Origin of the sequence: Novosphingobium sp. HII-3 (assembly GCF_002916655.1) — a bacterium.
GTDB lineage: Bacteria > Pseudomonadota > Alphaproteobacteria > Sphingomonadales > Sphingomonadaceae > Novosphingobium > Novosphingobium panipatense.
In genome coordinates, this window is sequence record NZ_PPSM01000047.1 from 56,585 (window position 1) to 167,337 (window position 110,753).

Consider the following 110,753-nt stretch of genomic DNA (forward strand, 5'->3'; position numbering starts at 1 on the left):
GCACCCGTGATAACGACGGTTCCGGTGCTCATGCTCTCTCCTCTGGCTGGCGGCACGCCTACGCAGAAGCATGCAGCAGGCGGGGAGCTAGAGGCGCGGGCTCCGGCGGATCAAGCCCATGAGCCACGGCATCGCCAAGGCGTTTCATGCTGATAAGAGCCACTGGTTCTCATATTCTCTTGCATCGGCCGCGATCCGGGCGTTCAATCGCGGCCATAAAGACTGTGGGGAGATGCGCGAATGCAGATGACGGGCGAGCAGAGGATCGCCGCGCCTAGGCACAGGGTGTGGGAGGCGCTGAACGATCCGGAGGTGCTGGCCCGATGCATCCCCGGCTGCCAGTCGCTCGACAGGAACGGCGAAGACGGGTTCGCCGCCATTGCCGAGGTGAAGATCGGCCCCATCGGCGCACGCTTCAAGGGCAACGTCGCTCTTTCGGAAATCGATGCGCCCAATGGCTACACGATCACGGGCTCAGGCAACGGGGGGATCGCCGGGTCCGCGAAAGGCGGGGCAAAGGTGCGCCTGTCCGATCTCGACGGCGGCGCCACGCTGGTCGCCTACGATGTCGATGCGGAAGTGGGCGGCCGCATGGCGCAGCTGGGCGGCCCGATCATCGATGCGACCGCCAGAAATCTTGCGGTGAAGTTCTTCAGCCGGTTCGGCGAAGTCGTCGGCGGCGAGGGTGTTGCACAGAACGTCACGCCGGAACCCGCCCCGGCAGCGGGGGCATCTCCGCTCACCTTCAACGCGCCTCCGGGCGTGGCGCAGGGTGTCCATCCTGCGGCCCCGGCGCCTCTGGTTTTGTGGGGCTGGGTGGCCGCGGTCGTTCTGGCGCTCGTCGCGGGGTACATGCTGGCGCTCGTCGGAACGACGGCGACGCTGGTGGTGTTGGTGCTGCTGGTGGTGACGGCGGCTGCGGCTTACGAAGCCGGGCGGCGGGGATGCGGCACATGAAGCCCGCCCCCTTCGACTACGTGCGTCCCTCGAGCGTAGCCGAAGCCTGCCGCATCCTTGACGAGGCGGGCGGCGGAGCCACGGTAATCGCGGGCGGGCAGACTCTGATGCCGCTGCTGAACCTGCGCATGAGCCAGCCCTTCATCCTTGTCGACATCAACGGGATCGCCGCACTGAAGGGCGTGGCGCGGGTCGAGGGCGGCATCCGCGTCGGCCCGGCGACCCGCCAGGCCGACGCTCTGCGTGACGAGACCCTGGCACGGCACCTGCCCGCCTTCACGAGGGCGCTGGGCCATGTCGGCCATCACCAGACGCGCAACAGGGGAACGATCGGAGGATCGATCGCCCTGGGCGAACCAGCGGCCGAAATGCCCGCAACGGCGGTGGCGTTGGGCGCCTCGATCGAGATCGCCTCGGTGCGGGGCACCCGGCAGGTGCCGGCCGATGCCTTCTACGTCGGCCCGTACATGACCGTGCTCGAGCCGGACGAACTTGTGACCGGCATTGTCTATCCCGATTGGCCGCAAGGGCATCTCGTGCTGTTCCGCGAAGTGGCGCAGCGCCCCGGGGATTTCGCGCTGGTGGGTTTGGTGGGCGCTCTTGCGCTCGAGGGTGGAGCCATTTCCCGCGCCGGTATCGCCTGGTTCGGCATGGGACCGACCCCGGTCCGGGCGCGCCAGGCGGAAGCGGCCCTGCTCGGCGCAGAACGCGCGCGGATCGATCCGCACGCGATCGCGCGGGCCGCCGTCGCTGACACCGCGCCGTTCGACGATCACCACGCCAGTGCCGAGTACCGCCGCACGGTCGGGCAGCGGGTGTTCGCACGCGCCCTTTCAGAGACGCTGGACCTCAGGAGCGCCGCATGAGCGAGCACCGCATCGAACTGACCGTCAACGGCAACCGCCACATCGCGCGCGTGGAGGCGCGAACGAGCCTCGGCGAGTTCCTGCGCGACACCCTGGGGTACACCGGAACGCACCTTGCCTGCGAGCATGGCGTCTGCGGGGCCTGCACCGTCATGGTGGACGGCGATGCCATGCGTTCCTGCCTCACGCTGGCGGTGCAGGCTGACGGCGCGGCGGTCACTACGGTCGAAGGGCTGGCGCAGGCGGACGGCACGCTGCATCCGGTGCAGCAGGCGCTTAGGGACAACTTCGGGCTGCAGTGCGGTTTCTGCACGCCGGGCGTCGCCATCACGATGGCCGCCGTCACCCGCGACAACGAGGGGGCCGACAGCGGCGCGATGGAGGAGGGTCTGACGCAGGCGATGTCCGGTCACATCTGCCGCTGCACCGGCTATCAGGGGATCCGCCGTGCCATCCGCCAGTTGGCCGGGGTCTCGGCATGAACGTCCACATGAAGAGCGTGGGCGCGGCCCGCTACGTGGGGGAGCGCACTCCGCGCAAGGAGTATGGCCGTCTCCTGACGGGGCGGGGTCAGTTCACCGACGACGTGCGGGTGCCGGGTATGCTCCACGTCGCCTTTGTGCGTTCCGCCGTCGCGCGCGGCCGGATCCTCGGCATCGACACGGCGGCGGCGCGTGACATGCCCGGCGTCCAGGCGGTCTACACGCAGGCCGATCTCGCTGCCGTGCCGGTGACGTTCCAGACCTTCTTCTTCACGCCCGCCGAAGCGCCTGTGACGCTTCTTGCCGACGGCCGGGTCGCCTGCGTGGGGGATCCCGTCGCGATGGTCATCGCCGAAAGCCGGGCTCAGGCCGAGGACGCGGCCGCGCTCGTCGAAGTGGCGATCGAGGAGGAAACGCCGGTCGTCACCATTGCCGACGCCAGGACCGGGCCGCTGGTTCACCCCGACCGCGACGACAACATCGCGGCCGAAATGGGTGACGAGGATTCGCGCGAGGCGGTGCAGCCGCTGCTGGACGGCGCAGCCCATGTGGTGACGATGCGCGTGCGCCACCAGCGTATCGCACAGTCGCCGATGGAAACGCGCGCCTGTCTTGCCTCACCCGAGGGCGAGAACGAGATGACCGTCTGGCTCGGCTGCCAGAGCCCGCACCTTGCCGCCCGCTATATCGCGCAGGTCATGGGCCTGCCGCAGGAGGCGATCCGCGTCATCGCGAAGGACGTGGGCGGCGGCTTCGGTCTCAAGAACATTCCCTGGAAGGAGGAGATGGCGGTGATCGCCGCCGCCAAGCTCCTGCGCCGCCCCGTCAAGTGGATCGAGGACCGGTTCGAGGCCCTGACCGCCTCGTCCCACGCGCGGGAGCAGGACGTGACGCTGACCGTGGGCTTCGATGGCGATGCGCGGCTGCAGGCGGCGTGGTGCGACTATGCCTGCAACAATGGCGCCTGGCCCATGGGCGAGGACGCGAACGTGGCCGTGCACATGTTCATGTGGCCCTGCTACAAGATGCCCGCCTACGGGTTCGTCACGCGCGGCTGGTACACCAACACCATGGGGCTGGGCGCCTATCGCGGGCCGTGGGCGATGGAATCGCTGGTGCGTGAAACGCTCCTGGACAAGGCGGCGCGGCGCATCGGGATCGATCCCGTGGAGCTTCGCCGCCGCAATCTCCTTTACCTGACGGACCAGCCGCATACCTCCACGCTGGGTGTGCCGGTTGAGGATATCACCCCGGGCGAGTGTCTGGAGAAGCTGGTCGCCAACGTCGATTTCGCCGCCTTTCGGCGCGAACAGGCCGAGGCGCGCAAGGCGGGGCGCTATCTCGGCATCGGCGTCGCCACGTATGTCGAGCCCACCGGCGCGGCCGGCTCCATGGCGCCGATGACAGGAGAGACGGTTCACCTGCGGGTCGAGCCGACCGGAAAGGTCGTGGCAATGCTGTCCACGCACTCACAGGGGCACGGCACGGCGACGACGATGGCGCAGGTCATCGCCGAGCAGTTGGGAGTCGCGTACGAGGATGTGGCCGTTTACGAGGGCGATAGCGCGATCGGCGCTTTCGGCCCGGGCGCCGCCGGCAGCCGGCAGGGGGTTATCGCCGGCGGCGCCACCTGGCGTGCAGCGCAGTTGCTGTCGGAGAAGGTGAAGCAGGTTGCGGCGCACCTTACCAACGCAAGCGTGGAGGCGATCACCATCGAGGGCGGGATCGTTCACGTTGCCGGGGCGCCGGAAATGTCCCGCTCCCTGCGTGAAATTGCGGAGATCGCTTATGGCGAGCCCGGCCGCCTTCCCGAAGGCGCGCCAACCGGGCTTGAGGCGCAGTACCGCTACCAGCCGCCGCCGATGACCATGACGAGCGCGGCGCACTGCTGCATCGTCGAGGTCGACGCGGAAACCGGCTTCGTGAAGATCCTGCGCTGGATCAGCGCGGAGGACTGCGGCACCGTCATCAATCCCGGCGTCGTGGAGGGACAGATCGCCGGCGGACTGGCGCAGGCGATCGGGCAGGTGCTGCTGGAGGACATGCCCTACGACGCGCGCGGCAACCCGCTGGCGGCGACGTTCAAGGACTACCTCATGCCGACGATCTCGGACGTGCCGGATTTCGAATACCTGCACGCCAGCACGCCATCCCAGACCATCGGCGGCATGCGTGGAGTGGGGGAGGGCGGCTGCATCATTGGCCCGCCGACGCTGGTGAACGCCATTGCCGATGCCCTCAGCCCGTTCGGCGAGATCGAGGAACTGGTCCTGCCGCTGACGCCTGCACGCATCCTCGACGTGATCGAGCAGCGCGACGTTTCTGGCACCCGTGCTCCGGCCGCAGAGGCAAAGTCCGCTGCGCCGATCGTGGAGGAGGCACCGCTTGTCGAGGCGGCGCCGGTGGCGTCTTCATCCATCGACGGTGACTGGGCCATGGTGCTCAAGACGCCGATGGGACCGCAGGAGATGGTCGGCCACTTCGACACGGTCGGTGCCACCGTCTCGGGTTACCTCGAAGCGCCGGAAGGCCGTCAGGAATTCTCAGGGGGCACCCTTGCGGGCAGCCAGCTCAGGTTCGAGATGAAGGTCGAGAAGCCGATGAAGATCACGCTGAAGTACGACCTTCTGTTCGAGGGCGACGCGGTTTCCGGCAAGTGCAAGATGGGGATGTTCGGCTCGGCCAAGGTGACCGGCACGCGCGCGTGACCCTTCGTCGGCGTCTCTGCCCCGGGGGCATGCTTCATCGCCCGCTGGCGAGTGCGGGGTAACGCCGGAAGGAGGACCGCGCAGGACCGGATAACATCGGGTCGGCGTCGGGGCGTCCCTGCTGGAACGCGAGGAGGGAGACCTTCGCGTGCGAACGACCGGGGAGAGTCAGCACAGCCCGGTTCGGCCCTGGAACGGAGCGGTCCGGACCGGCGGCGCGGGCTCGCAGGACGCGAGTGCCGGTCCTCCCCGTGGGAAGCCGCCGCCTCGCAGGCGACGCGCCGATTGCACGGGGCTTGGTGGGAGAAGACGGCAAGGCGCCTTTCCTGTGAACCGCTCCGGGAGGACGCTGTGGGCGTGGACCACGGCTTGTACGCTCGCGTGCTGCCCACGACGCCGACCCGAAACACCGTCTCACCTGCGGCCGCAGGATCCACGGATAGTGTGCAACTAACCTAAATGGTTACAGTTGTCAATGAAGCCGCGTGGGAACGAGCCGCTTCAACTGCTCGCGTCCTTAACGGTCTCCATCGCCACAAAGGTCGACGTGCTGGAGACATGGGGGAGGCTGGAGATCTTTTCGCCCAGCACTTCGCGATAGCGCCGGATATCGGCGGTGCGGACCTTGAGCAGGTAGTCGAAGCTACTGGCGATCATGTGGCATTCCTCCACCTCGGGAATGCGGCGCACCGCCCGGTTGAACTCGGTCAGCGCCACCTCGCGGGTGTCGGACAGCTTCACCTCGGCGAAGGCGACATGATCGAGGCCGAGGCTGGCGGGATCCACCACCGCGCGAAAGCCGCGGATCACCCCGGCTTCCGTCAGCCGTCGCAACCGCACCTGGCACGGAGTCTTGGACATCCCGACGGCTTTGGCGAGATCCGTCACGGTGATGCGGCCGTCGGTGCGCAGAATTGCAATGATCTTACGGTCCAGGTCATCCATTTCGACCGTCTGAGGGCGTTTCGCCATTCAATTTGCCTGATGCATCATGGAAAATAAGTCTAAGCCCATCGCTACATGCGATTGAAAAGTCGGATCGCCAAGCGTGAATCGGTTACGGCTCGAAACATGACCGCTCCTTTTTCCCAGTTCGCCCCCGCCCTCCGTGCAATGACCCCGCTGCGCCTTGCCATCGCCGATGCGCGCCGCCGGGATGAAGCCGAGTGCCTTGCACCGCTGCTGGACAGGGCCACGCTTGACGAGCCGACCCGCGCGGCGGTGCGCCGGACTGCCACCGCGCTCGTCACGACGCTGCGCGCCAATCACAAGGGAACCGGCGTCGAAGGACTGGTGCAGGAATACGCGCTGTCCAGCCAGGAGGGCGTCGCCCTCATGTGCCTTGCCGAAGCGCTTCTGCGCATCCCCGACGACGCCACCCGTGACGCGTTGATCCGTGACAAGATCGCGGACGGGGACTGGAGCGGGCATCTGGGCGGCGGCAAGTCCCTGTTCGTCAACGCCGCGACCTGGGGCCTCGTGGTTACCGGCAAACTGGTCGGTTCGGTGGACGACAAGGGCTTGGGCGCGGCGCTCACGCGGCTGATCGCGCGCGCCGGTGAGCCCGTCATCCGGCGCGGCGTCGATCTGGCCATGCGCATGATGGGTGAACAGTTCGTCACCGGCGAAACCATCGACGAAGCCGTGAAGCGCGCCCGCGAGCTGGAGGGCAAGGGCTTCCGCTACAGCTACGACATGCTGGGTGAAGCGGCGACGACGGCGGCGGACGCCCGGCGTTACTACGCGGATTACGAAAACGCCATCCACGCCATCGGCAAGGCTTCGGGCGGCAAGGGCATCTACGAGGGCCCGGGGATTTCCATCAAGCTGTCCGCGCTGCACCCCCGCTACGCCCGCGCTCAGGCCGATCGCGTCATGGGCGAACTGCTCCCCGCCGTGAAGGCGCTGGCGCTGATGGCCAAGGGCTACGACATCGGCTTCAACATCGATGCCGAGGAGGCGGACCGCCTCGAACTTTCGCTCGACCTGCTGGAGAACCTCGCGCTCGATCCGGAACTGGCAGGCTGGGATGGCCTCGGGTTCGTGATCCAGGCCTATGGGAAGCGCTGCCCCTTCGTGATCGACTGGATCGTCGATCTCGCGCGCCGGGCGGGCCGCCGGATCATGGTTCGCCTCGTCAAGGGCGCTTACTGGGACGCCGAGATCAAGCGGGCGCAGGTGGACGGGCTGGCCGACTTCCCGGTCTACACCCGCAAGGTCCACACCGATGTTTCCTACGTAGCCTGCGCCCGCCAGTTGCTGGCCGCGCCGGACGCGGTGTTCCCCCAGTTCGCGACGCACAATGCGCAGACCCTCGCCACGATCTACCACCTTGCCGGTCCCAACTTCGCCGTGGGCAAGTACGAGTTCCAGTGCCTGCATGGCATGGGCGAGGCGCTCTATTCGCAGGTCGTGGGCAAGGACAAGCTGGACCGCCCCTGCCGCATCTACGCGCCGGTCGGCACGCACGAGACGCTGCTGGCGTACCTGGTGCGCCGCCTGCTGGAAAACGGCGCCAACTCGTCGTTCGTGAACCGCATCGCCGATCCGGCGGTGCCGGTGGAATCCATGGTGGCCGACCCGGTCGAGGTGGTGCGCGCGATGCCTCAGCCCGGCGCCCGGCATGACCTCATCGCCCGGCCTGCCGACCTGTACCCCGATCGCCGCAATTCGGACGGCATCGACCTGACGGACGAGATCGCCCTCGCCGGGCTGGCCGACGCGCTCGTCGCGTCCGCCGGTACGGAGTGGCGCGCGGCCCCGGAAAGCGGCGAAGGCCAGCCGCGTCCTGTTCGCAACCCCGCCGATCATGCGGATATCGTCGGCACCGTCATCGAGGCTGCGCCCGAAGCGGCCGCCGCGGCCGTTGCTCGCGCCGCCGTCTCGGACTGGAGCGGGGTGCCGGTGGCGGACCGCGCCGCGTTCCTGGACCGGGCGGCCGATCTCATGCAGGACCGCATGGGGGTGCTGATGGGGCTGGCGATCCGCGAAGCCGGAAAGTCCGCGGCCAACGCCGTTGCCGAAGTGCGCGAGGCGATCGACTTCCTGCGCTACTACGCGCAGCAGGCGCGCGCGACGGTCGGACCTGAGCAGGCGGCGCTGGGGCCGGTGGTCTGCATCAGTCCGTGGAACTTCCCGCTGGCGATCTTCACCGGGCAGGTGGCGGCCGCGCTGGTCGCGGGCAATCCGGTGCTGGCGAAGCCTGCCGAGGAAACCCCGCTGATCGCAGCCGAGGCCGTGCGTATCCTCCACGCAGCCGGCGTGCCCGCCGATGCGCTGCAGTTCATGCCGGGACCCGGCGAGCTTGGCGCTGCGCTCGTCGCCGCGCCGGAGACAGCGGCGGTGATGTTCACCGGCTCCACCGAAGTCGCCCGCCTTATCCAGCGCCAGCTGGCGGCCCGCACGTCGGCGGATGGGCGCCCGATCCCGCTGATCGCCGAGACGGGCGGCCAGAACGCCATGATCGTGGACAGTTCCGCGCTGGCGGAGCAGGTGGTGGCGGACGTCATCGGATCCGCCTTCGACAGCGCGGGCCAGCGCTGCTCGGCTCTGCGCGTGCTGTGCCTGCAGGAGGACGTGGCGGATCGCACGCTTACCATGCTGCGCGGCGCTCTGGCCGAATTGCGCGTGGGCAAGCCCGACCGTCTCAGAGTCGATATCGGTCCCGTCATCACCCAGGAAGCTCGCGACGGCATCATGCGCCACATCGATGCGATGCGCGCGAAGGGTTGCCGCGTCGAGCAGACCGCGCTTGGAACCGAGACGCAGCACGGCACCTTCGTGGCACCCACGATCATCGAGATCGACGCCATCGACCAGCTGGAGCGTGAGGTCTTCGGGCCCGTGCTTCACGTCGTGCGGTTCCGCCGCAAGGACCTGGACGCGCTGATCGACAGCATCAACGCCACGGGATACGGCCTGACCTTCGGCCTGCACACCCGCCTCGACGAGACGGTCGCGCGCGTGACGGCGGCGGTCAGGGCGGGCAACCTCTACGTCAACCGCAACACCATCGGCGCCATCGTCGGGGTGCAGCCGTTCGGAGGGCGTGGCCTTTCCGGCACCGGGCCCAAGGCGGGCGGCCCGCTCTACCTCGGCCGGCTGATGAAGCAGGCGCCGGTGGTGCTTGCGCCTGCGGAGCATGCGCCTGCGGAATTGACTGCCTACGCGGCGTGGCTTGACGCGCAGGGCGAAACCTCGGCCGCCACCTTCGCGCGCCGATTGGGCCAGGACACCGCGCTGGGCCGCGAAGTGCTGCTGCCGGGGCCGGTGGGTGAGCGCAACGTCTACGCGCTTCATCCCCGTGGGCGCGTTCTGCTCCGCCCCGCTACGCGCGAGGGTCTTCTGGGCCAGATCGCGGCGGTGCTGGCGACAGGCAACACCGCGACCGTCGAGACGGCGGACCTTCCGGCCGGATTGCCACAAGCGGTGGAGGCCCGCCTCCGCCACGCGGACGATGCGCCTTATGCCGCCTGCGTGGTCGAAGGCGACGCACAGGCCGTGCGCCAGGCCTGCGAGGCGGTGGCGCGGCTGCCGGGACCGATCGTGCCGGTTCACCTGTGGGACCGGAATGGTATCGGCCCCAATTGCGCATCCCTGCTCGAAGAGGTTTCCGTCTCCGTCAACACCACGGCGGCGGGTGGTAACGCGAGCCTCATGATGATCGGCTGACGCCGGCTTCCCCCTGCGGTAAGAGTGCCCGCACGCCCCCGCGTCTGCAAAGGGCGCGGAGGGCGGCTGTCGCGCTGCGGCAACTGTTTGCCGGAGTTGGGAAACCGCTCCGCAATTCAGGTGTTGGGTCCACTGCAGCCAGATCGAACGCGATTCCAACGGTCGTCGGAGCGAAATCTATGGGCAGACTCATCGTCGACGCAGCATCGAGCCTGGATGGCTTTTGGGCCGATGCGGGTGGCCGGAATGTGCTCTCCACCGCAGACCTCGACGGCAGCGGCCTATCCGGTCGGCTCGAGATGGCCTGCGGGGCGATCGTGATGAGCCGCCGCTCCTACGAACTTCCGGGCGACGTCGGGTGGATGGCCGAGGCCTATCCGCCCGGGACACCGGTCTTCGTCGTGAGCGAGACGGCCCCTGCTGCCCCGTCCGGAGACAATTTCCGCTTCATGCCGGACTATGCCGCTGCCTTCGCCGCCGCGCAGGACGCGGCGGGCGACAGGCCGGTGCTGGTCGTTGGTGAGGCCGGAGCCATGGGTGCGGCGCTGGGCTGTGGTCAGGCCGATGCCATCTGGCTGCGTGTGCTGTCCCGCACGCTGGGGCGGGGCGCCCCCCTTTTCGAGGAAGGCGCACCCGTTCAGAACTACTTCGTCGCCGAACTCGAGACGACGCCCGAAGCCGTTCACATGCTGCTGGAACGGCGGCTGCAGGCCTGAACGGTCAGGCCGCGCAGGCGTGCAGCGTCTCGCGCCTGTGAAGCGATAGAGTCACCAGGAAGATCGCCAACCCGCCGAGCGCCAGGCCCGAGCCGATCCAGCCGGTCGAGGTGAGGCCAAACCCCGCCGAGATCGCCATGCCGCCGAGCCAGGGCCCGAGGGCATTGGCAAAGTTGAAGGCGCTGTGGTGGGCAGCGGCGGCAAGCGCCTGCGCATCACCGGCCACGTCCATCAGCCGGGTCTGCAGGATCGTGCCGAGGCCGCCGCCGAAGCCAATCAGCAGAACAACGAGAGAGAGCGTCCACACGTTGCCCGCCATCACGGAGAAGAGGGCAAGGGAGACGGCGCTGAACAGCAGAGCGCTGATGGCGGCGCGGCTTTGCGCGCGGTCGGCCATCCAGGCCCAGAACAGGTTGCCTGCGGTCATGCCGACGCCGAAGACGGCGAGCACGGCGGGGACAAACTTTTCCGATACGTGCGTGACTTCGATCATGGTCGAGGCGACGTATGTATAGACGCAGAACAGGCCGCCGAAGCCGATGGCGCCGGTGAGCAGCGTGAGCAGCACCTGCGGACGGCGCAGCGCGCCCAGTTCGCGCAGCGGGCTGGCGTCGGCGTCGGCCGGCTGGTGCGGGGCGAAGAGGGCGACCAGCGCCATCGTGAGGATGGCAAGGCCGGAGACGACGGCGAAACCACTCCGCCAGCCGAGCGCCTGTCCCAGCCAATTGGCGGCGGGAACGCCGATGATGGTCGCCACCGTCAGGCCCGACATGACCATCGCCACCGACTGCGTGCGCTTGTTGCCGGGCACCAGGGAGGCGGCGACCAGCGCGGCGATGCCGAAGTAGGCCCCGTGCGGCAGCCCGCTGATGAAGCGGCACAGCAGCAGCAGCGGATAGCTTGATGCCAGGGCCGAGATGCCGTTGCCCACCGCGAACACCGCCATCAGTCCGATGAGCAGCAGGCGCCGCTCCAGCTTGGCGGCAAGGACCGCGATCACCGGCGCGCCGACCACGACGCCAAGAGCATAGGCGCTGATCGCATGGCCGGCCTCGGGCTCGGTCAGGCCGAGATCACGCGCGAAGAAGGGGACAAGGCTCATCGCCGCGAACTCTGTCGTGCCGATGGCGAAGGCGCCCATCGCGAGCGCAAGGATGACGAGCGCGGGATGCGTCGTGCGGGTGGGGGAGGATTGATTCATGTTGCGGTGCAAAATAGAAACGTTTCGTGACACGCACTACCCGGGCAGCGATGCGTTTCCTGCAACGCCACTGTGAGGAATGTGCACGGATGCGGATCGCGCGCGCCTGCTGGGCCGTCAGAAAACCGGATCGAAGTCCGGCGGCAACTCGCTTGCGGGACCATTGTCCTTGCCGGGAACGTGAATGCCGCACTCCGTCTTGTCCCAGCCCTTCCAGCGGCCGGACCGGGGATCCTCGCCAGGCGCGACCTTGCTGGTGCAGGGCATGCAGCCGATCGAGGGATAACCTTCCGCCACGAGTGGGTGCGGCGGCAGGTCGTGCTCGGCGATGTAGGCAGCCAGACGCTCGGCCGACCAGTCGATCAGCGGGTTGATCTTGAGCCGTCCCTGCGCGTCGGCCGTGTCAATCTCGAAGCGGGGCAGGCTGGATCGGGTCGCCGCCTGGAACGCCTTGCGGCCGGTGAACGAGGCGTCATAGCCCGCCAGCGCCGTGGCGAGCGGCTTGACCTTGCGGATCTCGCAGCAGCCGTCCGGGTCCCAGGACCAGCGCAGGCCGTTTTCGTCCTTCTTCGTGATCTCAGTCGCGTCCGGCGTGAGGTTCACGAGGTTCGTGAGGCCGAGGCGCTCCACCAGCCGGTCGCGGTAGGCGAGTGTTTCCGGGAAGTGCTTCCCGGTATCGAGGAACAGCACCGGCACGCCCTTGTCGACCCGGCTGAGCAGGTGGAGCAGGACGGCGCTTTCCGCACCGAAGCTGGACACGATCGCCACATCCCCCGCCATGCGTTCCTTAAGCAGCGTCTCGAGCATCTCGCTCGTGTCGGTGCCGCGGAAGAGGCGGTTGAGACGCACCGCGTCGGCCTCGGTGAAACGAGGGGACGTGTCGATGCGCTGGATCACCCGAGCAGGGGTGCGGGCTTCATTGTCAGCTTCGGTACGGAACATGGGGCAGGTTCCTTCGCTCCGGGCTCAGGCGGCTGGGTGCCGCTTCGCCCAGATGGCTTGGCGACCGTCTATCGCGGTGGCCTGGTAGACATTTTCCCAGCGCTCGAACGCGGCCTTGGCGTCGGCCTCGTTGAGCGCCTTTTCAGGCGCGAAGGCGTCAAAGCCGCAGCGCTGGAGATGGCGGAGCATGTCGATCACGACATCGCCCACGGCACGCAGTTCGCCGGTGTAGCCGGCTTCGCGCAGGATGCGCGCGGAGGAGTAGCCGCGTCCGTCCGTCCAGGAAGGGAAGTTCACTTCCACCAGCGCCAGGCGATCGAGGTAAGGCAGCAGCTCGCGCGCGTCGTCGCCCGGTTCGATGCGGACGGCCGTGGCGTTCGACTGTTCGCCGATCGAATCCACCGTCACGGCCGGATCGTTCACGGCGTCGTCGCTGCGGAAACGGAACTGGACGTCAACCATAGATGGCCTCCTTGAACGGCTCCATGCCGATGCGGCGATAGGTGTCGAGGAAACGCTCCTCGCCCTGCTTGTTGGCGAGGTAGACCTGCGTGGCCTTTTCGATGGCATCGACGACGCCGTCTTCGGTGAAGCCGGGGCCGATGATCCGGGCGAGGGAGGTATCCGCACCTTCGCTGCCGCCGAAGAGAAGCTGGTAGTTTTCCAGACCCTTCTTGTCGACGCCGAGGATGCCGATGTGGCCGGCGTGATGGTGACCGCAGGCGTTGATGCAGCCCGAGATCTTGAGCTTCAGCTCGCCGATTTCCGCCTGCTTCCGCGCCGAGCCGAAGCGTTCGGAGATCTTCTGGGCGACAGGGATCGAGCGGGCATTGGCGAGGCTGCAGTAATCGAGGCCGGGGCAGGCGATGATGTCGCCCACGGTGTCGAGGTTCGCCGTGCCGAGACCCGCCTCGTCCAGCGCCTTCCAGACGGTGTAGAGATCGGACTTCCTGACGTGCGGGAACACGATGTTCTGCGCATGGGTGACGCGCAGTTCGTCGAACGAGTGATCCTTTGCCAGCTTGGCCATCAGGCGGATCTGGTCGGCCGTCGCGTCGCCGGGGATGCCGCCCACGGGCTTCAGCGACACCGTGGCGATGATGTAGCCCGGCTGCTTGTGCGGCGTGGTGTTGCGTTCCACCCAGAGGCGGAAGTCCGGATCGGTGAGGTCCAGCTCGTCCGAAGCGGCGGCGTCGAACGCGGGGTCGACAAAGTGCGCCTTGATCCGCTCCAGCTCGGCGAGCGGGGGCTCGATCGGCTGGGTGAGCAGGTGCGCGAACTCTTCCTCGACCTGGCGCACATACTCGTCGCGGCCCAGTTCGTGGACAAGGATCTTGATGCGCGCCTTGTACTTGTTGTCGCGGCGGCCGTAGCGGTTGTAGACGCGCAGGCACGCCTCGGCATAAGTGATCAGCTGATGGATCGGCACGAATTCGCGGATCAGCGGCGCGATCATTGGGGTGCGGCCCATGCCGCCGCCGGCGTAGAACTGGGCGCCGATCTCTCCGGCGTCATTCTTCACCATCTTGATGCCGATGTCGTGCAGGCGCATCGCGGCGCGGTCCGTTTCGGACGCGATGACGGCGATCTTGAACTTGCGCGGCAGCACCAGGAATTCCGGGTGGAAGCTCGACCACTGGCGCAGCAGTTCCGCGTAAGGGCGCGGGTCCAGTATCTCGTCCTCGGCGGCACCGGCGAACTGGTCCGAGCTGATGTTGCGGATGCAGTTGCCGCTCGTCTGGATGGCGTGCATCTCCACCGTCGCCAGTTCGGCGAGGATGTCGGGCGTGTCTTCCAGCTTGATCCAGTTGTACTGGATGTTCTGGCGCGTGGTGAAGTGGCCGTAGCCGCGGTCGTACTTGTCCGCGATGTCGCCCAGCAGCGTCATCTGCGTGGAATTGAGGGTGCCGTAGGGCACCGCCACGCGCAGCATGTAGGCGTGCAGCTGGAGGTAGAGGCCATTCTGCAGGCGCAGCGGCTTGAACTGGTCCTCGGTCAGGTCGCCGGCGATGCGGCGGCGGACCTGGTCGCGAAATTCCGCGACGCGGGTGTCGACCATCTGCTGGTCGTATTCGTCGTACTTGTACATCAGATTACCCAGTTCACGGCTTCGGGGTCGGAGGGCTTGAGCGTCAGGTCAGGACGCACGGTCGGGCCGAGAGCGCGGATGCGCTCCTTGATGTGCGATGGCCGCACGCCCTCGTCGGTCTTCACGCCATCGACCACGTAAGCGGCGAAGACGTTCTGCGCGCCTTCTTCGCGCGCGATGATGGCGGCGCCATGCTCGCCGACATCGGTGGAATCATTCACGTTGAGCGACCAGCCCACGCCGGTCCACCAGATGACCGCGCCGGTCTTCAGGTCGTTGCCCGTCAGGATCTTCACTGTACTGCCTCCCGCGCCAGGGCGCGTATGGTGTTGTCCGCTGCAGCGGCGACGGAGCCGATAACGATAAGCGCGGGGCTTTGCACTCTTTCGCTCTCCACAAGGTGAGCAAGCCCGGCGAGCGGCGCGCGCAGCACGCGCATGTCGGCGCGGGTGGCGTTCTCGATCACGGCGACTGCGGCATCGGGGGCAAGGCCATCCGCGATCAGCTTTTCGGAGATCTGCGCCGCCGTTGCCACGCCCATGAAGATCACCAGCGTTCGGCCGGGACCGGCCAGTCCCGACCAGTCCTGGTCCGACAGGCCCTTGCACTGGCCTGCCACGAAGCTGACGATGGACGCATGCTCACGGTGAGTCAGCGGAATCTGCGCGGATGCCGAGGCACCGAGCGCGGACGAGATGCCCGGCACGACCTCCACCGCGATGCCCGCTTCCTTGCAGGCCTGCGCCTCTTCGCCGCCGCGGCCGAAGATGAAGGGGTCACCGCCCTTGAGCCGGACCACGTCATGCCCCGCCAGCGCTTCGCGGACGAGCAGGGCGTTGATGTCCTCCTGCCTCATCGTGTGCCGCGAACGGCTCTTGGCGACGGAGACGAGGCGTGCCGTGGGCCGCGCCATGGCAAGGATGGACGGATCGACGAGGCCGTCATGCACGATCAGCGCCGCATTCATGATGATGCGGGCGGCGCGCAGGGTCAGAAGATCGGGGTCGCCAGGGCCGGCACCCACGAGATGGACCTTGCCCTTACGGGCGGTGTCTGCGCGATTCTGTGTCATGGTCTGCCGCAGATGGGCCTGACCATGCGGCGATGCCAGCCATATTGGCTTTGCGGGGGCTAAGGGCAGCTTTAACCCGCAGGACCGTCAAGAAAATGGCGGAAAGCTATACTCCCTTCGAGGGAGAGGGAGGGGATCACTAACTAAATCTTAACCCAACTCGTGGACTTTTGCCGGGCAACGGGAGGCCACAGAATGCCGATAGCGGCACACTTCGAGACGATGGAAGCAGCAGGAAAGCCGCGTGCGGAACGCCGCAGGTTGCTGTTGGAGACGAAGGGCGCGCTGGAGAACGGCGAGGCGGTGCAGGTCATCCTTCATAACTTCTCCGAAACCGGCGTGCTGCTGGAAAGCAAGGTTTCGCTTGAGATCGGGGAAGCGCTCGAGCTGGATCTTCCCGAAGCCCCGCAGACCCGTGCCCGCGTTATCTGGGCGAGCGGCGCGCTTTATGGCTGTGCCTTCGAAGGCCGCATCCCCAGTGCGACGCTGCGCGCCGCGCAGTTGCGCAGCGCCGTCCAGACCGAGCTTGGCCTTGGCGCTGCCCCCACGCCTGCGGGCCCCAGCGCGATCGGCGGAGAGAGCCTCGGCGAGCGGCTTCATCGCCTGCGCAAGCTGCGCGGCCTCACCCAGGGCGAACTGGCCGCGCGGCTCGGCGTCAGCAAGCCGACCGTCTGGGCGTGGGAGCAGGGACGCGCCCGGCCGATCGAGGACCGTCTCGACGCGATCGCGGAAGCTCTCGGCGTGGAGGCGGCGGACCTGCGCTCCAGTCGTGCGGTGCCCGGACTTACGGACCTCATCACCCGTTGCCGCGAACAGATCGCCGCCGCTGTGGAGACGACGCCGGACAAAGTCCGTATCATGATCGAGCTCTGAAGTTCGTTGCGCTCGAACGGCAGCAATCCAGAAATCAATCCCTCCGGTCAAAGTTCTATCATTATGAACTTGCGGTAACGGTTGGTAAAAAATGGACAATTTTACGACTAAGTAAAGTTCGTTAGCTAACGCACTTGGTCTTCAGTCCGATTTCATCCTATTCATGGTTAAGATTGTTAACTTTGTCTGGGAAGTGCTTTACTGCTGGCGCCGAGAGCAGAATCGATTGGAGGGAGGCCGTTGTGGCCGATCGGTATGATCGAAGAACCGAGGCGCGGCCGGCATGGGCATGAACTTCACATTCCAGGAAAGCTCCGTACTTTATGGGATGCTGGCCGAGAGTTCGACAGACATCATCTTCAAGACCGATCCGGACGGCGCGATCGTTCATGCGAGCCCCGGCATGGAGCGCCTCGGCCACAAAGCGAGTGACGCTGCGGGCGGAGAAGGCCTTGCGCCGCAGCGCCTGCTCCTCGACCTCGTGGCGCCCGAGGCGCGGCAGCAGGTCGCCAAGGCACACGCCCGCGCCCTCGCCGGTGACGATGTGGACTGGTTCGAATTCCCCGCTCTTGCAGAGGACAGCCGCAAACGCTGGTTCGAATTGCGCCTGCGCGCCCTGCTGCGGGCGGACGGAGCGCCCTATGGGGTGTTGGGGGTCATGCGTAGCGTGGATGAACTGCGCTCCCTGAGCGAACGCCTGTTCACCGCGACGTACACCGATGCACTCACCGGCCTGACGAACCGCGCGGCCTTCGTCTCGATGCTCAGGCACATGCTTGACGCGGGCATGGACGGCTGCCTGGCGCTGTTCAGTATCGATTTCTTCCGTACGATCAACATGCAGTACGGGCAGAGTGCGGGCGATGAGGTCCTCACCGTCTTCGGGGATCTCCTGCGCGAACTGCTGCGCACCGATGATCTCATTTCGCGCATTGGCTCCGAACGATTTGCCGTGATCCTACCGCGCGTGACACCCGTTGAGGCGGAGGGCATCTGCCGCCGCGTGGTGACGACGCTGGCGGACCTCAAGCAGACCGTGGGCGAGGGCACCTTCGCGGTGACGGCCAGCGCCAGCGTGGCGCGAATCGCCACCAGCCTCGATTCGACGATGGGCCGGGCCGAAATGGCGCTGTTCGTCGCGCGCGCCAAAGGGCGCAACCGGCTTGAGATGGAGAAGCCGGTCCGGCTTGCCGCCGGCTGACGGCCGAGGCATCGGCAGCGGCCGGGTGCGCTAGAAGCGAATGCCGGTTTCCTTGACTTTCACGGCCTGCCGCTCTACTTGGCGCCTTTTCCGATCCCACAGATTCTAATCCGGGAGTGCCCATGGCGCGCGTTACTGTCGAAGATTGCGTCGACAAGATCCCCAACCGCTTCGACCTCGTCCTCCTCGCGGCGCAGCGCGCACGTGAGATTTCGGGCGGCGCGGAACTGACCGTCGATCGCGACCGTGACAAGAACCCGGTCGTCGCCCTGCGCGAAATCGCGGAACAGACCGTCGTTCCCGCGAACCTCAAGGAAACGCTCGTCACGTCGATGCAGCGCGTCCTGCCGGACGACGACGACGAGATGGACGAGATCGGTTCGCTCAGCCAGTCGGCCGAAGCGCTGCGCATTACTGCTTCCGCTCCGACCCGCAACACCTCGCTGGGTGGCGACTACGACGGTTGATGCCGGGCGCCGGTCCGCCGGCGCTTCGTTTCTCGTGATAACGGATGGGGGCTGTCCTTTGGGATGAGCCCCTTTTCTGCGTCCCGGCACCGTAGCGGTTCAGCCTTCCGACGGGGCCGGTGACGACACGATGCCTTTCCATTGCGCCAGCAACAATGTCGCCCTAGTTTCACGCCCCATTCAAGGGGGACGAAATGAGTGGGATCGGCGAGGGTGTAGCGGATCTGGGGCAGGGGGTGCTGACCGCTTCCGCGCTGGAGAAGGAGCAGAGGCTCGTGCAGGACGGGCACACGCACGAAAGTGCTTGCCTGAATTGCGGCACTGCCCTCGTCGGTACGCATTGCCATGCCTGCGGGCAGGCCGCGCATGTCCATCGCACACTGGGCGCGTTCTTCCACGACCTGCTGCACGGCGTCTTTCATTTCGAAGGCAAGATCTGGCGGACTCTTCCGCTTCTTGCCTGGAAGCCCGGCGAACTGACGCGCCAGTACGTCGAGGGGCGGCGTGCGAGCTTCGTGTCGCCGATCGCGCTCTTCCTGTTCAGCGTCTTTCTCATGTTCGCCGTCTTCCACAGCACGCAGGGTGGTGAGAGGCCGGCTGATGTGCGCAGTGACGACCGGGCGCTTTCCCGGCAGGTCGATGAGCTGGAAGGGGAACTTGCGCGGCTACAGGACCGCCGCAAGCTGGCCGCGAGCAAGGGCCAGACGACGCAGGAGCTGGATGAGGAGATAGGGGAGCACCGCGATGCGCTTGCGGCGATCCGCGCAGCGCAGGGCGAGAACGTCGACGTTCAGATCAACGGTACGCGGTTCCCCCGACTGACGAAGGCGGTTCAGAAATTCCGCGCCAACCCCGATCTCGCGATCTACAAGATCCAGACTTATGCCTACAAGTACAGCTGGGCGCTGATACCGATCTCCGTCCCTTTCCTCTGGCTGCTGTTTCCTTTCAGCGGCCGCTTCCACTTGTACGATCACACAGTCTTCGTAACTTATTCGCTTTGCTTCATGACGATGATCGTCATCCTTGCGATGATCCTTGGTGCGGTGGGAGCAGGGAGCGTGGCGCCGTTGTTGTTCTTCGTGCCTCCCGTCCATATGTATCGTCAGTTGCGGGGCGCTTACGCGTTGAGCCGCAGGGGCGCAGTCTGGCGCACGTTCCTCTTGATCGGCTTTGCCGCAACTGCGCTGGCCTTGTTCTTCGTCCTCATCATGGCCCAGACCAGCTTCTGAGGTGGGGTGCCCGCTCCGCGGCGGGCGGTGCTCTCGAGCAGGCATGCAAAAGGGGCGTCAGACTTGCGTCCAACGCCCCCTCCTGCATTCTCCCAGGGGAGAACTCTAAGGGTGTGGCTTCAGGCGCCCTGAGGTGCGGCGCCGCCGGAGAGGCGCTTTCCGGCTTTGGGAATAGCCGAGCCGGATAGCGGACGGGGCGTCGCCGAACCGCGCGGCTCAGACGGACGGTCGATGCGGCCGCTTTCGAGCAGCTGCTTGATCTCGTCGCCCGAAAGCGTCTCGTATTCCAGCATGGCCTGAGCCAGGGTGTGCAGGGCTTCGTTCTGGTCCTGCAGGATCTGCGTGGCGCGGGCATGCGCATTGTCCACCAGCAGGCGGATTTCGCTGTCGATCAGGCGGTTGGTCTCGTCCGACGCCATCGTGCGCTGGGTGCCGCCCATCCCGAGATACCCTTCCTGGGTGTCCTCGTACTGCAGCGGGCCGAGCTTGTCGGACATGCCCCACTTGGTGACCATCGAACGGGCCAGGCTGGTGGCGTACTGGATGTCCGAGGATGCGCCGCTGGACACCTTGTCGTAGCCGAAGATGATCTCTTCCGCCACGCGGCCGCCCATCGCGACCGAGAGGTTCGCAAGCATCTTGTCGCGGTGGTACGAATAGCTGTCACGCTCCGGCAGGCGCATGACCATGCCCAGCGCGCGGCCGCGCGGGATGATGGTGGCCTTGTGGATCGGGTCCGAAGCCGATTCGTTCAGCGAGACGATCGCGTGACCGGCCTCGTGGTAGGCGGTCATCTTCTTCTCATCCTCGGTCATGACCATGGAGCGGCGTTCCGCGCCCATCATGACCTTGTCCTTGGCGTCCTCGAATTCCTGCATGGCGACAAGGCGCTTGTTGCGCCGTGCGGCAAGCAGGGCCGCCTCGTTCACAAGGTTGGCAAGGTCCGCGCCCGAGAAGCCCGGGGTGCCGCGTGCGATGACACGCGGGTTCACGTCAGGCGCCAGCGGCACCTTCTTCATGTGGACAGCAAGGATCTTTTCGCGGCCCTCGATGTCGGGCACGGGGACCACGACTTGACGGTCGAAGCGGCCGGGGCGCAGCAATGCGGGGTCGAGCACGTCGGGACGGTTCGTCGCCGCAATGATGATGATGCCTTCGTTCGCCTCGAAGCCGTCCATCTCCACCAGAAGCTGGTTCAGCGTCTGCTCGCGTTCATCGTTCGAATTGCCAAGACCGTGGCCGCGATGACGACCCACAGCGTCGATTTCGTCGATGAAAACGATGCATGGCGCGTTCTTCTTGGCCTGCTCGAACATGTCGCGCACGCGGCTGGCGCCGACGCCGACAAACATTTCGACGAAGTCGGAACCCGAGATCGTGAAGAACGGCACGCCCGCCTCACCCGCGATCGCGCGGGCGAGCAGCGTCTTGCCGGTGCCCGGCGAACCGACCAGCAGCGCACCCTTGGGAATCTGGCCGCCCAGCTTGGAGAAGCGGCTGGGATCGCGCAGGAACTCGACGATTTCCTCCAGCTCTTCACGCGCCTCGTCGATGCCGGCGACGTCATCGAATGTGACGCGGCCGGAACGCTCGGTCAGCATCTTGGCTTTAGACTTGCCGAAGCCCATCGCGCCCGAGCCGCCGCCCTTCTGGACCTGGCGCAGCGCGAAGAAGGCGATGCCGACGATCAGCAGGAACGGCAGGGTCTGCGCCAGAATGTAAAGCAGCAGGCTGCCCTGTTCGGCCTCCTTGCCGGAATACTTGACGTCGTTGCGCTGGAGCAGGTCGGTCAGCGTGGTGTCGCCGGGAACGGGCACGGTGCTGAAGCTCTCGCCGTTCTTGAGCTTGCCGTCGATCCGGTCTTCGGAAATCTCGACGGCGGCAACGCTGCCTTCGGCGACCTTGCTGCGGAAGTCGGAATAGGGAATCGCCGGGCCGGTCGTGGCGCGCGATCCGAACATCGACACCACGATCAGGAGCGCGAAGAAGATTCCGCCCCATACGAGCAGGCTCTTTACCCAGGGATTGCCGTTGGGCTGGTCGTCGTTCATTGTGCGGGAAACCGTCCTTTCGCACCCCAATGTAGGCGCATGGAGGGGAATCTCAAGCTGGCGTGACCATCACGGACGATCCTTTTACCGCGTGACGGTGGGTCGCCGTTGCAAGCGGTTGATTGATTGGCTCAACTGCGCACGAGCTGGTAGTCTCCCGCCCTATCGATCTGGGCTTTCCATCCGGGGTAGACGACGATGGTGGTGAACGTTTCCTCGATGATGGCCGGGCCCGTCACCTCCATCCCCGGAGCAAGGTCGCGGCCGATATGGACCGGCACCTGACCGAATCCCCTCCCGAGGTTGGCGCGCCGTTCCTTGGCCGGAACAGGCGCAACGCCGCTCGACACGAAGCCGCCGGATGCCTTGGGTGAGGGGGTGACCACATGGGCGGCGAGGCGGACCCCGGAAATTTCCGGCACCTCGTGTTCGCGCACATGGGCATACTCCGCCATGTGGCGCGCGTTGAACAACGCCACCGCGCGCTCGGCGAAATCCTTCTGGATGAACGACAAATCGCCGAGCGGCGCGTCCGCGGCGAAATCGAACGAAAGCGAGAAGTTCTGCCCCGGGTAGCGCATGTTGAGCTGGTAGTTCGCCCGCACGTCCCCCGGCACGAAGCCGGCACCCTCGAAATACCGGCGGGCCCGGTCCGACAGTTCCGTCCAAAGCGTTCTGATGCGTTCCACGTCGAGGGCGCCCGCCGAGGCGATGTACGATCGCTCCTCATCGATGGTGGGATTGGCGACGAGAGTGCCGAGGGCCGAGAACGTGGGCGAGGCTCGGGGCACCAGAACCCGGGTAATGCCGAGGTCTTCCGCCTGTATGGCGGCGAAGGCGGGGCCGTTGCCGCCATAGGCCAGCATTACCAGGTTCCTGGGATCGATTCCCTTGCCCGCCGTTGTGCGCCGCACGCCCTGGCTCATGTTGGCGTTCACCACGCGCCAGCAGTCGAAGGCGGCCTGCTCCGGGTCGCCGTGGCCCATCTCCTCGGCGATGGCCTGGAAGGCTTCCGCCACGCCATCGCGGGAGAGGGTGAAACTTCCGCCTGCAAAACCTTCATCCGTCGAGAGAAGACCCAGCATGACGAGGGCATCGGTCACGGTCGGCTCGGTCCCGCCGCGACCGTAGCAGATGGGTCCGGGATCCGACCCTGCCGAACGCGGCCCGACTTGCAAGGCGCCGCGATGGACGTGGCAGATCGAGCCGCCGCCCGCACCCAGCGTCTCCACCTTTACCATCGGAACACCGACCATATAGCGGTGATGCATGTTCCAGCCCGCTTCCGCTGGCGCCTGCCCGTCTATCACCAGCGACATGTCGTAGCTGGTCCCGCCCATATCGACGCAGAGCAGGTCCGGACACCCCTTGGCTGTGCCGCAATGGGCCGAGCCGACAACGCCGCCAGCCGGCCCTGAGGCGAGAACCCGTACCGGTGCGCCGTCGATGTATGCCTTGGTCATCACGCCACCTGACGCCTGCATGACCATGAGCTGCCGTTCGTACCCACCTTCGACGAGGCGCTGCACCAGCTTCTCGAGATAGCCGGTGACGCGCGGCCCTACATAGGCGTTGACCACCGTGGTCGAAGTGCGGTCGTATTCCGGGGCGCGGGGCAGCACTTCATGGCTGGCGCAGACGTAGGCGTTCTGGATTTCCTGCTGCACGATCTCGCGCGCGCGGCGTTCGTGCGATGGGTTCACGAAGGAGAACAGGAAGCTGATCGCCACCGCCTCGACGTTCTGCAGACGCAGCTTGCGGCAGGCTTCGCGCAGGGCGTCCTCGTCGAGAGACTTGTGAACGGTGCCGTCATGCAGGACGCGCTCAGGCACGGTGAGGCGGCGGCGGCGCGGCGTGATCGGCCTGGGCGGTTCAAGGCGAACGTCCCAGATGTCCTCCTTGAACCCGCGCCGGTACTCGATCTCGTCGCGGAAGCCTTCGGTCGTGACAAGGCCGGTGACCGCTCCGTTCATCTCGATCAGGGTGTTGTCGGCCACCGTCGTCCCATGGACGATCGCCTCGCAGCGCGAGAGGAATTCCTGCAGGGAAAGGCCTTCCTTGGCGGCGAGGGCGCCAAGCCCCTGCATCACGCCCAGCGAGCGATCCTCGGGGGTGGAGAGATTCTTGTGAAGGATGACCTCGTCATCTTTCAGGAGCGCGAAGTCGGTGAAGGTGCCGCCGATGTCGATGCCGACGCGATAATTCATGTCCCGCCTTTTCTCCCGCGGCGGCTGGCGCGCGCGGGCTCCCCCTGTGGCCCCGCTTTTCGCGAGCAACCGTCCTGTTCCAATGCCTTATTCGGCGGCTTCCAGAGTTGCGCTCATCCGCGCCCGCAGCGCCTGGGTCGCCGCGTGGTCCACCTCCAGCGAATAGTCTTGGAGGCTGCCCGTGAGCACGACCCCGTACTTCTCGCGAGCGGCGGTGAGGCTGACGTACTCGTCGAGCACGTCCTCCTTCACCGCTTCGGGATCGCGTTGCAGGGGCGGTCCGAAGCCCGCGCCACCGCCGTGCTGGTAGGCGATCACCGCACCCTCCGGCAGCAGATCCTGCGCGGTGTGCGCAATCTGTCGCTCGTTGGGTGAACCCACTTCGAAGCGGTTGCTGTAGGGAATGGCGTTATCCCCGCCGCACATGCCGCTGAGGGGGTGATCCGCCGAAACCATCCAGGCCATCGCCGAAGTGGGCTTCAGTACCTGCTTCACGTTGAGCGATCCCGGCGCGCCGCGCCACTGCCCCGCGCCGCCGCCGTCCGTCGTCATCTCACGGCTGATGTTGAGGATGGGGAAGCGGCTTTCCGCGTCCTCGGCTTCGGACAGGATCAGGCTGCCGAGCGCGTTGGGGCACGAACCCCACCCGTCGAGGCCCTGGACGGCGGAAACGTCCATCGACCGGCAATCGACACCCTGATCCATCCACATCATGCCGTTGTCGTCGAAGCCCACGACCATGTTGGGCATACCGATCTTGTAGAGCTGCGGCTGCGCGCGTTCCGGCGCGACGTTGGAGAGCGCGATGCAGACCGCTTCCGTGATCTCGCAGGCCGGATGGAACGAGCCGAGGGCGGCGGGCTTGTTCGGCGGGGGCTGGGCGATGCAGCCCTCCGGCACGACAATGTCGACCGCGTTGAAGTAGCCCTCGTTCTTGACGATCGTCGGGTCCATGGCGGCCACCACCTGACACATGACATAGCTGCGTGTGTTGGCGAAGGTGTTCCAGACGCCCACCAGTTCCGGCCGGTCGTCCGTGCCGGTGAGGTCCACCGTCAACTGATCCCCGGCGATGGTGCAGGTGACGTGGACCTTGATATCCTTGGTCCCGGCCGTGTCATGGTCGATGAAGACCGTGGCCGCGTGCGTGCCGTCCGGCCAGCGTGCTACTTCCTCGCGCACGCGCCGCTCGGTGTGTTCGATGGACTGGTTGATGGCCGCCTTGATCACGTCCGCGCCCCACCCGGCGATGAGGGTCTCCAGCATCCGGACCGCGTGCTGCACACCGCCGATCATTGCCGCGATGTCGCCCGCGAACGTGGCGAAGCGATTGTTGCGCACCACCGTATCGAACACGTCCCGCCGCAGTTCGCCCCGGTGGACCAGCTTCAGGCAGGGGTAGATCACGCCTTCGGTGAACACGTCTGTCGCGTCGAGCGAGAAGCCGCCGGGATCCTTGCCGCCGGTATCGCCCTGATGCGCCTGCAGAGTCTGCCTGCAGAGTCTGGATGCAGATGAGTTCGCCCTTGTCGTCGTAGACCGGGCCATAGACGCAGTAGTCCGGAAGGTGGCCGCCGCCATGGTCCGGGTCGTTGGCCAGGAAGACGTCGCCCGGGCCCCAATCGTACCGCTCCTGATTCATCAAGCCCCAGCGCGTCTCCATCTGGTTGACGAAGGTGAGGTGCGGCGTGCCCACTGCGCCCATCGCGAGCCGGCCGTGGGCATCGACGATGGCGGCGTTGCGCTCGTTCGACTGGTTGATGATGGGCGAGGAGGCCGCGCGTCCAAGGTACGTGGCGCTCTCGAAGCAGACCGTCTCGAATGCGCCGCGGATGATGTCGGCCGTGACGGGATCGACCGTCGCGGACGTCGGGAGGGGATCGCGGCGAGCGGCCAGCCTGCGGTTCAATTCGTAGGACATGCGTGCATTTCCTCTTCCCGGCAAAGCATCGGGCAGAGGTCCGGGATAGGACCGGGCGCCGCCGCGTTCTCGACAGACGGCGCCGAGGGCCGTGCAAATCGCGAAACCGCGCGTTAAGCGCGCAAGGAAGCGCCCGCGTGCCTGCGCCAAGGGAGTACACTGCCGCAATGAAGATTCGAAGCCGGATCCATCCCCTATACGCCGAGATGGGCACGACCGTGTTTGAGCGGATGTCCGCGCTGGCACGGGAGCTCGGGGCCGTGAACCTCGGGCAGGGATTTCCGGACGGCCCTGCGCCGCCTCCTCTGCTGAAGGCGGCGCAGGATGCGCTTGTGGAACGCTCCAACCAATACCCGCCCAGCGGCGGGTTGCCGGAACTGCGCGCTGCCATCGCCGACTTCTACACGGCGCAGCAGGGGCTCGACCTTGACCCGGCCGACGTGGTGGTGACATCCGGTGCGACGGAGGCGCTGGCGTGCGCGATCTTCGGCCTCGTCCAGCCGGGAGACGAGGTGATCCTCTTCCAGCCGGCCTACGACGCTTACGCCCCGCTGGTGCGGCGTGCCGGGGGAACCCCTGTCTCCGTGCCGCTGAAGCCTCCCGCGTTCCAATACGAAGCCACTGCGATCGAGGCGGCGGTGACACCCCGGACGCGGCTTCTGGTGCTGAACGATCCGCTCAATCCCTCCGGAACCGTGGCGAGTGCCGAGGAGCTGGGGACCATCGCGCGGATCTGCATGGCCCACGATCTCGTGGCGATCTGCGACGAGGTCTGGGAGCAGGTGCGCTTCGACGGCCAGCGGCACCGCTCGCTCATGGACATGCAGGGCATGGCCGAGCGCTGCGTGAAGATCGGCTCCGCAGGCAAGATCTTCGGCCTCACCGGCTGGAAGATCGGCTGGATCGTGGCCCGGGGGGACCTCGCCGTGGCGCTTGGCCGGGTTCACCAGTTCCTGACTTTCACGACGCCGGTGCCGCTGCAATGGGCCGTGGCCGCCGGGCTGGGCATGACCGACGTGCTGGACGAACTCCACGCCGCGTGGGCGGCCTCGCGACAGCGGCTAGGGAAGGGGCTGGAGGGCGCAGGGTTTGCCGTTCTCCCGAATGCGGCCACCTGGTTCCTGTGCATCGATCTCGCTGCATCCGGCATCGAGCTGGATGACCGGACCTTCAGCGAACGGGCGGTGCGCGAAGGAGGCGTGGCGACCGTGCCCGTCAGCGCCCTCTTCGAAGGCGAAGGGGCGCCGACTCACCTCGTGCGGGTCTGCTTCACCAAGCCCGATGCCGTCGTGGACGAGGCGGTCGCGCGACTGGCGAACTGGCGGACGAGCCTGTGACATGAGCGGTCTTGCATGGAGAGCGATGGAGCCTGCCGACATTCCCGGCGTGGTGGCAACGGCGGCGGCCTGCTTCCCGGATCACTTCGAGGCGCAGGGCTGCTTCGAGGAACGGCTGGCGCTGTTCCCGCAAGGCTGCTTCGTGCTCGCCTCGGGCGAGGAGGTACGCGGATATCTCATCGTCTATCCCTGGCCTGATGGCGCCGTGCCGCCGCTCAATTCCGCCCTGGGCGGGCTGCCCGACCAGCGCGAGGCGTTTTATCTCCACGATCTCGCACTGCAGGATACCCTGCGCGGCAAGGGGCACACCCGGCCCGTCGTGGAGCAGGCAGCCGCGATGCTGCGGGCGATGGGTGGGCGCAGCCTTGCTCTCGTCTCGGTTAACGACTCGGTGCCGTTCTGGCGCGCGATGGGCTTTGAGCCGGTCGTCCCCGATGCCAGCCTCACGGCGAAGCTGGCAAGCTACGGGGAGGATGCCCGGTATATGGTGCGTGCGCTTTAGGAAGCCAGCTCGCCGCCGGCCACGCCGCCCGATCAGTCGCTTTCGAATGCGGCCCGCATGTCATCGGGCGCAAGGTCCGAGAACTTGGTGATGCGCGCTTCGAAGCGCAGGCGCACCTTGCCGGTGGCACCGTGACGCTGCTTGGCGATGATGAGTTCGGAAAGGCCGGTGACCTCCTCCATCCGCGCGCGCCAGGTTTCCCACTTGTCCTTGACGTCCGGACCGTCGGTGTCGCTCGGGAACTTCGGCTCCGTCGCTTTGACGTAGTAATCCTCGCGGAAAACGAACCAGACCATGTCGGCGTCCTGCTCGATCGAGCCCGATTCGCGAAGGTCGGAGAGCATCGGCCGCTTGTCGTCGCGCTGTTCCACCGCACGGGAAAGCTGGGACAGCGCGATTACCGGAACGTGCAGTTCCTTTGCCAGCGTCTTCAGGCCGCGCGAGATCTCCGAGATTTCGTTGACGCGGTTGTCGGTGGCACGGCCCGAACCCGTCAGCAGTTGCAAGTAGTCGATGATGACCAGGCCGATGTTGTGGCGGCGCTTGAGCCGGCGTGCGCGGGTGCGCAGCGCCGCGATGGTCAGGCCCGGCGTGTCGTCGATATAGAGCGGCAGTTCGGCAAGACGCTGGCTCGCGAAGGATAGGGACTGGAAGTCCTCGCGGCTGATCTTGCCCATACGCAGCGCTTCCGAACTGATGTTCGACTGCTCGGCAAGGATACGGGTGGCCAGCTGGTCGGCGCTCATTTCGAGGCTGAAGAAGGCGACGGGCGCGCCCACCGATTTTTCCGGCGGAATGCCGTCGCGCACGGTGTCGTCGACATAGCGCTGGGCGGTGTTGAAGGCGATGTTGGTGACGAGCGAGGTCTTGCCCATGCCGGGGCGACCGGCAAGGATGATGAGATCGGAATCGTGGAGGCCGCCGATCTTCTGGTTCACCGAGGTCAGGCCTGTGGTCTTGCCGGAGATGTGGCCGCCCGAATTGAACGCCTTCTCGATAGCCTGGATGGCAGTGCGCGTGGCGGCGCCGAAGCTCTGTGCCTCGTTCTGCGTCGCGGCGCCTTCGGCCACCTTGTAGAGCGCCGCCTCGGCCTGCTCGATCTGCTGCAGCGGTTCCACCGACTCCGAGGTGTCCATGGCGCTTTCAACGAGGTTGCGGCCGACCGAGATCAGTTCGCGCAGGAGAGCGAGATCGTAGATCTGCTCGGCCAGTTCACGCGGGGCAAGCAGGCCCTGTCCGTCCGCCGTGAGGCGGGCGAGATAGGAGACGCCGCCCAGCGCCTTGAGCGATTCGTCCGCCTCGAAATAGGGGCGCAGCGTAACCGGCGTCACCACCGCCTTGCGGTCCAGCAGCTGCAGGATGCGCTCATAGACGCGGGCGTGGACGGGTTCGAAGAAGTGCTGTGGGGTCAGCGGGGTCTGCAGTTCCTCGATCACGCGGTTGTCGATCAGGACGGCGCCCAGGAACGCCGCCTCGGCTTCGACGTTGGCGGGCAGGGCGCGGACTTCCGCGGTTTCGGGGCGGGCGAGGAGAGCAGACTGTGCCATAAGCGCGGGACAATGCTCCGGGCTCGCGCGCGGAGCAAGCGGTGCCAGGGGCGATATTATTCCACAGCTTGTGGATGCCGCCCGCGCTGCCGGGTTTGGCGTCGTCGTCAGCCACTTGCCCAGCCATGCCGCTACCGCGTAAAGGCCGAGCGACCATGTCCGACCCGCGCCTCTCCCATATCGAGCTCGACGACGCGACCATCCTGTGGCGCAACGCCGACATCGAACAGGAGCGTCGCATTGCCGTCTTCGACCTCATAGAAGACAACGTCTTCAAACCTTTGCGCTCGTTCAACGGCGGGCACAAGGGGCCGTACCGGCTGCGGCTGTCGGTGCGCGACGGGCGGCTTTCGCTGGAAATCGCATCCGAGGAGGGTGCTCCGCTGGAGACACTGGTGCTCGGCCTGGGCCGCTTTCGCAGGCCGATCCGGGAATATTTCGCAATCTGCGAGAGTTACTATCAGGCGATTCGCAAGGCGACCGCCCAGGAGATCGAAACCATCGACATGGCCCGTCGCGCGATTCACAACGAAGCGTCCGAACTGCTGATCGAGCGCCTCAAGGGCAAGGTCGAGACGGACCATGCCACGGCGCGCCGCCTGTTCACGCTTATCTGCGTCCTGCACATCCGCGGCTGACGAACCGATGGCGCGCAAGGGAAAAGCCGCGAGCGGCGGCGGTCGAATGATGTGGCGCGTGCTCGGGGCGGCGCTGCTTCTCGCCATCGTGGCGGGGGCCTGGGGCTGGTGGCACTTGCGGCACTGGACGCCGGAACGCGCCATCTATCCGCTTCAGGGCGTGGAGATCGGCGCTGTGGACGGCGACGTGAGCTGGCCCGCGCTGAAAGCGATCGGGGCGGACTTCGCTTACATCGACGCCAGCGCGAGCGCCTTTGCGCGCGATCCCGGCTTCGTGCGGAACTTCGAGGCGGCAAAGGCAGCCGGGATGCAGGTGGGTGCCTTGCACCGGTACGACCCCTGCCAGCCCGCCGGGACTCAGGCTGCCAACTTCGTCACCACGGTCCCACGCGATGCCAGGTTGCTCCCTCCCGCCGTCGAACTGGATATGCTGGCGGATGCCTGCCCGGTAAAGGTGTCGGAAGCGCGGGTAGAGAGCGAGTTGATGACTTTCCTCAACCAGGTCGAGACGCATACCGGCAAGCCCGTCATCCTCAAGGTGACGCCGGCGTTCCAATCGCGCTATTCCATCGCTCACAAGCTCGATCGCAATCTGTGGCTGGTTCAGGACCGTCTCGAACCCGGCTACGCCGGGCGGCCCTGGACAATGTGGACGGCCAACCACGCGCTCGCCAACGAGGTTGCGCAAGGGGGGCTGCGCTGGGTAGTCGTGCTGCCATGACTGACACCCGGGACACCCTCATCGCCGCCGCCCGCAACGCCGCGGCTTCCGCTTACGCGCCCTATTCCAACTTCCACGTGGGCGCGGCGCTGCTGCTCGCCGATGGGACCATCGTGACCGGCGCCAACGTCGAGAACGCGAGCTATGGCCTTTCGCTCTGCGCCGAGACTGTTGCCGTTGCATCGATCCTTGCGAAGGGCGATCGCCCGGCGCTTGAGGCGGTGGCGGTGACCGGCGGGGCTCCCGGCGCGCCGGGCGAGGGGGCGCAGGTGACGCCCTGCGGCCGCTGCCGCCAGGTGCTGAACGAGATCGCGCAGCTTGGCGGAACGGACCCGGTGATCTGGTGCGATGGAGGCGGCGTCGTGCTCGAGACGCGCCTTTCGGATCTTCTTCCCCATGCCTTCGGACCGGCGAACCTCACCTGAGCGGCCGGCGCCTGCCGGGAACGAAACGTCGCGGGGTGAATTGTCTATCTCAGAGGTTGAGATATAGCTCGCCTCGTCCCGGTGCAGATCACGTGCCGGCAAACGATGGACGGAGATTGCCATGGCTACCCTTCGCGCTTCCCGCGACGACACGACGCCGCTGATCCTGCTCGTACCTGGAACTCCGCTGTCGTCAGGGCACTGGATGAACCGCTGGGCACAGCTGAGCGAGCATTGCCAGCTGGTGGAGCTCGGCCTCTGGGATGAGCCGCATCGCAACACATGGGTGAACAAGCTCAATCTCGCGATCCACCGCGCGGGTCGACCCGTGGTCGTTGTGACGGACGACATTGCGGCTCTCGCTCTCGCCTGGTGGGTCGAGTACGAAGAGCAGGCGGACGACGGCACGGTGCTGGGCGCGCTGATCGTCGATGCTCCCAACGTGGATCTGCCCGGCGCCGATCCGCGCCTCGCCGCCTTCGGTGCCTGCCCACGTCAGCCGCTGCCGTTCACCTCGTTTCTTGTTGGCGATCTCGACGGCGGAGCGCAGCGCTCCATGCTGCGGCTAGCCCGCGACTGGGCGCCTGCCCCATCGCGGATGAGCCGCGCGGCGAATGGTCGGAGGGCTGGATCCTGCTGCAGTCCATCGTGGGTGCGTCGCACGGCGAACTCGCGGAGCCGCAGTGGGCGCACCGCCCGTCGAACGACGATCATCGTCGCCGCGCCGCCTTCTGACCCTGAATCCAAACGAGGGCCGGCAGATCCGCCGGCCCTCGTCCCAGTGTTTTGTCGAAGACCGGCTCAGGCCGTCTCGCGTTCGATCAGCCATTCGAGCAGGGCGCCCATGCAATCGCGGCCCAGCTGCGCGGACCGTTCCGGGCTCCAGCCCTGGCGCGGGTCGGCGGCCTCGAGGTGGTCCTTGAAGGGCATCTCCAGCGTCATCGTTACCGCGCCGAAGCGCTCGGCCAGCTGGTTCGTCGACATGGTCAGATTGCCCGTGCCGGGCCGGGTGAGCGGATAGCCGAGCTTCGTCTGAAAATCCGGCGTGCGCCGCTCAAGCAGCGCGGCGTAGCGGGCATAACCGGCCTGCTGCGTGTCCTTGAGCGAGGGGATGCCCTCGAACCCCGCAAGGAACACGGCGGGAATGGCTTCGTCGCCGTGAACGTCCATGGCGAAATCCACGCCGGTCTGGTCCATGGCGTCGCGGAGCGCCAGCACCTCGGGCGACCTTTCGGCCGAAGGCTCGGCCCACTCGCGGTTGAGGTTCACGCCTGCGGCGTTGGTGCGCAGGTGCCCCCGGCGGGAGCCGTCCGGATTGGCGTTCGGCACGACGTGGAAGCGGCAGCGCTTGCGCAGTTCGCGCCCGATCGAACTGGCGGGGTCGGCCAGAAGCTCCAGAGCGCCTTCCATCCACCATTCGGCCATGGTTTCGCCCGGGTGCTGGCGTCCATAGAGCCATACCTGCGTGGAACCGGTGCCCATCTCAAGGCAGTCGATCGGCTGGCCATCAAGGGTCACGCCGAGGGCGCGGTGCGTGACGCCTTCGGCGAGTGCGACGTTCGCCACCAGATCGTGATGCCGCTCCATCGAATAGGGGGCGAAATAGGCGAACCACGCCAGATCGCCTTCCGGCCTGTAGCGGATGGTGAGAGTGCCAGCGTCCGTCTTTTCCTCGAAGCTGCTGGCGGCGCGGGACCAGAACTCCCGGTCTTCCGAAACGACGGCGTCGTAACCTGGCCAGCCCATCGGATAGGCCGAGGCGGCGAGACCGCTGATACGCAGCGTCAGTTCGCGCCCAGCCGCGCCCGACACGCGGAAGTGGAACCACTGGAAGAAGTCGGACTGATAATCCCTGCGGATGGTGAGATGGGCCTCGGCACCATCGACGGAAACGACTTCGATGTTGCCGGAATCGAAGGCGGCGCTGATCTGTATGTCGGTCATTTCACCTGAATAGTTTCGCCCGACTGCCCCGGGAACCCCTTGAACAACGCTTCGGCAACTTTCGCCGCGCCAAGCGGCGCCTGCGCGAGCGGCGAATCGCTCCTCACCACGAACGCGGCGCGCCCTTCCCACAAGGCTGTCGCGGTGGATGCTGCGTTGCGATCCCGGATGGAGACGAAAACGCGCGTTTCGACCTGCTCCTTGGGGGCGCCGGAAAGATCGAAACCGATGCCCAGCCCTACGCCCGATCCGTACCCGCCGGTGGCGCCGCCGACGCCCACCGACACAGGACCGCGCGACCGCTGCGGCTGATACCGGTTGCGTTCGAGCGTCAGCAGGGCGACCTGACCGGTCGCGGCTTGCCCCGGAAGCGGTTCCGTATAGCCCACCCGTGTCAGCTCCTGCGCCACGGCGCTGGCATAGGTGCGAAATTCAAGGCCGTCAGCTTGCCCCGGCGCGGGCTCTACCCGGATGGTGCCCCGGCCGAGGCGGGTCGTGTCAGGCGCATGGAACCGCGTGACTTCCACCGGGCCCACGGGTGCAACGCACGCCGACAGAGCAAGCGCGGCGAAGGAGGGTGCCAGCGCGGCAAGCCGCTTCAGGGGGAAAGGGACGGGAAGGGTGCGCTGGCTCATCTATCCTCTCCAAGCATGACAGTTCCCCGTCGGTGCATCCGCTCAATGCCATAAACAAGCCAGGACCGGGCACGGTTTCGCCCGCCCGGCAAAAAGGGCCTGCGGTTTCGCCTCAGCTGGCACGGCCCTTGCCCGAGGGGGCGAGGACATCCGCCTTGGGGAACTCGTTGAAAAGGGCGTTGGCCAGCTTGGTGGCGATCATGCCGTCGGGCCATTTGCCGTCACCTTCGCGCGTGGCGATCGTCGCGTAAGCCTCCCACAGGACCTTGCCGGTCTCACGGTCGATGATCTGCGTATCGAGGCGGGTGGCGACGAGGGCGGAGCGCGGCTTGGACAGATCGACGTTTATTCCGAGGCCGTAGGACTGGCCATGAGTGCCCACTTCCATGGCGGCCACGCCGCTGACGGGGCGATGTTCTTCCTCAGCGGGGGTCAGGACCTGCCGGGATATGCGCAGCTTGGCGATCTGCGGCTGGGCAACGTCCGGGTGAAGCGTGTCGTAGCCCGCGCCGACAAGCGCGTCGATGACGGCGGCTTCGTATGTCCGGCGCAGACTCGCCTCGACAAGGCCGCCGTCACCCGATTCGGATTGGACTGACACAGGCCCCTTGCCGAGGCCGGCGGCTGCCGGATCCGGACTGACGAAGCGGGTGACCTCGACCTTGCCTTCGCGGCTGTCCGCGTTGCGGCTGGCCGCGGGCCTGGACATGCGCTGCGAATCGCGCAGCGGGTCGTTCCAGCCGGACCGTCCCCAGGTGCCGCCGCGCGTGGAGCCCCAGCCGGGACCCCACTGCGCCTGAGCCGGGATGGCGGTAAGCATGGCGGCGAGGCCGGCGGCGATTGCTGCGCCTTTAAGCGTTTTCATGAAGATAAAGGTCCGAATTCCGGTGGCGTGGCGCGACCAAGCCGCTTTATGTAGGCGTCAGCTTGCCCGGAGATGAATGAGAGATAAGGCAGCGGGGCGGACCCTGCAACGCCGGCTGCCGCTTGACTTTATCCGGCGCTCCCACTAACGGCCCGACTTCGAATTTCCGGCGGTCGGTAACCGCCAAGACGACACGGACGAGATAGACCATGAAGATTCGCAACAGCCTGAAGTCGCTCAAGGACCGTCACCGGGACAACCGCGTGATCCGTCGTCGCGGCCGTACCTACGTCATCAACAAGACCAATCGCCGGTTCAAGGCCCGCCAGGGCTGATCCTGAAGCCTGCCTTCCAGGGCGGGCGACTACAGGGCGGACGGTTTCGTCACGTGCATGAGGCCCCCGCCATCCGCGGGGGCCTTGTCATGTCTGCGATCAACCCAGTTCATCCGCCCGTCGAGGCTGTCGTCTTCGATGTCGGCAAGGTCCTGATCGAGTGGGACATGCGCCTGCTCTTCGCAAAGCTCATCGACGATGAGGAGCGGCTCGACTGGTTCCTGGCAAACGTGGTGACCCAGGACTGGCATTTCGAGCATGACGCCGGGCGCGAGCTTGCGGAGATGGTGGCCGCCCGCAAGGCCGAGTTCCCCGGCCACGACGCCTTGCTCGACGCTTACGCAACGCGCTTTGCAGAGACGATTCCCGGCAACATCCCGGGCAGCCACGAAATCGTGCGCGAGCTGGCCGGCAACGGCGTGCCGCTTTTCGCCATCACCAACTTCGCAAGCCCGTTCTGGCATGGCTATCGTGCCGGGGAATCGCTGTTCGACCTTTTCCGGGACATCGTCGTCTCGGGCGACGAGAAGATCGCCAAGCCGGACCCTCGCATTTTCGATCTTGCGTGCCGCCGCTTCGGCCATGCGCCCGCAGCCATGCTCTTCATCGATGACAACGCGGCCAACATCGCGAGTGCCCGCGCTCTTGGGTGGCAGGTGCACCACTTCCACGACGCCGAGGCGTTGCGTGCCGATCTTGCTGCGCGGGGCCTGCTCCGTTCGGAAACGGCGGACCATGCCGCTGCCGCTGTCGCGGAATAATCTTCGCGGGTGCAGCAGAAGTTCTTGGCAAGCTGTCATCACTGTTGCACAACCCGTGCAACAGCGGAGACACGATGGCGGCCGAAAGCGGAACGAAGTTCGATGAGATGCTTGCTGCGGACGGCTCTGTTCGGCCGGCTTACGCGAACTTTCGCCAGTGGTTCGACGGGCAGGATACGGAGTGGCTGCGTCGCCAGGACGCCGAGGCCGAACGCTTCTTCCGCCGCATCGGCATCACCTTCAACGTCTATGGCGAGGATGCGGGTGAAGAACGGCTGATCCCGTTCGACATGATTCCCCGCATCATCACCGCTCCGGAATGGCGCAAGCTGACAAGGGGGATCGAGCAGCGCGTGAGTGCGCTCAATGCGTTTCTCCATGATCTATACCATCGGCAGGAGATCATTCGGTCGGGCCGCCTGCCAGTGGAAGCGCTGCGCAACAACGAAGCGTTCCTGTCGCAGATGATCGGCTTTACCCCGCCCGGCGGTGTTTACACGCACATCGTGGGTATTGACCTTGTCCGCACCGGGGCGGACGACTTCATGGTGCTGGAAGACAACGCCCGCACGCCGTCCGGCGTCTCGTACATGCTCGAGAACCGGGAGACGATGATGGCGATGTTCCCGGAACTGTTCACGCGCATCCCGGTGCGGCCGGTGTCCGACTACCCCCGCCGGCTGGTGCGGTCGTTGCGGGCCTGCGCACCGCCCGGGTGGAAGGGGGACAAAGGGCCCGTCGTTGCGGTTCTGACGCCTGGCATCTACAACTCCGCCTATTTCGAGCACGCGTTTCTGGCCGACCAGATGGGCGCGGAGCTGGTGGAAGGCAGCGATCTGCGGGTCATGGATGGCCGTGTCTGCATGCGCACGACCACCGGATACAAGGCGATCGACGTCCTGTATCGCAGGGTGGACGACGATTACCTCGACCCCCTGACGTTCAATCCGAATTCGGTGCTGGGCGTGGCCGGCATCTTCGATGTGTACCGCGCCGGCGGGGTGACCATCGCCAATGCGCCCGGGACCGGCATCGCCGACGACAAGGCGATCTACAGTTACATGCCGGAGATCGTGGAGTTCTACACCGGCGAAAAGCCGATCCTCCAGAACGTGCCGACGTGGCGGTGTTCGGAAGCGGATTCGTTGGGCTACGTGCTCGACAATCTCTCCGATCTCGTCGTCAAGGAGGTGCACGGCTCGGGCGGCTACGGGATGCTCATCGGGCCCACGTCCTCAAAGAAGGAACTTTCCGACTTCGAGGCGAAGCTGCGCACCAAGCCCGGGAACTATATCGCCCAGCCAACGCTCTCCCTCTCCACGGTGCCGATCTTCGCCCGGGAAGGGCTGGCGCCACGACACGTCGATCTTCGCCCCTTCGTCCTCGTCTCTCCCGAGGGTGTCGATATCACGCCCGGCGGGCTTACCCGTGTCGCGCTCAAGAAAGGATCGCTGGTGGTCAATTCGTCGCAGGGAGGCGGGACGAAGGACACCTGGGTGCTGGACGAGTGACCGGAGGCGATTTCTGATGCTGGGGCGTGCCGCGAACGGCGTTTACTGGATGAGCCGCTACCTGGAGCGGGCGGAGAATACCGCGCGTCTGATCGACGTGGGCTTTCACCTCGCCCTCACACGTGGAAGCCGGCAGTCGCAGGACGAGGAGTGGAAGTCGGTTCTCATCACCACCGGCCAGCTCGAGAGCTATTGCGCCCTTCACAACACCTTCACCGGCCCGCAGGTCTTCAATTTCCTGCTGCGGGAAAAGAGCAATCCGGCGTCCGTCCTGTCGATGGTGGAGAATGCCCGCACCAACGCGCGCCTCGTCCGCACCAGCCTGACCAACGCCGTGTGGGAAACCACGAACGAGGGCTGGATGTGCTTGCGCGACCTGCTTTCGCGTCCGGTGCGTGAAACCAGCCTGGGTGAAGTCCTGATGCAGATCCGCCGCACCGGAACGCTGGTGCGCGGCGCGCTTGAGGGAACGATGCTGCGCAACGAGGTCTTCAACTTCTCGCGCATTGGTACCTTCATAGAGCGTGCAGACAGCACCGCGCGCATTCTTGACGTGAAGTACTACGTGCTGCTGCCGTCCGCAGCCTGGGTGGGGTCAAGCCTCGACAATGTGCAGTGGGACACGCTGCTGCGCTCGGTCGCGGGCAATCGCGCCTACTCCTGGCTGAACGCGGGCGCCATGGACCCGCGCGGCATCGCCCGGTTCCTGATCCTGGACGAGCAGTTCCCGCGCAGCCTGGTGTTCTGCTATGAAAAGATTGGCAGCAACATGGCCGGGCTGGCCAAGGAATACGGTCGCGAAGGGCCAGCACACGCCCTGCTGCGCGATTCGCGCGCGAAGCTGCACCAGACTACCATCGACACGATCTTCGACGCTGGCCTGCACGAATTCCTGCAGGAGTTCATTGGCAAGACCGTCGAACTCAGCAGCGCCATCGCCGCTGATTACCGGTTCATCGAATAGGAGGGGTCGACGTGCTCCTGACCATCAAACACACCACGCGCTACGTCTTCGCTGACAAGGTGACCCACGGCCTGCAGCGGCTGCGGCTGAAGCCGAAGTCCACTCATGGCCAGGACGTGATCGAGTGGCGGATGGATATCACCGGCGCCACACCGCAGGCATCATACGAAGACCAGCACCACAACCACGTCGATCTTGTCTCCATTGATCCCGGCAGTCCCGAAGTGGTGGTCACCTGTGAAGGGACGGTGCGCACCGTTGACAACCACGGGGTGATCGGAGCCAACACGGGTCTGATGCCGCTCTGGTGCTTCCTGCGGCCGACGCCCCTTACGAAGCCCGGGCCGAAGGTGCGGCAGCTGCTGGCAGGCATAGAGGCGGATCGGACCAATGTGCTCAGTTACCTGCACACCCTGTCGCGCGTCATCGGGGAGCAGGTGGAATACGTCCCCGGCACGACGGACGCGCAGACCACGGCGGAGCAGGCGCTGTCGGCGGGGAAGGGCGTGTGCCAGGATCACGCGCATATATTCCTGGCGGCAGGGCGCCTGATCGATATCCCGATGCGCTACGTCGGCGGATACCTGCGTATGGACGACAGGGTGGAGCAGGAGGCCGGACACGGCTGGGCCGAAGCCCATGTCCCGGGTCTGGGCTGGGTGGGATTCGATATATCGAACGCCATCTGTCCCGATGAGCGCTACGTGCGCGTCGCCAGCGGCTGCGACTATTCCGAAGCCGCCCCGATCACCGGCATAACGCGGGGAGCGGGGGAAACCCGCCTGCACGTTCATGTAACGGTAGGTGAGAATCAGGTAGGACAGCAGCAGCAGCAATCCACCTCGGATGGGCAGCAGCAGGTGCAAGGCGGCTGAAAAGGGCCGCCCCGCGCCGTGGGGGCGCGGGAACGGGTCGCGTAGGGTTCAGAAGGTAGAAATGACTTATTGCGTCGGCATGATGCTTGATCGGGGGCTTGTCCTCATGAGTGACACTCGAACGAACTCGGGCGTCGACAACATCTCAACCTTTCGCAAGATGTATCACTGGGAGGTCCCCGGCGAGCGGATCATCACCGTGATGAGCGCCGGCAATCTCGCCACCACGCAGTCTGTCATCAGCCAGTTGGAAGACCGGAACAAGGCGCCGTCGGAGCGACATAACTCCCTTCTGGAGGCGCCTACGATGTTTCGGGTGGCCTCCATCGTCGGCAACCTGCTGCAGGACATCATTTCGGAACGCGCCTCGGACAATGGCCAACGCGCGGCGGGAACCTTCAGCGCGTCCATGATCGTGGCCGGGCAGATCAAGGGCATGGAACCGCGGCTCTTCCTGATCTACCCGGAAGGTAACTTCATCGAAGCCAGCTTCGATACGCCGTTCTTTCAGATCGGGGAGACCAAGTACGGCCGGCCGATCCTCATCCGCGGCTATGACCGCACCATGAGCTTCGAAAGCGCGATCAAGCTGCTGACCGTTTCGTTCGATTCGACGCTGAAGGCAAACCTGTCGGTGGGGCTGCCGCTCGATCTTCTGGTGATCGAGCGGGACAAGTTCGCCCCTCTTCACGAACGCCGGATCGACGAGGCGGACCCGTACTTCCGCTCCGTCTCGACCAGCTGGAGCGAGGCGCTGCGTCACGCCCTTGACGGCCTGCCGAACTACCACCTGGACTGATGCTCCCGGGCCGACGCGGCGCGGGAGGCCTGATTAGGGCGTGGAGACGGGGACGTCCCAGACGAGCGGCAGGTTGCGGATCGAGAGCAGCCCCGGGAACACCGTGGTGTCAGCTCCCGGCTTGACGCGGAATTCCGGGATGCGCTGGAACCACTCCTCCAGAAGCACCCGCAGTTCCCGCCGCGCCAGATGCGCACCAAGGCAGATGTGTACGCCGCCCACGAAGGTGAAGTGGCGGTTGGCCTTGCGCTCGGGGTTGAAGGTACGTGGATCGTCGAACCGCGTGGGATCGAAGTTGCCCGCCGGGTTGAGGCACTGGAAGGAATCGCCCTTTCGTACGTGAATCCCGTGCCATTCGAAATCGCGAGTCGCCGACCGCGCGGACGAGAGGATCGGCTGGGTCCGCAGGAATTCCTCGACCGCGCCGTTGATCAGTTCAGGCCGCTCCCGGATCTGCTGCTGGATTTCAGGCTGCAGCGCCATGCGTCGGTACATCTGGGCGATCGTGGCGGCGACCGTGTCCAACCCGCCAAGCCAGAGGAACCAGACCATGCCGATCTTCTCGTCCTCGGTCGGGGCGCGGCCCTCGATCCTGCCGTGGACGATGGCGGAGACGAGATGTTCGTCCGGCTCACGCTCCTTTTCGGCGATGAAGCCGCGCAGGAAATCGAGAACGCCGCGCAGCGCCGCCTGCATCTTTGGCAGTTCGCCAGAGTGCAGGATGTCCCACTCCCAGTCCAGGAACTGCTCGAACATCTTTTCCGGAAAGCCCATCAGGCCCATGAAGATGCGCACCGGATAGACGCGGGCGAAGTCCCACGCCATGTCCACTTCGCCCTTGTCGGCCACGGCGTCGATCATCTCGACGACAATACGGCGGATGCGCGGCTCAAGGTCACGGGTGATCCGTGCCGGGGAGAAGTGCGGCATCAGGTAGAGGCGGTATTTCTGGTGATCGGGCGGGTCGATGGCGAGCGGGATGGACTTGAACGTCTCCCCGATCAGGCGCTGGAACTCGGCGGTGCCGGCGTTCGAGAAATGGTCGTTGTCGGTGTAGACGCGCTCAATGTCGTCGTAGTGCGAGACGACCCAGTTGCCGCGCTGGTTGCCCGATATCGCCCCCAGCCCATATTGCACCGGCGGGTTGAAGAGCAGGCGCGGAATCTTAGGTCCGTTCAGCCAGGCGAACGGCTCGTAAGGATCGACCAGATCGTTCGGCACACTGCCGTTGGCGAAGGACAGATCGACGATGCGGTCTTTGGGCACGTTGTCAGGTGCATCGTAATCGACGCGGATGTCGTCAAGCGTTCGCGGTTGTGGCATGCTTCTCTCCCCAGACGAAAAGGATGCCCGGACGTCCGATGCCTGGCAAGGCGGCTGCAGTGGCGAAACCCGCAGAATACCGCCGTTCTTGAGGCTTCGGCTGCAACCATCGTCCCGGCGTTGCCCTGCGCGATTGTGTGAACCGGACGTGGTTGCGAAATGAGAGGCATTGATTTTTGGGAGATTGAGCGATGGCCGAGTCTGACAACCAGGAAATGGCGCAGAACGCGCGCAAGTACTGGTCGGCTGAAGGGTACACCGAAGGCGGCGTGATCCGCGAAGTCGATTACGCTTCGCAGTCGGGCGGCCTCGACCCGATGTTCGAAGGCATCAAGATCGTCGACACCGACACGCACATCACTGAGGCGCCGGACCTCTTCACCAGCCGCGCCACCGGAGAGTGGAAGGCCAAGATGCCGAGGGTCGAGCGGGTCAACGGCACCGATCGCTGGCTGGTGGGCGATCGTGACTTCGGCACGCTCGGCGGCAACGTCATCCGTGCCGACAACAACAAGCTGCTTGGCCGCCTGGCCTTCCCCAAGCTGGAGCAGGCGCACCCCGGCGGCCACGAGCTCAAGGCCCGCCTGCAGGCGATGGACGATATGGGCGTTTACGCGCAGATCTGCTTCCAGAACTCGGGCGTCACTCAGGCTGGCTCACTCATGAGCCTCGGCGATCCAGAGCTCGCCCTGCGCATCGTGCAGATCTACAACGACGCCTCGGCTGAGTTCCAGGAGGCGTCAGGCCAGCGCATCTTCAACATGGCGCACCTGCCGTTCTGGGACCAAAAGGCCCTGGAAGCCGAGGCGAAGCGCTGCCATGACATCGGCCTTAAGGGCTTCGTGCTGCCCGATACGCCCGAGCGGGTGGGCGTGCCCAGCTTCAATCACGAGTACTGGACGCCGTTCCTCGAGATGTGCGAGGCGACCGGCATGCCGCTCAACTTCCACCTGAATGCGGCGATCGACCCGAACACGCTGACCTGGGAAGGCTTCAAATTCGAGCAGACGCTGTCCGTCGTCGCGACGATGTTCTCGATCGGCAATGCCGCCACCCTTGGTAACTGGATGGTCTCCGGCCGTCTGGACCGTCACCCCCGCCTCAAGATCGGCCTCATCGAGAGCGGTGCAGGCTGGGTTCCCTTCGCGGTGGAAGCGCTGGAGCATCAGTTCCGCGAAATGCTGCCGATCATGCGCGACGTGCTCAAGAAACAGCCCTGGGACTACTTCCGCGACCATTTCTTCTGCACCTTCTGGTTCGAGAAGGTCGCCCCCAAGCACCTGCTGGAGATCATCGGCGTCGACAACGTCATGTTCGAAACCGACTTCCCTCACCCGACTTCACTCTATCCGGGCGTGCAGGAGCATCTCAAGGACGTGCTTGGCGGCCACAGTCCCGAAGTGCGCAGGAAGGTCCTGCAGGACAACGCGGTTCGGCTTTACAACCTGCCGTTCTGAATGGCCGCGCCTTTCCGCTGGAGGAGCGGGAAGGCGCGACCTCGGCCAACCGCCGTCTCAGTGGCGATAAGACAACGAGACGGAGGCCACGTGGTTCATTCGGGTGCGCCCTCCGGTTTGGTTGATCGTCTGGTTCAGGTATCCGATTTCCATCGTCGACGAGCCCGACAGCCCGACTTCCGCGCCGATGAAGCTGCGAAGCTGATCGAAGCCACCGCGGGCTCCCCAATCCGTATCGTTCAGCGCCGCGAAGCCCTCCGCGTAAACGAGGGCGCTCAGGCGGTTGTCGGTATTCGCCAGCGGGTGCTCGTAGCGGATCATCTCGCGCAGCCGCCAGCCCACGTCGCGGCCGTCCGAGCGCCAGCGCTGTTCGAGGCGCGTGCGGGAGGAAAGCTCGCCACCGAGCGGCTTGCCGAGCGCCAGGTTCAACTGCTGGAAGCTGCGCTCCTCATTGACGTCGCGGCCGCCCTCGACAGGGGTAATCACGTGCGCGTAGCCCTGATAGAGCGTCACCTCAGGCGAAAGCTTGACTCCCACGCCGCCGCGAAGGAGCAGCGTATCGACGCGCGAAAGGCCGTCTCCGAAGCGTGGCTGGAACTCGGCGAAATAGACGATGTCGCCGGAGATCGGGCCCGTCGCCGTAAGGTTGATCCAGGCCTGTTCGTCCTCGCTCGTGGCGGCGCGGGCGTCGGCTGCAAAGCCGGTGAGGGCCAGGGCAGCGGCGGTGATGGCTAGGCGGAAGCTCATGCGTTCTTTCATGGTCAGGCACCGGTGCTCTATGGCTCGCTCGTGTCCGGAGCGTTGCCGAAACGTCAGGTCTTGTGGCGCGCTCCAGGGGCGCCGGGCGAGCCTTACCCCCTATCGCACCGCGCGATCTCGTCATACTCTTTGTGTGACAAGAAGGAGAGGTGATCCATGTTCGTGAAGTTCACTGGAGCAGACCGCACGGCCACAGCCGTCAACGCCGCGCAGGTCACGTTCGTGTCACAGGTGTCCGAAGGAACCCGCATCCGGTTCGGAGAGGGACGCTCGGTCACCGTGGTCGAGCCGCTCGACGAAGTCATGGAGCGGCTGAACCGCACGCTCTCCTTTCCTGACGGCTGACGTCAGCCGCGCTTCCAGGTTTTCAGGCGCGCGCGGACTGCACTGACGAGGCTCTCCATCGTGGCGACCTGCTCGATGCCGTAGCGCCCGGCGGTGATGTCCACGTTGCCTTTGCGCCAGAAGCCCTCCGGGCACAGGAGGACGATCTTGCCGCTCTGGGCGTGCAGGCCGAGCTCCAGAAGGCTGATCGGGCTCTGCGTGCCGGGGGCAAGATACATCACGATGATGTCCGCGCTTTCGAGGGCGGCGAGCTCCCACTGAACCTGCTGGCGGAAGTTCGGCTCGGATGCCACCGGCTTCCAATTCGAATCCCAATCCGTGCGACGGGGGTTGAGCACGGTGACCTGCTCGTCCGACAAGGCGGCGATCAGGTCTGCCTGCCAGTCGCGTGCCGCGCCCATTTCAATGCTGCCGCCCAGAAATACACGCGGTGTATCGTGCTTCGCAGGCAGGGCCGCAGGGGATGTCACTACCGTGGCGGCCTGGGCTGCCACGGTGCCGGGAGCGAGCGTGGCAAGAGCGATCAGCCCTGCCGCGACTGCCGAAAGGCGCATCAGAACGTGTCCTTTGCGAGGCGCAAGGCGGCGAACGTGGCGACGGGATCACCGGGATGGCCCCAGCGCCGCTGCATGTCGGCGTCGTCAGCGCGTAGGAAGGGGTTTGTCTTCAACTCGCGCTCCAGCTTGGCGGGGACGGTCGGAAGGCCGTTATTTCGCCTGCGCGTGATCTCCTCGGCGTAAAGCTGAAGTTCGCGGTTGTCCGGATCAGCATGGAGGGCAAACCGCGCGTTAGACGCCGTGTATTCGTGCGCGCAGTAGAGCATCGTCTCTGCCGGAAGGGCTTTCAACCGCTTCAGCGAAGTCCAGAACTGGTCCGGATCGCCTTCGAACATCCTGCCGCAGCCGAGGGCGAAAACCGCATCCCCCACGAACGCCATGCCGGAGTCAGGCAGGTAGTAGGCGATGTGTCCGCGGGTGTGCCCTCCCACGTCCAGCACCGTCGCGCGCCAGTCGCCAAGAGACACGACGTCGCCCTGACCGACGAGGCAGTCCGCCCCCTCGATCCGGCTCCCGTCAGCGGCGGGGGCGGTGATCCGGCAGCCGGTTACCGCCTTGATGGCCAGGTTGCCGCCGGCGTGGTCCGGATGCCAGTGCGTGTTCCAGATCTGCGTGATCTGCCAGCCCCGCTCTGCTGCTTGGCGCAGGTACTCGTCGGCGTCGGGCGTATCGATGCAGACGGTTTCCTGGCTATCCGCATCGTGAAGCAGATAGCCATAGTTGTCCGAAAGGCAGGGGAACTGATGAACTTCGAGCATATGGCACCTCTCCTCGCGGGACGCATGTAGTCGCTCAGGCGGCGGCGGGGAAGGGCAGTCTGAGCTGCCAGCTGACCCCGTGGATGTCGCAGATCCAGGTGAACAGCTGGCCCGACTCGCTTGCGCTGAGCGGCATGATGACCTTGCCCCCTTGGGCCAGAACGGAGGCGGCATGGCGCAGCTGGCCCTCCTCGTCGCAGTCCACGAGGATCGACGTGGCCGGGGTGAAGGTGAAGGCGTGCGGGACGGCACTGTCGAACACGCGCCACTGCGTCCCTCCCAGCGTGAAGCTCGCGAGAGATACCCGGCCTTCGAATTCGCCGCTGCCGTGGCGTTCGAGTTCCGTCACTTCGAGAGCGCTGGCGAAGGCGCGCTTCCACAGCATCAGCGCGTCTTGCGCATCGCCCTGGAACATGAGGAAGGGGCTCGCGTGCATGGCTCGGCGTCCTTGGGTGAGGCTCCCCAAGAACAAAGCCGGGGCTGCAGGCGAGTTCCCCCAAAGCGAAAGCCCGCCCGGATCGCTCCGGACGGGCCTTTCACTGTCTCACCGATCGGTGAGGCCGGAACCGGTCTTACGAGCGGTTCTTCAGAGCCTCGCCGAGGATGTCGCCGAGCGACGCGCCCGAGTCGGACGAACCGTACTGTTCCACGGCTTCCTTCTCTTCGGCCAGCTGGCGGGCCTTGACCGAGAAGTTCGGCTTCTTGGAACGATCGAAACCGGTGACCATGGCGTCGAGCTTCTGGCCGACCTGGAAGCGGTCCGGACGCTGCTCGTCACGGTCGCGACCGAGGTCCGAACGCTTGATGAAGCCGGTGGCGCCATCGTCGCCAGCCTGAACTTCGAGGCCGCCGTCACGGACTTCGAGAACGGTGACGGTGACGACCTGGCCACGGCGCAGGTTGCCTTCAGCAGCCGACGCACCGCCAGCGGCCGGAGCGCCACGCTCAAGCTGCTTCATGCCGAGCGAGATGCGCTCCTTCTCCACGTCGACGTCGAGAACCACGGCAGAAACCTGCTCGCCCTTGCGGTGCAGGGCCAGGGCGTCCTCGCCCGAGATGCCCCACGCGATGTCCGACATATGGACCATGCCGTCCACGTCGCCGTCGAGGCCGATGAACAGACCGAATTCGGTCGCGTTCTTGACTTCGCCTTCGACCTGCGAACCGACCGGGTGACGCTCTGCGAACGCTTCCCAGGGGTTCTGCTGGGCCTGCTTGAGGCCGAGCGAGATGCGGCGCTTGTCCGAATCGACCTCGAGAACGACGACTTCGACTTCCTGCGAGGTCGAGACGATCTTGCCGGGGTGAACGTTCTTCTTGGTCCAGGACATTTCCGAAACGTGCACGAGGCCTTCGATGCCCGGCTCGAGTTCGACGAACGCACCGTATTCGGTGATGTTCGTGACCGTGCCCGACAGCTTCGCGCCGACCGGGTACTTGACCGAAGCGCCTTCCCACGGATCGCTCTCGAGCTGCTTCATGCCGAGCGAGATGCGCTGGGTTTCGCTGTTGATGCGGATGATCTGGACCTTCACGGTGTCGCCGATGGCGATCACTTCGCTCGGGTGGTTGACGCGCTTGTAGCTCATGTCGGTGACATGGAGCAGGCCGTCGATGCCGCCGAGGTCAACGAACGCACCGTAGTCGGTGATGTTCTTGACGACGCCGTCGATGACCTGGCCTTCGCTCAGCTTGTCGATCAGCTCGCTGCGCTGTTCGGCGCGGGTTTCTTCGAGGACCGCGCGGCGCGAGACGACGATGTTGCCACGGCGACGGTCCATCTTGAGGATCTGGAAGGGCTGCGGCACGTCCATGAGCGGGGTGACGTCGCGCACGGGGCGGATGTCGACCTGCGAGCCGGGGAGGAACGCAACGGCGCCGTCGAGGTCGACGGTGAAGCCGCCCTTGACGCGGCCGAAGATCACGCCTTCGACGCGCTTGCCTTCGCCGAACTCGTTTTCGAGCTTGTCCCATGCGGCTTCGCGGCGGGCGCGGTCGCGCGACAGCATGGCTTCGCCGTCGGCGTTCTCGACACGGTCGACATAAACTTCAACTTCGTCACCGACCTTGAGGCCGTGATCGTCTTCGCCACGGGCGAATTCGCGCAGCGACACGCGGCCTTCGCTCTTCAGACCGACGTCGATGACGGCCTTGTCGTTTTCGATGGCGGTGACGGTACCCTTGACGACGCGGCCTTCGAAACCGTCATCGGCGACACCGCCGAGCTGTTCGTCGAGCATTTTCGCGAAATCGTCGCGGGTCGGATTGGCAACAGATGCCATTAAGACATTCCTTCGTTCGATTTTCCGGCCAGGCGGTTGGGTCCGCCGGTCTTTTCTCCGCCATCCGCACCATGCGAGAAGGCGGGCCAAAAGGGCCGAACTGCCGCGGCGGCCGGATGCCGGTCGCGGCGCCCGTCCAGGCCAAGGCCTGTCCAGACCCGCGGCCATTACGCCTGAAGAGGGCAAAACGCAAGGAAATTGGGCGAGGGCGGCGGTCGCCCGAACGGCCCTGGAAGCGGGTTCAGCCGGCCGTCTGAGTCAGCGCGTCCACAGCGGCGATGGCGGCGGCGATGGCCTCCTCCCGCTTCAGCGTGGACGTGTCGATGACGACGGCGTCCTTGGCGGCCGCGAGCGGGGCGTCCTTGCGCGAGCAGTCGCGCTCGTCGCGCGCAGCGAGGTCGGCGGCGATCTCCTCCAGCGAGACGTCACGCCCGTGGGCATGCATCTCCAGGAAGCGCCGATGCGCGCGCGCGTCGACAGAGGCGACGACGAAGAGCTTCGCGATGGCTTCGGGCGCGATGACCGTACCGATGTCGCGCCCGTCGAGCACAGCGCCGCCGGGCTGCAGCGCGAAGCGGCGTTGGCGGTCGTAAAGCGCCTCGCGCACCGCCGGGTGGACGGAGGCACGGCTGGCGAGACCGCCCGTGGCCTCCGAACGCAGCTCAGGGTCGAGCAGGAGGCTTTCGGGGAAGGCGCAGGCGGCAAGAGCGTCGGAAGGGTGGTCCGGGTTGCCGCCGTTCAACACGCATTGATGGCCGACAGCGCGGTAAAGCAGCCCGGTATCGAGATGCGGAAGGCCGAAGTGCGCTGCAAGGGCCTTGGCAATGGTGCCCTTGCCCGAAGCTGTTGGTCCATCGACGGCGATGATCATGCGCCAAGACCTTCAAGCATGGACTGGAAGGTTGGGAAGCTCGTCGCGATCGGGCGGACGTCGTCCACTTCGACGCCGGTGCGGCTGACGAGGCCGGCGACGGCCATCGACATAGCGATGCGGTGGTCGAGGTGCGTGGCGATCGCGCCGGCCGTCCCGGCAAGCGGCTCACCGCCGGTGCCGGTGATGACGAGACCGTCCTCCTGCTCGATCACGGTTGCACCCGCCGCGCAGAGTGCTGCGGCCATGACCGAAATGCGGTCGGATTCCTTTACGCGCAGCTCCTCCAGTCCTGTCGTCGTGGTTACGCCGTCCGCGAGGGCGGCGGCGACGAAGAGGGCGGGGAACTCGTCCACCATGCTCGGCACGATGCTCGGATCGATGGCGATGCCCTTCAGGGCGGAGTGGCGCACCAGCAGGTCGGCCACCGGTTCACCGCCCACTTCGCGCGGGTTCAGTTCCTCGATTGATCCACCCATCTGGCGCAGCACCTCGACGATGCCGGCGCGGGTGGGGTTGAGGCCGACGTTTTCGATCAACATCTCGCTGCCGGGCACGATGAGGGCGGCGACAATGAAGAACGCGGCGGACGAGGGGTCGCCGGGAACCTCGATCGTTTGGGGCTTCAGCTCCGCTTCGCCACGGATGGAGATCACGCGGGCGCCGTCCGCATCGGTTTCCACCGACAGATCCGCGCCGAAGCCGCGCAACATCCGTTCCGAGTGATCGCGGGTGGGTATCGGCTCGACCACCGTGGTGATGCCGGGCGTGTTGAGCCCGGCCAGCAGGATCGCGCTCTTCACCTGGGCGGAGGCCATCGGCAGGCGGTAGCGGATCGGCACCGCCGGGTACGCGCCCTTGAGGATGAGCGGCAGCGTCTGGCTGCCCTTCGGGCCGACCGTCGCCTCGAAGCTTGCGCCCATGGTGGAGAGCGGATCGACGACCCGGCCCATGGGCCGCTTGGACAGCGACGCGTCACCAACGAAGGTCGCGGTGATCGGATGGCTGGCGACGAGTCCCATCAGCAGCCGGGTCGATGTGCCTGAATTGCCCATATCGAGCGGCCCCTGCGGCTGCAGCAGCGCGCCGACGCCCACCCCGTGAACGGACCAGGCGCCGTCGCCCGTGCGCTCGACCTGCGCCCCCATGGCCCGCATCGCGGCGGCCGTGGCAAGCACGTCCTCCCCTTCGAGCAAGCCGGTCACGCGGGTTTCGCCCACGGCCAGCGCTCCCAGCATGATCGAGCGGTGGCTGATGGACTTGTCGCCGGGAACCCGGATGCGCCCTTTTAGCGCACCTGCAGGCCTGAAGCGGTGGGGGCGCATGGACGTGGTGTCGTGGCTCACGAGGTCGGCTCTTTCGGCTACGGGGCAGGAAAACGGGGCGGCTTTTGACAGCGCGGGCTGCCTATGGCAAGGCGCGCGCCCTGATGCGACCCGCGCGCTTGCTCTTGCCGGACTTGATTAAGTGCGCGTGTCTATCCATCAAGACGACGGATTATTCGCCTGCTCCATTGGGGACGGGCTAGACGAGGACTTTCCATGGCCAAGCCTGAATGGGGCGCCAAGCACGGCTGCCCGAAATGCGGCACCCGCTTCTACGACCTGGGCAAGGATGACCCGGTCCACTGCATCGAGTGCGGGAACGAATGGCACCCCGAGCCGGTGCTGAAGTCGAAGCAGCCGATTCCCTATGAGGAAATCCAGAAGAAGGAAACGACCGAGCAGGAAGACTCCGACCTCGCCGAAGATGATCTGGACATCGATGACGACGGCGATTCGCCGGACAACGATGTGGACCTCGGTGGCGACGACGATCTTGGCATCGGCGGCGGCGACGACGACGAGATCGAGAACTGATGGTGCAAGGGCGCCGAAAAAATTCGGCGCCCTGAAATTTTCCTCTTGCCAACATTTTCGAGCCCGACTAGAGGGCGGCCTCCCAAGCGGAGGCGGTTCTTCGAAACGCCGGAAAGCAAGGGAAAACGGGTCGAACCACCCAGGTCGATCCGCTGAAATGGACGGGGCCGTAGCTCAGCTGGGAGAGCGCTACAATGGCATTGTAGAGGTCAGGGGTTCGATCCCCCTCGGCTCCACCATTTCATCATTACTGTTTCGCATGATCTGCGACACGCTGGTTGACGAGGTTTCGTCCACCGGCGTTTTTCGCATAAGGTCATGCACGCCGGTCAGCGAGGTTTCGCCCACCGGCGTTTTTGGCGTTCCGGCGCCGGGTTTGATGGAGTGAGCGGCCTCATGTTCGACAGCCTTTCAGATCGTCTTGGCGGGGTCTTCGACAAGCTGCGTGGCCGCGGTGCCCTGAAGGAGCAGGACGTCCTCGACGCGATGCGCGAAGTGCGTATCGCGCTGCTCGAAGCGGACGTCGCTCTTCCGGTCGTGCGCCGTTTCATCGACAGCGTGACTGAAAAGGCGATCGGCCAGAACGTCCTGCGCTCGGTCACTCCGGGCCAGCAGGTCGTCAAGATCGTGAACGACGCGCTGATCGAGACGCTGGGCGGTGAAGAGACTCCCGGCCTCGATCTTGAGGCCGTGCCCCCTATCGTAATCATGATGGTCGGCCTTCAGGGCTCCGGCAAGACGACCAGCACCGCCAAGATCGCCAAGCTTCTCAAGGAGAAGCAGGGCAAGAAGGTGATGATGGCCTCGCTGGACGTGAACCGTCCGGCGGCGCAGGAACAGCTGAAGGTCCTGGGCGAGCAGGTTTCCGTCGCGACCCTGCCGATCATCGCGGGCCAGCAGCCCACCGAAATCGCAACGCGCGCCATGCAGGCCGCGCGCCTCCAGGCGGTTGACGTGCTGCTGCTCGATACGGCGGGCCGCCTCCACGTCGACCAGCAGCTTATGGACGAGATGAAGGCCGTCGCCGCCATCTCCAACCCGCGCGAGACGCTGCTGGTGGTCGACTCGCTTACGGGTCAGGACGCCGTCAACGTCGCGCAGTCGTTCTCCGGGCAGGTCGATCTCACCGGCGTCGTGCTGACCCGCATGGACGGCGACGCGCGCGGCGGTGCGGCTCTGTCAATGCGCGCCGTCACCGGCAAGCCGATCAAGTTCGCCGGCACCGGCGAGAAGATGGACGCCCTTGAGGTCTTCCACCCCAGCCGTGTCGCCAACCGCATCCTTGGCATGGGCGACATCGTCTCGATCGTCGAGAAGGCGGCCGAGGCGGTCAAGGTCGAGGAGGCCGAAGCCCTTGCCAAGCGCATGGAGCAGGGCAAGTTCGACATGAACGACCTGCGCACCCAGCTCAAGCAGATGCAGAGCATGGGCGGCCTGGGCGCACTGGCAGGCATGATGCCGGGCATGAAGAAGGCCAAGGCGGCGATGCAGCAGTCCGGCATGGACGACCGGGTGCTTCTGCGCATGGACGCGATCATCGGTTCGATGACCCCGAAGGAGCGCGCGAACCCCGCGCTGCTCAACGCCAAGCGCAAGATCCGCGTTGCCAACGGTTCGGGGACCCAGGTTCAGGACGTCAACAAGCTGCTCAAGATGCACCTCGAGATGTCGAAGGCCATGAAGCAGATCAAGAAGATGGGCGGCCTCAAGGGGCTGGCGGCTCTCTTCGGCAAGGGCGGCCTGGATGCCGCGATGCCGGGGCTGGGCGGTCAGGGCCTTGGCCCCGGAGCCGGCGGTCTGCCGGGTCTCATGGGTGGCGGCGGGCCGGACCTCAGCAAGTTTCTCAAGAAGTAATCACATTCTTTTCGAAATCACAGAAAGGTAAGTCAGATGGCAGTTTCGATTCGTCTCTCGCGCGGTGGTGCCAAGAAGCGTCCGTACTACAAGATCGTCGTCGCCAACGCGACCGCGCCGCGTGACGGCAAGTATCTGGAGCAGGTCGGCACCTATAACCCGATCCTCGCCAAGGACGACGAAAACCGCGTGCGTCTGGTCGAAGATCGCGTTCGCTACTGGCTCGGCGTCGGCGCTCAGCCGACCGACCGCGTGGCTCGTATGCTCGACAAGGCTGGCATCAAGGAGCGCGCAGCTTCGGTGAACCCGAAGAAGGCGGAGCCCGGCAAGAAGGCCAAGGAGCGCGCTGAAGAAAAGGCCGAGAAGGCACGTGAGGCTGAAGAAGCCGCAGCGGCAGCAGCAGCGGCTCCGGCAGCTGAAGCCACTGAGGAAACGACCGAGGCGTAAGTCTTGGTTGATGGCCAGAAGGAACGCTCTGTCACGCTTGCGGCCGTTTCCGGCGCGCATGGCGTGGCAGGCGAAGTTCGCCTGAAGCTGTTCGGAGAAGGCGTGGCGGCGCTCAAGCGCTACCGCGCCTTCAACGATTCCAGCCTCACACTCGCCAAGCTGCGCGATGACGGAAAGGGCGGCGCGATCGCCCGCTTCGACGAGATCCGCGACCGGACGGCGGCGGAGAAGCTGCGCGGCACGGCTCTGACTGTACCCCGTTCGGCGATGCCTGCCCTGGAGGATGGCGAATACTACCACGCCGATCTCATCGGGCTTCCGGCCTTCACGGAGGCCGGCGAAGCGCTGGGACGCTGCATCGCGGTAGAGAATTTCGGCGCCGGTGACGTGCTCGAGATCGAGCGTCCTGTGTCCGAAAGTGACGGCGGCAAGCGGCCCCGCCGGTTCATGGTGCCGATGACGCCGGGCGCCGTTCCGGAGTGGAACGAGGAGCGTCTCGTCATCAACGCCGCTTACGCGGAAGACTGAAGGCAGGACGGGAGGGCGGCTGCGGCGGCCCTCCTGATGTCCGCCGAGGTCCGCCCGAGTGTCAGACAGGAAGACTGCCTCTTGCTGCCACGCCCGAATTGCGCTTTGCGGCAGGCATGACTTTCTCTGCCACTGTCCTCACGCTCTATCCCGAGATGTTTCCCGGTCCCCTGGGCGTCAGTCTTGCCGGCCGCGCCCTGTCGGAGGGCAAGTGGTCCATCGACCCCGTCCACATGCGCAATTTCGCGAAGGACAAGCACCGGACCGTGGACGATACGCCCGCCGGGGGCGGCGCCGGAATGGTGCTGAAGGTCGATATCCTTGCCGCGGCCATCGACCATGCCCGGGCGACCAATCCCGGTGCTCCCGTTCTGGCCATGACGCCGCGCGGCAGGCCCATATCCCAGGCGCGCATCCGGCAGCTTGCCGAAGGGCCGGGCGTCATCCTCCTTTGCGGTCGATTCGAGGGCTTCGACGAGCGTATCTTCGAAGGTCGCGACGTGGAGGAGATCTCCGTCGGTGACATCGTGCTTTCGGGCGGCGAATGCGCCGCTCTCATGGTACTCGATGCTTGCATTCGCCTGCTTCCGGGCGTAATGGGCGCGCCTTCCAGTGGTACCGAGGAATCGTTCGAGGACGGCCTTCTCGAGTACCCGCACTATACCCGACCCACGGAGTGGGAAGGGCGTGCGATCCCTGAAGTGCTGCGATCGGGGGATCACGCGAAGATCGCCGCCTGGCGGAAACACCAGGCGGAGGATGACACTCGGTCACGCAGGCCGGACCTCTGGGAGCGTCACAGGGACGCTCGGGTCCAACCTGCCTCTGGCGCGCGGCGTAAAAATGAGGATTTGGGTTCATGAACCTGATTCAGCAGATCGAAGCCGAGGAAATCGCCAAGGCTGCAAAGGATATCCCTGAATTCCGTCCGGGCGACACTGTCCGTGTCGGCGTGAAGGTTGTCGAAGGCACCCGCACCCGCGTCCAGGCCTACGAAGGCGTGTGCATCGCACGCTCGAACCGTGGCATGGGCTCGAACTTCACCGTGCGCAAGATGAGCTTCGGCGAAGGCGTGGAGCGCGTTTTCCCGCTCTACTCGCCCAACATCGACTCCATCACCGTCGTGCGTCGCGGCGTGGTGCGTCGCGCCAAGCTGTACTACCTGCGCGGTCGTACCGGCAAGCGCGCTCGTATCGCCGAGCGTCGCGTCACTGACGCCAACGCATAAGCGAAGGCCTCGGCCCGCCCTCGTGGCAGGGCCGCACGAAGGGCGGTTCGGTTTCGGGCCGCCTTTTTTGTGCCTTTCCTCGATCTCGGCGGTGGTTTTCTTCCGCTGAAACGGTGGCCCGGAAACCTCCGGCCGCATCGTTTCAGCGCAGCGCCTCCTCCTGCGATGATGACCATGCTCCGCCGCTGAACGCGTGCTGCATCACTGGACTTGTGGGTCTGGGGAACAGGCGAAAAAACGCGATTAGCTGCGGGTTTAGGCCGTTTTTGGCCCTTGCCAGTCGTAGGAAAACCCGCTCAATTCCGTCGCTATTGAGGCGATTCAGTTTCCAAAAAACGTCCGCTCCACTGAAATTTAAGGGGGTTCCCATAATGAACAAGAACGATCTCATCAGCGCTGTCGCGGATTCGAGCGCTCTTACTCGCAGCGATGCCGCCAAGGCTGTCGAATCGGTGTTCGAGGCGATCTCGGGCGCGCTGAAGAAGGGTGATGAAGTTCGTCTCGTAGGCTTCGGCACGTTCTCGGTCGCCAAGCGCAAGGCATCCACCGGCCGCAACCCCCGCACCGGCGAACCGATGGAGATCAAGGCCTCCGCACAGCCCAAGTTCAAGGCTGGCAAGGGCCTGAAGGACGCGGTCAACTAAGACACGCCGGACCTGCAACGCTTCGCAGGCTTTTTGATGACGCCGCGCCGCCTGAAGAGGTTGGCGCGGCGTTTTTCGTTGCAGTCTTCCGGCCTGCACCTGCCGAAGGCGGGGAGGTACGGACACAGGCTCCGAACCTCCCTTGCGCTTCATCGCGTCACGCGGCTTGGGCGGCTCCATCAGTCTCGCGCGTTGCCGTTGCATAAAGGGCGATGGCGGCGGCGTTGCTGACGTTGAGGCTCTCCATCGCCTCGCTGATCGGCAGCCGGGCGATCGCGTCGCAATGCTGCACGATGTTGTGGCGCATGCCGTCGCCCTCGGCTCCCATGACCAGCGCGACAGGCCCCGCCGGCAGGGCCTCGGCAAGAGTGGACTGGCCCTCGCCGTCCAGCCCGATGCGCCAGTAGCCTGCTTCCGCGATTTCCTCCAACGCGCGGGCAAGGTTCACCACCCGAACCCACGGCAAGATCTCCAGCGCGCCCGAGGCCGACTTCGCCAACGTACCCGACTCCGGCGGCGCGTGGCGATCCTGCGTGACGATGCAGCACGCGTTGAAGGCCGCGGCGGAGCGCATGATGGCTCCGACGTTGTGGGGGTCGGTGACCTGGTCCAGCACCACGACCGGGCGGAGCGGATCGCCGTTCAGCACGTCATCGAGGAAGATGTCGTCCAAGGGCGCGCACTCCAGCACGAGTCCCTGGTGCGGAGCGTCCTTGGCGACCAGTCGTCCAAGGTCGGCCGGCTGAGCCCACTCGATCGGGAAGTCGGCAGGCAGCTCGCCGTCCAGGGACTCCACGCCTTCGCGTGTCGCCCACAGCTTGCGGTGGCTGCGGTCCGGATTCTTCAGCGCTGCCTCGACTGCATGCCGGCCCCATAGGCGAACCATGCCTGTGGAAGCCCGTCCGCTGCCGCGGCCGTTCTTCATGCGACCGGCGCGACCGCGAAGCGGTTTCGCCGCGCGGCCTTCGCCTTCGTTGCCGCGTTCGCCACGCTTGCTCATCAACTGTCCTTTCGAAAAAAAATCGCGAATTGGTAAAAATCTTGCCCCCTGTGACAGGGAGGGCATTGACAGGCAAGGCTCGGTTCGGCAAAGGCGCGGTCCTCGGCAACGAGGTGCTGAAAAGCGCTTCGACCAACGCCGGATTTTCTCGTGTTTTCGGGGATTTCCAGCAGCCAGTGAACTGGTGTGGACAGGTGGCCGAGTGGTTAAAGGCAGCAGACTGTAAATCTGCCCGCGCAAGCGTACGCTAGTTCGAATCTAGCCCTGTCCACCACCAGCTCTCAGCCAGATGGCTCCCGTCGTTTCCAGCACAGGCTTTCCCCTCGCAAGGGAACAACGCCTGTTCGCGCGGCATTGCGGTAACGACACACACTGGCTAGACGAGAGCAATGCCTGGAGACATACTCGATAATCAAGGCCGCGGCGAAGCGTCGTGGCAGTGGCCTTCCATTCACCGGGAGGGCCGCAAGTTCGGCGCCATTGCCGGCGTCGTCGCGCTTGTGGCGTGGCTCTTCCTGGGGCCTTGGGTCGGGTGGCCGCTCGCGGTGCTGACCCTTTGCGTCCTGGCCTTCTTCCGCGACCCCATCCGCGTAACCCCACAGGACGACCGTTTCATCGTGGCGCCTGCTGACGGGCTCGTGACGCTGATCGGGAAAGTGCCGCCACCGCGTGAGTTGACGATGGATGACGGCAGCGGGGCAGCCCCGCTGTCGAGCGAGCCTGTCACGCGCATTTCCATCTTCATGTCGGTCTTCGACGTCCACATCAACCGCACGCCCATAGCGGGTACCGTGAAGCGGGTAATCTACATCCCCGGCAAGTTCGTGAACGCGGACCTCGACAAGGCCAGCGAAGAGAACGAGCGTCAGCACATTCTCGTTGAGCGCAGTGACGGCCTTCGGATCTGCTTCACGCAGATCGCAGGACTTGTCGCGCGGCGCATCGTGCCGTTTGTCAAACCGGGGGACATTATCGCGGCGGGGCAGCGCGTCGGCCTCATCCGCTTCGGCAGCCGCGTGGACGTATATCTTCCCGCCGGAACGGAGCCGAAGGTGCTCATGGGCCAGAAGATCGTCGCCGGCGAAACTATCCTTGGCGAAGTGGCAAGCGCTCCGCTCATCGAGGGCGTGGCTCAGTGAGGCACCGTCCCGATCGCGAGCGGCCTGGGACCGAGAGCCAGCGGCGCCGGCTGGCGCCGGGCCTGTCGATGCGCGCCATCGTGCCGAACGCCATCACGGCGGCGGCCTTGTGCGCGGGCCTGACCGGCATCCGCTTCGCGATCGCGGACGATTTCGAAAAAGCGGTCCAAGCGGTTATTCTTGCAGGCCTGCTTGACGGCATCGACGGGCGCGCCGCGCGGCTCTTGAACGCTCAGACGCGGTTCGGCGCCGAACTGGACAGCCTCGCTGATTCCATTTCCTTCGGCGTAGCGCCCGCGTTGATCGTCTACCTCTGGACGCTCCATGAAGCGCCCAGCATGGGCTGGATCGCGGCCTTGGCGTTTGCCATCTGTTGCGTTCTGCGCCTCGCGCGCTTCAATGCCCGCCTGGACATGCTCGACCAGCCGCACAAGCAGGCCGGATTCCTGACTGGCGTTCCCGCTCCGCTCGGGGCCGGCCTCGCCTTCCTTCCGCTGTACCTCTGGATCGCCAGCGGCTTTGAGGAGTTCGCCAACCCGGTCCTTGTCAGCGTGTGGATGGTCCTTGTCGGCTTCCTGATGATTTCGAGCATTCCCACGCTGGCATGGTCGCGCTTGCGACCGCCGAGTCACTTGCGTCTGGGCGTCATCGCGCTCGTGGGGCTGACAATGGCGGCATTGCTGACCGAACCCTGGTTCACGCTGGTTGCGGTGACGATCGTATACCTCGTTCTCATCCCGGTGGGCGTGATCACGTACGCCAAGGTCAGGCGGCGCACTCCAATCCAGGATGCGGATCCAATCGCATCCCCACCCATCGAACCTGGCGCTTTCTGAGGGGCGAGAGCGGGGGCAGTTGCGTCCGCTCGCCCGCCTTCCAGCTAATTTCCGCCGGTTCGCAGAGGCCTGCCAGTTCGCTCCGTAGCGCCAGTGCCGTCGCCGCGAATTCCCGCAACGTTGCGATCAAAGCGATACCGGATGTGAAGGCCGCCAGAAGAAAGACGGTAATCGCAAGAGCAGTCATGACCGATCCTTTCAGCCCCGCAGCCTCATCGGCCGGGCGGGTGCGTTGCGGAGACGTGCGTCCGTTCCCCGAATGTTCTGATCGGCCTTAGTTCCTATTTTGTTCCCGAGTTGTCAAGCGCCTTCTGGTGAGGGGGCGCCCAAAGCGCCCGCGGCTCAGGCTGCACGATGTGTCGGGGCGGAAGCGCGGGTCCGGGCGGAGGCGACGGGTCGGGCCATGCGGTGGCGCGGGCGCAGCCGCTGTTCCACTTCTTCGGAAAACTCGTCGCGTGTCGTCAGCGTGGTCCTGTAGACCGCTGGCTTCCCGCTCGATTCGGCAAGCGCCTCGCGCAGGAGACGGATGTGGGGAAGAGCATTCGATGCGCTTTTCCAGATGGCGGCGATCGCAGCGAAGGCCGCTACCAGGAACAGGGCAGGTGCAACGATAGTCATCGATAAACGCCTTTTTTGCCCGGTCCGCCTCTTGTTCCAGTCTTCTGCCCAAGCTGGCGCGAACGCGGCGACTTCAACGACGCTGCGTGACCTGTTTGTCCGCAGCTATGCGGTGAAAAGATTTCTGGCAGCGGACGAGTTCCTCGCTCAAGGCCTTGATCACGCATGGAATCGGTACTTTGACGCTAAAGTGACAAGCGTTTGCGGTGAATTGGGGGTGGATTTGAGTCGCGAAGGGGTCTAAGGGCAACGCCGCTCGTGTAGTCATGCCGGATTGTCCGGCGTGAGTGCGTGCGAGTAGTCCACATGGAAGGCGCACATACCGGTGCCGAAGCGGGGTCTCCGCGCGGTTCCAGTCTTCCAGAGGTTCAACCGGAAAGGAATAGGATTATGGCGGCTCCGGTCGTTACCATGCAGCAGCTCATCGAAGCGGGCGCTCACTTCGGTCACCAGACTCATCGCTGGAACCCGCGCATGAAGCCGTACATCTTCGGCGCGCGCAACGGCATCCACATCATCGATCTCTCGCAGACCGTGCCGCTCTTCGCGCGCGCTCTCGAGTTCGTGCAGTCGACGGTCCAGGCCGGCGGCAAGGTGCTGTTCGTCGGTACCAAGCGTCAGGCGCAGGAGCCCATCGCTCAGGCAGCCCGCGCTTGCGGCCAGCACTTCGTCAACCACCGCTGGCTGGGCGGCATGCTCACCAACTGGAAGACCATCTCGGGCTCGATCAAGCGCTTCAAGGCGCTGGAAGAGCAGCTTGCCGGTGACACCACCGGTCTGACCAAGAAGGAAGTCCTTCAGCTGACCCGCGAGCGTGACAAGCTTGAGCTGTCGCTCGGCGGTATCCGCGACATGGGCGGCATTCCCGACGTGATGTTCGTCATCGACGCCAACAAGGAAGAGCTGGCCATCAAGGAAGCCAACGTGCTTGGCATCCCGGTCGTCGCCGTCCTCGACACCAACGTCAACCCGCAGGGCATTGCGTTCCCGATCCCGGGCAACGACGACGCAAGCCGCGCCGTTCGCCTGTACTGCGACGCCATTGCCCAGGCTGCGACCAAGGGCGGCCGCGCCGCCGTGGTTGACAGCGGTGCTGACATCGGTTCGTTCGACGAGCCGGTCGCCGAAGAGGCTGTCGAGGCGTAATAGCCCGGCACGACGACACTTTCGTCACGGAATTGTCGCGCGCCGGGTCCAGTGGGTCCGGCGCGCACCTGTTTTGGAAACTCGTAGCGAGTTTCGACCAACCAAGAGGATTTGAGCGATGGCTTACACCGCCGCTGACGTGAAGAACCTGCGCGAGCGCTCGGGCGCCGGCATGATGGACTGCAAGAAGGCTCTCGACGAGACCGGTGGCGACATCGAAGCCGCCATCGACGCGCTGCGCGCCAAGGGTCTTGCCGCCGCCGCCAAGAAGTCGAGCCGCACGGCTGCTGAGGGCCTGGTCGGCGTTGCCGTGACCGGCACCAAGGGTGTCGCCGTCGAAGTGAACTCGGAAACGGACTTCGTTGCCAAGAACGACCAGTTCCAGGATTTCGTACGCAAGACCACCGAAGCCGCTCTGGGCGTTTCGGGCGACGATGTCGATGCGCTCAAGGCAGCGGCATACCCCGGCGGCGGCACGGTTGCCGATGCGCTGACCAACAACGTCGCGACCATCGGCGAGAACCAGCAGGTTCGCCGCATGAAGACCGTCGAAGTGTCGAACGGCGTTGTCGTTCCCTACATGCACAACGCCGCCGCGCCGAACCTCGGGAAGATCGGTGTTCTCGTTGCGCTCGAGTCGGAAGCTCCGGCAGACGTTCTCGAAGCGCTGGGCAAGCAGATTGCGATGCACATCGCGGCCGCTTTCCCGCTTGCGCTCAACGCTGACGACCTCGACGCGGAGCTGATCGCCCGCGAGCGCAAGATCGCCGAGGAAAAGGCAGCCGAATCGGGCAAGCCCGAAGCGGTCCAGGCCAAGATGGTGGACGGTGCGATCGCCAAGTACGCCAAGGAAAACGCACTGCTCTCGCAGGTCTTCGTTATGGACAACAAGACCCCGATCCAGCAGGTCGTCGACCAGGCTGGCAAGGACGCTGGCGCCAAGATCGTCCTGAAGGACTACGTTCGCTTCCAGCTCGGCGAAGGCATCGAGAAGGAAGTCACCGACTTCGCAGCGGAAGTGGCCGCAGCCGTAGCCGGCTGATTTTATCCATTTCGCTGAATGAAACGGCGGGCCGGGGAGCGCACAGCTTCCCGGCCCGTTCTGTTTCTCCGCTGACGGATGCCCGATTGACTTGGCGCAGGGCTGGCGTAGCCTTCTCATGGAACCGACCCTTGCACGAGGTCGGCCAAGCCGCCCGCCATGCTTCGGGCGCAGACCGGAGAGGCTCTCATGCGCGTAGAACTGGCTCCTCAGCCGCAGAACCCCATTCCTGACCTGTCGCTGCACTATTCGCCCGAGTTGGTTCGCGCCGGCAGCGCCTTCGGTCTTGCTCCTTATCAGCACTCCAGGCTGCCGCTCCGGTTGTTCGAGGCGTGTCGTATCGCGACGGCGGTCATCAACGGCTGCACGGTCTGCATGAACTGGCGGGCACAGCGCGATCTGCGAATCCTGGGCCACGAGGGCGGTGTCATCGAGCAGGCGGATGCTCCTGACGAGGCCATGTATCAGGCGGTGCTGAGCGGCGAACTGGACAAGCTGACCGAGAAGGAGCGCGTCGCCGTCCGGTTCTCGCAGAAGATGGGGACCGACTCACGGGCGCTTGGGGAAGATGAGGCGTTCTGGGCGGAACTGAAGGGGCTGATGACGGATGCGGAGATAGTCGACCTCACGCATTGCACCGCTGCCTGGATGGCCATGGGGCGCGTGGCGCACGTCCTTGGAGTGGATAGCGTCTGCACGATTGGCGGCCCCCTGGCCGAGGCGGCATGACGTAAAGGGACGCTCCCTTCGCTTTGCAGCCGAGGGGAAGGAGCAGTGCCCTTCCGCATGTGAGCAAAGCGGCACTAGGCGCTTGGTCGCCCGGAAGGATGCGGAGTCCCGATCCGGGCGCGCGTTCGCGGGCCTTGCGCCACCTCGCCCCTTGGCAATCGGTGCTGGCGCTCCTAAAGCCGGCTCACCCCCCCGCCACCAGGAGAGCAAGCGGCATGTCATCCCCCCCCTACAAACGCGTCCTGCTCAAACTGTCGGGCGAGGTGCTGATGGGGAGCCAGCAGTTCGGGATCGATCCCGCTTTCGTCGCCGAACTGGCGAAGGAAGTTAAGGCGGCCAAGGAGACCGGCCTGGAGATCTGCCTGGTCATCGGCGGTGGCAACATCTTCCGCGGCATGGCCGGAGCGGCACGGGGCATGGACCGCGCGCAGGCCGACTACATGGGCATGCTTGCAACCGTCATGAACGCTCTGGCCATGCAGAACGCGCTGGAGCAGCTTGGCGTCGAGACCCGGGTGCAGTCCGCGGTGCAGATGGACCAGGTCTGCGAACCGGTGATCCGTCGCCGGGCCGAGCGTCACCTTGAGAAGGGCCGCGTCGTGATCTTCGCGGCCGGTGTGGGCGCTCCCTATTTCACCACCGATTCGGGGGCCGCGCTGCGGGCGGCCGAAATGCGGTGCGATGCCCTTCTGAAGGGAACGAGTGTCGACGGCGTCTACGACAGCGATCCAAAGACGAATCCGGCCGCGAAGCGGTACGACACGGTCGACTATGACACCGTCCTTGCCGACAACCTGAAGGTGATGGACGCCTCCGCCGTGGCCCTGTGCCGCGATAATGCCATTCCGATCGTCGTGTTCTCGATCCGTGAGGAGGGCAACCTTGCCACCGTCCTCGCGGGTGGCGGCATCAAGACGGTCGTCCAGAAAGGAGCCTGATACATGGCCAAGTACGACAAGGCGGACCTCGAGCGCCGCATGAAGGGCGCGATTGACGCGCTCAAGCACGACCTCTCGGGCCTGCGCACCGGGCGCGCCAACACGGCGCTGCTGGAGCCGATCACCGTGACGGTCTACGGCAGCGCGATGCCGCTTACCTCGGTCGCCACCATATCGGCGCCCGAACCCCGCATGCTGTCCGTGCAGGTGTGGGACAAGTCCAACATCGGACCCGTCGAGAAGGCGATCCGGTCGGCCGGTCTGGGCCTCAATCCGATCAACGACGGCAACACCCTGCGTCTGCCGATTCCCGACCTCACCGAGGAGCGCCGCAAGGAACTGGCCAAGCTTGCCAGCTCCTACGCCGAGAAGGCTCGCGTCGCCGTGCGCAACGTGCGCCGCGACGGCATCGAGGCGCTGAAGGCCGACGAGAAGAAGAAAGAGATCTCCGAAGACGACCGCAAGCGGGGCGAGACCGAAGTCCAGAAGCTGACGGATGACATGATCAAGGCGCTCGACGAGGAATTCGCGCGCAAGGAAAAGGAAATTCTCGGCAAGTGAAGCGGTTGCGCTTCGCCGAGAAGGGAGCTTGATGGCCAAGGTCGAACCTATCGCACGTGGCGCGGGATCCGCCCGCCACGTCGCCATCATCATGGATGGCAACGGGCGCTGGGCGAAGAAGCGGCTGCTTCCGCGCGCCGTGGGGCACCAGCGCGGCGTGGAAGCCGTACGGCGCGTGGTACGTGGTGCGCGCGAACTCGGCCTCGAGGCCCTGACGCTCTACGCCTTCTCCACGGAGAACTGGCGGCGGCCCGAGGACGAGATTTCCGATCTGATGGGCCTGATGAAGCGGTTCATCCTGTCCGACATCGACGAGTTTGCCGCTGCCGGCGTGCGTCTCAAGATCATTGGCGATTACAAGGCGTTTCAGCCGGACGTGGTCGAACTCGTCGAGGGCGCGATGGCGCGCACGGCTGGCAACAGCGGCACGACGCTGGCCGTCGCACTTAACTACGGGTCGCAGGACGAGATCGCCCGGGCGGCCACCAAGGCGGCGGCCAAGGGTGCAATCACCCCCGACACGATCGCCGCCGAACTCGACACCGCCGACCTTCCGCCGCTTGACCTGCTCATCCGAACGTCAGGTGAAGTGCGCTTGTCCAATTTCCTCCTGTGGCAGGCGGCCTATGCCGAAATGCTGTTCACGGATGTTCTCTGGCCGGATTTCACGGCCGACCACCTGCGTGAGGCTCTCGAGGCCTTCACCACTCGCGAGCGGCGCTATGGCGGGCGCTAAGCGGCCAAAGCGCGGCTTGTCCGATCTCGGCGTTAGGACGGCGTCGGCGGTCGTCATGATCGTCGTCGCGGGGGCGGCGCTCTGGCTGGGCGGGGCGGTCTGGACGGCGTTCGTCTGCGCGATCTCGGTGGGGGTCCTGTGGGAATGGGTGCAGCTTGCCCGCGCCGCCACGCCCGCTCCGGGCGCGCGAGCCGCGTGGAACTTCGCAGGTATGCTTTACGTCGGCGTCGGCGCGGCAATGCTTCTGTTCCTGCGCAACCCCGTCTTCACGTTGATGCCGGTCGTCACTCTCCTGCTGACAGTCATCGCCGTGGACGTTGGTGCGTACTTCGCCGGACGCACATTCCGTGGTCCCAAGATCGCGCCTTCCATCAGCCCTTCCAAGACCTGGTCGGGGCTTATGGGCGGTGTGCTCGGCGCTACGCTGGTGCTCTTCGGGGCAGCGCGCCTCTGGCAGGGTGGCGCGATCTGGCTCCATGCTGAAGGCCCGACGGCCGACGTCCGCGCCTGCCTTGGAGCGCAGCCGTGCTGGTATCTCACGGCGGATGCCTTGTCCCTTTTTACCACCTGCCTGATGATGGGCGCGCTGGCAGCGGTCACGGCACAGGCCGGTGACTTCTTCGAAAGCTGGATGAAGCGCCGGGCAGGCGCGAAGGACTCCGGCGCTCTCATTCCAGGCCACGGCGGCTTTTTCGACCGGGTCGACGGCCTCCTAGCCGTCCTCTTCATGATCGGGCTGCTGATCCTGTTCCAACCGCGATGAGGTCCATGCGTTCACTTACCGTCCTTGGTGCGACAGGCTCGATCGGCGCGTCCACGCTTGACCTGATCCGGCGCAACCGTGACCAGTGGCGGGTGGTCGCGTTGACCGCCCACGCGAACGCCGGCGATCTGGCGAAGCTGGCGTTGGAGTTCGGAGCCGAACTGGCCGTCGTGGCGGACGAGGCGCATCTTCCCGCCCTTCGGGAGGCGCTGGCCGGATCGGGTGTCGAGGCGGCGGGCGGCCCTGCCGCGCTGGTGGAAGCGGCAGCGCGCGGTGCCGAGGTGACGGTGGCTGCGATCGTCGGCTGCGCCGGACTGGCGCCCACCATGGCCGCTATCGAGCAGGGCGGCGTGATCGCGCTAGCGAACAAGGAAGCGCTCGTTTCGGCGGGTGAGGTGATGATGGCGGCCGTTGCCCGCCACGGAGCCACGCTGCTGCCGGTGGATTCCGAGCACAACGCAATTTTCCAGTGCCTTGCGGGCAACCGCGCCGAGCATGTCCGCTGGATCACGCTGACAGCCAGCGGCGGACCGTTCCGCGACTGGAGCCTGGAGCGGCTTCAGGCCGCCACACCTGCCGAAGCGGTCCGCCACCCGAACTGGGACATGGGCGCGAAGATCAGCGTCGATTCGGCGACCATGTTCAACAAGGGGCTCGAACTGATCGAGGCCTACCATCTTTTCCCTGTCGGGCTGGACCGGCTGCGCATCATCGTACACCCGCAGTCGGTGGTGCATTCGATGGTCGAGTATCGCGACGGATCGACGCTGGCGCAGCTGGGGCCTTCCGACATGCGGGTGCCGATCGCGTCCGCGCTGGCCTGGCCCGAGCGCATGGACACGCCCTGCGCTCCGCTTGACCTTGCAGAGATCGGCGAATTGACCTTTCGCAAGCCGGACGAAGCGCGCTTTCCGGCAACCCGTTTGGCGCGGGAGGCGGCGCAGGCGGGCGGAGGCATACCGGCGGTGCTGAACGCGGCCAATGAGATTTCCGTTGCGGCCTTCCTTCATGGTCAGATTTCGTTCACGCGTATCGCCGCATACGTGGAAGACGTGCTAGGTTCGTACGCGCCACCGCCGCCTGCCTCGCTTTCGGATGTTCTGGAAGTCGACGGGGAGGCCCGGGCGAGGGCGCGTACGCTCGTGACCAGCACCTGAAAAGAGGCCAAGCTTGACCGGTTCACCAGGACTTTTGACGACGATCTTCGCCTTCCTCCTGGTGCTTGGGCCGCTGGTCCTCATCCATGAGCTCGGTCACTATCTGGTCGGACGTCTGTTCGGCGTGAAGGCAGACGCCTTTTCTATCGGCTTCGGCAAGGAACTTGCCGGCTGGACCGACCGGCGCGGAACGCGCTGGAAGCTCTCGGCCTTGCCGCTCGGTGGCTACGTGCAGTTCGCAGGTGACATGAACCCGGCGAGCGCGGCGGCCGCCGCCGACCCGCGTCTTACCCCCGCAGAAAGGGCGCAGACCTTCCACAGCAAACCGCTGTGGCAACGTGCCTTGATCGTTCTAGCAGGGCCGATGACAAATCTGCTGCTTTGCGTGGCCATCTTCGCCGCTTTCTACGGTACGCAGGGCCGGCTCGTGGACGACGCCGAGATCAGCGGCTTCGAGGCAGGATCGGCCGCGCAGAAGGCGGGTATGCGCATCGGTGATCGGATTGTCGCGATCGACGGTGATGACGTGGACGGTGCCTTCGACGTGGCAGGGCGCGCCGCATATTTTCCCGGAAAGACGCTTTTGGTGGCCGTCGAGCGCGAGGGGCGCACCGTGGTGGTGCCCGTCACGCTCGCCGAACGGGTGCTGACCGACCAGTTCGGCAACACGGCGCGGATAGGCGATCTGGGCGTCCGGATGATGCCGCCGGTCGTGGGCGGCTTCTACGGCGATTCGCCCGCGGAAGCCGCAGGGTTGAAGCTGGGTGATCGCATCGTGTCGGTGAACGGCGTCGCCGTCTCCGGATTCGAGGAGATCCCCGAGCTGATCCGCCCGAACGCCGGTCGCTCGGTCGACCTCACCGTGCGGCGGGACGGTGCCTTGCTGACGCTGCCCGTCAAGGTCGCGGAGGCTACCCTCACGGACGCGACCGGGAAGCCCCGGAAGGTGGGGCAGATCGGCGTCCGCGCGGGTCGTCTGGAACAGGTGGGTCCCTTGCGCGCCGTCGGTCTCGGCTTCTCTCAGAGCTTTCGTGTGATGGGAGACATGGTGACCGGCATCATGCAGATATTCACCGGCGACCGATCAGTTCGCGAACTGGGCGGCCCAGTGAAGATCGCGCAGTATTCGGGGCAGCAGTTCACGCTGGGATGGGAGGCGTTCGTATCCTTCGCCGCTCTCATCTCGATTAACTTGGCATTCATCAATCTCCTGCCAATTCCGGGCCTCGACGGCGGGCATTTGGCTTTCTACGCCGCTGAAATGGTTCGCCGCAGACCTCTTGGCGCGCGCAGTCAGGAATGGGCGATCCGGACGGGGGTGGCATTGGTGCTGGCGCTGATGGTCTTCGTCACCGTGAATGATCTGGCTTCTCTCCCTATTTTCGGGGGATAGCGGAGGGGAATCACTACCGATCACATGTTGCCGGGCTTTGTCTGCTTGATTGGACCGGCTCCATCGGGCAGATGGCTGCGGTTGCTTGCGGGGTCTGGTGCCTCCCTGTCGGTGGTCTGTTTTTCATCGCGAAAGCGAATACGGGATTTTTCGTAGAATGATGGGACGGGAAATGGTTCGCAGCACTCGCCTGCGCCGGGCTTCGCAAGTCGCGGCGGTACTGCTCGCAACCACTATCCTCGCGGGCGCTCCCGCAGAGGCGATGGCTCAGGCGGCGGCTCCGGCTGCCGCGGCACCGGCGGTTGCGCCGACTCCCGAAGGGGAACCGATCCAAACCATCGTGGTGAAGGGCGCAGAGCGTCTCGAGGCGCAGACCGTGCTTTCGTACATCAAGCTGCGCGTCGGACAGAACTACACGAAGACCGCAGCCGACCAGGCTCTTAAGGACCTGTACTCGACCGAGTTGTTCAAGGATGCACAGGTCGCGTTCGATGCCGGTGTGGTGACTATCACGGTTCAGGAAAACCCGGTCGTCAACCGGATCATCCTCGAAGGCAATAAGCGGATCAAGGACGACAAGATCCTTCCGGAGATCAAGGTCGCACCGCGGCAGATCTTCACCCGCTCCAAGATCCGTGCAGACGTTGCCCGCATCATCGAGCTGTACAAGCGCCAGGGCCGGTACGCCGCGACCGTCGAGCCCAAGATGGTGGCGCTCGACCAGAACCGCGTCGATATCGTGTTCGAGATCACCGAGGGCGACAAGTCCAAGGTTCGCCAGATCAACATCATCGGCAATGACCAGTTCTCGGATGGAGAACTGCGCGGCCAGATGGTGACGAAGCAGGCGCGATTCACCCGGCTGCTCAGCTCCGGCACGAGCTACGATCCGGATCGCATGGCGTTCGACCAGCAGAAGCTGCGACAGTTCTATCTGACGCAGGGCTATGCGGACTTCCGCGTGGTTTCGGCAGTGGCGGAACTGACGCCCGACAAGAAGGACTTCATCATCACTTACGTGGTGGAGGAAGGCCAGCGCTACAAGTTCGGTGACGTGAAGGTCGAAAGTCAGCTGCGCGACTTCGACGGTGAGAAGATGGCCGCCAACCTGCCCATGAAAGCGGGCGACTGGTACAACGCCAAGCTGGTCGAAGACACGATCGAAAGCCTGAACGAAACGGCCGGCGCGTTCGGCTATGCCTTCGCGGATGTCCGTCCGCAGTACGATCGCGACAAGGAGAACCTCACCATGGGGTTGACCTTCGTGATCCAGGAGGCCCCGCGCGTCTACGTCGAGCGGATCGAGATCAACGGCAACACGCTGACCCAGGACAAGGTCATCCGCCGCGAGTTCCGCCTTGCTGAGGGTGACGCCTTCAACTCGCTGCAGGTGCGCCGTTCGACGAACCGCATCAAGTCGCTCGGCTACTTCCAGGAGAAATTCGAGGTCGAGCAGAAGCCCGGAAGCGCCGACGATCGCATCGTCCTCGAAGCGAACGTGGAGGAACGCCCGACCGGCGAACTCCAGCTTTCCGCCGGTTTTTCCAGCCTCGAAAGCTTCATTTTCCAGGCGTCCATCCGGCAGCGCAACTTCCGCGGCCGCGGGCAGACGGTCGGCCTGTCCGGCAGTATTTCGCGCTATTCGAAAAGCGTTGAGGCCAGCTTCGTCGAGCCGTACCTGTTCGACAAGAACATTTCGCTTGGCGTGAACGTCTACCGCCGCGACTTCAACAGCTTCCAGTACCTGAATTCCAACCGCAACACGACGTACGAGCAGTCCACCACCGGCTTCGCGGTGCGTGCGGGCGTACCGCTGACCGAGTACCTGACGGCGGTGGGCAGCTACACGCTGAACTACGACGACGTGAGCCTGGATAAGGACACGTATTACTCGTATCGTCAGAACCCGGACGTCTACCAGTGCGACCCGCTGTTTGCCGGGCGATACCTCTGCGACGCGATCGGCAAGCGCCTGAGCTCGATCCTGGGCATGTCGCTGATCTATGACACTCTCGATAACCGCGTGCGACCGACGCGGGGCCAGACGATGTCGGTCAACGTCGATTTCGCCGGTCTGGGCGGCGACGTGAAATATGCCCGCATCCGCGGCAACGCGTCAAAGTTCTTCAACCTGGGCAAAGGCTTCATCTTCTCTCTTTCGGCTGAAGGTGGCGCCATCAAGGGGCTCTCGGGCCAGGATATTCGCCTGACGGACCGCTTCTACCTCGGTGAACCGCAGATCCGCGGCTTCGCCATTCGTGGCGTCGGTCCGCGCGTGTTGCGCAAGTTCCTCGTCGACACCGACGGCGACGGCGTGCGGGATTCGCCGTCGACCAAGCGCAGCGAATGGTCGGACGATGCTCTTGGCGGCCGGTACTACTACATGGGCCGTGCGGAGCTCGAGATCCCGCTGGGCTCCGGCGCTCGTGAAATGGGCCTTCGCCCGTCGATCTTCGCCGACGTCGGCGCTGTGTGGAGCGTCAAGCGTCCTGAACTGACGCAGTGCGACCCCGGCTGTACGCCGACGTACTACCCGAACAACGCCGACGGCACGCCGAACCAAAGCGGGACGCCGGTCACGACTCCGACCGACCCGACGACTAACGCCCCGCTGACGCCGACCGGTGGCTACGCCTACCAGTTCGTCGAAGAGTTCGTGGGCGACACCGTCAAGCCGCGCGTGGCGGTGGGCATCGGTGTAAACTGGAACTCGCCGTTTGGTCCGTTCCGAATCGACTTCTCGCGCGTCCTCCTCAAGCAGGAGGGCGACGATCCCAAGGCCTTCACATTCAACGTGGGAACCCAGTTCTGATGACTACCAAGACCAAGATCGTCGCGTTGGCCGCCGGCCTCGCGCTTACCGCCGTCGCCGCTCAACCCGCGTTCGCGCAGAAGAAGGGCGCCACCGCTGCCACCGGCACGATCGTGCAGGGCCTGGGCGTTGCCAGCTTCGACGCAGTCATCGCCAATTCGAACGCCTTCAAGACGGCCGAGCAGCAGCGTCAGACCACGTTCAAGGCCCAGTTCGATCAGGCGCGCACCCGCCAGGATGCGCTTAACGCCCAGATCAAGCCGCTGATCGACAAGTTCAACGCCGATCGCCAGGGTGGCAAGGCCAGCCAGACCGCTCTCGAGCAGCAGGCCGCCTCGATCCAGCAGATCCAGGAGAACGGCAAGGTCGAACTGCAGCGCATCCTGCAGCCGGTCGGCATGTCGCAGGCCTATGTGAACGAGCAGATCGAAGAGAAGCTCGACGGCGCGGTCAAGGCCGCCATGACCAAGAAGGGGGTCTCGATCCTTCTGTCGCCGGACGCGATCCTTGCCGTCAACGGCGGTGCCTACAACCTCAATCAGGACATCCTGAACGAGCTGAACACCGCACTGCCTTCCGCGCAGCTGGTGCCGCCGGCCGGTTGGGAACCGCGTCAGATCCGCGAACAGCGTGCTCAGGCTGCGGCGGCTCAGGGGCAGGCCGCTCCCGCCGCTCCGGCTTCCAACCCGGCTCCGCAGCCTTCGGGCCGCTGATCGGACGGACATCGCGCATGAGTGACGCTACCACGCCGGTCTACGATACGGCCAAGATCCTGTCGGCCCTTCCGCACCGCTACCCGATGCTGCTCGTGGACCGCGTGGTCTCGATCTCCGAGGAGGAGATCGAGGCCGTCAAGGCGGTGAGCTTCAACGAGGATTTCTTCCAGGGGCATTTCCCCGGGCGTCCGATCATGCCGGGTGTCCTGCAGATCGAAGCGCTGGCACAAGCGGCCGGCATCCTCGCAATCGAGAGCCTCGGCCTCGCCGGAACGGGCAAGCTGGTGTACTTCATGGCGATTGAAGACGCGAAGTTCCGGGCTCCCGTCACCCCGGGGCACCTGCTCACGCTGCGCACCGGCTTCGTCCAGAAGCGCTCGCGCGTCTGCAGGTTCTGGGGCAAGGCCTCCATTGACGACAAGGTGACCTGCGAGGTCAACTTCACCGCGATGATCGCCGACAGCTGACGAGGGCGGCGGGCAGGGTCCGACTGCTCTTGCTTCCCGGCGCCTTTCGCAGTAAGGGCGCCGCTTTCCAAGCCAGGCCGGTCGGAACCGGCCACATGCGAAAGAGACATACCATGAAGGCCGATACGCATCCCGACTATCACATGATCACGGTGCAGATGACCGACGGCACCACGTTCCAGACCCGCTCGACCTGGGGCTCGGAAGGTGACACGCTGGTTCTGGACATCGACCCGACGTCGCACCCGGCCTGGACCGGCGGCACGAAGCAGCTTCAGGAAGGTGGCCGCGTCGCGCAGTTCAACAAGCGTTTCGGCGGTCTCTCGCTCAAGAAGAACTGATTTCGGCTTCGCCGCCGAATCACTTTATTCAAGGAAGGCGGTCCTGCGGGGCCGCCTTTTTTGTTGCCTGCGGAACTTTCATCCTCTGATACACTTGGCAGAGCGATGTCCGGTCGGATCGCATGCGTCGGCCGGGGGCAAAGCCTGAACAACGGAGAGACTACATGAAACGACCGATGCAGATCCTTATGGCTTCAGCCATCACCGCGCTGGCGCTTGGCGGAGCGGCTTATGCGGCGGACGAACACGCGGGGCACATGGCGAAGGGCGCTTCGGCAGCGCCGATGGTTCATGCCGATGTGATCGGGCAGGACGGCAAGAAGATCGGCATGGTCATGCTCCATGAGACTCCTGCCGGCGTTCTCGTGAAAGCCGATGTGCGCGGAATTCCGGCCGGTGAGCACGGGTTCCATTTCCATCAGAAGGGGTCGTGCGACACGGCAACCAAGTTTGAGAGTGCAGGGGGGCACTTCACGGGCGGCGACCGTCAGCATGGCTACATGGTTGCCTCCGGCCCGCACGGCGGCGACATGCCCAACCAGTTCGTGGGCGCGGATGGCGTTCTGAAGGCGCAGGTGATGAACACCGGCGTCACGCTTTCGGCTGGCCCGCGATCGCTGCTCGACGCCGACGGCTCCGCGCTGATGATCCACGCCGGTGCGGACGACTACACCTCGCAGCCTTCAGGCAACGCCGGCGGCCGGATCGCCTGCGCGGTGATCAAGGCCGCCAAGTAAGTCCCGGACGGTCGCCTGGCTCCACCTCTTGCGAGGTGCGAGCCTGTGCGGCGCGTTACCCCTCCTTTCGCCCGCGCCTCGGGCCAACCCTGTCGCACGATCTCAGCCCCAGGGGCGTTCGCGATACCACTGGGTGATGACGTACTTGCGCCCCCGCCGGACGGGCATGGCGTGGTGCAGGGTCGATGGGTTGGGGTTGCCGTCGGGCTTGCGATTGTTCCAGCCGATGAGCTTTCCCGTCTCCGGTTGGACCAGCTTGTCGATCACCTTGAAACGCGTGGCGCCGCCGGCCTCCACCTCGTTCAGATAAATCATGAAGGTCCATGTCCGCTGCCCCGGGACGGCGCAGTAGCGGTCGAAATCATGGCTTGCAGGCTCGAAGTAGTCCGTGTGCGCCTTGAATTCCTGCCCCACTTCATACCTTTGCCCCTGTAGCGGTTCCGCGTGTGCGGGATCGATGCCCGATAGCGATGAAAGCGCTGCCACCACCTGCGCCACCACGGCATGCTCCTGCGGGAGGTCGCACGTCGAACTCGTGCGGAACGCATCATCGCCGTTGTAGTCGGCGATCGTGGAGGGGCGATGATTCGTCTCGATCAGCTCGATGAGCGCGCTGCACTGAGCCGGGCTCAGGAACCCGCGCGCCGTGAACAGGTCAAGCCGGGACGACGGGAAGCGCTGAACGCCAGGACGTGAGAGAAGCTTTTCCGCAGACGATTCGCCGGAGCCATTCATGGTTCGCAGTCTAGCCGCCCGTTTTACGTGGGAAAATGCGGCGTTGTGCCGTGAAGCCGAATATTTGCTTTGCAAGAGTGCTCATCCTGTGCAAAGGGGCGCTCCCGCACCGGATGCAGCTGCTTCCGGATGTGGAACAGGCGAAGCCCGAAGGTCGGGCACGCATGTGGCGATCGTAGCTCAGTTGGTTAGAGCGCCGGTTTGTGGTACCGGAGGTCGTGGGTTCGAACCCCATCGATCGCCCCATTTTCTTCAACTCACCACTTCACAGGAATCCGCTGCCAAGGCGGACGAAAAGCGCGCGGTTTGATCTGAGTCACTTGCTCCTTTCAAACGGCGCTATAGAAGCGCGCCTGTGATGCACGGCTTTGCCAATCCTGCCCGTTTCCTGCGTATTGCCCGATGGCTCATGCCGCTTTGCATGGGGGCGGGGCTTGTCGTGGCTGTGGCCGCGCTTGGCTGGGGGCTTTTCGTGGCCCCGGCCGAAAGGCTGCAAGGCGAAACAGTTCGCATCGTCTATCTGCACGTCCCCGCCGCCTGGTTGGGGATGGCCGGGTGGATGAGCATAGCAGCAGCAAGCTTTGCGGAACTGGTGTGGCGCCATCCCCTGGCGGGGATCGCCGCAAGGGCCAGCGCTGTGCCCGGGGCAGTCTTCACCGGGGTCTGTCTTGTCACCGGTTCCCTGTGGGGACGACCGGCCTGGGGCACCTGGTGGGTGTGGGACGGCCGACTGACCTCCATGCTGGTGCTGCTGTTCCTCTATTTTGGCTGGATGGCGCTGTCCCAGGCCAGCGAGGCGGCCGACGGGGGACAGAACAAGGCTCCGGCGATCTTCGGGCTGGTGGGTGCGGTGAACATTCCCATTATCCATTATTCTGTGATCTGGTGGAACAGCCAGCATCAACCGCCCAGCATCACCGTCGGCAAGTCGGCCATGTCGGGCGATTTCCTCTACCCGCTGCTCTTCGCCATGCTGGGCTTCACCCTGGTCTTCGCAGGCTGCGTGCTGGCGCGGATGCGGGCGATCCTGGCGGATCAACAGGCCGAAGCACGGCTACGGCGCAAGGCGCGCGCCGATGTGGAGGCATTCTGATGCGTGAAGCGATGAACCCGTGGACCTTCGTGATCGCTTCCTACGTCATCGGTGTGGGGGCGACGCTGGCACTGGCGGCCTGGTCCATGCTGACGATGCGCCGCGCGGAAAAGCGCCGCGATTCGGTGAGGAACCGCTGATGGCGGGTGTTTTGAAGGCAAAGCACCAGCGCCTCGTCCTGCTATCCCTTGCCCTCGTCGTGCTCCTGGCCGCGGGGCTGTTGGCGGCATGGGCGCTGCGCAATCAGGCGAGTTACTTCTACGTTCCCAGCGAAATCATCGCCGCGCCGCCGGAGCCTGACCGCGCCGTCCGCCTCGGCGGGATGGTCGAGAACGGATCGCTCAGGACTGCGGCTGACGGCGTCACGATCATGTTCGCCGTGCAGGACGGCAAGGCGCGCGTGCCCGTGACATTCAAGGGCATCGTTCCCTCGCTCTTCGTCGAAGGCTCGGGTGTCGTTGCGGAAGGCAGGATGAGAGCGGACGGCACCTTCATCGCCGACAACCTCCTTGCCAAGCACGACGAGAACTACGTCCCGCGCGAAATGCAGGACATGACCATGGAACAGGCCGAGAAGGTCGTGCGCGAGACGAAATGATTGCTGAACTCGGACTTGCCGCCCTCTGGCTGGCCGCGGCGCTGGCCGGCCTGCAACTTGTTGCGGGGAGCCTTGGGCTGACGGCACGTGGCGCTTCACTGGCAGCGGCGGTGCGCCCGGTTGCCGTCATGCAGGGGGCGCTGGGGCTGCTGTCCTTCGCGTGCCTGGTCTACGTCTTTTCGGTTACGGACCTTTCCGTAAAGCTGATCGCTCTCAACTCCCATTCGATGAAGCCGCTGGTCTTCAAGGTGGCAGGCAGCTGGGGCAACCACGAGGGGTCGATGCTGTTGTGGGTGACGGTGATGGGCCTGGCCGGCGGCTTCATGGCGCTGGTGGAAAAACGCCTGCCGGAGCGCACGATGCTGGCGACGCTGGCGGGGCAGGCCTTCGTCAGCCTTGGCTTCTATGCGTTCCTGCTGTTCGCTTCCAACCCGTTCGAGCGCCTTTCGCCGGCTCCCGCCGAGGGCAACGGGCTGAACCCGCTGCTGCAGGACCTGGGTCTCGCGTTCCACCCACCGACGCTTTACCTCGGCTATGTCGGCCTTTCGATCGCCTTCAGCTTCGCGATCGGGGCGATGGTGACGCGCGAAGTCGGCCCGGCTTTCGCCAAGGCCATGCGCCCGTGGGTGCTGGGAGCCTGGATCTTCCTGACGATCGGCATCACTGCCGGTTCCTACTGGGCCTATTACGAGCTCGGCTGGGGCGGCTGGTGGTTCTGGGACCCGGTGGAGAACGCCTCGCTTATGCCGTGGCTGGCCGCAACGGCCTTGCTTCATTCGGCCGGCGTGCTGGCCGCCCGCAACGCCTTGCGCGCATGGACCGTGATGCTGGGTGTCGTCGCCTTCTCGATGTCGATGATCGGCACCTTCCTTGTACGCTCGGGCATCCTCACGAGTGTGCATGCCTTTGCCGTCGATCCGCAGCGCGGGACCTTCATTCTCGTGTTGCTGGCGATCTACATCGGCGGTGCCCTGACGCTGTTCGGCCTGCGCGCATCGACCGTGACGGAAGGGGAGCGTTTCGCCCCAATCAGCCGGGAGGGCGCGCTGGTATTCAACAACGTGATGCTGTCGGCGATACTGGGCATCGTGCTGTTCGGGACTCTCTACCCGCTGGTTGCGGAAGCGATGGGCGCGAAGGTTTCGGTGGGGCCGCCGTACTTCAATCCCATGGGCGCGCTGTTTACCGTCCCGATGCTGGTCGTTCTTGCAGTCGGCCCGCTGCTGCGCTGGCGCCGCGACAGCTTTTCCCGGGTGGGGCGTAGGCTGGTCCTGCCGGGGATGCTCGTTTTGGCCGGAGCCATGGCCCTGCTGCTGATGGGAGGCATTGCCCTCCTGCCGTTCCTCGGCCTTGCGCTCTCGGTCGGCCTTGCCGTGGCGACGCTCCTGCCTTTGCAGAACCGCAACCTTCGCCGCACGCCGCTGGCGGTCTGGGGCATGGTGATTGCCCATTTCGGCGTTGCGGTGTCGCTGTTCGGGATGAGCAGCGAGAGCGCCTTCTCCGTGGAGAAGCTGGTGGCGGCGCGACCGGGCGATGTGACGCAGGTTGGGCCTTGGGCGGTAAAGCTGGACGCGGTGGAGCCGGTGGCCGGTCCCAATTGGACAGCACTCGAAGCGCGCCTGCTCGTGCGGTATGGTGATGACGGGAAGGTCATGCGCCTGCAGCCGCAGTCACGCAGTTTCTGGGCGCCGCCGCAGCAGACGAGCGAGTCGGCCTTGCTGACCCGCTGGAACGGCCAGCTCTATGCCGTCCTGGGGGGTGAGGCGCCGGGCGCGAAAGCCGCGGGGCTCGGCCGGGCCGATAGCCGCTGGCAGCTGCGCCTCTGGTGGAAGCCGTTTGCGCCGCTGATCTGGATCGGTGGCTTGTTGATTGCACTTGGCGGCCTTCTGGCGCTCATCGGCCGCGTGGCGGCGGACCTGCGGCGGATCGTCGCGAAGGACAAGATCGTGTATCGCAGGGAGAGGCAGGGCCGATGAGCACGCAACGCACCGCGCCCCGCTGGGCGATCTGGCTGCCGCTGGCCCTGTTCCTCGGTTTTGTCGCGCTGGTCATGATCGGGCTCTACCGCCCGGCCGATCGGGTGGTGACGAGCGCGCTGGTCGGCAAGCCCATGCCCCACTTCAACCTGCCGCCCGCGCTTCCCGGGCGTCCGGGGCTCGACAGCAGGGTTCTGGCCAACGGCAAGCCGCACCTCGTCAACATCTTCGCAAGCTGGTGCATCCCCTGCCGGGTGGAGGCGCCGCAGCTTGCAGCGCTGGCCAAGGCCGGTGTCCCGATTGAGGGGATTTCGGTGCGCGATACGCCTGAGAACCTCGATACCTTTCTTGAGCAGAATGGGGACCCCTTCCAGCGGATCGGGGCGGACGACGACGGGAAGGTCCAGCTGGCTCTCGGATCGTCCGGCGTTCCGGAGACCTACGTCGTCGATGGCAAGGGGATGATCGTCTACCAGCACATCGGCGAGATCCGGCCGGAACACGTGGCCATGCTGATCGAGAAGCTGCAGGAGGCGCAGGAATGAGGCGGCTGGCCGTTATGGCGGCGCTGCTGCTCGCGTTCCCGCTGCCTGGGGCCCCCGCGCGCGCGCAGGAGGAGCAGTCCACCGCGCCTTACGCCTATCGCCAGCTGGACGATCCCGCCAAGGAAGCAAGCGCGCAGGATCTCATGGAAACGCTGCGCTGCCTGCAGTGCCAGGGGCAATCCATCGCCGATTCGGACGCGCCGATCGCCGGGTCTATGCGCTCGCTCGTGCGGGAAAGGATAGCAGCCGGTGAGACGCCGGAGCAGATCCGTACCTGGCTGATTGAACGGTATGGCGACTACGTCAGCTATTCCCCGCAGCTCACCGGCCTGACCTGGCCGCTGTTCGCGGTGCCGGCCATCCTCATGCTGATCGCCTTCCTGCTACTGCGTCGCCGCTTTTCGAGCCGGGGAGAGGTACAGTGACCTGGGTACTCGTGATCGCTTTGGCCTTGGCGGTGCTGATGGTGCTGCTTTTCGCCTTCAAGATCGGGCCGGGCCCGCGCGAGGCTGTCGCGGCGGCGGTGTTGCTGGGAGTCGCGGGCTACGTGACGCAGGGGTCTCCGACCCTGTCGGGGGCGCCCAGGCAGGCGGCCGCGCCGGTTGCTTCCGATCCGGCGGCGCTCGTGGAGGGACGGGCGAAGGTGACCAACAGCGGGATTCCTACCAACAACCGCTGGGTCGTGATCGCGGACGCACTCGCCCGCAATGGCCGCTACGCCGACGCCGCCGAAGTCCTGCGCGGCGCGATCAATGATGATCCGCACAATGCCGACGCTTGGCTGGCGCTGGCCAACGCCCTGGTCGCGCACGCCGACAACAGGCTGACGCCTCCGGCTCTCCTGGCGTATGGCCGCGCGATCGAGGCGGAGCCGGACGCGCCCGGACCTCGCTTCTTCCTCGGGTTCGCCTACGCGCAGGAAGGGCGCCTCGTCGAAGCGCGCGAGCTGTGGCTCGACCTGGTGAAGAGCGCACCGGAAGATGCTCCGTGGCGGCTCCCTCTTGCCCGGCAGTTGATGAGGCTTGACGAAGCGCTTGCCGGGCAAAGTGACGAATCGGCAGCCGTTCAGCCGCCGCCACCCGCTTCCTGAACACTGGATGGCCGATAGGCGTCGCGACGCAACTATCGTTGCCTGCCCCCCATCATGCTGCTAACGGCGCAGGTCTGCCGCAGCCGCCTGAGCGTGTCTGCCAGTCCATTACAGGACGCGTGAATGAGTGATTCTTCAGCGGACACGTCTTACGTACCTACGACGGTCGACGAGTCTCATGCCCATTATCGCCCAAAGGATGGCCACGGTTCGGGCAATATTACCAAGCTGGCACTTGGGGCCGTGGGTGTGGTCTTCGGCGACATCGGGACCAGCCCGCTCTACGCCTTTCGTGAAACTTTCGTTGGCCCGCACCCGCTGGCCATCGACGAGTTGCATGTGCTGGGTGTCGTCAGTCTGATCTTCTGGTCGATGACGCTCGTCGTCTCGATTCAATACGTCACCATCCTGATGCGCGCGGACAACAAGGGGCAGGGCGGAAGCCTTGCGCTCGTCGCTCTGATTTCAGGCGCTATCCGCAAGTCGGGATACGGCTCGCTGGTGGTTCTGCTGGGGGTGTTCGCAACCTCGCTGTTTTACGGCGACTCCATGATCACGCCGGCGGTCTCGGTGCTCTCCGCGGTCGAGGGCCTGACGGTCGTCCAGGCTGACCTGGCGCCGTTCGTCCTTCCCATCGCACTGGTCCTGTTGGTCGCGCTGTTCGTCGTCCAGAAGAGCGGCACCGCCAAGATCGGTGCGTTTTTCGCGCCGGTCATGGTGGTCTACTTCACCACGCTCGCCGTGCTCGGGATCTACCATCTCGTGCAAATGCCCGAGGTGCTGGTGGCTCTGAATCCATGGTATGCGATCCAGTTCTTCCTCACGGACAAGATGCTGGGCTTCCTGGCGCTCGGCTCGGTCGTGCTCGCCGTGACCGGGGCCGAGGCGCTCTATTCGGACATGTCGCACTTCGGGCGAGGGCCGATGCGGCTTTCGTGGTTCGGCTTCGTCATGCCCTGCCTGCTCATCAACTACTTCGGGCAGGCGGCCATGATCCTTGGCCTCGACGATGCGCAGGCAGCCGTGGCGATGGAGAACCCGTTCTTCAATCTCGCGCCCGAATCGCTGCGCCTGCCGCTGGTCATCCTCGCTACCGCCGCGACCTTCATCGCCAGCCAGGCGGTGATCTCCGGGGCCTTCTCCATCACGCACCAGGCGATGCAACTGGGTTTCATCCCGCGGCTTTCGACCCGCCATACGAGCGAACACGAGGCCGGGCAGATCTACATCCCGTTCATCAACTGGGCGCTGATGACCGGCGTCATCGTGCTGGTGCTGGTGTTCGAGAATTCCTCCAACCTTGCGTCGGCCTACGGCATCGCGGTGACCGGGGCGATGCTGATCGACACCTGCCTCATGGGCGTTCTCGTAATCGTCCTGTGGCGCTGGAAGCTGTGGCTTGCCATTCCCGTCCTTGTCCTGTTCTTCGTGGTGGACGGCGCGTATTTTGCCGCCAACGCGGCCAAGGTGCCGGACGGCGGCTGGTTCCCGCTGCTCATCGGCGGTGTCGCCTTCACGCTGCTGACGACCTGGAACAAGGGCCGCCATCTCATGCGTCAGCGCATGACCGAGGCCGCGCTGCCGCTCAACGTCTTCGCCAAGAGCGCGCACGGCAGCGCCGCGCGTGTTCCGGGTACGGCTATCTTCATGGCCTCCACCAACATGGGTGTGCCCTCGGCGCTGCTGCACAACATCAAGCACAACAAGGTCCTGCATGAGCGCGTGGTCGTCCTGACCGTGGAGGTCCAGGACGCGCCCTACGTCGAGCGGGACGAGCGCTTTACCGTTGTCGATCTGGGGCAGGGTTTCTACCGTATGACCCTGCGCTACGGCTTCATGGAAGAAACGGACATTCCCGCCGCGCTTGCTCATGCGCCGATGTGCGGGGCCCCCTTCGAGATGATGAAGACAAGCTTCTTCCTCTCACGCCAGACCCTCGTCGCGTCCGAACGGCCCGGCATGGCGATCTGGCGGGAGAAGCTCTTCGCGTGGATGATGCGCAACGCGGCCAGCGCGATGGAGTTCTTCCGCCTGCCGACCAACCGCGTGGTCGAACTGGGAAGTCAGCTCGAGATCTAGACCTTCAGCGGCAGAACCTGGCGCCGTCCGCTTCGAGGTGGAAGTGGTCGGCGTGGGCTTCGTTGTAGCCGGGCCCAAGAGTGGTTCCGAAGCGCTTGCAGGCGCTGCCGTGAACCACGCGCAGGAAGCGTCGCTCCTCGGCTGTGCCGTTGTTCCAATGCTGGCGCACGGTCAGTCGGCGGCCATCACCCAGCACGAACCCAGAGACGTCGATGGCGTTCGCAAGAGCGTGGCCTGACCGGCGGGAGGTGCCTGCGACATTCCGGCACGAATAGCTGCCGAACGTCTCGATCTTGACCAGACGTGTGCCGAGGATCTGGTGCGCGGCCCGGTCCACTCCATAGCGCGCCCAGGCGGCAAAGGGCCGTGCCGCACTGCAGGTCACCGGGCCAAGGTTGGCAAGAGACACGGTGGCGTTGTCGGTGTTCAACGCCGCCAGCTTCACTGTGCCCACCGTCGCGCAGGAATTGCCGTACCAGCGATCCTCCACCGGCGTGAACACGGCCTGCTGTGTCTTGAGGTTGGACAGGCACTGGCGCAGATCAGGCCCGGGCCGGCTTTGCGGCGGGGTTTTGGCCGCCGGTCGGGCGGGTTGGCGTCGGGACGGGGCCGGGCTCTCGATACAGCCGCCGACCAGGGCGACGAGAGGCAGGGCGAGCACAAGTTTTCGCATCGGGCAACTTCTGGATGGCTTGGCTGAACCGAACCTTACCCATGCGCGGGCGCTACCGGCCAGACGCCAGCGGCGATTTTGCACAGGCGATTCGGTTGCAAGGCGATTGACATATCGGTGCGCCACTTTAGGACCGGCTCCGGGCCACGCGGTCCCAACGCCGCGCGAGCTCTCTGCAAGGAGAGTCAGACATGACTGACATTACGGTTCCGGCGCGCAAGCCTGCGCGTCCGCATTTCTCTTCCGGTCCCTGCGCGAAGCCGCCGGGATATTCCCCCGCAAAGCTCAACGTCGAATCGCTCGGTCGCTCGCATCGCGCCAAGATCGGCAAGACGCGTCTCGCCTACTGCATCGACCTGATGCGTGAAGTGCTGCAGCTGCCTGATACGCACCGCATCGGTATCGTTCCCGGATCGGACACGGGCGCCTTCGAAATGGCGATGTGGACGATGCTCGGCGCGCGCGGCGTAACCGCGCTGGCATGGGAAAGCTTCGGTGAGGGCTGGGTGACGGACGCGGCCAAGCAGCTCAAGCTGGATCCTGTCGTGATCCGTGCCGACTATGGGCAGCTGCCGGACCTCTCGCAGATCGACTGGAGCACCGACGTGCTCTTCACCTGGAACGGCACGACCTCTGGCGTGCGCGTGCCCAATGCCGACTTCATTCCCGACGATCGCGAAGGTCTGACTTTCGCGGACTCGACGTCGGCCGTGTTTGCCTGCGACATCGACTGGTCGAAGATCGACGTCGCCACCTTCTCCTGGCAGAAGGTGCTCGGCGGCGAAGGCGGCCATGGCGTCCTGATCCTCGGCCCCCGCGCGGTCGAGCGGCTGGAAACCTACACTCCGGCATGGCCGCTCCCGAAGGTGTTCCGCCTCGTCTCGAAGGGCAAGCTGGCGGAGGGCGTCTTCAAGGGCGAAACCATCAACACGCCGTCGATGCTGGCCGTCGAAGACGCAATCTTTGCTCTCGAATGGGCGAAGTCGATCGGGGGTCTGGAAGGCCTGAAGGCGCGTTCCGATGCCAACGCGGCAGCGCTTTCGAAGATCGTTGAGGAGCGTGACTGGCTTGGTCACCTCGCCGTTGACCCTGCGAGCCGTTCGACCACCTCGGTGTGCCTCACCGTCGAGGGTGCAGACACCGACTTCATCAAGAAGTTTGCCGCTCTCCTCGAGAAGCAGGACGCTGCCTACGACGTCGCCGGATACCGCGACGCTCCTGCCGGCCTGCGCATCTGGTGCGGCGCCACCGTCGACACGGCGGATATCGAGGCGCTCGGTCCCTGGCTGGACTGGGCCTACGCCACTCTCAAGGCCGAGGCCTGATTTTCAACGTCGTCCCGGCGTGAGCCGGGACCGCTTCCCCGAAGGTGCCGCGCATGCGGCCAGCGATCCCGGCATCGACCGGGATGACGAGAAGGAACACTTCCATGACCAAGCCTAAAGTCCTCATTTCCGACAAGATGGACCCCAACGCTGCCCGCATCTTCGAAGAGCGCGGCTGCGACGTCGACGTCATTACGGGCGAAACGCCGGAGCAACTGATCGCCCGCATCGGCGAATATGATGGCCTTGCGATCCGCTCCTCCACCAAGGTCACGCAGGCCATTCTCGATGCCGCGACCAACCTCAAGGTCATCGGCCGCGCCGGTATCGGCGTCGACAATGTCGATATCCCCGCCGCTTCGGCCAAGGGTGTCGTCGTCATGAACACGCCGTTCGGCAACTCGATCACGACTGCCGAACATGCGATCGCGCTCATGTTCGCCCTTGCACGCCAGCTGCCCGAAGCCAACGCGCAGACCCAGGCCGGCCTGTGGCCCAAGAACGGCTTCATGGGCGTGGAAGTCACCGGCAAGACGCTCGGCCTCATTGGCGCGGGCAACATCGGCTCGATCGTCGCGAGCCGTGCACTCGGCCTGCGCATGAAGGTCGTCGCCTTCGACCCGTTCCTGACGCCTGAGCGTGCCGTGGAAATGGGCGTCGAGAAGGCGGACCTCGACACGTTGCTTGCCCGTGCCGACTTCATCACGCTCCACACGCCGCTGACCGACCAGACCCGCAATATCCTCTCGGCTGAAAACCTCGCCAAGACCAAGAAGGGCGTGCGGATCATCAACTGCGCCCGCGGCGGACTGGTGGACGAAGCCGCGCTGAAGGCCGGGCTCGATTCGGGCCACATCGCCGGCGCCGCCCTCGACGTGTTCCAGACGGAGCCGGCGAAGGAATCGCCCCTGTTCGGTACGCCCAACTTCATCTGCACGCCGCACCTTGGCGCTTCGACCACCGAGGCACAGGTCAACGTGGCGCTGCAGGTTGCCGAGCAGATGGCCGATTTCCTCGTCAACGGCGGCGTCACGAACGCGCTGAACATGCCATCGCTGAGCGCCGAGGAAGCGCCCAAGCTCAAGCCGTACATGAAGCTTGCGGAACTGCTGGGCTCCATGGTCGGCCAGCTGACCCGTGATTCGGTTCCGCGGATCTCGATCCATTGCGAAGGCGCGGCTGCCGAGTTGAACCAGAAGCCGATCGTGGCAGCGGTTCTTGCCGGGTTCCTGCGGGTGCAGTCGGCCACGGTGAACATGGTCAACGCGCCGTTCCTTGCCAAGGAGCGCGGCCTTGAAGTGCGCGAAGTGAAGACCGAGCGGGAAGGCGACTACCACACCCTCATCCGCGTCTCGGTAAAGACCGAGGCGGGTGAGCGTTCGGTCGCCGGCACGCTGTTCAACAACGTCGAACCGCGCCTTGTCGAGATGTTCGGCATCAAGGTGGAGGCGGAGCTCGCTGGCAACATGATGTACATCGTGAACGAGGACGCGCCGGGCTTCATCGGGCGCATCGGCACGCTACTGGGTGAGAACGCGATCAACATCGGCACCTTCAACCTCGGCCGCCGCGAAGCGGGTGGCGAAGCGGTGCTGCTGCTTTCGGTCGATAGCCCCGTCGCCGGGGAAGTGCTGGATCAGGCCGGCAAGCTGCCCGGCGTGAAGACGGTGAAGGCGCTGGCGTTCTAAGCGCTCGAAACACGCTCCCAACGGAAGAGGGGCCGGTGCGCATGCGCCGGCCCCTTTTTCGTACAATCGGCAAAGTCTACTGGTAGCCGCCTTCCTCTTCCCGCTGTTCCGCAGCGTCTTCCTGGGCTTCCTCCAGGGCCTCCTGCTCTTGGTCCTGCTTGTTTTCGTCCCTGTCGTCCGGCTCGTGAGGCATGATCGAAGTCCTTCGTGAGAGTACAGGAGGGCAACAACCCTGCGCGGCGCGCGGTTCCGCAGGCCCGGCTGGTACGAGCCGCATTGTCGGCGCTTCGCCATTCGACAAGTGCGCGGCGCATCGCTAAGGCGCGGCCATCATGCACGAAAACGATCGCGATCTTCTGCCCGAAGGATTGGGCGACCGCCTGCCGCAGCAGGCCTGGGCTTCCCAGTCGGTGCGCCGCGCCGCGCACGACGTCCTTGCCAGCCATGGCTACGCGCGCGTGGAAACGCCCGTTCTCGAGTTCGAGAAAGCCTTGGCCAGTCGTATGGCGGGTGTGCAGGTGCGCCGCATGTTCCGCTTCGTCGACCCTGTGTCGGCGCGAATGCTGGCGCTGCGATCGGACATGACGGCCCAGGTGGCGCGTATTGCCGCAACGGGTCTTGCCCACGCGCCGCGGCCGCTGCGGCTGAGCTATTCCGGGCAGGTGGTCACCATCAAGGGCGACGGTCTTGATCCGGCGCGGGAACGCCTGCAGCTCGGCGCGGAACTGATCGGCGCCGACTCCACTGAAGCGGCTGCGGAGATCGTGGAACTGGCGATCGAGACATTGCGCGGCGCGGGCGCGACCGGAGTCTCGGTCGACTTCACGCTTCCCGACCTTGTCGACACCCTCAGCGCCGGTCCCCTGCCGCTGCCGGCGCGCAGCATCGAAGCCGTGCGTCAGATGCTCGACGCCAAGGATGCAGGCGGTCTCGTCGACGCCGGTGGCGAGGGCTATCTTCCGCTTCTCTACGCCATCGGACCGTTCGAGGCCGCGATTGCGCAGCTTGCCGCCTTCGACGTGCATCCCTCTCAGGGTGGCGGTGTTCTCGCCAGCCGGATCGCGGCGCTGCGCGCGATCGCGCAGCGCGTCGGCGCGAAGGCGCGCCTGACGCTCGATCCCTCCGAACGCCATGGCTTCGAGTACCAGTCCTGGTTCGGCTTCACCATTTACGCCGACGGTGTTCCCGGCAGCCTCGGTCGCGGCGGCACCTACGCGATCCTCGGGCAGGCCGGACGCGACCCTGAACCGGCGACCGGCTTCTCGCTTTACCCCGACCCACTCATCGAAACGCTCACCGCCACTGCCGGAGAGGAACGCCGCCTGTTCCTCCCGCTCGGTCATGACCGTGACGTCGCCGCGCGGCAGAGGGCGATCGGCTGGAGCACCGTGGCAGCGCTTTCCGACCAGGACGATCCCATTGCGCTGGGGTGTTCGCACCGGCTCGAGAACGGGGAAGCCGTCGCTCTCGTCTGAGTGGCTTGCGGCGGCAGCGGGCCGCCCTCTTGACTACCCCGCCGCCTTCACCCTAGGGCGCGCACCGAAAAGCCGGGGCGCTCCCGCCCCACTGTCCATCCATTTCGCCGAGTCCTGTCGAAGGGCGTTATTGGATCCACCTTGGCAGGGTGGAGGAGTATACCCATGGCTAACGTTACCGTGATCGGCGCCCAGTGGGGCGATGAAGGCAAAGGCAAGATCGTGGACTGGCTCGCCAGCCGTGCGGACGCCGTCGTTCGCTTCCAGGGCGGGCACAACGCAGGCCACACGCTGGTGGTGGGCGAGCAGGTCTACAAGCTTTCCCTGCTGCCCTCGGGTATCGTCACCGGCACGCTTTCGATCATCGGCAACGGCGTCGTGCTTGACCCCTGGCACCTCAAGTCCGAGGTCGAGAAGCTGCGCGGACAGGGTGTGGAGATCAACGACGAGAACTTCGCGATCGCGGACAACTGCCCGCTGATCCTGCCGGTCCATCGGGAACTCGACGGTCTGCGCGAGGCTGCCGCCGGCGCAGGGAAGATCGGCACGACCGGGCGCGGCATCGGCCCCGCCTACGAGGACAAGGTCGGCCGCCGCGCCATCCGTGTCTGTGACCTTGCGCATCTCGATGCGCTGGAACCGCAGCTCGATCGCCTTTGCGCCCATCACGATGCGCTGCGCGCCGGCTTCGGCCAGCCGCCTATCGACCGTGAGGCGCTGCTTAACGAGCTGCGCGAGATCGCACCCTTCGTTCTTCAATTCGCGCAACCGGTGTGGAAACGCCTGAACAAGGTGAAGAAGGCCGGCGCCCGCATTCTGTTCGAAGGTGCGCAGGGCGTGCTGCTGGACGTCGATCACGGCACGTACCCGTTCGTCACCAGCTCGAACACCGTATCCGGCACCGCTGCCAGCGGTTCGGGTCTTGGCCCTTCGGCCACGGGCTTCGTCCTCGGCATCGTGAAAGCCTACACCACGCGCGTCGGCTCCGGCCCGTTCCCGACCGAACTCGATGACGAAACCGGCCAGCGCCTTGGCGAGCGAGGCCACGAATTCGGCACCGTCACGGGTCGCAAGCGCCGTTGCGGCTGGTTTGACGCGGTGCTCACCCGTCAGTCCTGCGCCATCTCGGGCGTCACGGGCATCGCTCTGACCAAGCTCGATGTCCTCGACGGATTCGAGAAGGTGAAGATCTGCACCGGCTACCGTCTGCGCGGCAAGGTGCTGGACTACTACCCGAGCCACGCCGCCAACCAGGCGGCGGTCGAGCCGATCTACGAGGAAATGGACGGCTGGCAGGGCACGACCGCGGGCGCACGATCCTGGGCCGATCTCCCGGCGCAGGCGATCAAGTACATCCAACGCGTGCAGGAACTGATCGAGACGCCGGTGGCGCTGGTATCCACCAGCCCTGAGCGCGAGGACACCATCCTCGTGCGCGATCCTTTCGCGGACTGATCGGAAGATGCGGGGCCTGCTTCGGTTCGCCCCGCTTTTCCTGGCGCTGGCAATCGGCGGCGCCGCGACGGGAGCGCAGGAATCCTCGGCGCTCCCGCAGATCGACCTGATCCGTGTGCGCAAGGCCGCGCGGATCATGGAGCTTCACTCCGGCGGGCAAGTGGTCCGGGTGTTGCAAGACCTTCAGTTCGGTCGCGTGCCCACAGGTCACAAGCGGTTCGAAGGGGACGGTCGGACGCCCGAAGGCCGCTATACGATCGACTGGCGCAATCCGGAAAGCGCCTTTCACCTGTCCCTTCACATATCCTATCCCGGCGAGGCCGACCGTTCGTACGCCCGGGCCAGGGGGCGGTCGCCGGGCGGCATGATCATGATCCACGGGCAGCCGAACGCGTGGCCGGAAGGGCGGGTGCCGGGTGACTGGACCGATGGCTGCATCGCGATCACGAATGCTGAAATCGAAACGCTCTGGTCACTGGTGCCGGATGGTACGCCCATCGAGATCGAGCCCTAGCGCCGCGGAGGACAGCCGCGTTGCAAATAGGTCCATTGCTGCATTGTTAAAAGCAATGGCAACTCTCACTGCTTGGTAATAGTTAGGAGCCTAAGCACCGCTCCTCCTCCAAGCGCTTTCCGGAACCATGTCTGAACGATCGAAGCTCGCCAACGACCTCGCCACGCAGCTCGCGCCCGTTGCGCGCAGCTGGCGGCAGCTGGCGGATCGCATCCTCGCCTCGCTCGCGATCTCCAACTCGGCGGGTTGGGCGCTCGTCCGCCTCAAGCGGCTGGGGGCAGGGACGCGGCAGGCGGATCTTGCCCGGGCTATCGGCATTACAGAGGCGTCGCTGACGACTACAATCCGGCAGCTTGAGGCGACGGGTTTGGTGGAGCGGCTGGCGGATGAGCAGGACCGGCGCGCGAACCGGCTGCATCTGACGCAGGAAGGCACCAGGATCGCTCGCAAGGCCGACGCGCGGCTGGTGGCCCTGCGGGCTGAACTGCTGGATGGAATACCTGACGCCGATCTCGAAACGACCGTGCGCGTCATCGGCACGATCGGCGCGCGCGTGGCCGACATGCGGGCGCGGACATGAACAGGGAGGCCCTGGCACGGTGGGGCGTGCCCGCCGCCGTGTTCTCCCTCAAGGCCTTTGTGGCCGCCATGCTGGCGGCGTACATCTCGTTCTCCATCGGTCTGGAGCGGCCGTACTGGGCCTTCCTGACGGCCTACATCGTGGCGGCGCCGCTTGCGGGAGCGGTGGTCTCGAAGGCCCTGTTCCGCATCGTGGGGACCTTCATCGGAGCGGCGGCGTCCGTGATCATGGTGCCTCCCCTGGCGCACAGCCCGGAACTTCTGACCCTGGCAATCGCCGCCTGGCTGGCGCTCTGCGTGTTCGTTTCGCTGCTGGACCGCACGCCGAGGGGGTATGCCTTCGTTCTCGCGGGGTACACCGCGTGCCTCATTTCCCTGCCGGCGGTGAACACGCCCGACCTCATCTTCCACGATGCCGCCCTGCGCGTCCAGGAGATCCTGATCGGCATCCTGTGTGGCAGCCTTATCCACGGCGTGGTGTTGCCGGGGTCCGTGTCCACCTTCCTGCTCGGCCGGGTGGCCATGATGCTGCGCGACGCGGAGCGGTGGTCGCGCGATTCGCTGGAACTGGACCCTGACCCCTCGGTGGAGACCGAAAAGCGGCGTCTCGCGCAGGACGTGACGGAGCTGCACCAGCTTTCCATCCACCTGCCGTTCGAAACCAGTCGTATGGCGCCGCGCGTGCGGACGGTGCGGGCGCTCCAGGATCAGCTTTCGCAACTCATGCCGCTGGGCGCAGCCGTGGCCGACCGCATCAAGGCGCTGCGGGAAGAAAACGCGCTGACGCCCGAAGCGGAGGCGCTGCTGGCCGATACGCGGGCGTGGCTTGCCACGATCGAGGGAGACCGGGAGCAGCGGGAGCGGACGGCGGTTACACTGAAGCAGCGCTGCGCTGCGATCGAACCGGATGTCGGGCCGCAGTCGGGCTGGGGCGCGATGCTGCAGCTCAGTCTGGGCTCGCGGCTGGCAGATCTGATCGAAGCGCATCTCAACTGCCGCGACCTTGCCGCGCAAATGGGCACGATGAGCCGCAAGCCGGTGTCGACCCGCATCCCGGCGCTCCTTGAGGGACGCCGAAACCGGGAGCTTCACCGGGACTATCGTGGCGCCTTGCGGGGTGCGGCGGGGGCGGCGCTCACCATCGTGGTAGGGTGCGCCCTGTGGATCGGCAGCGGCTGGCACGACGGGGCGGCGGCGGTCATGCTCGCGGGCGTGTTCCTGGCGCTGTTCTCCGCTTCGGACAACCCGCTGCTGCCGCTGCGGCTCTTCTTCAACGGCACCGTGATCGCGACGGTCCTCGGCCTGATCTATGCCTTCGCGATACTTCCCGCGATCGACGGGTTCCCGATGCTGGCGCTAACCCTGGCGCCTCCGCTGCTGGTGCTGGGGGCGCTGATGCATTCGCCGCGCTATGCCGGTGTCGCCTTGCCGGCGCTGCTCGGGATGGGAAGCCCGTTCATTATCGCGCAGTCGTACTCCGATGATTTCGCCACCTTCCTGAACCAGGCGATCGCGCAGTTGCTGGGCACGCTTTTCGCGATTGTCATGGCCCGCCTGCTCCATACGGCCGGCCTGCAGAGCGCGATCCGGCGGACGCTCCGTGCAGGCTGGCAGGACATCGCGGATCGGGCCAATCTGGCGGGGCCACCGGATGTGCGGGGCTGGGTTAACCGGATGCTGGACCGCATCGCAGTGCTCGGCCCGCGTGTTGCGCTCACGGGTAGGCACCCGGGCGAGCCGCTCTACGACGTCCTGCGTGATCTGCGCACGGGGGTTGCCATCGCTGAGCTGCGCGAGCTGCGGCTCGGGCTTCCCGCCGCCCGGAGTGCGCCGCTCACCAGCGTACTGGCCGATGTCAGCAACTACTACCGGCGCATGAACCCTGACCGCCGGAACCCGGCCGACGTGTCCCTGCTGCGCGACATCGACAGGGCGCTGGGCCTGTTCACCCGCGATGAAAACCATGACGTGCGCCGCAAGGCCGTGCTCGCGCTCGTGTCTCTGCGGCGCAACCTCTTCCCCGAAGCCGATGCGCTGAAAGGTCAATCATGAACGGCGAGATCGCCATCTTCGGCGTCTATATGCCCACCATCCTCCTGATCGCGGTCGCCGCGTCGGCCCTGACCCTTGCACTCATGCGGGTGGCGGACTTCGTCGGCTTCTACCGTATCGTTGCCTACCGCGCGCTGGTCGACCTGTGCCTCTATGTCATCGTGTTCGGCCTGCTTTCCTTTCTTGCCATCCACTCTGGTTTCCACCCATGAAAAACCTGCTTCCCGCGATCGGCCGCAGTGCCGCCACTATCATCATCGTCATCGTCGCGGCGTTGATCGCCTACTGGATGTGGGCCCATTACGAGCGCAGCCCTTGGACGCGCGACGGTCGGGTGCGGGCTGACGTCGTACGGGTCACGCCCGATATCGGCGGCCTCGTCACCTCGGTGCAGGTTCGTGACAATCAGACCGTCAAGGCGGGTGACCTGCTGTTCGTGATCGATCGCCCGCGCTACTCACTCGCTGTGGAGCAGGCGCAGGCATCGGTCGCCAGCGCGAAGGCGACGCTTGGGCAGGCCGGCCGCGAATCCGCCCGCGACCTCGCCCTCGGCGACCTCGTGGCGACCGAGACGCGGGAGCAGAACACCGCTCGCGTTGCCACGGCCCGCGCGGCGCTGGCGGAGGCGGAATCGGCGTTGAATGCGGCGAAGCTGAACCTGGCGCGCACGCAAGTCCGCGCCTCGGTCAACGGCACGGTGACGAACCTCGACCTCCATCCAGGCGATTACGTCGCGGCCGGCACGCAGGCCATGGCACTTGTTGACGACGACTCGATCCGGGTGGAAGGCTATTTCGAGGAAACCAAGCTCCCGCTCATCCACGTCGGTGCCCCCGTTACGGTGAAGCTGATGGGAGAGGGGCAGGTGCTGAAGGGCCGGGTGGAAAGCATCGCGGCCGGCATCAACGACGAGACTCGCAGCGATGCGGGCAACCTGCTGCCGAACGTCGAGGCGACGTTCTCCTGGGTGCGTCTGGCGCAGCGTATTCCGGTGCGCGTGAAGCTGACGCACGTGCCGAAGGACGTCCGCCTGATCCTCGGACGCACGGCGACGGTCACGATCGACGAACCGACGGCGGGCAGGAAGGCTCCGGCTAACGGAGTGGCGAAGTGAGCGCGCGGCGTTGGCTATCGTCGGCGGTGCTCCCGCTCGCGCTTTCCGCCTGTGCCACCGCCGGCCCGGATTACCATCTTCCTGAGGATGCGGTTGTGAACGCACCTTCGGCTCAGGCGAACTTCACCGCTGCGAAGGGCCCCGGCTTCTCCCAGGAGCCGCTTCCCGAGCGGTGGTGGCGCCTGTATGAGGATCCCCGGCTCGACGGTCTGGTCGAACAGGCCCTTGCGGCCAATACCGATCTTCGCGTGGCGGAGGCGAACCTCGAGCGCGCCGAAGCTATCCTGCGCGAAGCAGCCGCCTCCCGCACGCTGCAGACCGGCCTTACCGGGGGCATCGACCTGTCGCGCCAGTCGGCTACCGGGCGTCCGCTGCCCGGGGTGATTACCGACAACCTCGGATTGGCGCTCAGCTATCCGCTGGACCTCAGGGGCAAGCTGCGCCGCGCGATCGAGGCGAGCGCGGCGGATCGCGAAGCTGTGGAAGCGGCGCGCGATGCCGTTCGCGTCAGTGTGGCAGCGGCGACCACGCGCGCCTACGCACAGGTCTGCGCGGCAAACTATCAGCTCGGCGTCACACAGCGGGTGGTGCAACTGCAGCGCCAGACCCTCTCCGCAACGCAGCGGTTGCAGAAGGGCGGGCGGGGGACCGCCTTCGACGTCAGCCGCGCGTCGGCGGCCGTGGAGAGCAGCGCGGCGGCTTTGCCGGCGTTTACCGCTCAACGCCAGAACGCGCTCTATCTTCTGGCCACTCTGCTGGGACGGCCCCCGGCGGAATTCCCCGCAAACGCGGCCGATTGCTCCACGCTGCCGCGCCTTGCCACCGGCGTTCCGGTAGAGGACGGCGCCGCGCTTCTGCGCCGCCGTCCCGACATTCGACAGGCGGAACGGGTCATCGCCGCCGACACAGCGCGCATCGGCGTGGCCACGGCTGACCTCTATCCGTCAGTGAGCATCGGCGGGTCGTTGGGCCTTTCCGGAAGGGCGGAAGACTTCTTCAGCGGTGACAGCTTCGGCTTCAGCCTTGGCCCGCTGCTGAGCTGGTCGTTCCCCAACCGGCCTGCGGTCCACGCCAGGATCGCGCAGGCCGACGCACAGGTGCGCGCCGATCTGGCCGGCTTCGACGGCACGGTGCTCGAAGCGCTGCGCCAGGCGGAGACGGCGATGGAGACCTACGCCCGAAACCGGGAGCGGGTGGCAGCGCTCGGCCGGGCGGCAGATGCGGCGGCCTTGTCGGCTGCACAGGCCAACAAGCTGTTCCGCTTCGGCCGGAGCGATTTTCTCGACGTCTTGAGCGCGGAGGCAAACCTCGCGACGGCACGCGTCAACCACGCAGCGGCGGAGGCCTCTCTCGTGGACGACCAGATCTCGGTCTTCCTTGCCCTTGGCGGCGGCTGGCAGCAGACGGGCGGTTAAGCCAGCGGCACCGCCGTCAGAAATCGATGGCGATGCCTTTCTGCACCCAATCGCCGTACCGGGTCGGCGAAAGGCCGTCCGGATCCTTGTCGTCCTTCGACTGGGGCGCCGGTGCGGGCGCAGGGTCGTTCGTCCAGTGAGCGGGCTTGGTGAAGCTGGCGGGACGCTGGGTTGCGCGCTTGGTCATGGCCTCCATGTGGTGCCGCTGGCAGGAAAACGCAATCCGGTATAGGGGGCGGCAATGGACATTCCCGGCCTTCCGGCGCGCCGCGCCGCACTTAACCTCATCGATGCCGTACTGCGCAGGGGCGAAACACTCGACCAGGCGGGTGGCTCTGCGCTGGCGCGCGTGAAGGGCGATGCGGATCGCGCGCTTGCCCGCGCCATTGCCGGTGAAGCGCTGCGCTGGAGGCAGGATCTTGACGAACTGATCGATTCCGCCACGCGCCTGCCGCTTGCCGAAGACGCCAAGGCTCGCGCCGTGCTGCAGATCATGCTGGCGCAGGTGCTGCGGCTGGACACGCCCCCTCACGCCGTCATCGCGACAGCCCTGCCATTGCTGATGGGCGGCCCTCGGCGCCTCGCCCATGGCGTGTTCTCCACCCTGACGAAGCGCGGCGTCACTCTGCCTGACGTGCCGACGCTGCCCGAGACCGCCACGCACCGCTGGGGCGAGCGGGCGAGCGCCATCGCGGCAGGCCTGGCCGAGCCACCACCGCTTGATCTGGCGCTGCGCGATCCATCCGCGACGGCGGAATGGGCGGAGCGTCTCGGCGGCGTTTCGCTGATGCCGGGCCATGTGCGCCTGCCGCGTGGCGCGGCGGTGGAAAGCCTCGAAGGTTTCCGCGATGGAGCCTGGTGGGTGCAGGATCTTGCGGCCAGCCTGCCTGCACGGCTGCTCGGAGCGGGGCAGGGCAGGCGCGCACTGGACCTGTGCGCCGCGCCGGGCGGAAAGACCATGCAACTGGCGGCGGCGGGCTGGCAGGTCACCGCCGTGGATAACGCGAAGCGCCGGCTGGAGCGGCTGAGGGAAAACCTGACACGCACCGGCCTTGAGGCGGACGTGGTTCTGGCGGACGCCTTTGCCTGGCAGCCGGAGGAAGGCTTCGACGCGATCCTGATCGATGCGCCGTGTACCGCCACGGGTACGGCACGCCGCCATCCCGACGTCCTTCACCGTATCGGAGAGCGGCAGATCGACGATATGGCGGAAGTCCAGAGCCGGATGCTGGCCCGGGCGAGCGGCTGGCTGAAGCCGGGCGGGACCCTGATCTACGCCGTCTGCTCCATCGAGCGGCAGGAGGGCGAGGAGCAGGCCGCGCGCGTCAGCCTGACGCCGGTTCCGATCGCAGCGGACGAACTTCCACAGGGTGTCGCTCCCGCGGAGGAGGGCTGGGTGCGGACCGATCCCGGGATGCTGGGCGATGCGGGTGGCCTGGATGGCTTTTTCATCGCCCGTTGGACGAGGGACTAACCCAAAGTTCGGGGGCTCCGCATCTCCGGCCTGTCAGCTGCGCCAAGGCTGCCCTGCGTGGCCGCCGGATTTCGCTCGATCACGGGGCTGCGCAAGTGTGCGGCAGGACCGGCACCATCAGCACCGCCAGCAGCATGGCCGTATTCATCCCGTTCACGTCTCTTTGACTCCTTGAGCCGTCCTCATTGCGCATCTAGGGGTGGGTGGCGGGGCCTCAACGGCGCAGGCCATCCTCGCACCGGCAATCACAAACCGTAAAACCGGCAGGACACAGTGGCGAGCCCCGAACAGACATCCCCCCTCCCTGTACGACGCCGCCGCAGCTCGGAAGAGGTGGCAGACCGTATCCTCGAAGCGGCTGCCGAAGAATTCGAACAGTCCGGCTACGCGGGGGCGACAACGGCGGCAATCGCGCGGCGCGCAGGTGTGACGGAAGCGCAGATATTCCGCCTTCATGCCTCGAAACAGGCGCTTTTCCGGGCGGCGATCTTCACGCCCCTGAACCGCCACTTCGCGGATTTTCAGGCGCGCTCCGCCAGCGACCCCGGCAAGGGGCGCGATGTCGCGGCGGCCTACATCGGCGAATTGCAGGAGTTCATGGCGAGGCACGCGCGCATGTTCCTCTCGCTGCTGGTGACGAATGCCTACTCGCCCGAGGCGTCGGCAGGGATCGACGCGCTCGATGGTCTGCAGGACTACTTCCGACAGGGCGAGGCCATGTCGCAGCGGAGGCTGGGCGAAAACCCCCCGGTGGCGCCCGAGCTCATGGTGCGCATCGCCTTTGCTGCCGTGCTGGCGAACCAGATGTTCCGTGAGTGGCTTTTCCCCGCCGGCATGGCGACTGACGACGAGATCAGGGACGCGATCGCCGCCTTCGTCATTCAGGGGATCGAGGTGAACGGCCCGGTCTGACGTGAGCGCCGATGGTCAGGCAGGCCCGCGACTGGCTTCGCTGCGGCGATGGTCAAGCGCTCTGCTCGCAGGGTGAACGCCGCCGTCTTGAAGGGCTGCGCGCCATCGCATAGCCCACCGGCAAGGGCGGATCCGTCCACCAGAGGGAGCAGCGAAGACCATGCCATTCAAGACCCGCATTACCGATAGGCTCGGGATCGAGCATCCCATCGTTCAAGGCGGTATGCAAGGTGTGGGCTATGCCGAACTGGCAAGCGCCGTGTCCAACGCAGGCGGCCTCGGCACGCTCACCGCACTGACGCAGCCCAGCCCGGCTGCCCTGCGCGAAGAGATCGAGCGGTGCCGGGCAATGACCGACAAGCCCTTCGCCGTGAACATCACTGTCCTGCCGACGATCCTTCCGCCCGATTACAAGGCCTACGCAGAGGCGGTGATCGAAGGCGGCGTGAAGATCATCGAGACGGCCGGCACGCAGCAGGTCCGGGAGATTTGGGAGATGGTCAAGCCGCACGGCATCACCGTGCTTCACAAGTGCACCGCTGTACGCCACGCGCTCTCGGCCGAGCGCCATGGATGCGACATCATCTCGATCGACGGCTTCGAATGCGCGGGTCACCCGGGCGAGGACGACATTCCCGGCCTGATTCTGATCCCAAGCGCAGCGGATAAGGTGAAGATCCCCATGCTCGCCTCTGGCGGCATCGGCGACGGACGCGGTCTGGTCGCGGCTCTGGCCCTCGGCGCCGAGGGCATCAACATGGGCACACGCTTCTGCGCGACCAAGGAAGCGCCGATCCACGACAACGTGAAGGCCAAGTACGTCGAGAACGACGAACGCGGCACCAATCTCATCTTCCGCAAGTTCAAGAACACCGCCCGGGTTGGCAAGAACGAGGTGTCGGACGAAGTCGTGGCGATCTCGGAACGCCCCGATTCACGCTTCGAGGACATTCGCCATCTGGTCGCCGGCGCGGTGGGCCGCGAACTCCTGCAGACAGGGGACCTCACGAAGGGCATTTTCTGGGCCGGGATGGTTCAGGGGTTGATCCATGACGTTCCGACCTGCAAGGAACTCATCGACCGGATCATGGGGGAGGCCGAGGCGATCGTGAAGGATCGGCTAGGAGCCATGCTCGCCTGACCAGTCCAACCGCTGGAGAGGACTTTCAATGAGTTACGAGCACATCCTCTATTCGCTGGAGGAGGGCGTGGCGCGGATCTCGCTCAACGACCCGAAGACCATGAACGGGGTTACCGAAGCGATGGGCCACGAAATGGTCGATGCGCTCGACATCGCGGCGCGCGATGCACGTGCCGTGCTCCTGACGGGTGAAGGGAAGGCCTTCTGCTCGGGTGCGAATCTCGCTGCGGCGCAGGATATGCTGAGCGATCCCATGCGCGACGTTGGCGGCATGCTGGATCGTGCGTTCAACCCGGTGATCATGGCGATCAAGGCTATGGAGCAGCCGGTTATCACGGCCATCCGCGGCCCGGCTGCCGGCTATGGTGCAGGGCTGGCGGCCGCCGGCGATGTCGTCCTGATGGCGGAAGGATCGTACTTTTTCTGCGCGTTCTGCCACGTCGGTCTCGTTCCCGATGGCGGCGCCACGTACCTTCTTTCGCAGGCCGTGGGACGGGTGCGCGCCATGCAGATGATGCTGCTCGGCGAAAAGGTGGACGCGCGCACTGCACTGGATTGGGGGCTGGCCACCAAGGTCGTGGCTGACGAAGATCTGGACGGCGAGGCGATGGCGCTGGCCAGGCGGCTGGCGAGCGGGCCTCGATCACTCGGCCTCATCAAGCGCATGGCGTGGGATGCGCTGGACTCCACCCTTGAGACGGCGCTCCAGGCGGAACGTCGCGGACAGCAGATGGCCGGCCGGACGGAGGACTTCCTGGAGGGAGTGAACTCCTTCATCGAAAAGCGGAAACCCGTTTTCAAAGGCCGTTGACACGCGAAAGGCGCGGGCACGGTAAAGAACAAGGGCCGTAGCGCAAACCGCGGCCCCTAGTTCTTCAGATGACCTGTGCGTCACGGAGCGCCTTCACACGCTCTTCGTCGTAGCCGATTTCGGCCAAGATCGCGTCGGTGTGCTCTCCCAGCATGGGTGGGGCGAGCCGAATCGTGGCGGGGCTTGCCGACATCTTGGCTAGCGGGCTGGCGATGAGGTCTACTGAGCCGCTCTCCGCGAACGCGTGGGGGGTCGTGGCGCGCAGCTGTCGGTGCTGCACCTGGGGATCTTCCCAGACATCCGCCAGTTCGTTGTAGCGCGCCGCCGGGATGCCGGCTTCATCCAGCATGGCCTGCATGTCGGCGGCGGAGAAATCGCGGCTCCACGTGTTGATGATGTCCATCAGTTCGGCGCGGTTGGTCTTCCCGCGCTTCAGGTTGGTGTCGAAGCGTGGGTCTTCGTTCAGTTCCGGCTGCTTCATCACCACGGTGAGGCGGCGCCAGTGCTCGTCCGTCCCGGCAGTCAGGTAGATGATGCCGTCCGCGCAATGGATGAGATCGGCCGGGCCGCCCCCGTTCCCCCCGTTCCCGAGGCGGGGCGGCGCGTTTCCGCTGATGAGGTAGTCCTGCATGATGTGGCTCACCATCGCCACCGAACTGTCGAGCAGGGCGATGTCGATGTACTGCCCCTCTCCCGTCGCGTTGCGGTGCATCAGTGCTCCCATGACGGCGAGGGCGGTGTTGTGGCCCGTCATGAAGTCCACCAGGCTCGGGCCGGTCTTGAGGGGGCCCGCGCCCGGCTGGCCTTCGGGAACGCCGGTGACGGCCATCATGCCGCCGGTGGCCTGAAACAGGCCATCGTAGCCCGGCAGCGCGGCCATGGGGCCCGTTTGCCCGAAGCCGGTGACCGAGCAGTAGATGAGGCGCGGGTTGATGGCCTTCAGGCTCTCGTAGTCGAGGCCGAAGCGCTTCAGGTCACCGACCTTGTAGTTCTCGATCAGGACGTCGGCGGTCTTGACGAGATCGCGCAGCACCTCCTGCCCCTCCGGCCTCGCGTGGTTGAGGGTGATGGACCGTTTGTTGCGGTTGGAAACGGTGAAGAAGCTGGATTGGCGTGTCTCGATTCCGTCCTTCCCCGGAACCCAGGAGAAGCCGTAGCCGCGCCCGTCGTCACCGATCAGGGGCCGCTCGACCTTGATGACGTCCGCTCCGAGGTCACCGAGGATCTGGGCACCGACGGGAGCGGCAAAGACGCGGCTCATGTCGATGACGCGAATGCCTTCGAGGGCGGCTTTGGAAGTGGTTGTCATGTCGTGTCAGTCGCTTGTTCAGGGTGTCCATCTGACTACCCGGCCCATGGACGGGAGCAAGGCGGCGCGCGCCAATACCGCCCCGGCGGTTCGACGCTTCACGGCCTCGCGGCTAACACCGAAGGGCAACGGCGGAGGATCTTGAAGTGAAGGTAGCGATCATCACGGGCGCGGGCAGCGGCATCGGGTTGGAAACTGCCAGGATCCTGCACCGCGAAGGCTTCGCGATCGTGGGCGTCGGGCGCTCCAAGGACAAGCTCGCCACCCTCGAAGCCGCGATCGGCAACCCCGATCATGTGCTGGCGATCAGCGCCGACGTGACCGATCCGGCGGCACCGAAGGAGATCGTGGACCAGGCCGTGTCCCGCTTCGGTCGCATAGACGCGCTGGTCAACAACGCGGGCGTCGGCAGCCCCAAGCCTTTGGACGAGACGGATGACGCGACCCTTGACGGGTTTCTCGACATCATGCTCGTGGCTCCTTTCCGCCTCTGCCGGGAGGTGATTCCGCACCTGGAAGAGGGGGCAAGCGTGGTGAACGTGACCAGCACCTTCGCCCATATCGGCGGCCGGCGCGGCGGTGCCTATTCAGCGGCCAAGGGAGGGCTCAAGTCCCTGACCGAGCACATGGCCTGTGAATACGGACCGCGCGGTATCCGCTCGAACTGCGTGGCGCCCGGGGTGACGATGACGGACATGGTGCGCCATCGCTTCGAGGATGAAGGGTTCAGGCGCAACAACGTGGAAACCACGCCTTACCCGCGCCTTGCCCAGCCGGAGGACGTGGCCTCCGTCATCGCCTTCCTCTGCCTTCCGGGAAGTGAGATGATCAACGGCCAGTCGATCGTGGTGGACGGCGGCTGGACGGCGACGAAGTACCTGTCCCCGCGCGTGACGCGCACCACCTGGGTCGAGCCGGACGAATCCGCGTAAGGCACGCTGGCGGCCGGTGCCCTGATCCCTCACAGACAAGCATCGGGCGTTGTCATGAGAAAGCGTCTCCCGATAGCCTGCGCTGAAAAGGCAAGGGAGAAAGCCATGATCCGCGGCATTCATCACATCGGCATGAACTGCCGCGACCTGAAACGGATGAAGCGGTTCTACTGCGAGGCGCTCGGCTTTGAACCCGTGGATGAAGAGGGCTTCGGCTGGGCCGATGAGCCGGTGATGGACCATATCACCGATGTTCGCGGCTCGGCGGCCCGAGGGTGCATGCTGAGAGCAGGCACCTGCTATATCGAAATGTTCGAGTATAGTGCCCCTCCTTCCGATCTCGCGCGTCCGCTTCGCCCGAACGACCGTGGCTACACGCATTTCAGCATCGACGTGACGGACATCGCACAGGATATCGAGCACCTGATAGCCTGCGGCATGACCTTCAACGAAAGGGATTTCGTCGATGTCGGGCATGTGAAAACGCTCTACGGCTACGACCCGGAAGGGAACGTGATCGAAGTGCAGCAATGTGCCCCGGGCAACGGTTTCACCCTCGAAGAACTGCGTGCCGCGGTCCTGTCGGCCTGACGCAGGTCCCCCGCATCGCCGGGGCGACGTTGGATCGCGTGCATTTGTCTTCAGAGACGCCGCAGGGCAGGTTCCGGCTGTCGCGCCTGCTGACAGGGCCGGGAGAGAAACTTGCTCGAGGAAAACCTGACGGCGCGGGAGGAGTTTGGCCGCCACTGGCGCATGGTCGTCGCAGCGGCGGTGGGCTTCTCCTTCACGTCGGTCGTGACGGCGTCCACCGGCCTCTTCATCGGTCCCATCAGCCGCGAGTTCGGCTGGAGCATCACGCTGGCCGCCTCCGGCGTGTCGATAACCGCGGTCCTCACGTTCCTGTTCTCGCCGCTGTTCGGCCTGTTCATCGACAAGTGGGGCGTGCGCCGCATGGCGCTGCCCGGCCTCCTTCTGATGGGGCTGGTGATAGCGTCGCTGAGCCTGCTCGACGGTTCGGTTTGGCAGTGGTTCGCGATATGGACGTTCTATTCGCTCGCCGCGCTGATGACAAAGTCTACCGTTTGGACGGCATCGGCAAATAGCACCTTCAGGGCAGGCCGGGGCATAGCCCTTGGGCTGGTGCTGTCGGGGGCAGCCCTAGCTCAGGCCTTCACGCCGGTCATCGCGGAGTACCTCATCCGCCAGTACGGCTGGCGGCTGGCATTCGTCTACCTCGCGGCGGGCTGGGGTATCCTTGCCGTGACGGTGTGCTTCTCCTGGCTGCGGGACGGCTACGAGATCGGACGAGAGGCGGGCCAGACGCGCGGCGGCCCTCTGCTGGACGTTCCCGGGCTGACCGTGCGCGAGGCACTGCGCAACGGCGCTGTCCTGCGTGTTGCGGCATCGACGTTCCTTGTCATGATGGTGACGATCGGACTGGTCGTACACCAGTTCCGCATCCTTACCGGTTCCGGGTTCAGCCCCCAGACAGCGGCACTCGCGTCGGTTCCGGCCGGGCTGGCGGGCATCGCCGGAAAACTGATCACTGGCGCTCTGTTGGACCGCTATCCCGCCCGGTGGGTCGGTGGGCTGACGATCGGCGTGTCGGCGGTGACGTTTGCTGCCCTGCTCATCCCGCACGCGCCTGTATGGATGGTGGTCGGCGCCCTGGTCGTCAACGGCTACGCCAGTGGGACGAAGCTGCAGCTCGTCGGGTACCTGACTGCGGCTTATACGGGCATGCGGCAGTTCGGCGCGATCTTCGGACTCATGGCCAGCCTGATCGCGGCCGGGTCGGGGCTTGGCCCGGTTCTGGGGGGATGGATCTACGATACCTGGCAGAATTACGATGTGGGGCTTTGGGCAGGCCTTCTGCTGACGCTCATCAGTTCATGGTTGCTGCTGGGGCTGCCGGCTTATCCGGACTGGAGCGAGCGTCGCGGGGCGCAGGGCTGATCCTGCCTGACGCACGCGCGCGAAGCCCGATACTCTCTGTTACAAGCGGATCGTTGCGAAGAGCAGACAACGCGCCTAATGAGCGGGCGATCTGCGGGCCCGCATGGGACGGCCGCTTTTGCAATGGAACGTGATGACCGCCGCCACCAGCCAGCGTCACTATGGAATGGATTGGCTGCGCATCGGTGCGTTCGTCATGCTGATCTTCTACCATGTGGGCTTTTCCTTCACCCCTTGGGGATATCAGACGCCCACCCGGGGCGTGGTTTCTTGGGCGGAGATACCGCTGCTGGGCCTCAACGCATGGCGGCTCGCGCTGCTCTTCGCGATTTCCGGCTATGCCAGCGCTGCCCTTCTGGCGAAGGACGGAGACACCGGCCGCTTTCTCAAGAGCCGCCTGCTTCGGCTGGGCCTGCCGCTGCTCTTCGGATTGACCGTGATCGTGCCGCCGCAGCCGTACCTCGGGCTGCTCAACACTGGGTACACGCACAACTACGCCTATTTCCTCTTCCATGACGCCTTCAGCTTCCGCCGGGTGATCTACGAGAACCTGCCGGCGGTTATGCACCTTTGGTTCGTGATCTACCTGCTGGCGTACACCATCATCCTGTGCGCGGCGTTGATGGTCATGCCGCGTTCCTGGCGCCAGGGGCTGAGGCGGGGCGTTGAGCGGGCCATAGCCGGCCCTTGGCTGCTGCCACTTGGCTGTCTTGCCACCTATGCTGTTCGTGCCGGAGACGGCTGGACAGACACGCATAGCCTGTTCACCGACCTGCGGGCACACCTTCACTACGGAAGCATGTTCCTGTTCGGCATACTGCTGCGCGGTTCCCCAGGCCTGCGGGAGGCGATCGCCCGCCAGTGGAAGCCCGCCTTGGGCCTGGGAGCGCTGGGCTACGCCTTCGTGGTGGTCGAGGCCTGCTACTTCCCCGGCAATGTGCGCACGCCGCCGAGTTGGATCGCTCCGCTCGATTTCGCGAAGGCTGTGCAGTGCTGGGGCACAGTAATTGCCCTTTTCGGCATCGCAGATCGTTTTTGGAACCATGATGCGCGCTGGCGCGCAACTTTGGCCGAAGCGGTGTTCCCGGTGTTCATCGCACACCAGACGGTCATGGTGCTTGCCGGATACTGGCTGCGCAACAAGGGCCTTACCGCTCTACCGGAATTCCTCGCGCTCTGCTTCGCGGTGGCGGCAGGGTCGTGGCTGTTCTACCTCGCGGGGCGGGAGATCGGGCCGCTGCGCCCGCTTATCGGCCTGAAGCGCGCCAAGCAGAAGCCTTCGGCGATCACCGTTGCGGTCGCGTCCGGCGCCGTCTGACCGCCATCCCCGACCCCGCAGAAGGAGAGCCTGCAGGGTCGGAGCCGGAACGATCACAGACCTGGTCGAGCTGACTTCCTTGAAACCGCGGGTATTCAGTCCCTGGCCAGAAGAAGAGCCGCCGCCAGCGGACCACCGCCCGATGTCGCCACCGCGACCTTCGGGCTTCCGGGGATCTGGCGCTCGCCGGCGTTCCCGCGTAGCTGTGTGACCGCCTCGTGCGCGAAGCCGAAGCCATGCAGGCGCCCCGCTCCCAACTGGCCACCGGCAGTGTTCAGCGGAAGTTCGCCATCGCGGGCAATCCGGGTGCCGCCTTCGATGAAGCGGCCGCCTTCGCCCTTTTCGCAGAAGCCCAGTCCTTCCAGCCAGGTGATCGGCAGGAACGCGAAGCCGTCGTAGAACTGTGCGGTGTCGACATCGTCCACCGTGTAGTCGGTGTGCGCCCATAAGTCCCGGCCGGCGTCGTAGGCCGCGGGCCATTCGACCTGGTCCCACGAGTAGCGGTCCACGGAGCCGGACATTGCCGCAATGCGGATGGGTTCGCACGTTACCTCGTCCAGCGCGTCTCCGGCGGACACGATGACGACAGTAGAGGCATCGGAGAAGCGGTCGCAGTCGTAGAGGCACAGCGGCGTGGAGATCATCCGCGCCGACATGTACTTGTCCAGCGTGAGCTCCTCCTTCGTGATGGCCCGCGCCCGGGGGTTCAACATGGCATTTTTGGAGCCGTTGATGGCGATCTGGCCCAGCTGCTCGCGTGTCATTCCGTACTTGTGGACGTGCCGTGCAGCGTACTGTGCGGTCCAGCAGGCGGCCGAAGTGGCCCAGAAGGGGCTGGTCCACTGCGAAGCTCCTGAAACCGTGTCAGATCGTGCGGGCATGTACTGCGCCGGATCGGCCATGCCGCCCGCTTCGTAGACGGTGCGAAAGCAGAGGACATGGCGGCAGATGCCTTGCTTCACCGCCCAGGCGGCCATGCCGATTGCGGAAAGCTGCGCGGGCTGTTCCATGCCGCCCATCTGCCACTTGGACCTGATTCCGAGGGCTTCGATCACGTCATCCGTCCCGACGGGCGAGAACGCGAGATATCCCGAAACCTTGCCGGGGAACGAGAACACGCCGTCGATCTGATCGAAGGTGAGGCCGGCTTCGGCGATGGCTTCGCGGGCGGCGTCCACCGTCAGCAAAAGGGGGTGGCGCGGCAGGCGCACGCCCACTTCGGACTGGCCGACGCCGGTGATGTACGCTTCGCGGCTCATCAGGCAACTCGCTCGAACAAGGGGTAGTGGATGCCGTCCTGTTCTTCGAAAAGGACACGCACCCGGTCCCCGAAGGCCACGTCTTCAACGGCGCAATTGACGATGTTGGTCGTGAGGTACACGCCCGGAATGCCGTCGAGCGCGACGCGGGCGATCACGTAGGGAACCTCGAGATCCTTGGCCCAGGGCTGATAATTGATCGTGAACGTGTCGATGACGCCGGTCCCGGGTGCGGCCTTCGGCGCGATGTTTTCCGATTGGCAGTGGCGGCACAGGACGCGCGGCGGATGGGTATACTGCCCACAATCGCCGCAGTGGACGATGTTCAGCCGTCCTTCCGCGCCGCCGGTCCAGAAGGCCATGTTTTCCTGATCGAGCTTGGGCCTGGGCCGCTTCGGCTTCATGACTGCGCGCTCATGATCATTTTCTCCCCTTTGTTGCTGCATCAGTCCGGTGGACCTGCGCGAAGGTCAAGTGGACCCGCCGCAGTCATCGCCGCTACGTTCGGTCAGCGCAGGGCAGGCATGATCTCCTCGGCGATCCACTGCGTATAATCGTAGTAGGCTTCGATGCTCGGCAGGGCGGGTATGGGCACGGAACTCCAGGTGACCCCCTGAGCGGCGAGCCAGCCCAGACGATCGACGATCTCCTGCCGGGTCTGACCGGGGCGGGCGGTCGGATCATCGATAACCGCATGGCCTTCGCCCACACGGCTGGTGGACATGCCGTAAAACACGTCCGCAAGCTGGCCGTTGTAATCCGGCTGCGAGCGGATGAAGTCGATGCGCGCGGCGATGTTCTCGGGCTTGGTGAGGAAGGGCCACCAGCCCTGTGCATAGCGGGCCACGCGCTTCAGGACTGGATCGGCATCGCCCCCGAACCAGATCGGCAGGTGCGGCTTCTGAACGGGCTTGGGTTCGAACGCGACGTCGCGAAAGGAGACATACTTGCCGTCGAACTCCGGGTTCTCCTGTGTCCACAGCGCGAGGATCGCCTGGATGTACTCCTCGGCCATGGCGCCGCGCTCGTGGAATGGGATGCCCAGGATCGCGAACTCCTCCTCCAGCCACCCCACGGCGAAGGTGATGGTCACGCGGCCGCTTGAGAGCCAGTCCATCGTCGACAGCGCCTTGGCGGTGATGATCGGGTTTTGGGCGGGAAGAATGGCGATGCAGGAGTTCACGCGCACACGTTCGGTCGCCCCTGCGAGGTAGGCCATCGCGGTGTAGGCGTTGAAGTAGAACGGCCCCGACAGATCCACATGCGCGCGGGGGATGATGTGGTGTTCCGGAACGGCGATCATTTCGAAACCGAGCGTCTCCGCCCATTTCGCCAGCCGGGTCTGGTCGGCACCGGTGACGCGCGTCTCCCACGGCTGCATCGTTGCCTTGAGCCGCAGCATGTGCGGCATCGCGAAGCCCAGTTTCATGATCGTTTCCCTCCGTGCCGCCGGGCAGCGCCGCCCTAGTCGATCACCTTGCGGGCAATCAGATCGTTCATCTCGTCCTCGCGCAAGCCCATGATCGTGCGGAAGACATGGGCGTTGTGCTCCCCCAGCCGGGGAGCGCCATTGTTCAACAAGGGAGGGTCGGGGTTCATGCGCCAGGACGGGCCGATGACGGGGCGGCTGCCGGCGTTGTCGTCGGATACCATGCGGAAGGCTTCGCGCTGCCATAGGAAGGCGTTCGTCGTGAGGTCGAGCGAGCTCATGCAAGGGTATGCGGCGACCCCCGCTTTCCGCAGCTTTTCCGCCAGTTCGGCTGCGTCGTGGGAGATGGTCCTTGCGGCGATCTCTGCCTCGAGGGCAGTGCGGTTGGCGAGGCGAGCAGCCAGGCTCGAGAACCGCTCGTCCGCAGCCAGCGGTTGCGCGCGCAGCACAGTGCAGAGGGCCTGCCACTCTGCCTCGTTCGCTATGGCGATACTTGTCCAGCCCTGGTCGGCGCAGGGATAGGCGCCGTGCGGGCACATGTCGGGGTGCCGGTTGCCGTCGGCCTGCGGCACCACGCCGGTCACATTCGCGGCGAAGAGGCTGTCACCGACAAGGCTCGTCATCGCCTCCACTGCCGAGAGGTCGATGAACTGGCCTTCGCCTGTACTCTCGCGATGGTGGAGGGCCGCGATGCAGGCGAGCGCCGCCAGCGCACCGGCCGTGGAGTCGCCATAGCGGATGTTCATCCCCTTGGGCGCTTCGCCGTCATGGCCGACCAGCGCGGTGAGCCCGGACAGGGCGGCGAAGCACGGAGCATAGCCGGTCTGATAGCCGAGAGGGCCTTCGCTGCCCCACATCTTGATCGAGCACTGTATCAGATCAGGCTTGATGCGCTTCAGGCTGTCGTAATCGAGGCCGGAACGCTCCAAGGCTCCGGGGCGTATGTTGTCGATGAAGATGTCCGCGCCAGTCAGGAGGCTTTTCAGAAGGTCGAGACCTTCGGCGGTCTTCAAGTTGATCTGCGCCGACAGGATCTCCTGGTTGATCGAAAGGAAATAGGGGGCGGCGTCGATGTCCACACCCCCGTAGGCGCGCATCTCGTCCAGGTTCGAGCGGCTTTCGATCTTGATGACCTCTGCGCCCAGGTGCGCCAACATCTTTCCCGCGTAGGGACCGGCCCAAACCTTGGTGAGCTCGACCACGCGGACGCCTTTCAAGGGACCGCCACGATCGGGCAGTTCGCTGGAGGTCTGGTCGAAAAGGGCGGGGGGCGGGCGGCGTGTCATGCCGACAATTCCCCCTGGTCCGCGCCGAGAGCGGGAGCGGGCGCGCGCACCCCCGCCGGAGTCGCGCTCATGCGGTAGCAGGCGCCCGGGTAGGCTACGGGCCCAAACGTCGGATGATCGGCAGGCTGGAAGAAGGCGCGGTGGACGAACTGCTCATGCACCGGAAGGTCGGCGGCGGTGTTGATCGGCACCATCGCAACGCCCGCCTTCTGCGCGGCCACGGTTACGGCGTGCTTGTGCCGCAGCGCGATCCAGGAGGCGAAGTTTTGGCGAAAGGCCGCGACGTTGGCGGGCGTGCAATCGAACTCCAGCCAGTCCTGACGGAAGTTCCGGCTCCAGTCCGGATCGCCCATCAGGCCGCAAAGCGCCTTCCAGTGCAGGCTCGTCGTCATGAACAGGAACACGTGGCCATCGATGCAGGCGAAGGAAGTGCCCGGACCGCCCATGTCATAGGCGGTGCGTGCGGCCGAAGGGTCTGCCTCTCCGGCGAGCATCCTGCCCAGCACGGCATCCGCCCGGTTGAGCTGCACCTCCACTTCGGAGATGTCGATGAACTGGCCCTTTCCGCACCGGCGCAGGCGCAGGAGCGATGCCATCGTCGCCATCGCCGCATCTATGCCTGCCTCATAGTCGGGGAGAAAGCGGCCTGCTCCCTTCAGGGGCGGCTTGTCGGGGGGAGCCTCGCTCGGGCTGTGATAGCCCCAGCCCCCGGCATTGATGACATTGACGGAGCGCAGAACCTGCAGGTCCCGCGGAGCGCCCTGTCCGAACGGAGTGACGATGGTATGGACCAGGTGGGGGTGCCTCCGCGCGACGTGGCCGGGGCTCAGTCCGCTCCGCTGCGTCCACGCCTCGCTGTGGTCGTCCACGAGGCCGTGCGCCCGCGCCAGCAGCCTGTCCAGCAGCGCCTGCTCTCCTGTGTCCTCAAGGTCCAGTGCGACGGACTGCTTGTTGGTGTTGAGGTAGGCAAAAAGCGTGCTTTCGCCCTTGTGGTACGGCCCCATATGCCGCGTGGGCGCGCCCTTTGGACACTCCACCTTGATCACCTGCGCACCGAGGTCCGCCAGCAGCTTGCCGGTGTATTCTCCTGCTGGCCGTTCCGCCGTCTCGACGATCAGCAGCCCGGCAAGTGCGCCTGCAGTGGTCTGGGTCATAGGGATTGGCCATCATCGATTGTGAAGGTGCTGCCGGTTACCTGCGCAGAGGCATCGGAGAGGAGATAGAGGAGCATGGGGTTGAGAGCATCGGCTGCGAGAAGGCGCCGGCGGTGGAGGGCTGCGATGTCCCTTCGGCCGCGTTCGCTGCCGAACCAGGTGGAGTTGATCCCGGTGGGTATCCACCCCGGCTCCAGAGTGTTCACGTTGATGCCCTGGCGGACCCATTCGCGCGCGAACTGACGGCCCAGGTGCGCAAGCGCGGCCTTGCTGGCTGCATAGAGCGCATCGCCCGTGCCGTTCTGCCGGGCCGTAATTGAGCCGATCAGGACGATCCGGCCGTCGTGCCGATGGCCGCTGCCGCTCGCGATGAGCCGGCGGGCTCCTTCACGCGCGACGAGGTAGGCGCCGAGGAGGTTGGTGTCGATCACCCCGCGAAGGGCAGTGACCGGCACGTCCGTCGAGCGTCCGCCCGTCCCGATGCCGGCGTTGGCGACCACGCCATGAACGATGCCGAAGTGCGCCTGCGCCGTATCGAAAGCCGCCGCTATGGAGGCCTCGTCCGTGACGTCCATCGGCACTGCCAGCGCTGCCGAGCCGATCTCTCGGGCAAGCGCCTGGGTGCGCTCAAGGCGGCGGGCTGCGAGGATGACCCGTCCTCCGGCGCCGGCAACGGCCTGTGCGAACGTGGCTCCGATGCCGGAGGACGCGCCGGCGATGAGAGTGGTCCGTCCCTGCAGGGTGAAGCTCACGTGCGTTGCAGCGCCGTCCAGTCCGGGAGCTTCGGCGGCATGGCGATGTACTTGTCGATCGCGCGCTCGAAGTGACGGATGCGGATCTCCTGGTAGTCGCCCAGCGTCAGCCCCGGCTTCGCGGAGGCCTCCAGGCCCTCCTGCTGGGCGTGGAGATTGTCGGTGTCCTGGTCGAGGATGATGCCGAAGCCGGGATCCATGCCGTCCGCCTCGGCGAAAGACTGGTGATCCTGCAGGATCTGCATCTCTGCCGTTTCAACCTGGCTGCCGTCGCGCGGCTTGGGCCGCATGAACATGACTTCGTAGATAGTGCGCCGGTGGTCCCTGGCGTCCGGGCGGAAGCGGTAGATCATCGGCAGCGAGATGCCCGGGAACAGGAACAGGTTAGGGAAGAACGTGTAGCTGTAGGTATCGAGAAGTTCAGTGTCGGATACGGCCGAAAGATCGGAGTTGGTGGCACTTTCGAACAGGGTGCGGAACATGTCCGCCATGACCTGCCGCGCGCGTTCCCCGTCCTTGAGTTCGGGCCTGGTTCCTCCCAGCGAGGAACTGTCGCCTAGCGTGAAATTGTCGATGATGTCCTTCTCGGAGTATCTGTTGCGCAGCTTGGGGCTGACGACGCCAAGCGCGGAGATGAAGCGGTTCACATGCTCTCCATAGACGTCGTACTGCGAGTTTACGTCGCCGTTGGCAGGCGCCACCTGCGGGTGCGTGTCGCCCACGTGGTAAGCCTCCATGAAGGCCTCCATCGTCAGCTTCCAGTTCGCCGGGTAGCTCTTCTGGACGTGGAGGTAGATGTAGCGGTCCTCAAGCCGCCAGGCCGCCATGTGTTCCATGATCTCCGGCCCGAGATATTCGGCAAGGGAGGGAGCGTCCGGGTCCATGTTGATCCACACGAAGCCGCCAAGCCGTTCCACCCGCGCCTCCGGAAGGCAGGTCCGGCGTGTGGTGGCGTGAGCGAAGTCCCATCGCTCCGGGATTTCCTTCAGCGAGCCGTCAAGATTCCAGGTCCAGCCGTGGAAGGGACATTTGAGGTTCATGGTGTAGCCGCTTGTTCCGGAAGGCTTCAGCTTCGTCCCGCGGTGCAGGCAGGCGTTGAAATACGCATGAATGGCGCCGTCCTCGTTGCGGGTGACGATGAACGAATAGGGGCCCACATCGTAGACGTAGTAGTCTCCGGCTTCCGGGATGTGATCCTCGCGGCAGGCCATCTGCCAAGTGCGGGTCCACATGCGCTCCATCTCGGCGGAGGCGAAAGCCGGGTCCACGTAGCGATCCTTGGAGACATCCTCGCTGCCAAGATACTCGTAGCTCTCGCTCGTGGCCCATACAGGCGCCGCCACCTTGTCGCGGGCGATGATCTCCTGTGTGGTTTCTGCCGGACACCGGGCCTCGCCCGGCTGCAACGTGCCGGTCTGGACGTTCATAGCCTGTAGCTCCTGATCGAAGTCATTCCGCCGCCTGGAGCACGGGCGAAAGGCCGCGCGCCGGGATTGGCAGTGTGGATTTGTGGATCGCGCCGCCCTTCATGACGAAGACGACCTTTTCCGGTCCCGCCAGAACCGCGATGTCGGCAAGGGGGTCGCCGTCGATCAGGATCAGGTCGGCCAGGTTTCCCGGCTCGAGCGTTCCCAGATCGTCATACCCCATCGCCTGACCGCCGTTGCGCGTGGCGCAGAGCAGCGCCTCGGTTGTGCTGTATCCAAAGTGGTCGACGAAGAACTCGAGGTCGCGCCCCTGCGTCCCCTGCTTGCTCCACCCGAAGCCGTAGTCTCCGCCGATGAGGTGTCGGATGCCGCGCTTGCGCAGTTCTGTGTGCGTGTGAATGGAATTTTCAAGCAACTCGGGAATGTTCATGTAACCGCCCACTTCGGGCGTGAGCCCGTGGGCGGAAGCCTCCCCTGCCATGATCTGCGCGAAAAGGCCGATCGTGGGCACCACGAAGATGCGATCGCGCGCCTCTTCCATGAGGTCGAGCAGTTCCTCGTCGGAATATTCTGTGTGAAAGAGGCCATCGACGCCGGCGCGCACGCACCGTTTCGACCCTTCGATGGATCGGGTATGCGCGTTGATCCTGCGCCCGTAGGCGTGGGCGGTTTCCACCGCCACGCGGATCTCCTCGAAGGTCATGGGCGTAACGTGGGCGGGAGTGTTGGGATAGAAGGGGTCGCCCGAGACATCGAGCTTCACGTTGTCGACCCCTTCGCGGCAGTGCAGGCGCACGGCCTTCCGCATTTCCTCGACGCCGTCGACGATGGTGGATGGGCCGACGCGCGGATTGTGGAGCCGGCTTTCGTCACCCATGGCGCCGGTGACGCTGATCTCAAGCCCGCCGGCCCGGATGCGAGGGCCGGGGAGCCGCCCCGCGTTGACTTCGTCGCGCACCGCCACGGCCAGTTTGAGCTTCGCCTCCGACGCGCCGTAGGCACTGGTAAAGCCGGCGTCGATAAGTGCCTTCGCTCCGCGTGCGGCCGTGAACACCTGGGTTTCGGCACAAGGCGTGATGAGGTCTTCGGTGGCGCACACGTTCTCGAACGAGAGATGCGCGTGTCCTTCGGTCATGCCGGGCATGCAGAACAGCCCCGTGGCGTCGATGACGATATCGTCCGGGCGTACCTGCGCGGTGCTTCCGACAGAGACGATCCTGTCGCCTTCGACTACGATATCGCCGGAAAGCGGAGCCGCTCCTGTGCCACAGAACAGGGTTGCATGTCGGATCACTGTGCGGGCCACGTCGTCCCCTCCTTGTTCCGACGAGATTAGGCGGGGCACCCCGCGTCGCAAATGACTGGTCCTGCAGAGCCGGTGTCCCCTGACGGCGGGCGCTTCCGGGTCAGTCAAGAAGGGACGCGGCGCTGGCACTTTTCACGGGACCGAGGCTGCGGGCAAGGAAGATGCAGAAGTCAGCGTGCCGGCGACTCCGCGGCTTGCCGCCACGCTCGACGATCGAGAGGACGGAACACACGATGGCGTCTCTGACAGTGACGATGACGGATGTCGAAGGCAGGACTCATGCGCTTGAGGACGTGGAGGACGGTATCAGCCTCATGGAACTG

The 110,753-nt window shown here is 65.5% G+C and carries 110 protein-coding genes, 3 tRNA genes and 2 pseudogenes (2 of these 115 running past the window's edge); 77 read left to right on the forward strand and 38 right to left on the reverse strand.

The genetic code is table 11. The annotated features are described in order from the left end of the window. Positions 1-32 carry the start of an SDR family NAD(P)-dependent oxidoreductase gene (locus C2R25_RS15425; protein ID WP_103730049.1) on the reverse strand. The gene continues 778 nt to the left of window position 1, outside the view, so 32 of the gene's 810 nt are visible here — the first part of the coding sequence; its start codon is at positions 30-32; its stop codon lies beyond the left edge, outside the window. Between the two features lie 208 nt (positions 33-240). Here C2R25_RS15425 and C2R25_RS15430 point away from each other — a divergent pair, with 208 nt between their 5' ends. From C2R25_RS15430 to C2R25_RS15445, 4 genes are read left to right on the forward strand one after another with little or no spacing between them, the layout of a single operon-like run. Continuing rightward, positions 241-957: a CoxG family protein gene (locus C2R25_RS15430; RefSeq protein ID WP_103730050.1), complete on the forward strand. Its 717-nt coding sequence runs from the start codon at positions 241-243 to the stop codon at positions 955-957. Continuing rightward, the gene (locus tag C2R25_RS15435; RefSeq protein ID WP_103730051.1) at positions 954-1,823 is read left to right on the forward strand and encodes a xanthine dehydrogenase family protein subunit M; all 870 of its coding nucleotides are present in this window, start codon (positions 954-956) and stop codon (positions 1,821-1,823) included. The genes C2R25_RS15430 and C2R25_RS15435 overlap by 4 nt, the downstream gene beginning before the upstream one ends. Then, a complete protein-coding gene (locus C2R25_RS15440; protein WP_103730052.1) occupies positions 1,820-2,305 on the forward strand; it encodes a (2Fe-2S)-binding protein in 486 nt (161 codons plus the stop codon). Before C2R25_RS15435 ends, C2R25_RS15440 begins: the two co-directional genes overlap by 4 nt. After that, positions 2,302-5,013: a xanthine dehydrogenase family protein molybdopterin-binding subunit gene (locus C2R25_RS15445; protein WP_103730053.1), complete on the forward strand. Its 2,712-nt coding sequence runs from the start codon at positions 2,302-2,304 to the stop codon at positions 5,011-5,013. The genes C2R25_RS15440 and C2R25_RS15445 overlap by 4 nt, the downstream gene beginning before the upstream one ends. A 501-nt stretch (positions 5,014-5,514) precedes the next feature. Here the strand turns inward: C2R25_RS15445 and C2R25_RS15450 are convergent. Further along, on the reverse strand, positions 5,515-5,985 hold the full coding sequence (locus tag C2R25_RS15450) for an Lrp/AsnC family transcriptional regulator (RefSeq protein ID WP_103730054.1): 471 nt from the start codon (positions 5,983-5,985) through the stop codon (positions 5,515-5,517). A 99-nt stretch (positions 5,986-6,084) separates the two neighbouring features. On the opposite strand from C2R25_RS15450, the gene putA reads away from it, so the two are divergent. Both putA and C2R25_RS15460 read left to right on the forward strand, forming a co-directional pair. After that, complete coding sequence (gene putA, locus C2R25_RS15455; RefSeq protein WP_233204058.1) at positions 6,085-9,684, forward strand: trifunctional transcriptional regulator/proline dehydrogenase/L-glutamate gamma-semialdehyde dehydrogenase; 3,600 nt, start codon at positions 6,085-6,087, stop codon at positions 9,682-9,684. Between the two features lie 179 nt (positions 9,685-9,863). Further along, positions 9,864-10,400, forward strand: a complete 537-nt coding sequence (locus C2R25_RS15460; RefSeq protein WP_103730056.1) for a dihydrofolate reductase family protein — start codon at positions 9,864-9,866, stop codon at positions 10,398-10,400. A 4-nt stretch (positions 10,401-10,404) separates the two neighbouring features. On the opposite strand, the gene C2R25_RS15465 is transcribed toward C2R25_RS15460, so the two are convergent. The 6 genes from C2R25_RS15465 to cobA form a co-directional block, all read right to left on the reverse strand. After that, positions 10,405-11,601 (reverse strand): MFS transporter, encoded by a 1,197-nt coding sequence (locus tag C2R25_RS15465; protein WP_103730057.1) that lies wholly within the window; start codon positions 11,599-11,601, stop codon positions 10,405-10,407. Positions 11,602-11,718: 117 nt separating this feature from the next. Further along, positions 11,719-12,543, reverse strand: a complete 825-nt coding sequence (locus C2R25_RS15470) for a phosphoadenylyl-sulfate reductase (RefSeq protein WP_103730058.1) — start codon at positions 12,541-12,543, stop codon at positions 11,719-11,721. Positions 12,544-12,567: 24 nt separating this feature from the next. Then, positions 12,568-13,005: a DUF934 domain-containing protein gene (locus tag C2R25_RS15475; protein ID WP_103730059.1), complete on the reverse strand. Its 438-nt coding sequence runs from the start codon at positions 13,003-13,005 to the stop codon at positions 12,568-12,570. Then, on the reverse strand, positions 12,998-14,632 hold the full coding sequence (locus tag C2R25_RS15480) for a nitrite/sulfite reductase (RefSeq protein ID WP_103730060.1): 1,635 nt from the start codon (positions 14,630-14,632) through the stop codon (positions 12,998-13,000). The genes C2R25_RS15475 and C2R25_RS15480 overlap by 8 nt, the downstream gene beginning before the upstream one ends. Continuing rightward, positions 14,632-14,928: a DUF2849 domain-containing protein gene (locus C2R25_RS15485; protein ID WP_103730061.1), complete on the reverse strand. Its 297-nt coding sequence runs from the start codon at positions 14,926-14,928 to the stop codon at positions 14,632-14,634. The genes C2R25_RS15480 and C2R25_RS15485 overlap by 1 nt, the downstream gene beginning before the upstream one ends. Then, a complete protein-coding gene (gene cobA, locus C2R25_RS15490) occupies positions 14,925-15,704 on the reverse strand; it encodes a uroporphyrinogen-III C-methyltransferase (RefSeq protein ID WP_103730062.1) in 780 nt (259 codons plus the stop codon). The genes C2R25_RS15485 and cobA overlap by 4 nt, the downstream gene beginning before the upstream one ends. 195 nt (positions 15,705-15,899) lie before the next feature. On the opposite strand from cobA, the gene C2R25_RS15495 reads away from it, so the two are divergent. The 4 genes from C2R25_RS15495 (at position 15,900) to C2R25_RS15510 (ending at position 19,477) form a co-directional block, all read left to right on the forward strand. Then, the gene (locus C2R25_RS15495; protein WP_103730063.1) at positions 15,900-16,577 is read left to right on the forward strand and encodes a helix-turn-helix domain-containing protein; all 678 of its coding nucleotides are present in this window, start codon (positions 15,900-15,902) and stop codon (positions 16,575-16,577) included. A 289-nt stretch (positions 16,578-16,866) separates the two neighbouring features. After that, entirely contained in the window at positions 16,867-17,778 is a 912-nt protein-coding gene (locus C2R25_RS15500; RefSeq protein ID WP_233204060.1) for a sensor domain-containing diguanylate cyclase, read from the forward strand. 122 nt (positions 17,779-17,900) lie between these two features. Continuing rightward, complete coding sequence (gene rpoZ / locus C2R25_RS15505; protein ID WP_103730065.1) at positions 17,901-18,245, forward strand: DNA-directed RNA polymerase subunit omega; 345 nt, start codon at positions 17,901-17,903, stop codon at positions 18,243-18,245. Positions 18,246-18,439: 194 nt separating this feature from the next. After that, positions 18,440-19,477 (forward strand): DUF3667 domain-containing protein, encoded by a 1,038-nt coding sequence (locus C2R25_RS15510; RefSeq protein WP_103730066.1) that lies wholly within the window; start codon positions 18,440-18,442, stop codon positions 19,475-19,477. Positions 19,478-19,596: 119 nt separating this feature from the next. On the opposite strand, the gene ftsH is transcribed toward C2R25_RS15510, so the two are convergent. The 4 genes and pseudogenes from ftsH to C2R25_RS21180 form a co-directional block, all read right to left on the reverse strand. After that, positions 19,597-21,528 carry an ATP-dependent zinc metalloprotease FtsH gene (gene ftsH, locus C2R25_RS15515; RefSeq protein WP_103730067.1) on the reverse strand — a complete coding sequence of 644 codons (1,932 nt, stop codon included), beginning with the start codon at positions 21,526-21,528 and terminating at the stop codon, positions 19,597-19,599. Positions 21,529-21,659: 131 nt separating this feature from the next. Continuing rightward, positions 21,660-23,735, reverse strand: coding sequence for a hydantoinase/oxoprolinase family protein (locus C2R25_RS15520; protein WP_103730068.1), 2,076 nt, complete (start codon positions 23,733-23,735; stop codon positions 21,660-21,662). Positions 23,736-23,822: 87 nt separating this feature from the next. Beyond that, a complete protein-coding gene (locus C2R25_RS15525; protein WP_255400467.1) occupies positions 23,823-25,283 on the reverse strand; it encodes a hydantoinase B/oxoprolinase family protein in 1,461 nt (486 codons plus the stop codon). 16 nt (positions 25,284-25,299) lie between these two features. After that, positions 25,300-25,656: pseudogene (locus C2R25_RS21180) on the reverse strand (hydantoinase B/oxoprolinase family protein); the annotation flags it as partial. A 167-nt stretch (positions 25,657-25,823) separates the two neighbouring features. On the opposite strand from C2R25_RS21180, the gene C2R25_RS15530 reads away from it, so the two are divergent. Both C2R25_RS15530 and C2R25_RS15535 read left to right on the forward strand, forming a co-directional pair. Then, positions 25,824-26,993, forward strand: a complete 1,170-nt coding sequence (locus C2R25_RS15530) for an aminotransferase (RefSeq protein ID WP_103730069.1) — start codon at positions 25,824-25,826, stop codon at positions 26,991-26,993. Between the two features lies 1 nt (position 26,994). Next, a complete protein-coding gene (locus C2R25_RS15535; RefSeq protein ID WP_103730070.1) occupies positions 26,995-27,495 on the forward strand; it encodes a GNAT family N-acetyltransferase in 501 nt (166 codons plus the stop codon). 32 nt (positions 27,496-27,527) lie between these two features. On the opposite strand, the gene C2R25_RS15540 is transcribed toward C2R25_RS15535, so the two are convergent. Continuing rightward, positions 27,528-29,042 carry a replicative DNA helicase gene (locus tag C2R25_RS15540; protein ID WP_103730071.1) on the reverse strand — a complete coding sequence of 505 codons (1,515 nt, stop codon included), beginning with the start codon at positions 29,040-29,042 and terminating at the stop codon, positions 27,528-27,530. Between the two features lie 155 nt (positions 29,043-29,197). Here C2R25_RS15540 and C2R25_RS15545 point away from each other — a divergent pair, with 155 nt between their 5' ends. The 4 genes and pseudogenes from C2R25_RS15545 to C2R25_RS21055 all read left to right on the forward strand — a co-directional run. Then, positions 29,198-29,680 carry a UPF0262 family protein gene (locus C2R25_RS15545; protein WP_103730072.1) on the forward strand — a complete coding sequence of 161 codons (483 nt, stop codon included), beginning with the start codon at positions 29,198-29,200 and terminating at the stop codon, positions 29,678-29,680. Positions 29,681-29,687: 7 nt separating this feature from the next. Next, positions 29,688-30,401: a glycoside hydrolase family 25 protein gene (locus C2R25_RS15550; RefSeq protein ID WP_103730073.1), complete on the forward strand. Its 714-nt coding sequence runs from the start codon at positions 29,688-29,690 to the stop codon at positions 30,399-30,401. Then, positions 30,398-30,826, forward strand: coding sequence for a cytidine deaminase (locus C2R25_RS15555; protein ID WP_103730074.1), 429 nt, complete (start codon positions 30,398-30,400; stop codon positions 30,824-30,826). Before C2R25_RS15550 ends, C2R25_RS15555 begins: the two co-directional genes overlap by 4 nt. 121 nt (positions 30,827-30,947) lie before the next feature. After that, a pseudogene (locus C2R25_RS21055) lies at positions 30,948-31,343 on the forward strand (RBBP9/YdeN family alpha/beta hydrolase); the annotation flags it as partial. 284 nt (positions 31,344-31,627) lie between these two features. Here the strand turns inward: C2R25_RS21055 and C2R25_RS15565 are convergent. The 3 genes from C2R25_RS15565 to C2R25_RS15575 form a co-directional block, all read right to left on the reverse strand. Next, a complete protein-coding gene (locus C2R25_RS15565) occupies positions 31,628-32,770 on the reverse strand; it encodes a M14-type cytosolic carboxypeptidase (protein ID WP_103730075.1) in 1,143 nt (380 codons plus the stop codon). Next, positions 32,767-33,405 (reverse strand): DUF4136 domain-containing protein, encoded by a 639-nt coding sequence (locus tag C2R25_RS15570; protein WP_146049678.1) that lies wholly within the window; start codon positions 33,403-33,405, stop codon positions 32,767-32,769. Before C2R25_RS15570 ends, C2R25_RS15565 begins: the two co-directional genes overlap by 4 nt. Before the next feature lie 112 nt (positions 33,406-33,517). After that, entirely contained in the window at positions 33,518-34,270 is a 753-nt protein-coding gene (locus C2R25_RS15575) for a DUF4136 domain-containing protein (protein ID WP_103730076.1), read from the reverse strand. A 209-nt stretch (positions 34,271-34,479) separates the two neighbouring features. Between C2R25_RS15575 and ykgO the strand changes: the two genes are divergently transcribed. The 6 genes from ykgO to C2R25_RS15605 all read left to right on the forward strand — a co-directional run bounded on the left by ykgO (position 34,480) and on the right by C2R25_RS15605 (position 39,515). Beyond that, complete coding sequence (ykgO, locus tag C2R25_RS15580) at positions 34,480-34,605, forward strand: type B 50S ribosomal protein L36 (protein ID WP_003046794.1); 126 nt, start codon at positions 34,480-34,482, stop codon at positions 34,603-34,605. Between the two features lie 89 nt (positions 34,606-34,694). Beyond that, positions 34,695-35,366 (forward strand): HAD family phosphatase, encoded by a 672-nt coding sequence (locus tag C2R25_RS15585; RefSeq protein WP_103730170.1) that lies wholly within the window; start codon positions 34,695-34,697, stop codon positions 35,364-35,366. A 74-nt stretch (positions 35,367-35,440) separates the two neighbouring features. Further along, positions 35,441-36,877: a circularly permuted type 2 ATP-grasp protein gene (locus C2R25_RS15590; RefSeq protein WP_103730077.1), complete on the forward strand. Its 1,437-nt coding sequence runs from the start codon at positions 35,441-35,443 to the stop codon at positions 36,875-36,877. A gap of 16 nt (positions 36,878-36,893) precedes the next feature. After that, positions 36,894-37,841, forward strand: coding sequence for an alpha-E domain-containing protein (locus C2R25_RS15595; protein ID WP_103730078.1), 948 nt, complete (start codon positions 36,894-36,896; stop codon positions 37,839-37,841). 11 nt (positions 37,842-37,852) lie between these two features. Further along, on the forward strand, positions 37,853-38,716 hold the full coding sequence (locus C2R25_RS15600; RefSeq protein ID WP_103730079.1) for a transglutaminase family protein: 864 nt from the start codon (positions 37,853-37,855) through the stop codon (positions 38,714-38,716). A 61-nt stretch (positions 38,717-38,777) separates the two neighbouring features. After that, complete coding sequence (locus C2R25_RS15605) at positions 38,778-39,515, forward strand: proteasome-type protease (RefSeq protein ID WP_103730080.1); 738 nt, start codon at positions 38,778-38,780, stop codon at positions 39,513-39,515. Positions 39,516-39,548: 33 nt separating this feature from the next. On the opposite strand, the gene C2R25_RS15610 is transcribed toward C2R25_RS15605, so the two are convergent. After that, on the reverse strand, positions 39,549-40,838 hold the full coding sequence (locus C2R25_RS15610) for a cytochrome P450 (RefSeq protein ID WP_103730081.1): 1,290 nt from the start codon (positions 40,836-40,838) through the stop codon (positions 39,549-39,551). A 191-nt stretch (positions 40,839-41,029) separates the two neighbouring features. Between C2R25_RS15610 and C2R25_RS15615 the strand changes: the two genes are divergently transcribed. Beyond that, entirely contained in the window at positions 41,030-42,295 is a 1,266-nt protein-coding gene (locus tag C2R25_RS15615) for an amidohydrolase family protein (protein WP_103730082.1), read from the forward strand. 57 nt (positions 42,296-42,352) lie between these two features. Here the strand turns inward: C2R25_RS15615 and C2R25_RS15620 are convergent, their stop codons facing one another. Beyond that, entirely contained in the window at positions 42,353-43,042 is a 690-nt protein-coding gene (locus C2R25_RS15620) for a DUF2490 domain-containing protein (protein WP_233204061.1), read from the reverse strand. A gap of 168 nt (positions 43,043-43,210) precedes the next feature. On the opposite strand from C2R25_RS15620, the gene C2R25_RS15625 reads away from it, so the two are divergent. Further along, positions 43,211-43,399, forward strand: coding sequence for a hypothetical protein (locus C2R25_RS15625; protein ID WP_103730084.1), 189 nt, complete (start codon positions 43,211-43,213; stop codon positions 43,397-43,399). A gap of 2 nt (positions 43,400-43,401) precedes the next feature. Here the strand turns inward: C2R25_RS15625 and C2R25_RS15630 are convergent, their stop codons facing one another. The 6 genes from C2R25_RS15630 to aroA form a co-directional block, all read right to left on the reverse strand. Next, on the reverse strand, positions 43,402-43,953 hold the full coding sequence (locus C2R25_RS15630) for a nucleoside 2-deoxyribosyltransferase domain-containing protein (protein WP_233204063.1): 552 nt from the start codon (positions 43,951-43,953) through the stop codon (positions 43,402-43,404). Further along, on the reverse strand, positions 43,953-44,714 hold the full coding sequence (gene gloB / locus C2R25_RS15635; protein ID WP_103730086.1) for a hydroxyacylglutathione hydrolase: 762 nt from the start codon (positions 44,712-44,714) through the stop codon (positions 43,953-43,955). The genes C2R25_RS15630 and gloB overlap by 1 nt, the downstream gene beginning before the upstream one ends. A 34-nt stretch (positions 44,715-44,748) precedes the next feature. After that, the gene (locus C2R25_RS15640) at positions 44,749-45,150 is read right to left on the reverse strand and encodes a VOC family protein (protein ID WP_103730087.1); all 402 of its coding nucleotides are present in this window, start codon (positions 45,148-45,150) and stop codon (positions 44,749-44,751) included. Between the two features lie 136 nt (positions 45,151-45,286). Next, entirely contained in the window at positions 45,287-46,996 is a 1,710-nt protein-coding gene (rpsA, locus tag C2R25_RS15645) for a 30S ribosomal protein S1 (protein ID WP_103730088.1), read from the reverse strand. Positions 46,997-47,237: 241 nt separating this feature from the next. Further along, positions 47,238-47,867, reverse strand: coding sequence for a d(CMP) kinase (locus C2R25_RS15650; protein WP_103730089.1), 630 nt, complete (start codon positions 47,865-47,867; stop codon positions 47,238-47,240). Continuing rightward, positions 47,864-49,192 carry a 3-phosphoshikimate 1-carboxyvinyltransferase gene (aroA, locus tag C2R25_RS15655; protein WP_103730090.1) on the reverse strand — a complete coding sequence of 443 codons (1,329 nt, stop codon included), beginning with the start codon at positions 49,190-49,192 and terminating at the stop codon, positions 47,864-47,866. Before aroA ends, C2R25_RS15650 begins: the two co-directional genes overlap by 4 nt. Before the next feature lie 216 nt (positions 49,193-49,408). Between aroA and C2R25_RS15660 the strand changes: the two genes are divergently transcribed. The 8 genes from C2R25_RS15660 (at position 49,409) to C2R25_RS15695 (ending at position 54,427) form a co-directional block, all read left to right on the forward strand. Continuing rightward, on the forward strand, positions 49,409-49,726 hold the full coding sequence (locus C2R25_RS15660) for a TIGR02300 family protein (protein ID WP_103730091.1): 318 nt from the start codon (positions 49,409-49,411) through the stop codon (positions 49,724-49,726). 163 nt (positions 49,727-49,889) lie between these two features. Then, a tRNA-Ala gene (locus C2R25_RS15665) sits at positions 49,890-49,965 on the forward strand. Between the two features lie 157 nt (positions 49,966-50,122). Then, positions 50,123-51,580: a signal recognition particle protein gene (ffh, locus tag C2R25_RS15670; RefSeq protein ID WP_103730092.1), complete on the forward strand. Its 1,458-nt coding sequence runs from the start codon at positions 50,123-50,125 to the stop codon at positions 51,578-51,580. Between the two features lie 36 nt (positions 51,581-51,616). After that, positions 51,617-52,027, forward strand: coding sequence for a 30S ribosomal protein S16 (rpsP, locus tag C2R25_RS15675; protein WP_103730093.1), 411 nt, complete (start codon positions 51,617-51,619; stop codon positions 52,025-52,027). Positions 52,028-52,030: 3 nt separating this feature from the next. Beyond that, on the forward strand, positions 52,031-52,555 hold the full coding sequence (gene rimM, locus C2R25_RS15680; RefSeq protein WP_103730094.1) for a ribosome maturation factor RimM: 525 nt from the start codon (positions 52,031-52,033) through the stop codon (positions 52,553-52,555). 116 nt (positions 52,556-52,671) lie between these two features. Further along, positions 52,672-53,418: a tRNA (guanosine(37)-N1)-methyltransferase TrmD gene (trmD, locus tag C2R25_RS15685; RefSeq protein WP_103730171.1), complete on the forward strand. Its 747-nt coding sequence runs from the start codon at positions 52,672-52,674 to the stop codon at positions 53,416-53,418. After that, entirely contained in the window at positions 53,415-53,783 is a 369-nt protein-coding gene (rplS, locus tag C2R25_RS15690; RefSeq protein ID WP_103730095.1) for a 50S ribosomal protein L19, read from the forward strand. The genes trmD and rplS overlap by 4 nt, the downstream gene beginning before the upstream one ends. Before the next feature lie 371 nt (positions 53,784-54,154). Beyond that, the gene (locus tag C2R25_RS15695) at positions 54,155-54,427 is read left to right on the forward strand and encodes an HU family DNA-binding protein (RefSeq protein WP_103730096.1); all 273 of its coding nucleotides are present in this window, start codon (positions 54,155-54,157) and stop codon (positions 54,425-54,427) included. 157 nt (positions 54,428-54,584) lie between these two features. Here the strand turns inward: C2R25_RS15695 and C2R25_RS15700 are convergent, their stop codons facing one another. Beyond that, on the reverse strand, positions 54,585-55,427 hold the full coding sequence (locus C2R25_RS15700) for an RNA methyltransferase (RefSeq protein ID WP_103730097.1): 843 nt from the start codon (positions 55,425-55,427) through the stop codon (positions 54,585-54,587). A 188-nt stretch (positions 55,428-55,615) separates the two neighbouring features. Between C2R25_RS15700 and C2R25_RS15705 the strand changes: the two genes are divergently transcribed. From C2R25_RS15705 to pssA, 3 genes are all read left to right on the forward strand, one after another. Further along, a tRNA-Tyr gene (locus tag C2R25_RS15705) sits at positions 55,616-55,701 on the forward strand. Positions 55,702-55,816: 115 nt separating this feature from the next. Then, entirely contained in the window at positions 55,817-56,566 is a 750-nt protein-coding gene (locus tag C2R25_RS15710) for a phosphatidylserine decarboxylase (protein WP_103730098.1), read from the forward strand. A 68-nt stretch (positions 56,567-56,634) separates the two neighbouring features. Next, positions 56,635-57,402, forward strand: coding sequence for a CDP-diacylglycerol--serine O-phosphatidyltransferase (gene pssA / locus C2R25_RS15715; protein ID WP_103730172.1), 768 nt, complete (start codon positions 56,635-56,637; stop codon positions 57,400-57,402). A 342-nt stretch (positions 57,403-57,744) separates the two neighbouring features. Here pssA and C2R25_RS15720 read toward each other — a convergent pair whose 3' ends face one another. After that, entirely contained in the window at positions 57,745-58,020 is a 276-nt protein-coding gene (locus tag C2R25_RS15720) for a hypothetical protein (protein ID WP_103730099.1), read from the reverse strand. Positions 58,021-58,410: 390 nt separating this feature from the next. Here C2R25_RS15720 and rpsB point away from each other — a divergent pair, with 390 nt between their 5' ends. The 14 genes from rpsB to C2R25_RS15790 all read left to right on the forward strand — a co-directional run bounded on the left by rpsB (position 58,411) and on the right by C2R25_RS15790 (position 71,558). Next, on the forward strand, positions 58,411-59,166 hold the full coding sequence (rpsB, locus tag C2R25_RS15725) for a 30S ribosomal protein S2 (protein ID WP_103730100.1): 756 nt from the start codon (positions 58,411-58,413) through the stop codon (positions 59,164-59,166). A 118-nt stretch (positions 59,167-59,284) separates the two neighbouring features. Beyond that, positions 59,285-60,208 carry a translation elongation factor Ts gene (gene tsf, locus C2R25_RS15730; protein ID WP_103730101.1) on the forward strand — a complete coding sequence of 308 codons (924 nt, stop codon included), beginning with the start codon at positions 59,285-59,287 and terminating at the stop codon, positions 60,206-60,208. A 189-nt stretch (positions 60,209-60,397) separates the two neighbouring features. After that, positions 60,398-60,937 carry a carboxymuconolactone decarboxylase family protein gene (locus C2R25_RS15735; RefSeq protein ID WP_103730102.1) on the forward strand — a complete coding sequence of 180 codons (540 nt, stop codon included), beginning with the start codon at positions 60,398-60,400 and terminating at the stop codon, positions 60,935-60,937. Positions 60,938-61,152: 215 nt separating this feature from the next. Further along, positions 61,153-61,875: a UMP kinase gene (gene pyrH / locus C2R25_RS15740; protein WP_103730103.1), complete on the forward strand. Its 723-nt coding sequence runs from the start codon at positions 61,153-61,155 to the stop codon at positions 61,873-61,875. A gap of 3 nt (positions 61,876-61,878) precedes the next feature. After that, positions 61,879-62,436 carry a ribosome recycling factor gene (gene frr / locus C2R25_RS15745; RefSeq protein WP_103730104.1) on the forward strand — a complete coding sequence of 186 codons (558 nt, stop codon included), beginning with the start codon at positions 61,879-61,881 and terminating at the stop codon, positions 62,434-62,436. A 31-nt stretch (positions 62,437-62,467) separates the two neighbouring features. After that, positions 62,468-63,172 carry a polyprenyl diphosphate synthase gene (gene uppS / locus C2R25_RS15750; RefSeq protein ID WP_103730105.1) on the forward strand — a complete coding sequence of 235 codons (705 nt, stop codon included), beginning with the start codon at positions 62,468-62,470 and terminating at the stop codon, positions 63,170-63,172. Next, entirely contained in the window at positions 63,159-63,935 is a 777-nt protein-coding gene (locus C2R25_RS15755) for a phosphatidate cytidylyltransferase (protein ID WP_103730106.1), read from the forward strand. The genes uppS and C2R25_RS15755 overlap by 14 nt, the downstream gene beginning before the upstream one ends. Before the next feature lie 5 nt (positions 63,936-63,940). Beyond that, the gene (locus C2R25_RS15760; RefSeq protein WP_103730107.1) at positions 63,941-65,092 is read left to right on the forward strand and encodes a 1-deoxy-D-xylulose-5-phosphate reductoisomerase; all 1,152 of its coding nucleotides are present in this window, start codon (positions 63,941-63,943) and stop codon (positions 65,090-65,092) included. Between the two features lie 13 nt (positions 65,093-65,105). Continuing rightward, a complete protein-coding gene (gene rseP, locus C2R25_RS15765; protein WP_103730108.1) occupies positions 65,106-66,485 on the forward strand; it encodes an RIP metalloprotease RseP in 1,380 nt (459 codons plus the stop codon). A 172-nt stretch (positions 66,486-66,657) separates the two neighbouring features. Continuing rightward, a complete protein-coding gene (gene bamA, locus C2R25_RS15770) occupies positions 66,658-69,297 on the forward strand; it encodes an outer membrane protein assembly factor BamA (protein ID WP_103730173.1) in 2,640 nt (879 codons plus the stop codon). Then, complete coding sequence (locus C2R25_RS15775; protein ID WP_103730109.1) at positions 69,297-70,010, forward strand: OmpH family outer membrane protein; 714 nt, start codon at positions 69,297-69,299, stop codon at positions 70,008-70,010. The genes bamA and C2R25_RS15775 overlap by 1 nt, the downstream gene beginning before the upstream one ends. Positions 70,011-70,027: 17 nt before the next feature. Continuing rightward, positions 70,028-70,480 carry a 3-hydroxyacyl-ACP dehydratase FabZ gene (fabZ, locus tag C2R25_RS15780; protein WP_103730110.1) on the forward strand — a complete coding sequence of 151 codons (453 nt, stop codon included), beginning with the start codon at positions 70,028-70,030 and terminating at the stop codon, positions 70,478-70,480. A gap of 113 nt (positions 70,481-70,593) precedes the next feature. Further along, positions 70,594-70,821, forward strand: coding sequence for a 50S ribosomal protein L31 (gene rpmE, locus C2R25_RS15785; RefSeq protein WP_103730111.1), 228 nt, complete (start codon positions 70,594-70,596; stop codon positions 70,819-70,821). A 164-nt stretch (positions 70,822-70,985) separates the two neighbouring features. Then, positions 70,986-71,558 (forward strand): superoxide dismutase family protein, encoded by a 573-nt coding sequence (locus C2R25_RS15790; RefSeq protein WP_103730112.1) that lies wholly within the window; start codon positions 70,986-70,988, stop codon positions 71,556-71,558. Between the two features lie 102 nt (positions 71,559-71,660). Here C2R25_RS15790 and C2R25_RS15795 read toward each other — a convergent pair whose 3' ends face one another. Beyond that, positions 71,661-72,293, reverse strand: coding sequence for a 2OG-Fe(II) oxygenase (locus C2R25_RS15795; protein WP_103730113.1), 633 nt, complete (start codon positions 72,291-72,293; stop codon positions 71,661-71,663). Between the two features lie 169 nt (positions 72,294-72,462). Between C2R25_RS15795 and C2R25_RS15800 the strand changes: the two genes are divergently transcribed. From C2R25_RS15800 to C2R25_RS15835, 9 genes are all read left to right on the forward strand, one after another. Beyond that, positions 72,463-72,539 (forward strand) — tRNA-His (locus tag C2R25_RS15800). Positions 72,540-72,651: 112 nt separating this feature from the next. After that, positions 72,652-73,386, forward strand: a complete 735-nt coding sequence (gene ccmC, locus C2R25_RS15805) for a heme ABC transporter permease CcmC (protein ID WP_103730114.1) — start codon at positions 72,652-72,654, stop codon at positions 73,384-73,386. Beyond that, complete coding sequence (locus C2R25_RS20740) at positions 73,386-73,526, forward strand: hypothetical protein (protein WP_199183856.1); 141 nt, start codon at positions 73,386-73,388, stop codon at positions 73,524-73,526. The genes ccmC and C2R25_RS20740 overlap by 1 nt, the downstream gene beginning before the upstream one ends. Then, positions 73,526-73,984 (forward strand): cytochrome c maturation protein CcmE, encoded by a 459-nt coding sequence (gene ccmE, locus C2R25_RS15810; RefSeq protein WP_103730115.1) that lies wholly within the window; start codon positions 73,526-73,528, stop codon positions 73,982-73,984. Before C2R25_RS20740 ends, ccmE begins: the two co-directional genes overlap by 1 nt. Continuing rightward, entirely contained in the window at positions 73,981-75,960 is a 1,980-nt protein-coding gene (locus tag C2R25_RS15815) for a heme lyase CcmF/NrfE family subunit (RefSeq protein ID WP_103730116.1), read from the forward strand. Before ccmE ends, C2R25_RS15815 begins: the two co-directional genes overlap by 4 nt. Further along, complete coding sequence (locus tag C2R25_RS15820; RefSeq protein WP_103730117.1) at positions 75,957-76,505, forward strand: DsbE family thiol:disulfide interchange protein; 549 nt, start codon at positions 75,957-75,959, stop codon at positions 76,503-76,505. Before C2R25_RS15815 ends, C2R25_RS15820 begins: the two co-directional genes overlap by 4 nt. Further along, complete coding sequence (locus tag C2R25_RS15825) at positions 76,502-76,930, forward strand: cytochrome c-type biogenesis protein (RefSeq protein WP_103730118.1); 429 nt, start codon at positions 76,502-76,504, stop codon at positions 76,928-76,930. The genes C2R25_RS15820 and C2R25_RS15825 overlap by 4 nt, the downstream gene beginning before the upstream one ends. Next, positions 76,927-77,595 (forward strand): tetratricopeptide repeat protein, encoded by a 669-nt coding sequence (locus tag C2R25_RS15830; protein WP_103730119.1) that lies wholly within the window; start codon positions 76,927-76,929, stop codon positions 77,593-77,595. Before C2R25_RS15825 ends, C2R25_RS15830 begins: the two co-directional genes overlap by 4 nt. Before the next feature lie 123 nt (positions 77,596-77,718). Next, a complete protein-coding gene (locus tag C2R25_RS15835) occupies positions 77,719-79,674 on the forward strand; it encodes a potassium transporter Kup (protein WP_103730120.1) in 1,956 nt (651 codons plus the stop codon). Between the two features lie 4 nt (positions 79,675-79,678). Here the strand turns inward: C2R25_RS15835 and C2R25_RS15840 are convergent, their stop codons facing one another. Continuing rightward, positions 79,679-80,347 carry an extensin family protein gene (locus C2R25_RS15840; RefSeq protein ID WP_103730121.1) on the reverse strand — a complete coding sequence of 223 codons (669 nt, stop codon included), beginning with the start codon at positions 80,345-80,347 and terminating at the stop codon, positions 79,679-79,681. 191 nt (positions 80,348-80,538) lie between these two features. Between C2R25_RS15840 and C2R25_RS15845 the strand changes: the two genes are divergently transcribed. The 10 genes from C2R25_RS15845 (at position 80,539) to C2R25_RS15890 (ending at position 91,964) form a co-directional block, all read left to right on the forward strand. Next, positions 80,539-81,672, forward strand: coding sequence for a phosphoserine transaminase (locus C2R25_RS15845; RefSeq protein ID WP_103730122.1), 1,134 nt, complete (start codon positions 80,539-80,541; stop codon positions 81,670-81,672). 104 nt (positions 81,673-81,776) lie between these two features. After that, a complete protein-coding gene (gene serA, locus C2R25_RS15850) occupies positions 81,777-83,360 on the forward strand; it encodes a phosphoglycerate dehydrogenase (protein WP_103730123.1) in 1,584 nt (527 codons plus the stop codon). A gap of 332 nt (positions 83,361-83,692) precedes the next feature. Then, positions 83,693-84,835 (forward strand): ATP phosphoribosyltransferase regulatory subunit, encoded by a 1,143-nt coding sequence (locus C2R25_RS15855; RefSeq protein ID WP_103730124.1) that lies wholly within the window; start codon positions 83,693-83,695, stop codon positions 84,833-84,835. Positions 84,836-85,000: 165 nt separating this feature from the next. Then, positions 85,001-86,290, forward strand: a complete 1,290-nt coding sequence (locus tag C2R25_RS15860; protein WP_103730125.1) for an adenylosuccinate synthase — start codon at positions 85,001-85,003, stop codon at positions 86,288-86,290. A 7-nt stretch (positions 86,291-86,297) separates the two neighbouring features. Further along, complete coding sequence (locus tag C2R25_RS15865; protein ID WP_103730126.1) at positions 86,298-86,804, forward strand: murein L,D-transpeptidase family protein; 507 nt, start codon at positions 86,298-86,300, stop codon at positions 86,802-86,804. A gap of 127 nt (positions 86,805-86,931) precedes the next feature. Then, positions 86,932-87,384: a MarR family winged helix-turn-helix transcriptional regulator gene (locus C2R25_RS15870; protein ID WP_103730127.1), complete on the forward strand. Its 453-nt coding sequence runs from the start codon at positions 86,932-86,934 to the stop codon at positions 87,382-87,384. After that, the gene (locus C2R25_RS15875; protein WP_103730128.1) at positions 87,381-89,435 is read left to right on the forward strand and encodes an FUSC family protein; all 2,055 of its coding nucleotides are present in this window, start codon (positions 87,381-87,383) and stop codon (positions 89,433-89,435) included. Before C2R25_RS15870 ends, C2R25_RS15875 begins: the two co-directional genes overlap by 4 nt. Then, complete coding sequence (locus C2R25_RS15880) at positions 89,432-89,647, forward strand: DUF1656 domain-containing protein (protein WP_103730129.1); 216 nt, start codon at positions 89,432-89,434, stop codon at positions 89,645-89,647. The genes C2R25_RS15875 and C2R25_RS15880 overlap by 4 nt, the downstream gene beginning before the upstream one ends. After that, entirely contained in the window at positions 89,644-90,549 is a 906-nt protein-coding gene (locus tag C2R25_RS15885; RefSeq protein ID WP_103730130.1) for an efflux RND transporter periplasmic adaptor subunit, read from the forward strand. The genes C2R25_RS15880 and C2R25_RS15885 overlap by 4 nt, the downstream gene beginning before the upstream one ends. Continuing rightward, positions 90,546-91,964 (forward strand): efflux transporter outer membrane subunit, encoded by a 1,419-nt coding sequence (locus tag C2R25_RS15890; protein WP_103730131.1) that lies wholly within the window; start codon positions 90,546-90,548, stop codon positions 91,962-91,964. The genes C2R25_RS15885 and C2R25_RS15890 overlap by 4 nt, the downstream gene beginning before the upstream one ends. A 16-nt stretch (positions 91,965-91,980) precedes the next feature. Here the strand turns inward: C2R25_RS15890 and C2R25_RS15895 are convergent, their stop codons facing one another. Next, positions 91,981-92,151: a DUF1674 domain-containing protein gene (locus tag C2R25_RS15895; protein WP_103730174.1), complete on the reverse strand. Its 171-nt coding sequence runs from the start codon at positions 92,149-92,151 to the stop codon at positions 91,981-91,983. Positions 92,152-92,205: 54 nt separating this feature from the next. Between C2R25_RS15895 and C2R25_RS15900 the strand changes: the two genes are divergently transcribed. The 4 genes from C2R25_RS15900 (at position 92,206) to C2R25_RS15915 (ending at position 96,302) form a co-directional block, all read left to right on the forward strand. Next, positions 92,206-93,438, forward strand: a complete 1,233-nt coding sequence (locus tag C2R25_RS15900) for an RsmB/NOP family class I SAM-dependent RNA methyltransferase (protein ID WP_103730132.1) — start codon at positions 92,206-92,208, stop codon at positions 93,436-93,438. A gap of 333 nt (positions 93,439-93,771) precedes the next feature. Then, positions 93,772-94,350, forward strand: a complete 579-nt coding sequence (locus tag C2R25_RS15905) for a TetR/AcrR family transcriptional regulator (protein WP_233204064.1) — start codon at positions 93,772-93,774, stop codon at positions 94,348-94,350. 160 nt (positions 94,351-94,510) lie between these two features. Further along, positions 94,511-95,491, forward strand: coding sequence for a nitronate monooxygenase family protein (locus tag C2R25_RS15910; RefSeq protein ID WP_103730134.1), 981 nt, complete (start codon positions 94,511-94,513; stop codon positions 95,489-95,491). A gap of 28 nt (positions 95,492-95,519) precedes the next feature. After that, positions 95,520-96,302 carry an enoyl-CoA hydratase-related protein gene (locus C2R25_RS15915; RefSeq protein ID WP_103730135.1) on the forward strand — a complete coding sequence of 261 codons (783 nt, stop codon included), beginning with the start codon at positions 95,520-95,522 and terminating at the stop codon, positions 96,300-96,302. Between the two features lie 64 nt (positions 96,303-96,366). On the opposite strand, the gene C2R25_RS15920 is transcribed toward C2R25_RS15915, so the two are convergent. Further along, on the reverse strand, positions 96,367-97,611 hold the full coding sequence (locus tag C2R25_RS15920) for a CaiB/BaiF CoA-transferase family protein (protein ID WP_103730136.1): 1,245 nt from the start codon (positions 97,609-97,611) through the stop codon (positions 96,367-96,369). A gap of 146 nt (positions 97,612-97,757) precedes the next feature. Between C2R25_RS15920 and C2R25_RS15925 the strand changes: the two genes are divergently transcribed. The 4 genes from C2R25_RS15925 to C2R25_RS15940 all read left to right on the forward strand — a co-directional run bounded on the left by C2R25_RS15925 (position 97,758) and on the right by C2R25_RS15940 (position 101,817). Then, positions 97,758-98,543: an SDR family NAD(P)-dependent oxidoreductase gene (locus tag C2R25_RS15925; RefSeq protein WP_103730137.1), complete on the forward strand. Its 786-nt coding sequence runs from the start codon at positions 97,758-97,760 to the stop codon at positions 98,541-98,543. Positions 98,544-98,648: 105 nt separating this feature from the next. After that, positions 98,649-99,134: a VOC family protein gene (locus C2R25_RS15930; protein ID WP_103730138.1), complete on the forward strand. Its 486-nt coding sequence runs from the start codon at positions 98,649-98,651 to the stop codon at positions 99,132-99,134. 111 nt (positions 99,135-99,245) lie between these two features. Continuing rightward, positions 99,246-100,499: an MFS transporter gene (locus tag C2R25_RS15935; RefSeq protein ID WP_103730139.1), complete on the forward strand. Its 1,254-nt coding sequence runs from the start codon at positions 99,246-99,248 to the stop codon at positions 100,497-100,499. A 133-nt stretch (positions 100,500-100,632) separates the two neighbouring features. Then, positions 100,633-101,817, forward strand: coding sequence for an acyltransferase (locus tag C2R25_RS15940; protein ID WP_103730140.1), 1,185 nt, complete (start codon positions 100,633-100,635; stop codon positions 101,815-101,817). A 95-nt stretch (positions 101,818-101,912) separates the two neighbouring features. Here C2R25_RS15940 and C2R25_RS15945 read toward each other — a convergent pair whose 3' ends face one another. The 8 genes from C2R25_RS15945 to C2R25_RS15980 all read right to left on the reverse strand — a co-directional run bounded on the left by C2R25_RS15945 (position 101,913) and on the right by C2R25_RS15980 (position 110,430). Then, the gene (locus tag C2R25_RS15945) at positions 101,913-103,076 is read right to left on the reverse strand and encodes a thiolase family protein (RefSeq protein WP_103730141.1); all 1,164 of its coding nucleotides are present in this window, start codon (positions 103,074-103,076) and stop codon (positions 101,913-101,915) included. After that, the gene (locus C2R25_RS15950; protein WP_103730142.1) at positions 103,076-103,480 is read right to left on the reverse strand and encodes a Zn-ribbon domain-containing OB-fold protein; all 405 of its coding nucleotides are present in this window, start codon (positions 103,478-103,480) and stop codon (positions 103,076-103,078) included. The genes C2R25_RS15945 and C2R25_RS15950 overlap by 1 nt, the downstream gene beginning before the upstream one ends. A gap of 104 nt (positions 103,481-103,584) precedes the next feature. Next, on the reverse strand, positions 103,585-104,505 hold the full coding sequence (locus C2R25_RS15955; protein ID WP_103730143.1) for a TIGR03619 family F420-dependent LLM class oxidoreductase: 921 nt from the start codon (positions 104,503-104,505) through the stop codon (positions 103,585-103,587). Positions 104,506-104,540: 35 nt separating this feature from the next. Next, positions 104,541-105,791 carry a CaiB/BaiF CoA-transferase family protein gene (locus tag C2R25_RS15960; RefSeq protein ID WP_103730144.1) on the reverse strand — a complete coding sequence of 417 codons (1,251 nt, stop codon included), beginning with the start codon at positions 105,789-105,791 and terminating at the stop codon, positions 104,541-104,543. Next, positions 105,788-106,945: a CaiB/BaiF CoA-transferase family protein gene (locus C2R25_RS15965; RefSeq protein WP_103730145.1), complete on the reverse strand. Its 1,158-nt coding sequence runs from the start codon at positions 106,943-106,945 to the stop codon at positions 105,788-105,790. The genes C2R25_RS15960 and C2R25_RS15965 overlap by 4 nt, the downstream gene beginning before the upstream one ends. Continuing rightward, positions 106,942-107,697, reverse strand: coding sequence for an SDR family NAD(P)-dependent oxidoreductase (locus tag C2R25_RS15970; RefSeq protein WP_103730146.1), 756 nt, complete (start codon positions 107,695-107,697; stop codon positions 106,942-106,944). Before C2R25_RS15970 ends, C2R25_RS15965 begins: the two co-directional genes overlap by 4 nt. After that, positions 107,694-109,124 (reverse strand): SRPBCC family protein, encoded by a 1,431-nt coding sequence (locus tag C2R25_RS15975; protein WP_103730147.1) that lies wholly within the window; start codon positions 109,122-109,124, stop codon positions 107,694-107,696. Before C2R25_RS15975 ends, C2R25_RS15970 begins: the two co-directional genes overlap by 4 nt. Positions 109,125-109,146: 22 nt before the next feature. After that, positions 109,147-110,430, reverse strand: coding sequence for an amidohydrolase family protein (locus C2R25_RS15980; RefSeq protein ID WP_103730148.1), 1,284 nt, complete (start codon positions 110,428-110,430; stop codon positions 109,147-109,149). 233 nt (positions 110,431-110,663) lie between these two features. On the opposite strand from C2R25_RS15980, the gene C2R25_RS15985 reads away from it, so the two are divergent. Beyond that, positions 110,664-110,753: the start of a 2Fe-2S iron-sulfur cluster-binding protein gene (locus C2R25_RS15985; protein WP_103730149.1), read on the forward strand. It continues 246 nt past the right edge of the window; the window shows 90 of its 336 coding nt (coding positions 1-90); it begins with the start codon at positions 110,664-110,666; the stop codon falls past the right edge of the window.

Excerpts from the sequence above, each read along its gene's own strand:
- C2R25_RS15430 (WP_103730050.1), top strand. The coding sequence starts at position 241 with ATGCAGATGACGGGCGAGCAGAGGATCGCCGCGCCTAGGCACAGGGTG.
- C2R25_RS15435 (WP_103730051.1), top strand. The coding sequence starts at position 954 with ATGAAGCCCGCCCCCTTCGACTACGTGCGTCCCTCGAGCGTAGCCGAA.
- C2R25_RS15440 (WP_103730052.1), top strand. The coding sequence starts at position 1,820 with ATGAGCGAGCACCGCATCGAACTGACCGTCAACGGCAACCGCCACATC.
- C2R25_RS15445 (WP_103730053.1), top strand. The coding sequence starts at position 2,302 with ATGAACGTCCACATGAAGAGCGTGGGCGCGGCCCGCTACGTGGGGGAG.
- C2R25_RS15450 (WP_103730054.1), bottom strand. The coding sequence starts at position 5,985 with ATGGCGAAACGCCCTCAGACGGTCGAAATGGATGACCTGGACCGTAAG.
- putA (WP_233204058.1), top strand. The coding sequence starts at position 6,085 with ATGACCGCTCCTTTTTCCCAGTTCGCCCCCGCCCTCCGTGCAATGACC.
- C2R25_RS15460 (WP_103730056.1), top strand. The coding sequence starts at position 9,864 with ATGGGCAGACTCATCGTCGACGCAGCATCGAGCCTGGATGGCTTTTGG.
- C2R25_RS15465 (WP_103730057.1), bottom strand. The coding sequence starts at position 11,601 with ATGAATCAATCCTCCCCCACCCGCACGACGCATCCCGCGCTCGTCATC.
- C2R25_RS15470 (WP_103730058.1), bottom strand. The coding sequence starts at position 12,543 with ATGTTCCGTACCGAAGCTGACAATGAAGCCCGCACCCCTGCTCGGGTG.
- C2R25_RS15475 (WP_103730059.1), bottom strand. The coding sequence starts at position 13,005 with ATGGTTGACGTCCAGTTCCGTTTCCGCAGCGACGACGCCGTGAACGAT.
- C2R25_RS15480 (WP_103730060.1), bottom strand. The coding sequence starts at position 14,632 with ATGTACAAGTACGACGAATACGACCAGCAGATGGTCGACACCCGCGTC.
- cobA (WP_103730062.1), bottom strand. The coding sequence starts at position 15,704 with ATGACACAGAATCGCGCAGACACCGCCCGTAAGGGCAAGGTCCATCTC.
- C2R25_RS15495 (WP_103730063.1), top strand. The coding sequence starts at position 15,900 with ATGCCGATAGCGGCACACTTCGAGACGATGGAAGCAGCAGGAAAGCCG.
- C2R25_RS15500 (WP_233204060.1), top strand. The coding sequence starts at position 16,867 with ATGAACTTCACATTCCAGGAAAGCTCCGTACTTTATGGGATGCTGGCC.
- rpoZ (WP_103730065.1), top strand. The coding sequence starts at position 17,901 with ATGGCGCGCGTTACTGTCGAAGATTGCGTCGACAAGATCCCCAACCGC.
- C2R25_RS15510 (WP_103730066.1), top strand. The coding sequence starts at position 18,440 with ATGAGTGGGATCGGCGAGGGTGTAGCGGATCTGGGGCAGGGGGTGCTG.
- ftsH (WP_103730067.1), bottom strand. The coding sequence starts at position 21,528 with ATGAACGACGACCAGCCCAACGGCAATCCCTGGGTAAAGAGCCTGCTC.
- C2R25_RS15520 (WP_103730068.1), bottom strand. The coding sequence starts at position 23,735 with ATGAATTATCGCGTCGGCATCGACATCGGCGGCACCTTCACCGACTTC.
- C2R25_RS15525 (WP_255400467.1), bottom strand. The coding sequence starts at position 25,283 with ATGGCCCGGTCTACGACGACAAGGGCGAACTCATCTGCATCCAGACTC.
- C2R25_RS15530 (WP_103730069.1), top strand. The coding sequence starts at position 25,824 with ATGAAGATTCGAAGCCGGATCCATCCCCTATACGCCGAGATGGGCACG.
- C2R25_RS15535 (WP_103730070.1), top strand. The coding sequence starts at position 26,995 with ATGAGCGGTCTTGCATGGAGAGCGATGGAGCCTGCCGACATTCCCGGC.
- C2R25_RS15540 (WP_103730071.1), bottom strand. The coding sequence starts at position 29,042 with ATGGCACAGTCTGCTCTCCTCGCCCGCCCCGAAACCGCGGAAGTCCGC.
- C2R25_RS15545 (WP_103730072.1), top strand. The coding sequence starts at position 29,198 with ATGTCCGACCCGCGCCTCTCCCATATCGAGCTCGACGACGCGACCATC.
- C2R25_RS15550 (WP_103730073.1), top strand. The coding sequence starts at position 29,688 with ATGGCGCGCAAGGGAAAAGCCGCGAGCGGCGGCGGTCGAATGATGTGG.
- C2R25_RS15555 (WP_103730074.1), top strand. The coding sequence starts at position 30,398 with ATGACTGACACCCGGGACACCCTCATCGCCGCCGCCCGCAACGCCGCG.
- C2R25_RS15565 (WP_103730075.1), bottom strand. The coding sequence starts at position 32,770 with ATGACCGACATACAGATCAGCGCCGCCTTCGATTCCGGCAACATCGAA.
- C2R25_RS15570 (WP_146049678.1), bottom strand. The coding sequence starts at position 33,405 with ATGAGCCAGCGCACCCTTCCCGTCCCTTTCCCCCTGAAGCGGCTTGCC.
- C2R25_RS15575 (WP_103730076.1), bottom strand. The coding sequence starts at position 34,270 with ATGAAAACGCTTAAAGGCGCAGCAATCGCCGCCGGCCTCGCCGCCATG.
- ykgO (WP_003046794.1), top strand. The coding sequence starts at position 34,480 with ATGAAGATTCGCAACAGCCTGAAGTCGCTCAAGGACCGTCACCGGGAC.
- C2R25_RS15585 (WP_103730170.1), top strand. The coding sequence starts at position 34,695 with ATGTCTGCGATCAACCCAGTTCATCCGCCCGTCGAGGCTGTCGTCTTC.
- C2R25_RS15590 (WP_103730077.1), top strand. The coding sequence starts at position 35,441 with ATGGCGGCCGAAAGCGGAACGAAGTTCGATGAGATGCTTGCTGCGGAC.
- C2R25_RS15595 (WP_103730078.1), top strand. The coding sequence starts at position 36,894 with ATGCTGGGGCGTGCCGCGAACGGCGTTTACTGGATGAGCCGCTACCTG.
- C2R25_RS15605 (WP_103730080.1), top strand. The coding sequence starts at position 38,778 with ATGACTTATTGCGTCGGCATGATGCTTGATCGGGGGCTTGTCCTCATG.
- C2R25_RS15610 (WP_103730081.1), bottom strand. The coding sequence starts at position 40,838 with ATGCCACAACCGCGAACGCTTGACGACATCCGCGTCGATTACGATGCA.
- C2R25_RS15615 (WP_103730082.1), top strand. The coding sequence starts at position 41,030 with ATGGCCGAGTCTGACAACCAGGAAATGGCGCAGAACGCGCGCAAGTAC.
- C2R25_RS15620 (WP_233204061.1), bottom strand. The coding sequence starts at position 43,042 with ATGAGCTTCCGCCTAGCCATCACCGCCGCTGCCCTGGCCCTCACCGGC.
- C2R25_RS15625 (WP_103730084.1), top strand. The coding sequence starts at position 43,211 with ATGTTCGTGAAGTTCACTGGAGCAGACCGCACGGCCACAGCCGTCAAC.
- C2R25_RS15630 (WP_233204063.1), bottom strand. The coding sequence starts at position 43,953 with ATGCGCCTTTCGGCAGTCGCGGCAGGGCTGATCGCTCTTGCCACGCTC.
- gloB (WP_103730086.1), bottom strand. The coding sequence starts at position 44,714 with ATGCTCGAAGTTCATCAGTTCCCCTGCCTTTCGGACAACTATGGCTAT.
- C2R25_RS15640 (WP_103730087.1), bottom strand. The coding sequence starts at position 45,150 with ATGCACGCGAGCCCCTTCCTCATGTTCCAGGGCGATGCGCAAGACGCG.
- rpsA (WP_103730088.1), bottom strand. The coding sequence starts at position 46,996 with ATGGCATCTGTTGCCAATCCGACCCGCGACGATTTCGCGAAAATGCTC.
- C2R25_RS15650 (WP_103730089.1), bottom strand. The coding sequence starts at position 47,867 with ATGATCATCGCCGTCGATGGACCAACAGCTTCGGGCAAGGGCACCATT.
- aroA (WP_103730090.1), bottom strand. The coding sequence starts at position 49,192 with ATGCGCCCCCACCGCTTCAGGCCTGCAGGTGCGCTAAAAGGGCGCATC.
- C2R25_RS15660 (WP_103730091.1), top strand. The coding sequence starts at position 49,409 with ATGGCCAAGCCTGAATGGGGCGCCAAGCACGGCTGCCCGAAATGCGGC.
- ffh (WP_103730092.1), top strand. The coding sequence starts at position 50,123 with ATGTTCGACAGCCTTTCAGATCGTCTTGGCGGGGTCTTCGACAAGCTG.
- rpsP (WP_103730093.1), top strand. The coding sequence starts at position 51,617 with ATGGCAGTTTCGATTCGTCTCTCGCGCGGTGGTGCCAAGAAGCGTCCG.
- trmD (WP_103730171.1), top strand. The coding sequence starts at position 52,672 with ATGACTTTCTCTGCCACTGTCCTCACGCTCTATCCCGAGATGTTTCCC.
- rplS (WP_103730095.1), top strand. The coding sequence starts at position 53,415 with ATGAACCTGATTCAGCAGATCGAAGCCGAGGAAATCGCCAAGGCTGCA.
- C2R25_RS15695 (WP_103730096.1), top strand. The coding sequence starts at position 54,155 with ATGAACAAGAACGATCTCATCAGCGCTGTCGCGGATTCGAGCGCTCTT.
- C2R25_RS15700 (WP_103730097.1), bottom strand. The coding sequence starts at position 55,427 with ATGAGCAAGCGTGGCGAACGCGGCAACGAAGGCGAAGGCCGCGCGGCG.
- C2R25_RS15710 (WP_103730098.1), top strand. The coding sequence starts at position 55,817 with ATGCCTGGAGACATACTCGATAATCAAGGCCGCGGCGAAGCGTCGTGG.
- pssA (WP_103730172.1), top strand. The coding sequence starts at position 56,635 with ATGCGCGCCATCGTGCCGAACGCCATCACGGCGGCGGCCTTGTGCGCG.
- C2R25_RS15720 (WP_103730099.1), bottom strand. The coding sequence starts at position 58,020 with ATGACTATCGTTGCACCTGCCCTGTTCCTGGTAGCGGCCTTCGCTGCG.
- rpsB (WP_103730100.1), top strand. The coding sequence starts at position 58,411 with ATGGCGGCTCCGGTCGTTACCATGCAGCAGCTCATCGAAGCGGGCGCT.
- tsf (WP_103730101.1), top strand. The coding sequence starts at position 59,285 with ATGGCTTACACCGCCGCTGACGTGAAGAACCTGCGCGAGCGCTCGGGC.
- C2R25_RS15735 (WP_103730102.1), top strand. The coding sequence starts at position 60,398 with ATGCGCGTAGAACTGGCTCCTCAGCCGCAGAACCCCATTCCTGACCTG.
- pyrH (WP_103730103.1), top strand. The coding sequence starts at position 61,153 with ATGTCATCCCCCCCCTACAAACGCGTCCTGCTCAAACTGTCGGGCGAG.
- frr (WP_103730104.1), top strand. The coding sequence starts at position 61,879 with ATGGCCAAGTACGACAAGGCGGACCTCGAGCGCCGCATGAAGGGCGCG.
- uppS (WP_103730105.1), top strand. The coding sequence starts at position 62,468 with ATGGCCAAGGTCGAACCTATCGCACGTGGCGCGGGATCCGCCCGCCAC.
- C2R25_RS15755 (WP_103730106.1), top strand. The coding sequence starts at position 63,159 with ATGGCGGGCGCTAAGCGGCCAAAGCGCGGCTTGTCCGATCTCGGCGTT.
- C2R25_RS15760 (WP_103730107.1), top strand. The coding sequence starts at position 63,941 with ATGCGTTCACTTACCGTCCTTGGTGCGACAGGCTCGATCGGCGCGTCC.
- bamA (WP_103730173.1), top strand. The coding sequence starts at position 66,658 with ATGGTTCGCAGCACTCGCCTGCGCCGGGCTTCGCAAGTCGCGGCGGTA.
- C2R25_RS15775 (WP_103730109.1), top strand. The coding sequence starts at position 69,297 with ATGACTACCAAGACCAAGATCGTCGCGTTGGCCGCCGGCCTCGCGCTT.
- fabZ (WP_103730110.1), top strand. The coding sequence starts at position 70,028 with ATGAGTGACGCTACCACGCCGGTCTACGATACGGCCAAGATCCTGTCG.
- rpmE (WP_103730111.1), top strand. The coding sequence starts at position 70,594 with ATGAAGGCCGATACGCATCCCGACTATCACATGATCACGGTGCAGATG.
- C2R25_RS15790 (WP_103730112.1), top strand. The coding sequence starts at position 70,986 with ATGAAACGACCGATGCAGATCCTTATGGCTTCAGCCATCACCGCGCTG.
- C2R25_RS15795 (WP_103730113.1), bottom strand. The coding sequence starts at position 72,293 with ATGAATGGCTCCGGCGAATCGTCTGCGGAAAAGCTTCTCTCACGTCCT.
- ccmC (WP_103730114.1), top strand. The coding sequence starts at position 72,652 with ATGCACGGCTTTGCCAATCCTGCCCGTTTCCTGCGTATTGCCCGATGG.
- C2R25_RS20740 (WP_199183856.1), top strand. The coding sequence starts at position 73,386 with ATGCGTGAAGCGATGAACCCGTGGACCTTCGTGATCGCTTCCTACGTC.
- ccmE (WP_103730115.1), top strand. The coding sequence starts at position 73,526 with ATGGCGGGTGTTTTGAAGGCAAAGCACCAGCGCCTCGTCCTGCTATCC.
- C2R25_RS15815 (WP_103730116.1), top strand. The coding sequence starts at position 73,981 with ATGATTGCTGAACTCGGACTTGCCGCCCTCTGGCTGGCCGCGGCGCTG.
- C2R25_RS15820 (WP_103730117.1), top strand. The coding sequence starts at position 75,957 with ATGAGCACGCAACGCACCGCGCCCCGCTGGGCGATCTGGCTGCCGCTG.
- C2R25_RS15825 (WP_103730118.1), top strand. The coding sequence starts at position 76,502 with ATGAGGCGGCTGGCCGTTATGGCGGCGCTGCTGCTCGCGTTCCCGCTG.
- C2R25_RS15835 (WP_103730120.1), top strand. The coding sequence starts at position 77,719 with ATGAGTGATTCTTCAGCGGACACGTCTTACGTACCTACGACGGTCGAC.
- C2R25_RS15840 (WP_103730121.1), bottom strand. The coding sequence starts at position 80,347 with ATGCGAAAACTTGTGCTCGCCCTGCCTCTCGTCGCCCTGGTCGGCGGC.
- C2R25_RS15845 (WP_103730122.1), top strand. The coding sequence starts at position 80,539 with ATGACTGACATTACGGTTCCGGCGCGCAAGCCTGCGCGTCCGCATTTC.
- serA (WP_103730123.1), top strand. The coding sequence starts at position 81,777 with ATGACCAAGCCTAAAGTCCTCATTTCCGACAAGATGGACCCCAACGCT.
- C2R25_RS15855 (WP_103730124.1), top strand. The coding sequence starts at position 83,693 with ATGCACGAAAACGATCGCGATCTTCTGCCCGAAGGATTGGGCGACCGC.
- C2R25_RS15860 (WP_103730125.1), top strand. The coding sequence starts at position 85,001 with ATGGCTAACGTTACCGTGATCGGCGCCCAGTGGGGCGATGAAGGCAAA.
- C2R25_RS15865 (WP_103730126.1), top strand. The coding sequence starts at position 86,298 with ATGCGGGGCCTGCTTCGGTTCGCCCCGCTTTTCCTGGCGCTGGCAATC.
- C2R25_RS15870 (WP_103730127.1), top strand. The coding sequence starts at position 86,932 with ATGTCTGAACGATCGAAGCTCGCCAACGACCTCGCCACGCAGCTCGCG.
- C2R25_RS15875 (WP_103730128.1), top strand. The coding sequence starts at position 87,381 with ATGAACAGGGAGGCCCTGGCACGGTGGGGCGTGCCCGCCGCCGTGTTC.
- C2R25_RS15880 (WP_103730129.1), top strand. The coding sequence starts at position 89,432 with ATGAACGGCGAGATCGCCATCTTCGGCGTCTATATGCCCACCATCCTC.
- C2R25_RS15885 (WP_103730130.1), top strand. The coding sequence starts at position 89,644 with ATGAAAAACCTGCTTCCCGCGATCGGCCGCAGTGCCGCCACTATCATC.
- C2R25_RS15895 (WP_103730174.1), bottom strand. The coding sequence starts at position 92,151 with ATGACCAAGCGCGCAACCCAGCGTCCCGCCAGCTTCACCAAGCCCGCT.
- C2R25_RS15900 (WP_103730132.1), top strand. The coding sequence starts at position 92,206 with ATGGACATTCCCGGCCTTCCGGCGCGCCGCGCCGCACTTAACCTCATC.
- C2R25_RS15910 (WP_103730134.1), top strand. The coding sequence starts at position 94,511 with ATGCCATTCAAGACCCGCATTACCGATAGGCTCGGGATCGAGCATCCC.
- C2R25_RS15915 (WP_103730135.1), top strand. The coding sequence starts at position 95,520 with ATGAGTTACGAGCACATCCTCTATTCGCTGGAGGAGGGCGTGGCGCGG.
- C2R25_RS15920 (WP_103730136.1), bottom strand. The coding sequence starts at position 97,611 with ATGACAACCACTTCCAAAGCCGCCCTCGAAGGCATTCGCGTCATCGAC.
- C2R25_RS15930 (WP_103730138.1), top strand. The coding sequence starts at position 98,649 with ATGATCCGCGGCATTCATCACATCGGCATGAACTGCCGCGACCTGAAA.
- C2R25_RS15940 (WP_103730140.1), top strand. The coding sequence starts at position 100,633 with ATGACCGCCGCCACCAGCCAGCGTCACTATGGAATGGATTGGCTGCGC.
- C2R25_RS15945 (WP_103730141.1), bottom strand. The coding sequence starts at position 103,076 with ATGAGCCGCGAAGCGTACATCACCGGCGTCGGCCAGTCCGAAGTGGGC.
- C2R25_RS15950 (WP_103730142.1), bottom strand. The coding sequence starts at position 103,480 with ATGAAGCCGAAGCGGCCCAGGCCCAAGCTCGATCAGGAAAACATGGCC.
- C2R25_RS15955 (WP_103730143.1), bottom strand. The coding sequence starts at position 104,505 with ATGAAACTGGGCTTCGCGATGCCGCACATGCTGCGGCTCAAGGCAACG.
- C2R25_RS15960 (WP_103730144.1), bottom strand. The coding sequence starts at position 105,791 with ATGACACGCCGCCCGCCCCCCGCCCTTTTCGACCAGACCTCCAGCGAA.
- C2R25_RS15965 (WP_103730145.1), bottom strand. The coding sequence starts at position 106,945 with ATGACCCAGACCACTGCAGGCGCACTTGCCGGGCTGCTGATCGTCGAG.
- C2R25_RS15975 (WP_103730147.1), bottom strand. The coding sequence starts at position 109,124 with ATGAACGTCCAGACCGGCACGTTGCAGCCGGGCGAGGCCCGGTGTCCG.